We start from the raw sequence: 115,343 nt of genomic DNA on the forward strand, positions 1-115,343 counted from the left end.
GTTTTTAGAAAGGAGTGTACCCGTTTCCGACCCATAAAAAAGCCGGCCCAGAGGGCCGGCCAAATGCCACATGATGATGAAGCAACAATGAACCGTTAGAAGTGATAGCGACCGGACATACCGAGGGTGCGCGGTAAACTGATATAGTCCTTGGATGAGTTGCCGTAGAAATTCTCTGCGGGGTCGGTACCCATATGCGCTTCAGTCAGGGCACCGGTGACACCGTCTTCATTGAAGAGGTTCTTCGCATACAGGGTAATATCCCAATCCTCGGCCACCAGCGTGCTGCTCAGGTTCCACAGCTGGAACGCATCGAACTCTGCGGCAGTTACACCCCCACCAATAGAGTTTGAGGTTTCTGATTGATAGTAGCCATTCAAGCGGCTGATCAGGGTATATGAACCGACCGTAGCAGTGTGGTCCATAGATACCGAAAGCGTATGCTCGGCTGTCCCGGGCAATTCCGCGCCGGACTCGGCGACAATGTACTCACCGGTGATGCCATCACCTTGCCAGTTGCCATACGGTTTGTAGAAGTCAGCCGTGAGCTCCGCATCGACAAACGCGTAACCGAGGTTATAGCCGATACTCTCGGTCAGGTCGCCCTGCAGCTCAACCTCAAGCCCCTGGGTTCTGGCTTCATCGCCATTGACCGCTGCGAAGAAGCCCCAGTTTGCGGTTGAGGTATTGAGCTGGGGATCGGTCCAGTCCATCCGGAACACCGACACCGTGTAGCGCAGCGCATCGGTGGTTCCCTTCACACCCAGCTCGTAATTCATCACCTGATCCGAGCCGTATTGCAGGTAATCCGGGCTCTCCGCAAAGCCGCCAATCAAGGGCACCGCATTGGCACCGCCGCGGCGATAGCCCTCCGAAACCGTTGCGTACAACATGGTGTCCGCGCTCATATCCCAGGAGACATTGGCCTTCAGCAGGGTGTCATTTTCCTCGGTAGTAAAGCTCGCGCGGGTGTCCTCCTCGGGCTCCGGCCAGATCGGCAACTGCAGCACGCTGTCGTTGGTCAGCTCGTTGTCAAAGTGACGCAGGCCGAGGGTCATACGGAAGGTGTCGGAAAAATTGAATGTGGTTTCACCGAAGATGGCCGCGTCGGTAAAACTCTGGTTGCGGCGAAAATAGAAGTCCTGGTCCTGAACATTGGCGCCGTAGAATGCGAAATCTTCGGCGACGCTATCGCCAACGCCCCAAGCTGACGGGGCTTCGGCGGCCCAGGCAGCCCACCCCGGCATATAACTGTTCTGGCCGGCGTTGCTCTCCTGATCCATGTAGAAGAAGCCCGCCACCCAGTCTATAAACTGGTCACCGTTGGAGACTAGGCGGATTTCCTGCACCAGCGCACTGTCATCGTAGAAGCGCTCGGCTTTCGCCAGCGGCCGCGGCGAGCCACCGTAATAGGCACCGAACCAGTCGTTCTGGGCGTAGAATCCGGAGTTGTCGCTGATCGCGATGCCATCGTGGGAATAGCTTGAGGTGCTGGAAGTGAAGGTGGCGAAACCCATATCCAGAGAGATTTCCAGTGCGGTAAGGGAGACATCCCGCTCGGACGGCTCAAGCGTTACCGCGCCATTCTCGTAGTCATCGTAGAACGCTTCTTCCCCACTCACCCAGTTTGAGCCGCGGGTGACCTGGCGGCGCCCGCCGATCTCGTCGCTCTGCATCTGGTGGGAAAGCTGCACACTCAACTGATCGTTGGGCTCGATCAGCAAGGAAGCGCGGGCATAAGTAATGTCCACGGTATCGGCATCTTCGACACTGCGAAATACCGGTGCGCCATTGGCAATGTCGCCACCGGCCGCCACGGGCGCGCCTTGCGAATCTAGTGCATACACATTGGTATAATCGACGATACCGTCGTTATCGATCATGCCCGCAGAAGCGCGCAGCGCGGCCTTGTCGCCAAGAGGAATGTTGACCACGGTATCCGCACTGAAATTTAAGCCGCCGGACCCTTCTGTCTGGCTGACACTGCTACCTACCCGCGCCTCAAACTCTTCGGTCGACGGCTTCTTCATGATGTAACGGACAGTACCGGCCAGCGAGCCGGAGCCATAGAGTGTGCCCTGCGGTCCGCGCAGTACCTCGACGCGCTCAATGTCCTTGAGGATAAAATTGCCGTACAGAGGGGTGTCATCAACGTAGGTCGCTACCGTCGGCACGGCGGAAAGAGGGACATCGCCGTTTGCGCCACTGTCGACGTTCATACCGCGAATGATCACTCCGTTGACGGTTCCCGAGTTCCGGTAGCCGCGATCCACCACCGTCAAACCGGGAATGCTGCGCATCATCTCAGCCGCGTCGGTGATCTGCCCGGCCTCGAGTTCGTCGCCGTTTACCGCAGAAATATTGTAGGGAATATCCTGCACACTTTGCGCGCGGCGCGTGGCGGTCACTATCACTTCTTCGATCACCGACTCCTGTGCGAGCGTAATCTGCGGAATGGCGAACAGTGAACCGGCGGATACTGCTGCGACGGCACTAGCCAGTGTAGTTTTGCTAAACCCCTGCTTGATCGGTTGTTTCATGATGCCCTCTGCTAGGTCTGGTTCCGTTTTTTAAAAGATATCTGCAGGCCAAACTGCGCCGGCTTTCTGCTTACTACAATTTTTATACGTGGATCCTGGCTTGAACCTAGTACCAGTTAGTCTATTACGACTGATCCAGTTTTGGGTTCCCAATTACTCATCCTGTGAAAATGAATTCTTTTTAGTACGGGCCTATTAGTGCGGGCCTAATCCGGCACTTTGAGCTCGCCGAGCCCCTCCAGCGCGGGAGAGACGGCGCCCGGCTCGTATTGCGGATAGCGCACCTTGCCGTCGCGGAAACTTTTCAATGCTTGCCCCAGCCCCTTCATACCGCGCTCACGCACTCTGGTAACTTTTTCCACATCTATGGAGAATGCGATAACTTCCTCCTCCACAGAGGCCTCGTGAATAGTCTCTCCCTCGGGACCGACGATAATCGAGCGGCCGACGCCCTGGGCTCCGGCGGAATTCACATCGACGATGTAGCACTGGTTGGTGGACGCGCTGGCGCGCACGATGGAAAGTTCATCCAGGCGATCGATGGTATCGGTCTTGGTGGGGTGAATAATCACTTCGGCACCCAGCCAGGCCAGGGCGCGTGTGGTTTCCGGGAACCACATGTCGTAGCAGATGGAGACACCAAACTGGCCCACCTCCGGGACATTGAACACCACAAACTGGTCCCCTGCGGTAACGCCCTTTTCGTAGGGCAGGAACGGATAAATCTTGCGGTAGCGAGCAATCACTTCGCCTGCGGGATTGATTACCGGGGTGGTATTGAAGACCGCACTGCCACACTTTTCGTACATGGAACCCGGGATCAACCAGATGCCCAGTTCGCGCGCGCTCCGACAGAAAGCCTCTTCCTCCGCGGAGGGCAGCTCGCGGGCGTGTTGTGCGCCCACGCCGCGCAGGGCCAGCTCGCTCAGCACGATCATCTTGACCCACGGGTAGCGCAGCTTGGTGCGCTGGATCTTCTGCAGCAGCAGTTCGAGGTTGTCCGCCTCGTCGAGCTTCAATTGCAATGCTGCGATTCCGAATGACTTGCGGTTGCTACTCATCACACCGGTTCCTGATTCTGGATTATTGGCTTTGATGTTCTGGGGCTATCCAGACTGTTTGTCGTGGGCTGGATCAATACTGGCCCAGAGCAGCGCGCGGCTATAGGGCCAGATTGACAAGAGGCATGAGTCCAACTGGCGCTCAGTGGCCGAATGCTGGCAATTGGACCCACCGATGACAGCCATCTGGCACTATCCCGTGGGCTGTAATAAGTTAGCGTTGGTCCGGTAAAGGAATCGATCGCGCCCAACTCACTACCGGGCGCCGGCTCCACAAGAATCACAAGAACAAAACCGATAACCGTTCGCCGGAGTAACCATGCAAAACCCTGCCCGATCCGCAGCAACAGAAGCCCCCGACTCAGGCTATTCCGGCGGTGATTCCCTGAAACCCGCCGCCCCCGTGGGACTGCTGGTCAGCAATGGCTGGCTCGCAAGTATTTTTCTCGCCTTCCTGTCTTCCGCCGGCCTCTACTATGTGAATATTTTCCCGGTAATTGTGGATGCGCTGATGGCAGGGGCGGGTCTGAGCGCGGAGCAGGCGGGGCAGATTACCTTTTCCAATACCATGGGCGCGGTGATCGGGGCGTTTACCGTTTCCTGGCTGATCCGGCATATTCCGCGCTGGAAGCGCGCGGCGGCTATTCTGCTTTGCTGTTCGATCGGTATGGATGTGCTGACCATTCAGCTCGCCAACCTGGATCTGCTGATCCCACTGCGGCTGGTACATGGAATGCTGGGGGGCGCGCTGGTAGGGCTGGGATTTGCGGTAATTGCCCGCAGCGGTATCGCGGGGCGCAGTTACAGTATGGTGTTGCTGGTGCAGTACATCGGTGGTTTTTTCGGGGTACGATTTTTGCCTGCACTGGTGGCCGAGCACGGCACCTATGTGCCGTTTTACGCACTGATCACCTTCAGCACTCTCACCCTGCTGATGCTGCCATTGATCGCCAACTATCCCCTGCCCACCGCAGAGGAAAGCCGCGTTCAGGCGGAGAACCGGGTTCCGCTACCCATGCTGCCCTTCGCCGTCACCCTGCTGGCCCTGTTCTGTTTCCAGTTCGCCAACATGGCCCTGTTCGCGTTTATTTTCGATCTTGGGAGATCTTTCGATTTGCCACAGAGCTTTATCAGCCTGACAGTGTCTTGGGCCAGCCTGATCGCCATTGGCGGTGCGGCGCTGGCGGCGTTCACCGGGCAAAAACTTCCACTGGCCAAGCCGCTGGCGATCGCCCTGGTGATCACCCTTGTGGGGTTAATGCTGTTTGTATTCAGCAATATTCGCCCGGTATTCATTCTTGCGAATGTGGTGACAGGAATGACCTGGGCTTTCTGCGTACCCTACTTCCTGACCATGGCATCGCGTTTCGACAGCGCGGGGCAAATGGGGGCCTTTGGCGGGTTTGCATCGAAACTCGGGCTCGCGTGCGGCCCGTTGGTGGCGGGGTATTTCATTACCGGTGGCGGCAGCTACACACAGCTGATCATTGTCGCCACCGCGGTGCTGGCGGTATGCCTGGCGGCCGTTCCCGCGGCCGCCAGGCTCGACCGCTGAGCATCAGCTCATGCGGAAGAAGTGCGCCCGGTAGTGCTTGAGCTCGTTGATGGAGTCGTGAATATCGTCCAGCGCGAGATGCGAGGAGGTTTTCTTGACCCCATCCAGCACATCCGGGCGCCAGCGCCGCGCCAGTTCTTTCACCGAGCTGACATCCAGATTCCGGTAATGGAAATAACGCTCCAGTAACGGCATATACTTCACCAGGAAGCGACGATCCTGGCCAATGGAGTTGCCACACATGGGCGAGGCACCTTCGGGCACCCACTGTTGCAGGAATTCGATCGTGTCCCGCTCCGCCTGATGCTCACTGATCGGCGACTCCTTCACCCGCGCCACCAGCCCGGAGCCACCATGCTGCTCCGTGTTCCAGTCGTCCATGGCGGCCAGTAGCGCATCGCTCTGGTGGATCGCCATTACCGGCCCTTCCGCCAGTACGTTCAGGCGCGAATCCGTCACCACTGTGGCAATCTCGATGATGCGTTCCTTCTCGGGATCGAGGCCTGTCATTTCCAGATCGATCCAGATCAGATTATTCTGATCCACAATAGTCTCCTTAACAGCCGCTGACGGCGGTGAAAGCCAGTTTACAGTTCATTAAAAGTGAGGATAGCGGGGAAGTTACCGCAACCACCCATTGATGCAAGTTATAATCCGGCGCTTTCCGCAAACCGAGCGCCCATGAGCAAACGAAAACTCAACCGCCGCCAGCAATGGCGCATTGCCAAGATCCAGCAGGAGCGGGAGGCCCGCGCACGCAAGCGGGACGAGAGTTTCGAGCACGCAGAAGACGAGGGCGACCTGGGCCAGGAGCAGACCGGACTTGTCATCGCCAACTATGGCAGCCAGGTCCTTGTGGAAGGCAATACCGACGACGACCTTCGACAACGCTGCCATATACGCGCCAATATCGACACCCTGGTTACCGGCGACAAGGTTGCATGGCGGCCTGCCACCGGCGAATCCACGGGCGGGCTTGGCGTAGTTGGTGCACGCCTGCCGCGTCATTCGGAACTGCAGCGCCCGGACCGCTATGGCGACATGAAAACGGTTGCCGCCAATATTGACCGCATTCTTATCGTCATTGCGCCCTACCCCGAGCCCTTCGCCAACGCCATCGACCGCTACCTGGTGGCGGCAGAGGCCACTGGAATCCAGCCACTGTTGTTGCTGAACAAGATTGACCTGATCGACGACAGTAACCGGGAACACCTCGAAGACCTGCTGCGCCCATACCCCGACCTCGGCTACCGCGTGTTGCAGTTATCCACAAAAACCGGTGAAGGCCTCGACGACCTCCTGAAGACGCTTGCCGAGGGCACCAGCGTGTTCGTCGGTCAGTCCGGCGTCGGCAAGTCCTCCCTGATCAACGGCCTGCTGCCCAGTGCCGACGCCCGCACGGGCGCACTTTCCGCCGCTACAGGCAAAGGCACCCACACCACCACCGCTGCGGAACTGTTTCACCTGCCCAGCGGCGGTGATCTGATAGACTCCCCCGGAATCCGCGAGTTCGGGATCTGGCACATGAGCGAGCAGGAGCTTCTGGAAGGTTACGTGGAGTTCCGGCCGTTTATCGGCTATTGCCGCTTCCGCGACTGCCACCACCAGAACGAACCCGGTTGTGCAATCCAGGAAGCGCTTGAACGTGGCGACATCAGCCAGCGACGGATGGACAGCTTCCTGCACCTGCGCAACAGCCTGGAAACTGAATAGGCCATACAGACAAGGAACCCTACGTGAGTGATGTATCCCTGATCCTGGAACCGGAACAACTGGCCCCGCTCCTGGAGCGCGAGGAAATCCGGGTAATCGATCTAAGCAGCCAGCAGAATTACCTCGCCGGCCACATCCCCGGCGCTCTCGGTCTACCCTTCCAGGCGCTCATGGCCGGCACCCCGCCCGCCGCGGGCAAACTGCCCCCAGTCGAGCGTCTCACTCAGGTCTTCCGTGCCATCGGCCTCACGCCCGACACCCATATTGTCGCCTGCGATGACGAAGGCGGTGGCTGGGCCGGGCGCCTGCTATGGACTCTGGAAGTCATCGGGCACAAAAAATACAGTTACCTCAACGGCGGTATGATCGCGTGGAAGGGTGCCGGGCTACCGCTTTCCACGGAAGACGTTTCCGTCACGCCCAGTGACATCGATATCGGCATCGCCGAGGACGCGCCGATAATCGACGCCGAAAAGATTCAGCAACGACTGGCACTCAACGACCTGCAAATCTGGGACGCCCGCTCCCCCGCAGAACATTCCGGTGAACGGGTACTCGCCATGAAAGGCGGCCACATCCCCGGCGCGATCAACTGCGAGTGGACGCAACTGATGGATCCGCAGCGCGACCTGCGTATTCGAACCGACGCCAGAGAATTCCTCGCCGCGCTCGGTATTGATGGAGAGAAAGAAATCGCCACCCACTGCCAGAGCCACCATCGCTCGGCGTTTACCTGGCTGGTGGGGAAATCGCTGGGATTGCCGATTGTGGCTTATCCGGGCTCGTGGAGTGAGTGGGGCAACCTGCCAGATACACCTGTAGAAAATTGATCCAGCGCATTCGTTGCCACTGACGAAGCACCTTTATCAGACTTGAAGGTGGGGTGCCGCCACCGCCACCGAACTACAACCAATGGGACCACAACACCCAAATGCACCCGAAACTGTTTATCTTCCTGCAATACATCACTCCCCAGCACCTGCTCTCCAGAGCCGCCGGGTGGCTTGCCGAAACCCGCATCGGCGGCATCAAGAATCCATTTACCAAGTGGTTCGTCGAAAAATACAAGGTCGACATGGATGAAGCCCTCGAAGAGGACTACACCGCCTACACCTGTTTCAACGACTTCTTCACTCGCGCACTCAAGGAAGGCGCGCGCCCCATTGTCGAGGGTGAAAGCACCATTGCCGGCTGCGCCGACGGCGCCATCAGCCAACTGGGCGAAATCCACAACGGTCGAATCTTCCAGGCCAAGGGCCAGGATTACAGCCTGCTCGAACTGGTCGGTGGCGATCCCGAAGTTGCCGCGCAGTTCACCGGTGGCAAGTTCGCAACCGTCTACCTGTCCCCCAAAGATTATCACCGCGTACATATGCCTTTGGATGGCGTACTGCAGCGCATGATCTACGTTCCCGGCGAGTTGTTCTCGGTGAACACCACCACAGCCGAAAACGTACCGCGCCTGTTCGCGCGCAACGAACGCCTCGTCTGCATCTTCGACACCGCCGCCGGCCCCATGGCCATGATTCTGGTCGGCGCCATGATCGTAGCCGCCATCGAAACCGTCTGGGCCGGTCAGGTAGCCCCCGTAAAGCGCCAGATTCGCACTACCCGCTATGACGAGCAGAAACCCATCGCGCTGAAGAAAGGCGAAGAAATGGGCCGCTTCAAACTCGGCTCCACTGTCGTGCTGCTGTTTGGTGCCGACCGGGTAAACTGGCTCGAAGAACTCGCCGCGGAAACACCGGTGAAAGTGGGTGAGCATTTCGGGGACCTGATTTAACCCTGTAGCCACCTCCATCAGGTGCATGGGCGGGCTAGACACCCGGTAGACGTTTGCGAAACACACCGCGGACCCTTGCACGGGGGTCTTCCGCGAGGCCCCTCTCGCGGAAAGTCGCGGAAAGTATCGCAAGCCTCTATCAGGCATCGCCCCGCATCAGCTATTTCATCGCATTGATCCAGCCATTAGGCAATCCCACCTCCATGCCGCCAGTACCAGACTTTATCCGCAGCAACCCAAAGCTCGCTTTTTTCGCGTTACTCGCCATCGCCGCCTCCGGCTTCGGCCAGACGTTTTTTATCGCCATTTTTGGCGGTGCGCTGCGCGAGGCGTTCAACCTGAGCAACAGCTGGTACGGCGCCAGCTACAGTGCTGCGACGCTGTTGTCGGCTTTCGTGCTGCTCGGTGCGGGTACATTGATCGACCGCTGGCCACTGCGACGGGTCGCCACCCTCGGTGTGCTTTTGCTGAGCGCCGGCTGCATCACCCTCGCCAGTGCGCAAAGCGCCTGGATGCTGCTGCCGGGATTTTTCCTGCTGCGCTTTGCCGGTCAGGGTTTCATGACCCATATGGGCATGACCACAGCAGGACGCCACTTCACTGCCAACCGGGGAAAGGTCATCGCCCTCGCCGCACTGGGGTTCCCCATCGCGGAGGCTCTGTTGCCCACCGGTGGCTCACTGATGATCGAAAGCAGCGGCTGGCGCAGTGTGTGGATGGTGTCAGCGGCGGTTTTAATCCTCGCAGTGCTACCCGCGCTGCTGTGGCTCGCCGGGAACACCGGTAATGATCCCGCAAAAAATGGACCGGCAACGTCCGCTGGTGAAGGCGATTACACCCGCTCACAGGTGCTGCGGGACCGGGGGTTTTATTATCTGTTGCCCGCCACGCTGATGACGCCTTTTGTGGTTACGGCCATTTTGTTTCACCAGGGCGCGATTGCCGATGAACGGGGCTGGTCGATGGCGGTACTTGCCGGGGCCTTTGGTGGCTATGCTGCCGGGCACCTGCTCGCACTGCTTTTTGCCGGCGGGCTGGTGGACCGCTTCGGAGCTCAGCGCAGCTTGCCCATGGCACTGATACCAATGATCGCGGCGCTGGTCTTGCTCGCGCTTTGCCAGGCTCCCTGGGTGCCCTATGTGTACCTGGCGCTGGTAGGCATATCCCAGGCCGGTACCGGCACCGCTGGCAGTGCACTGTGGCCAGAGCGCTATGGCAGCACACATCTCGGTGCCATCCGCTCGGTCTCCCAGGCGAGCATGGTTTTTTCCACCGCTGCCTCACCGCTACTGCTGGGGTTTCTTCTCGATCGGGGAATGGATGTGCATGGTATCGGGTTGCTACTGGCAGGACTGATCCTCGTGGCGAGCCTGCTAGCGACACTGGCACCATTGACTGCCAGGCAGAGGCCATAGACCTTAAGGTCGAGGAATCCGCCGGGAAAAGGAGAGGTGGAGAATTAACGGCTGGGGATAAACCGCGCAATAAACGCCGGCAGGCGTTGCTCGTAGAGATACTGATCGCGCACCTTGGCCACGCTAATTTGCGGGTAGCGGCTCGGGTCCAGATCCTGGGTTATGGTGATCAAACCCACTTCGGCGAGGGATTTTTTGCCCTTGTCCACGATCGCCTGTTTGCGATCGTCGTCCGCGGCCATATCAAACAGCCGCGGCTTTTCCAGCAATGTTTTATTCCGGTCCGTGACCAGCATAACTTTCGGCTTCAGGCGGCGCTTGTGGCTTTGCTCCACCACCACGGCAATTTCACCGGTGGATAACTCGACCTGGGTACCCGTCGGGTAGAGACCAATGGACTGGATAAACTCCACCACCAGCTGCTCCTGAAACGCGGAATTGCGCAGTTCATACAGCTGACCCACCGCTCTTGATGGCGGCAGCGGGAACTCCACACCGCGAGGGTTGGTGGCTTCGTCGTAGAAAGTGACGATCCCACACATACGAGCGAGCACCGGGATCTGCCCTCCGCGCAGGCCGCGCGGATAACCACTACCGTCGTGCTGCTCCTTATGGCACTGAACGATAGTGAGTACCTGGGGGTCTACATTGGGGTCGGCAGACAGCAGCTTTACGCTGTAATCCACAAACTTGCGATACTCCAGCTCCTCGCGCGGGTCACGTTTCTCCGCTTTCAGCACCGTGTCAGCAAGAAACAGCTTGCCCACATCTTTCAGCAATGTGGCGATACCCAGCTGCACCAGCTCCTGACGACGCAGGCCGATATGGCGCCCAAACACCACCGCCCACACACTGGCACGCACCGAGTGGCTATAGGTGTGCTCGTCCTTTTCCCGCACCCGGGCAAGCCAGGAAAACGCATCGGGGCTACGCAGCACGCTGTCGACCATCTGCGTAACGGTCTGGCTGACCTGCGCAGTAGGCAAGGGACGGTCCGTCTTGAGCTGGACCATAACCTCCTGCATTCCCTGGATAATGCGGTCGTGAAGCTGCCTGGCTTTCGCCGCTTCTTTGCGCACCGGCTCTGGGGGGGCGTAACTGTCGTGCTTGACCTGCACCGGCTTGCAATTGATGGCGACGGGTATCCGGCGCGGAGTCCCCCGGGAAGGAGCTACATTAGAACCGGAAGCTGCGCTGGCGTCGCGTGTGAGCTTGCGCAGCTTGACACCCACGTCACCAACCGTCTTGACCACGTCCACATAGACATAGCGACAGTATTTCTGCAGCTGACGGATTTCTTCCAGGTCACGGATATAGAAACCCTGGAGGGCAAACGGGGTACGCGTCCACGGGCGATCCAGCCGGGACACAAACATGCCCCGCTGTAGGTCTTCAACGAATACTTTCGCCTGTTGGAGTGCCACTTGATAGTTGTCGCGTAATTCTTGTTCTAGGTAGTGATTGGCGCCAGCCGGTACACAACTTTACTGGCGTACGTGCCCGCCGGGAATGGGAAGTCCCAAAACGGTGCAAATTGTCACACAAGTCTACTCGCTAGTAGACATAATAATTGTGATGCAGATCACGGAAAATGAGTCAGTGATTACTCACCGACTAAATTCATTCCTGATCACTGGTGATATTGAGGCGACAGTTCCACAACCGCGTCAAACATGGCACCAGCGTGGGCCGGGTCGACCTTGGGGGTTACCCCATGGCCGAGGTTGAAGATGTGCCCGGTACCACTTCCAAATCCGGCCAATACAGCAGCCACTTCCTCGCGGATACGCTCCGGATTCGCCAGCAGGATCGACGGGTCCATATTGCCCTGCAGGGCTACCCGGTCCCCCACCCGTGCGCGCGCCTGCGCAATGTCGGTGGTCCAGTCCAGTCCCAGCGCGGTCGCCCCGGTGTCCGCCATCGCTTCCAGCCACTGGCCGCCACCCTTGGTAAACAGGATCACAGGTACCTGGCGCCCGTCCTGCTCTTTGATCAACCCCTGCACGATACGGGCCATGTAGTTTAAAGAGAATTCGCGATAGGCACTGTGACTCAGCGCGCCACCCCAGGTATCGAAAATCTGCACGGCCTGTGCGCCGGCACGAATCTGGGCATTGAGATAGTCGATCACAGAATCCGCCAGCACGGTAAGCAGCTGGTGCATGTCCCGAGGGCGGTTGTAGAGCATCTCTTTGGCACGGGCGAAGTCCCGGCTGGAGCCACCTTCGATCATGTAGGTGGCCAGGGTCCAGGGGCTGCCGGAGAAGCCGATCAACGGCACTCGGCCGTTCAGCTCGCGGCGGATGGTGGTCACCGCATCGGTGACGTAACTGAGGTCCTTTGCGGTGTTCACCACTTCCAGCGCGGCGATTTCAGCACTGGTACGCACGGGCTTTTTGAATTTCGGGCCCTCGCCCTCTTCAAAATACAGCCCAAGCCCCATGGCGTCGGGGATCGTGAGAATGTCAGAGAAGAGGATGGCGGCATCCAACGGGTAGCGTTCCAGCGGCTGCAGGGTCACTTCGCAGGCCAGTTCGGTGTTACGGCACAGATCCATAAAACTGCCGGCCTTGGCGCGGGTGGCGCGGTACTCAGGCAGGTAGCGGCCGGCCTGACGCATCATCCACATGGGTGTGCGGTCGACGGGCTGACGCAGCAGGGCGCGAAGGAAACGATCGTTTTGCAGGGGGGCGAACTGGGTATCGGACATGATCACAAGGGCTGGATAAATGGCCGGCCATTGTACTCTCGAGGTCTCGATTAGGACAGGGACTCGCCTGACTGGGGATTTATGCGAGCGATTGGGGCGGGCTATCGGAACCGGCGACCCCAGTGGCCCCACTTGGAAAGCCCGAGGCGGCTCTGCTACCGGGTGGTTGTACGCGGGACACGCCGTGAACCCATCCCTGGGGGCTCGGCTGCGGCCGTCCTGGCCGCAGACGGTCCCGCGTACAACCACCCGGTATCAAAGCCTTAACTTCAGGCTGGCGAGCTACTTGAGATTATGGAGAAATTCGCTCGCAGCTCTGGCTGAGCCCTGAAACTCGAAGAGAAGGTGCTGATGCCGATACAAACTTGCCAGACCTTCCGCGAGAGGGACCTCGCGGAAGAGCCCCCAGGGATGGGTTTACGGCGTGTCTGGCAAGTTTGTATCGGCAGCAGTACCGCCACCTAAGCAGCTAGCGGTACCACAGAGGAAAAGAAAAACTGCGAAGCTAATTAGACCTCGAGGAAGTCGAGGATTCCCTCAGCAGCCTGACGCCCTTCCCAGATAGCGGTAACTACAAGGTCAGAACCCCGCACCATATCGCCACCGGCAAAGACTTTTTCGTTGGAAGTCTGGAACTTGTATTCCTGCTTCTCGGCAGCAACCACTCCGCCCCAGTCGGCCACTTCGATATTGTGGTCACCGAACCACTCCGCCGGGCTCGGACGGAAGCCGAAGGCGACCAGAACGATATCCGCGGGAATGATCTCCTCGGAACCGGGAACCACTTCCGGGCGGCGGCGGCCGTTCTCGTCGGGCTCGCCCAGTTTGGTGGTCACCACCTTCACGCCTTCCACCTTGCCGTCACCGACGATCTCAACCGGCTGGCGGTTGAACAGGAAGCGCACACCCTCTTCCTTCGCATTCGCCACCTCGCGGCGGGAACCGGGCATGTTTTCCTCATCGCGGCGGTAGGCACAGGTCACGCGCTTGGCGCCCTGACGAATGGAGGTACGGTTACAGTCCATCGCGGTGTCACCACCACCCAGAACCACCACACGCTTGTCCTCCACCGAAATGAAGTCTTCCGGGCTCTTCTCAAAGCCCAGATTGCGGTTCACGTTGGCCACCAGGAACGGCAGCGCATCGTATACACCGGGCAAGTCTTCACCGGGGAAGCCGCCTTTCATGTAGTTGTAGGTACCCATCGCCAGGAACACCGCATCGTAATCGGCCATCAGCTGGTCGAAGGTGATGTCCTTGCCGATCTCGGTTTCCAGACAGAACTCGACACCCATCTCGGTGAAGATCGCGCGACGCTGCTGCATCACGGATTTTTCCAGCTTGAACTCCGGAATACCAAAGGTCAGCAGGCCACCGATTTCCGGGTACTTGTCGAAAACCACCGGCTGTACACCATTGCGTACCAGCACGTCCGCACAGGCGAGGCCCGCGGGGCCGGCACCCACCACCGCCACACGCTTGTCGGTTTTGGTCACGTGACTCATATCCGGGCGCCAGCCCAGCGCAAAAGCGGTATCGGTAATGTATTTTTCCGCATTTCCGATGGTCACCGCACCGAAGCCGTCATTGAGGGTACAGGCCCCTTCACACAGACGGTCCTGCGGGCACACACGGCCACACACTTCCGGCAGGGAGTTGGTCTGGTGACTCAGCTCCGCCGCTTCCATGATGTTGCCTTCGCTGATCAGGCGCAGCCAGTTCGGGATGTAATTGTGTACCGGGCATTTCCATTCGCAGTATGGGTTGCCACAGTCCAGGCAGCGGTGCGCCTGGCTGGCCACCTGCCTCTCGGAGTATGGCTGGTAGATCTCCACGAACTGGTTGGTGCGCGTGATGATGTCTTTCTTTGCGGGTTCCACTCGGCCCACGTCGACAAACTGGAAATCGTTGTTGAGACGCTGTGACATAAGTAAATATCCCCCTTATTCGCCGCGCTTGCGTACATCGGACAGCAGGCCGGCGAGGCTGGCCGCCTTCGGCTTGACCAACCAGAATTTGTTGAGGTAATCGTCGAAGTTATCCAACAACTCCTCACCCCAGGCACTGCCGGTCTCGGCCACGAACTCTTCAATGACTTCGCGCAGGTGACTCTGGTATTCCTCCACTGCCTCACTGCTGATGCGGCGCAGTTCGATCAGCTCGTGGTTGCACTTGTCGAAGAAATCGCGGTCCATATCCAGCACGTAGGCAAAGCCGCCAGTCATACCGGCACCGAAATTCACCCCGGTTTTGCCCAAGACCGCAATCATGCCGCCGGTCATGTACTCGCAGCAGTGGTCGCCCGTACCTTCGACCACCGCAAAGGCACCGGAGTTACGTACGCCAAAGCGTTCGCCGGCGCCACCGGACGCAAACAGTTTGCCGCCGGTTGCGCCGTACAGGCAGGTGTTACCAACAATGCTGGTTTCCTGAGAGGCAAATTCACTGCCTTTCGGTGGACGGATTACCAGCTTGCCGCCGGCCATGCCCTTGCCCACATAGTCGTTGGCATCACCTTCCAGATACATCTCCAGGCCACCGGCGTTCCACACGCCGAAGGACTGACCGGCAACGCCAGTGAGACGCAGCTTGATCGGAGCGTCGACCATACCCTGGTTGCCGTGACGCTTGGCGATTTCACCAGAAAGGCGTGCGCCGATGGAGCGGTCGCAGTTGGTCAGCTTGAAGCTGAATTCACCACCGGCCAGGTTTTCAATCGCTGGCAGGGTTTCTTCCACCATGCGCTCGGCCAGCAAGCCCTTGTCCCAGGGCTCGTTTTTGGCCTGCTGACAGGTCTGCGGTTTGCTGTCGAGCAGCGCATCGGTGTGCAGCAGCGGTGACAGGTCCAGAGTCTTCTGCTTGGCCGTCTTGCCCTCAATGGCTTCCAGCAGGTCTACACGACCAACCAGTTCATCGAGCGTGCGAATGCCGAGGCCCGCCATCCATTCGCGCACTTCTTCTGCCACGAACCTGAAGAAGTTCATCGCCATTTCCACGGTACCGATGTAATGCTCGTCCCGCAGATCCTTGTTCTGGGTGGCGACGCCGGTAGCGCAGTTGTTCAGGTGACAGATACGCAGGTACTTACAACCCAGGGCCACCATCGGCGCAGTGCCAAAGCCGAAACTCTCCGCACCGAGGATAGCCGCCTTGATCACATCGAGACCACTCTTGAGGCCGCCGTCGGTCTGCACGCGGACCTTATCGCGCAAGTCATTGGCACGCAGGGTCTGGTGGGTTTCCGCCAGGCCCAGCTCCCACGGGGAGCCCGCGTAGCGAATGGACGTGATCGGACTCGCGGCAGTACCGCCGTCGTAACCGGAAATGGTAATCAGGTCTGCGTAGGCCTTGGCCACCCCGGCGGCGATGGTGCCGACACCGGGGCGGGATACCAGCTTCACCGATACCAGCGCATTCGGGTTGACCTGCTTGAGGTCGTAGATGAGCTGCGCCAGATCCTCGATGGAGTAAATATCGTGGTGCGGCGGCGGCGAGATCAGCGTCACGCCGGGCACCGAATAACGCAGGCGCGCGATCAGCTCATTGACCTTGCCGCCGGGCAGCTGGCCGCCCTCACCGGGCTTGGCCCCCTGGGCCACCTTGATCTGCAGTACTTCCGCATTGACCAGGTAGTGCGGGGTCACGCCGAAACGGCCCGAGGCGATCTGCTTGATCTTGGAAACCTTGTCGGTGCCAAAGCGCACCGGATCCTCACCGCCCTCACCGCTGTTGGAACGACCGCCGAGACGGTTCATGGCCTGGGCCAGCGCCTCGTGCGCTTCCGGCGACAGGGCACCGAGAGACATTGCCGCAGAATCGAAGCGGCGCAGGATATTTTCCACCGGCTCGACGTCATCGAGCGGAATCGGCTGTACATCTTTTTTCAGCGACAGCAGGTCGCGCAGGGTTGCTACAGGGCGCTGGTTAATCAACGCGGCGTAGTCGCGCCAGGCTCCGTAGTCACCCGAGCGGACGGCCTCCTGCAGCGCCTTGACCACATCCGGGTTGAACGCGTGGTATTCCTCGCCGTACACAAATTTGTGCAGACCGCCCGGGGAAACCTTCTTGCGCGGCTTCCACGCCAGCTGCGCGCGCGCGCGCATGTCGTCTTCCAGCTCGGCAAAACCGGCGCCCAGTACCCGCGCGGGGGCTTCCGGGAAGCACAGGTCAATCACATCCTGGGACAGGCCCACCAGTTCGTACAACAGTGCACCACGGTAAGAGGCAATGGTGGAGATCCCCATCTTCGACAGGATCTTCAGCAGGCCCTTGATGATACCGTTGCGGTAGTTCTTCTGAGCAGTAGCCGCATCCAGCAACAGCTCACCGGTTTCGATCAGGTGATTGATGATGCTGTAGGAAAAATACGGGTGCACCGCAGTGGCGCCGACGCCAATCAGGCACGCCAGCTGGTGCGAATCCCGCGCGGTTGCGGTATCGACGACGATGTTGGAATCGCACCGCAGCCCGGTGTGGACCAGGTGGTGGTGCACCGCACCGGTAGCGAGTAGCGCGTCGATTGGCAGCTTGCCTGAATCGATATCGCGGTCTGAAAGTACCACGATCACGGTGCCGTCGTTGCGCACCGCATCCGCCACATCACTGCACAGCTTTTCGATCGCACTCTTGAGATCCAGCTGTGCCGGGTCGTAGTTGAGGTCGAAAACCTTCGCGGTAAATTCTTCGCGCCCCAGGTCCAGTAGCGCGGTGTACTTCATGTGCGACAGCACAGGGGAAGACAGGATTACCCGGTCGGCATGGTCGACAGTTTCCTCGAATACCGATTTTTCACGACCCAGGCAGGTTTCCAGGGACATGACGATGGTTTCCCGCAGCGGATCGATCGGCGGGTTGGTGACCTGCGCAAACTGCTGGCGGAAATAGTCGTAGAGGCAGCGGTTACCTTCAGACAGCACCGCCATTGGCGTGTCGTCACCCATGGAGCCAACCGCTTCCTGGCCGGATTCCGCCAGCGGGCGCAACACCTGGTCACGCTCTTCCAGGGAGGAACTGAACAGCTTCTGGTAAACCTTGAACTGCTCCATGGAGAAATTGTTGTCGACCGGCGCAGTCACCAGGGTGGAGCGGATACGGCGAGCCTTTTCCTTCATCCACTTCTTGTATGGCTGGGTCTGCTTGAGCTCGTTGTCGACATCCGCAGTGTGGCGGAGCTCGCCCTTCAAGGTATCCACAGACAGAATCTGGCCCGGACCGAGACGGCCCTTGGCAACCACATCCGCGGGATCGTACTGGTAAGTACCCACTTCCGACGCAACGGTAATGAAGTCGTCCTTGGTGATCACCCAGCGGGACGGGCGCAGGCCATTGCGGTCGAGCGTACATACCGCGTAGCGACCGTCGGTCAGCACCAGGCCGGCAGGGCCGTCCCAGGGCTCCATATGCATGGAGTTGTATTCGTAAAAGGCGCGCAGGTCCGAGTCCATGGTGTCCACGTTCTGCCAGGCCGGCGGTACCAGCATACGGATCGCGCGGTGCATGTTGATGCCGCCCACCGTCAGGAGCTCAAGCATGTTGTCGAGACTGGAGGAGTCGGAACCGACACGGTTGACCAGTGGCTTCAGGTCGGAGAGTTCCGGCACAAGATCAGTGATGAACTTGTTGGTGCGCGCAACAGACCAGTTGCGGTTGCCGGTGATGGTGTTGATTTCGCCGTTGTGCGCCAGCATGCGGAACGGCTGCGCCAGAGGCCAGCGCGGCATGGTATTGGTGGAGAAGCGCTGGTGGAACACACAGATCGCGGTTTCCAGGCTCGGGTCGGCCAGGTCCGGGAAGAACTTTGGCAGGTCCGCGGGCATCATCAGGCCCTTGTAAGACACCACCGCAGTGGAGAGGCTGGCAATGTAGGTGTCTGCTGTCAGCTGCTGTTCGGCCTTGCGACGAGCGACAAACAGACGCGCGTTGAACTGCGCCTGCTCATAGGCTGCTTCCGCGTTGTTGATCAGCAGGTGCTCAAAGCGGGGCAGAGACTCCCGCGCAATAGGGCCCAGGCACTCTTCGTTAGTGGGCACAACGCGCCAGCCAGCGACCTGAAGCCCCTGCTCCTGAAGCGCATTTTTCAGAATTTCGCGCGCCTTCGCAGCTTCTGCCTCATCCAGCGGCAACATGATGGAGCCAACGGCATAGAGGTCGCTCAGTTCACTGCCGAAGGTGTCTTTCGCCACCGCACGCAGAAAGCGGTCCGGCTTTTGCAGCAACAGGCCACAGCCATCCCCGGTTTTGCCATCGGCGGCAATACCTCCGCGGTGAGTCATGCAAGTCAGCGATTCAATCGCCGTCTGTAACAACTTATGGCTGGTCTCGCCCTTCAGATGGGCGATCAGACCAAAACCACAGTTATCTTTGAACTCATCCAATCGATACAGACCGCTACCCATAGAATTCCTCAAAGTGTTATCGGTACCCATACGTCCTGATGCATCACATTTGACCGGTCGCGATGAATTCGCAGTGAATCGCAGTGCCTTTATTGCAGTAAATCGCAGCAAAAGAACCGCAGTGACAATCAGTGCACAGCCCACAGACTGTGCCGGGGGGTATATTTATCTACTTTCGAGCCAAAGGTGCCGCAGATTCCACTGACATTTCAGTGGCCCAATGACAAAAAAAGCCCGCATGAGGGGCTTGGGTGTTGCTCGCTTTGTGCGAGCCTGCGTTTCTTGTTATCAGCTCATTTCCCCGGCTTTCACCGAGGGGGCGCGCAATATTACTCGTGCCCCCCTGCAATTGCAAGATTCACCAGTTTTTTTCGCTGTTCGCGATAGCTTTAACCGATTTATCTTCTTTTCGTTACCGCTTGCGTTAAAGAATCCTCAGCATCGTTGTCTGCCCAACGCTTCATCACCCTGCACCGCAGGCACGCAACGCGTCCATCAGCTGGTCTTTGGGGGTATCGGCGACAATCTGTGCATCTCCAAGCGCACGGAGCAGCACAAGACGCAATTTGCCGTCCTGCACCTTTTTATCCACAGACATTGCCTGCAAATAGTCGTCCACAGTCATACCTTCAGGGGATTGTTGCGGAAGATTGGCTTTACTTAGCAGCGCGCGTAAGCGCTCCACGTCCCGAGCAGAAATCCAACCGCGGCGGCAGGAAAGTTCGGCCGCCATGACCATACCTGCAGCCACCGCTTCGCCGTGCAGCCAGTTACCGTAACCCTGTACGGCCTCGATGGCATGCCCGAAGGTGTGGCCAAAGTTGAGAATGGCGCGCCGGCCAGATTCTCGTTCATCTTCGGCAACCACCGCTGCCTTGTCGGCACAACTGCGGTCGATCGCATAGGCAAGCGCATCCGGATCCCGTGACAGCAGTGCGTCCATATTGGCTTCGAGCCACTCAAAAAATGGGGCGTCACAGATCATTCCGTACTTGATCACCTCAGCGATACCCGCGGAAAGTTCACGATCCGGCAGAGTCGTTAGCGTTTCAATATCAATCAGTACCAGCTGCGGCTGGTAGAAAGCGCCAATCATATTTTTGCCCAGCGGGTGGTTCACACCGGTTTTACCACCGACTGACGAATCCACCTGGGAAAGCAGCGTGGTCGGCACCTGCACGAAGTCGACGCCTCGCTGATAACAGGCGGCGGCAAAGCCGCTCATATCACCGATCACCCCGCCGCCCAGCGCCACAATCGTGGTACTGCGGTCATGGCGCTTTTCCAACAGGGTATCGAATACGCGGTTGACGGTATCCAGCGTTTTGAAAGCCTCACCATCGGGCAGCTGCACCGTGTCTATCTTGGCAAAGCCGCTCAGCGCCGCGAGCACCGTTTCGAGGTACAGCGGGGCTATCGTCTCGTTGGTGACAATAAGCACCTGTTTGCCGCGAATACATTGCTCAAAATAGCGGGGATCTTTCAGCAGGCCGGAACCAATCAGAATTGGATAGCTGCGGTCACCCAGATCGACGTGAAGACTGTGCATGGCTACTCCCTTTCGCGCACATCTAGCGAGATATATCAGAAATGGCGCTCACTCTAGCACAAGTGGCTGCCTGCAAGGATATCGAAAGGACAACAAGAGGAGGAAGGAAAAGGGAAACGGAAAAAGAAAGTCAGCCAGCAAAGCGCGAATCAAGTTTCCACGCTGGAGAGTAACCGGTCCGACACCATGGTCGACGCCTGCCTGGGCGAGCAGTCGTCAGTATCACAGACAAGGTCGGCAACCTCGCTGTAAAAGGGCTCTCGCTGGAGGAGTATTTCCCGCAACTTGGCCTTGGGGTCCGCCACCTGCAACAGTGGGCGGTTATTGTTTTTTGACGTGCGCTCCACCAGCTGATCCAGACTTGCACGCAGATACACCACAAACCCGTGCGCCTTTAGCAGCGCACGGTTTTCCGGCATCAGCACAATCCCGCCCCCAGTAGCGACTACTTGAGGCTCACCGGTGCAGAGATCTTTCAGCACCTCACTTTCACGTCGGCGAAATCCCGCCTCTCCTTCGACATCAAAGATCCAGGGAATATCGGCACCGGTACGGTCTTCGAGGACTTTATCCGAATCGGCAAAAGGCAGCCCGAGCTGGGCTGCCAGTAATTTGCCGATTGTGGACTTGCCGGCCCCCATGGGACCGACAAGGAAGATGGGCTGAGTAATCACTTGCTGAAGGACAAAAACTCGTCTTGCATGATGCGCGGCGTGATGAAAATCAGCAGCTCGCGCTTGTCTTCCTGCTTGGTGGTGGTCTTGAACAGGTGACCGAGGAACGGAATATCACCAAGCACCGGCACCTTCACTTCGCCCTCAATGGCCTGAGCTTCGAAGATGCCGCCCAGTACGATAGTTTCACCGTTGGAAACGAGAACTTTCGTCTGCAGCGAGTTCACGTTGATCGCCGGAATTTGCGCACCGGTAATCACGTTGGTGAAGAGCTCACCGACGCTATTCTGGTCGATGTTCAGGCTCATGATGATGTTGTCATCCGGTGTGATCTGGGGGGTCACATTCAGCAACAGTACCGCTTCCTTGAAGGTCACCGAAGCGGCGCCGGAGGAGGTGGCTTCCAGATAGGGAATTTCCACACCCGAGCGGATGCTCGCCTCCTGCTTGTCTCCAGTCACAACTTTCGGCTGGGAAACAATCTCTGCCTTACCCACATCTTCCAGCGCGGAAAGTTCGAGGCCCAACAGGAAATCTTCTTTCAGAATCGCATAGGCGACACTGCCGGCCGGATTACCGACCCCTAGATCAACCAGCATTGGGTCATGCAAAGTTGTCGGCGCGGACAAATCCGGGCCATTGCCGTTACCGTCGGATATACCCGGAAGCTGAGAGCCAGAGCCGATACCAATGGAATCGTCACTCATATTGTGATCTTCCAGATAGCTCCAGCGCACACCCAGGCTCTTCTCGAAGTCGGTGTTCGCGGTCACAATGCGGGCCTCGATCATCACCTGACGGATCGGGATATCGATCGCGTTAATCAGATCGCGAAACTGGACGATCTTGTCTTCGGTATCGGTCAGGATGATGGTGTTGGTGCGCTCATCCACAATGGCACTACCGCGCGCTGACAGAATGCTGCGGCTATCCTGATCCTCGCGACCTCCAGCAAAATTACCGCGACCACCGCCCTGGCCACCGCCCTGCTGTCCGGCAAACAGGGAGAACAGTTCACGCGCATCGGCGTAGCGAATCTGGATATATTCGGTGCGCAGCGGGGCCAGCTCCTCCAGCTGCTTGCGGGTTTCCAGTTCGCGACGCTCGCGCTCGGCGATCTCAGCCGCCGGCGCGACCATGATCACGTTGCCTTCTTGACGCTTGTCCAGACCCTTGGCCTTAAGAATCAGCTCGAGCGCCTGATCCCAGGGCACACCGTCAAGACGCAGGGTAATGCGACCCTGGACGGTATCACTGGCCACCAGATTGAGATCGGTGAAATCCGCGATCAGCTGAAGTACCGAGCGTACTTCGATGTCCTGGAAGTTCAGGGACAGCTTTTCACCGGTAAACTGGAACTCTTTCTGCTTTTCACGCACTTGCGCGACAGTCAGCGGCTTCACACTCAGCACGTATTCGGTATCCGCCTGATACGCCAGATAGTCGTACTCTCCGTCGTGAGGATCTACTGAGATGACGGTGTTACGGCCATCGTAGTCGACGCTGATGCTGTTTACTGGAGTGGCAAAGTCGGTGACATCAAGGCGCTGACGCAGTTCAGGCGGCAGCTCGGCACCCAGGAAAGTCAGGACAATTTTTCCACGGGTACGTTCTACATCGATATTTACCGCCGGGTCCGTAAGGCTGACAATGACCTTGCCCTCGCCGCTTTCGCCACGACGAAAATCCACATTGTTGATTGCCACATTGCCGGCCGGCTTGAACTGCGCACTTCCACCAATATTGGTGCTGCTGTGCATTGGGGCCGCAGCGACCGCGGCAGTGGTGGCCGTATCGGCGCCCACCTCCAGAACCACCTGGTTACCCACGCGCTCGCTGGTATAAACCGGCAGCTCGTCAAGGTTCAGAATGAGACGGGTGCGGTCGTCGCTGGAAACGATCACAGCACTGCGAGCAGCACCGATGTCCAGTGAGTACTTCTTCTCGGGAAGAACACTCTCGACGCCAGCAAAGTCCATAACAATACGAGCGGGCTGTTCGATGGTGTAACCGGTGGGCTCCGGCGGCACGTCACTGAAGGTGAGGCGCAGCTGAAGTCGGCTACCCGGCAATTCAGAAAACTGAATATCGTTCAACTGGCTGGCCAGGGTTGGCGCCGCCAACGGCAGTAACAGCAGGCCCATTAGCAGCGCTTTGGCGCGCGGCAGTATAATGGCGACCCGCGCCAATACTCTGGCGAGTTGCTTGGTGATCATTTTTAGTTGTCCTTATCTTCCAAAGTCAGAGCCCGCGGCCGCTCAATCCAGCCACCGGTGCCGTCCGGCACAATTTCCAGTACATCGATCTGAGCCGATGAGGCGTTGACTACACGCCCGTGGTTCTTGCCCATGTAATTGCCAATAGTGATGCGGTGAATCCCCCCGTCACCGTCATTCACCAGCGCCCACAGCTGTCCGCCGCGGGATAAAGTGCCCACCATGGAAAGGGCATCAAAGGGGTAGCGCTCCAGCAGTTCTCGCTGCCGGTTCTGGTCCGGAGCCACGTCGAGCCTGCGACCGACCAGCCGCTGGTCCGCCTCCAGTACCGGGCGGACAAACGGGCTGCGCAGTGCCGCAGCACTGTATACGTAGGGGCTGTAAGGCGTAAAAGTGGGGATAGGCTCAATCTGGCCCCTGGGCTTGTGCTTTACCGCTGCCATCTTCTGGCGCAGGTCACTGTTGCTGCCATCCAGGCTACAACCAGCCAGCGCCAGCAGTGCCGCGGTCAGAGCGAAGTATTTTTTCATCCTTCCTCTCCCTGATCCTTGTAGCGATAGGTTTTCGCATTCACCACCATGTTCAGCAGGGCTTTGCCATCTTTGCGGGTCTCGATTTCGAAATTGTGCAAAGTAACGATACGCGGCATACCGGCGATTCCGCTGATAAAGGCACCAAATTCGTGATAGCCACCCTGTACCTCGATGCGGATGGGGAGCTCTACATAGAACTCACCGACCTGCTCACCTTCAAGGGCAATCTTCTGGATCGTCAGACCGCTGCCGCGACCGAACTCATCAATATCTTCAAGCAGACCAGGAACCTCGGTGTCTTTCGGCAGCTGCTTCAGCAACGCACCAAAGGTCTCCTCCATCTCCGCGAGCTGGTCGCGATAGGCGTCGAGGTTGGCCGCCTCGAAGGATTTGCGCTCGAACTGGGTAAACAGTTCCCGCTCCTTGTTGGCCGCAAACTCGAGCTGGCTGTAGCGATCCTTGATCATGAAGAAATAGCCGCCGCCGACCAGCGCTGCTGCGATTACTATCAGCAGCACTACCCGCCCAGCCAGAGGCCAGACGCCGACGCGGGAAAAATCGATATCATTGATATCCAGCTGATTGAGCTGTTTGAGAGTATCTTCAAGCGCCACGGTTACGCTCCACTGTTGGCGCCGTCAGCGCTTTGATCATCTTCTTCTTTTTTGCGACTGCTGACTCTGACCGTCATCTCGAACGCACTGGCCTGCTCGCCAAACTCCGGCTTCGCAGTCACCCCGGTGAGGTTCGGGGATTCGTACCATTCAGACTGATCCAGGCTGCGCATAAACGAGGAAACGCGATTGTTTGATTCGGCCACACCGGAAATCTTCAGCGTCTTGCCGCTGCGCTTCAGGTTGGTTAGCCACAGCCCTTCCGGCGCCGCACGCACCATATCGTCGAAATAACGCACCGACAGCGGGCGGTTGCCCTGCAGCTCCTGAATAACCCGCATGCGGTCAATCAGCTCCTGGCGACGCTTCTTGAGATTCTTGATCTCGCGCACCTGCTTGTTGAGCGCGGTAATTTCGGTATTAAGTAGCTGATTGCGCTCGTTCTGATTGGCAATCTGGGCGTCAACCGTCTTCATCCACATAAACACGGAGACACAAGCCGCAATCACCACCAGCCCCGCAACCTGCTGGAACTCTTTCTGTTTCTGCGCCCGGTACTCCTGGCGCCAGGGTAAAAGGTTAATCTTTGCCATGTCTTAGAACTCCCGCTCGCGCATCGCGAGGCCGGCGGCAATCATCAGCGAGGGTGCCTCACTGGCCAGCGCCTGGCGATTTACACGGGATGCAACACTCATATCCCGGAAAGGATTGGCCACCATGGTGGGCTTATTCAGCTTCTGACCCACCAGCTCGGCAAGGCCGTCCATGGCGGCGACGCCGCCGCCAAGAAGGATGTAATCCACATCGCTGTAGGAGGTGGAAGAGTAGAAAAACTGCAGGGAACGCGTTACCTGCTGCACGACCGCGTCGCGGAAGGGCTCCAGCACCTCGGGGTAGTAGTCATCCGGCAGGCCACTGCCGCCCTGGCGCTTGGCCAGAGTCGCCTCTTCCGAGGACAGACCATAACGGCGCTGAATCTCATCGGTCAGCTGGCGCCCACCGAACAACTGCTCGCGGGTGTAAACCGTGCGACCATCTACCATTACCGACAGCGCGCTCATGGTCGCTCCGATGTCGATAACGGCCACCACCAGCTGCTCCTGGGCAGGGAACTGGTTATCCATCAGTGTGTAGGCGCGCTCGATGGCGTAGGCTTCCACATCCACCACCCCCGGCTGCAAGTCCGCCTCGCCCAGCGCAGAAACACGCTGCTCAACGTTCTCGCTGCGACAGGCAGCCAGCAAAACCTCGACCTGACCCTCACCCTTTTCCGAGGGGCCCTGCACTTCAAAGTCCAGGTTCACCTCATCGAGCGGGTACGGAATGTACTGATCCGCCTCCAGCGCGATCTGGGCTTCCAGCGCGTCGTCGGAGAGATCGGCGGGCATGTCCAGCGTCTTGGTTATGACCGCTGAACCGGATACAGCCACTGCAGCCTGACGCAGGCGCGTCTTGGAACGCCGCACCACCTTGCGTATAGCCTCGGCGATGGCGCTTACATCATTGATATTTTTATCCACTACCGCATTCGGAGGCAGAGACTCGGTTGCATAGCTTTCCACGCGGTATTTGTCGCCACTGCGACTCAGTTCGAGCAACTTTACCGAGGTGGAGCTAATATCGAGCCCAAGCATTGCTTTCGGGCCCTTATTGAGAAAAGGGAGCATCCCCATTTTTCTTATCTTTTCCGTGGGTTATGGAAGTTTGATGGTATAGCACTTTAAATTACCGCCGCAACCGCCTTTTGCATAGGTAACAGCGCACATTCTTCGTATAATTGTCGAACAGTGCCGATAAATTGATCAAGACGTACATAGAAGCATTTACATGACCGATAAAGCCCGCAACCGCCTGTTTTCCCTGCTGTGGCTGATTCTGGCCGGGGCCGCCGCTGGCGCCATGGCGTTTTCCAGCATCTATCTCTATCTGAAGCCCGGACTGCCGTCGGTCGAGAGCCTGCGCGATATCCGCCTGCAGACCCCGCTGCGCATCTATTCCCGCGACATGAAACTGATTGGTGAGTTCGGCGAGAAGCGTCGCAGCCCCATCACCATCGAGCAGACCCCGGAGATGTTCATCAAGGCGATCCTCGCCGCGGAGGACGATAGCTTCTACTCCCACAGCGGGGTTTCCATCAAGGGCCTGATGCGCGCGGCACGGCAGCTGGTCGCGAGCGGCTCCATCCAGTCCGGGGGCAGCACCCTGACCATGCAGGTAGCCCGCAACTTCTTCCTCAGCCGGGAACAGCGCTTTGTCCGCAAATTCAACGAGATCCTGCTGTCGCTGCAAATCGAGCAGGAACTCAGCAAAGACGAAATTCTCGCCCTGTACATCAACAAAATCTTCCTTGGCAACCGCGCATACGGCTTCCAGGCAGCCGCGCACGTCTACTACGGGGAGGACATCAACGAGCTGAACCTGGCTCAGTGGGCGATGATGGCCGGTTTGCCGAAGGCACCATCCACCTACAACCCCATCGCCAACCCCTCGCGAGCACTGGTGCGCCGTAACTGGATCCTGAAGCGCATGCTGGATCTCGGGTATATTGACCAGGATCAGTACAAGAACTCCATTACCGCTCCGGTCACCGCCCGCTATCACGGCCGCGACCTGGACCTGGATGCACCCTACGTCGCGGAAATGGCGCGCAAGGAGGCCGTGGACCTGTTCGGCGATGCCGCCTATACCGATGGCTACCAGGTCATCACCACGGTCGACAGCCGCCTCCAGGACGCCGCACGCAAGGCCCTGCAAAATGGCCTCGAAACCTACGATGGGCGGCATGGCTACCGCGGGCCCGAGCAGCGCCTGGATGCGGAGCTTCTGGCTGATAATGACCAGCTGGTCGACCTACTCAAGGAGATCCCGGTCCTCGGAGGCCTCGAACCGGCGGTGGTCACAACCGTCGCTGAAAAAAGCCTGAGCGTGCAATTACGCGACCGTCGCGTGATCGAGATTCCCTGGGAACACGGGCTCAGCACTATCCGCCCGTACATTTCCGAAAATGCCCGCGGCGCCCGCCTGACCTCGGCCGAGGAGATGTTCGCACCCGGCGATGTTATTCGCCTGCGCCGGGTCGTCATCTCGGCGGAAGAGGTGGCCCGCGAGCAGCGCGAGGAACAGGGGCAGGTCGTGGAATCAGCCGCGGAAGCACTCGCGGACACGGATATCACTGACGATCCATTTGCCACCCCCGAAGGACTCGAGAAGCAGGCGCAGGAGGAACTGCCCCAGGCCCGCGAGGAATGGCACCTGACACAGATCCCGGAGGCCCAGGGTGCACTGGTCTCGCTGGAGCCGGAAGACGGCGCTATCCGGGCCCTGGTGGGCGGCTATGACTTCCACCAGAGCCACTTCAACCGGGTAACCCAGGCCGCACGTCAGCCCGGCTCCAGCTTCAAGCCATTTATCTATTCCGCTGCGCTGGAAAATGGTTATACCGCTGCATCCATCATCAATGATGCTCCGATCATCTTCGAGCAGACCAACCTGGAGGATGTGTGGCGTCCGGAAAATGACGGCGGCACCTTCCTGGGTCCGACCCGCCTGCGCAAGGCCCTCTATTTGTCCCGCAACATGGTGTCCATTCGCCTGCTGCAGGCACTGGGGCTGGATCGGGCACTGACCTTCGCCGAGGGCTTCGGCTTCGAGCGCAGTAAACTCGCAAGAAACCTTTCCATTGCGCTGGGTAGCTCTGCGCTTACTCCCCTGGAGATGGTGCGTGGCTATGCCGCCTTCGCCAACGGCGGTTTCCGGGTGGAGCCCTACCTACTCGATCAGGTGCTGGATGTACACGGCGACACCGTATACCAGGCATTGCCACTTACGGTCTGCCACGACTGCCCGGCAACCGGCGAGGATCAGGTCCCGGGGGCCGAACCGATTGATCTGCAGGCGGTACAGCAACAAGCCGCACTTGAACCGGAAGAAGACGAGCCGCTGGAGCTGCGTACCCTGCCGGTTGCACCGCTCCACGCGGATGAGCAGGCGCGCCCGCGCGCGCCCCGTGCCATGGCCGCGGAGACCGCTTACATCATGGACTCCATGCTGAAAGACGTGATCAAGCGCGGTACCGGGCGCAAGGCCCTGGTCATGAAGCGCGGCGATATCGCCGGCAAGACCGGTACCACCAACGGCCCGCGGGACGCATGGTTCTCCGGCTACAGTCCCTACCTCGCCACCAGCACCTGGGTCGGCTTTGACGACAACACACCCATCGGGCGCAATGAGTACGGCGGTTCCGCAGCCCTGCCCATATGGATCGAATTCATGTCCGCGGCGCTGGACGGGTTACCCGAACGCCACCTGCCGCAACCAGACGGTATCGTCACCACGCGCATAAACCCGCGCACCGGACTGCGCACTTCCCGCGGCGGGATCTTCGAAATCTTCCGCGCAGATCGCGTACCCGGCCGCGAGACTTACGGTAACTACCCGTCGATCTACTCCAACGACCGCCCCGATTCACCGGATAGCGGTAACGAGCGGGCCCAGGAGGCGCTGCCCGAGGAGCTTTTCTGATTCAGTATCGGGGTCACTTGAAAGCCATAAAAAAAGCCGCTCGTTGAGCGGCTTTTTTTATGGCAATAGAAAATGAAATCGATCAGCGGCGGCTGCGGTACTCCAGACAGGCCTCTTCCAGGGCCGAAAGATCGGGAATAACCGCGGCTTCACCGGAAAGCGCCACATGCATCAGTTCACCCATCGCGCATTCTCCCTCGCGGCCAGCAAGTTCTTCCGGGGTTACCCGCACCAACCTCGGCGTCCCCTGCAGCACGACCGCAAAAAACGGCAGATCACCCTCGCTGTTTCCGCTGCTCAGCACCGCAATCCGGCAGTTACTGCGCAGTGTCGGCATAGGGTTACCACGCATTACCTCAAACGAGACCAGAGGCAAGCGCAGCTCCCGCCAGTGCAGCTCACCCATGTACCAGTCCGGTGCGTCAAAGGCAGAAACAGGGCTTTGCAGCGCGATAATTTCGGACAGGGTCTCCACCGGAACCAATAACTGGCCATCCGCCAGTGGCAGCAGCAAACTGCTGACTTCCTGGGGCACTTCGGTGGTTGGCACTGTGCCTACGCCAGTTCCGCTCATGCTCTGATATCTCCAGCGCCCACCAGGGCTTCTATACGTTCGTTGGTCACGGTCATCCGGGCCACCAGCATCAGCTCTCAGCCTCCACACCGGTAAAGTCGTGGATGGCACTCAGCAGTACTTCTTCCTGATAGGGTTTGCCCAGGTAGTGGTTCACGCCGAGTGACAGTGCATGGTCGCGATGCTTCTTACCGGTACGGGAGGTGATCATGATGATCGGTATATCCCGCAAGCGGCTGCTCGAGCGGATATTCCGCGCCACCTCAAAGCCGTCCATACGCGGCATTTCGATATCCAGCAGCATCACATCCGGAATCACATCCTGTAGCTGGATGATGGCGTCCTGGCCGTCTTTGGCGGTAATTACACGGTAGCCTTCCCGTTCCAGGAAGCGCGTGGTTACCTTGCGCACGGTGACCGAGTCATCCACCACCATGACCAGCTTCTGAGTCACCGGCTCCTCGCGGCCGCTCGCCTCGGGCAGCTCCTGCAGCAGGGGTGCTTCCGGACGCGCCAGCAGGGCGGCGTGCTTACGCAACAGCGCGTGGGCATCGAGAATCACTACCACGGTTCCGTCACCGGTCACCGTTGCACCGGACACCCCCTGCACACTGGCAAACTGGGGACCAAGGCTTTTCACCACGATCTCTCGGCTGCCCATGATGGCGTCCACCTGCAGGGCCATGGCGGTGTTTTCCGTGCGCACCAGCAGCACCGGCATCTGCATGTCTTCCACGACCAGGCGCGGTTGCGCACTGGACTGCAGCAGACTGCCGAAATAGTTCACCTGATAAGGTTCGCCGGCGTATTCAAAGCGCGCCTCCGGGGTGCGATAGTAATGCTCCAGCTCAAACGGGCTCAGGCGCACGATACCTTCGATGGTGTTCAGCGGCAGGGCGAACAGGTCCTCCCCCACTTTCACCATGAGTGCGCGGTTCACGGATACGGTGAACGGCAGGCGCACGACAAATTCGGTGCCCTGGCCGGCCTGCGATCCAATGGTGACAGTGCCACCGATCTGCTTGATCTCGGCAGAAACCACGTCCATGCCGACGCCACGGCCAGAAATCTGGGTGACCTTGTCCGCAGTACTGAAACCCGCCTGCAGAATAAACTGCATGATTTCGTTGTTGGACAGCTCCGCGTCCGGACGCATCAGACCGCTTTCAATCGCCTTCTCGCGCACCCGCATCAGGTTGATACCAGCGCCATCGTCACTGATGGTGAGGACAACCTCACTGCCTTCCCGGGCCAGTGCCACGGAGATACGCCCACGCTCAGCCTTGCCCGATTCGCGACGCTTCTCCGGGGACTCGATACCGTGGTCCACCGCATTGCGGAGCATATGTTCCAGAGGCGCCACCATGCGCTCAAGCATGGAGCGGTCCAGCTCACCCTCCACGTTGGAGAACACCAGGTCCACCTGCTTGCCCAGCTCCGCGCTCACCTGACGCACGATCCGGCGCAGACGCGGTACCAGGCGGGAGAATGGCACCATGCGGCTTCGCATCAGGCCTTCCTGCAGTTCGGTATTTACCCGCGACTGCTGCAGCAAAAGGGTCTCGGTATCCCGGGCTTTATGGCCCAGGGTCTGGCGAAGCTCCAGAAGGTCCGACGTAGATTCCAGCAGTGAACGCGACAGCTGCTGGAAGGACGAGTATCGGTCCATTTCCAGCGGGTCAAAATCGACATCCTGCTCGGCCAGCTGTTCCTGACGGAACTGGATCTGGGCTTCGGTTTCCTTGTCCAGGCGGCGCAGCTGCTCATTGAGTCGCGACAGCGTGGAGTCCATCTCGTCCAGAGCCAGGCCGAATTCGCCAACCTGCTCTTCGAGTCGACCACGGGATATGGACGTCTCACCGGCGAGGTTTACCAGCTCCTCAAGCAGTTCCGAGGCGACCCGCACCATTTCCTGGGGCTGGTTGCGAGGCTGGCCGCCGTCGCGGTCACCGACATTTTTCGACTTCCGGATAAACGGCAAAACATTGCTTGAGGCAGCCGGCGCCTGGGGCTGCAACGCCATGCCTCTCTCGATGACTTCTACTTCAGGTGCCCGCTCTGTCGGCTCAGCCGCAGCATCCGGTTGGTCGGCGGCCGGCTCGTGCGCGGCGGCTGACGGCGGCAGGTCCTCCTCGGACTCCATACCGTAATCCACCGGGCTGGCATCGACGGCAACCTGCTCGTCTGCCCAGCTGGTTTCCAGCAGTGCGCAGAAAGCTTCCAGCTCTTCGCCACCCATCCAGGCGCGCACGGTTTCGACCCCCGCCGCCAGGCGGTCGTAGATGCCGTGGGCATCGGCAAAGAATTCGGCAGAGGGCGAGCTCCCGCTCTGCATATTTTCGATCACGGTTTCAAACCGGTGCGCAACTTCACCGAGGCCCATCAGAGCCGCCATGCGAGCACCACCTTTGAAGGTGTGCAGCATACGCTTGAGCGCCTCCGGTGACTCGCCGTCGTCTGGTGACTGCTCCCAGTTCTGGATCAACTCCTCGAGCTCATCAACCAGGTCGCTGGCTTCTTCGAGGAAAACCTCCACAACATCCGGGTCGATATCTGTCAACAATGCACGCTGCGCATCGGTGATACCGCCCGCGGACGCAACTTCGACAGCGGATTGAACTTCCGCCGTGTCGGCTGCGGGCGAAATATCGTCTGTCACACCAGCCAGCACTGCAGCGCTGCTTTCCACCTCAAGAGTACGGTCAGCCTCGGAGACACTTCCCGCTTCCGGGCTATCCTCCCCGGAGCGACTTGCCGTGGCCGTTTCGTCCACGGTGCGTGGTTCATCCGATGAGAAAGCGCCGGCGAGTTCGCCGACTTCCAAATCAAGGTCGATATCGAGACCGGCTGGATCGAGCGCTTCCACTTCGGGCACATTCTCGCCCGCGGATTCCGCGGAACCGTCCTCTGCGGACAGCTCGGCTTCAAGCCACTCGACGGTGAGCTCCGGCTCGGCGCTTTCGGCCGGTTCGACCGCGGCTCCCTCAGATATGCCTGCGGCAGTCTCGGCCGCGACCAGGTCGTCAAAGCTGAATGCTGTTTCATCAGCTTCGCTGTCGGTCTCTACGGTTACAGCCGCTGGGGTCGCGTCCTCACCAGAGAGCTCTTCCTCGGCAAAATTGTCATTGGCAAAATTGAATTCACTGCTGTCGATACCGTATTCTGAAAGATCGATATCTTCGTCGTCACCGCCGTCATCGCCCTGGGCCAGGTAGCGCAGGGCTTCGCCCACGGCTTCGCTCACCGGCGGCAGGTCGGTGGATGCGGCAACCGCATCGACCAGATCAAGCAACTCGTTGTGTCCCTGCTCCAGCGCAGCCCAGAGTGCCGGCTCCTCTTCCAGATGACCATCAATGACCTGGCGGTAAACCGCCAGTAACAGTTGCGACAACTCCTGCAACGTGGGCAGCTGCGCCTGGCCTGCAGCCTGCTGGAGCACATCCAGCTCTCCGGCGACCGGCAACAGAATCGACTTTTCGCCCGGATGCTGACGCCACTGGTTCAGCATCTCGTCCGCGTCGAGCAACACCTTCATACCGTCAGCCATAATGACGGCAAGCAGCTGCGGGTCGACCGATTTCGGCTCGTTCGCTTCGCGCTCACGGATCAAGTGTCCTACGGCACGCTCTTGCAGCTCGGCGACGCGTGCCAGGAATTGTTCACTGCGCTCAACATGCAACGGTTCGCCGCTGTAAATCTGATTCAGTACCGCCTGCACATAGCTGCGCGCATCGCTGATCAACTCAAAAATATCGCTGTCGATGGCGACCTGGTAGGTGCGCAGCTCCTTGGCAAACCGCTCTAGCGGTCCCATCAGCTCCGCCACCTGGGTGACTTCCGCCATGTGCGCGGAACCTTTCAGTGTATGCAGCGCGCGGTGCAGCGGATCAGACGGCACCCCGTACAGCGGTGCCGCGCGCTCCATTTCACCGAGGAACTCATCGACGGTCGCCAGGTGGGTTTCCGCCTCCTGGGCAAAGATTTCCCAGAGTTGTGCGTTATCGTCTACGTCAGCGCACGCCTGATCTTCGATCTGCTGCGGTGTTTGTTCAGCCGATGTTGCCGCATCTGTATTGGCTGACTGCAACAGTGCTTCCGGCACCTCGCCATGAGACAGCTGCTTCGCCCAACCTTCCAGCTCGGCGGTGCGCGCGGGGTCCGGGTCACCGGTGCGCGTGCGGAATCCTTCGACCATGGAGGGCAGTTTTGCCAGTACCTGCTCAATCAACAGTACATGACCGCGAACCGGGGTGACGGTTTCGTCAAGCACCCGGTTGAGCATATTTTCGACCGCCCAGGCCAGCTCGCCAACTTCCAGAGCTTCCACCATGCGGCCAGAGCCTTTCAGGGTGTGGAAACCGCGACGGAACTCCACCAGCGCTTCACGGTTATCGAAGTTCGAAGCCCATTGTGGAAAGTAGTGATCGATGGTTTCGAGGACTTCACCAGCTTCCTCGAGGAAAATTTCCACGATTTCATCGTCGATGATGCTGGTATCGTCGTCGTCTTCCATGGCCGGGGCCTGCGGCGCCGGCTCTGCTGAAGCTTCGGCGACGGGCTCCGGTGCAGAAACGCTATCCGTATCCGTGTCACCGGCAAACCAGCTCTGCTCGATCAGAGACGGTTCATCGGCCTCCGCCGCATCCTCAGCCGGCTCTTCGATAACCGCCTGTGACAAGCCTGCCAGCGGGTCTTCACTGGTCTCGGTAGCTTCAGTGGCACCGTCAGCGCCGACGTCGGTCAGGTCGAGGGTGTATTCAAAGCTGTCGAGAGCGCTCTGCTCCTGTTCGTCCGCGGCAGCGGCTTCGGGAGCATCCTGTTGTTTGGCCGGCGCATCCTCGAACGGTTGTGACCCGGGCTCGGCAACGACGCCATCCCCGTCCGCTACGGCGTAGCCGAGGGTGGCGACGCTGTCCTCAGCCAGGGCCAGCAGCATATCGGCATCCTCGATGCCGTCTGCGCGTCGCTCGAGATAATATTCAACGCTGGTCACCGCATCAGCGAGGGTGTCCAGAAGCTTCCAGTCGGGCTGGTCGCCGGCATTGATCAAACGCTCTTCAATGTAACTTTTGCACGCGCCAACAATTTCAGCGGCGCGCTGATAGCCCACCATGTCCAGGCCACCGCAGACTTCCTGCAGCCGCTTGGGAACCAGTGAAAGATGACCTGCATCCCAGTGGCTGGCGATGTACTCCACCACCGCCTCTTTGACGGTCTCAAGGCCGATGCGTGCCTCGCGCAATACTTGCGCAGTAGCCTCACCCATCAGCGGTGATTCACTGTCAATCTTCTTGTCACGCTCGGCCGCTGCGGCAAGGCCGGAATCCAGTTGCACCAGCTCCGAAGCCGCCTGCATCAACAGGTCATCCGGAGCCTGGACGCGCGACGCATCGCGCAGGTATTCATAAATACTGCGGGCACGGGTGCGCTGGTTTTCCAGCCCGAGTACGCCCAGGGTATCGGCTATACGTTTGGCCACGACCGCAGTGTCAGCCAGTGGCGGGCGCTCGCTGTTTGTGATGCTTGGGTCCAGCGCCTCGCGCACACTGGCGAGCTCTTCGCGCAGCGCGGCCACCGCGGTGCCCATGGCTTCCGGCCCCATCGCCAGGGCGTCTTCGGTATCCGGGCGCGGAGTCCCGGGTACGGCCCGGTCAAGGGAGAACTTTGTATACAACGCCTGTGTGCGCGGTCCATTGGGGCCGCATAGATAGACATAAAACAGCAGGTTGCGGCACAGGTCACGATCGGGGCCCAAATCCAGCACCCGCGCGCCCTGCCCCTGCAACAGGCGGAACTCCACATCGATTCGGCGTAACAACTGACGCAGAGCCGGTAATACGTTGACGCGGTGATCGGCAATACCTTCGAGCAGCCCGCGCAGGATTTCCCACAGGTGCTGGCGCTGGCTGCCGCTGTACAACAGCGACATTTTTTCGCTGACTTTATCCAGGTAGGCGAGACTTTCCCCGCTGTTCACATCGCGGATCAGCGAAGCGGCGGCAACGTGGTACATCTTGCGCAGCTTGACCACCAGCTCCTGTAACTTGGCCGAATTACCAAGTAGTGCCTGGCGGTTACCACTGGCTTGGCCCAAGGCGCTCAGGTCGGGAGCGAACAATGCGCCCTCGGTAATCAGGCGCTCGCGGCGCACGGCGCGCAGGTCGTTCAGCAGGGGAAGCAGTAATACCGGGTTATCGCGACGCTGGAAGGCAATTTTTTCCAGATATAGCGGTAATTCCAGCAGCGCACGCATCAGGAATTCGCGGGTTTCATCGCTGTTTTCGACTTCACCGCTGGCCAACGCCTGCACCAGCTGCTCCATCTCTTCGGCGAGCATGGCTGCGCCGGTCAGCTCCGCCATGTGCAAACTGCCGTGCACCTGGTGGATCAATTCAAGGCAGTTTTTCAGTAGCGCGGATGTGTCTGTGGTCGAACCCGCGGTGGAGGAATCCGAGGCAAAGGTCTCGAGTTGCTGGCGCGCCTGGGCCAACGTTTCGTTGATTTCGCCTATCAGCCAATCCAGGGCTACAAAATTGGGATTGTCGCGACTCACGCCAAGTCCTCGGTAATTCAGGTTGCTCGCTGACAGGCGGCCGCCAATGCATGGAGCCACCCGTCTGCTGCTTTACACCGCGGGGCCATATGCCCCGCCAGCGTCCGCTTTATCGTTATCGGTATATGCGGCGGCTCAGGCCATTACCCGCTCATTGCGCTCGTCTTCAGACAGCGCAGAGAGTCCATCTTCCTCGGCGGCGACACCTTCAACGGTCTCCTCTTCCAGCATCGGGAACTCTTCGGAGAGCTCGGCCAGATCACCATCGTACAGATCGCTCTCACCTTCCACATCGTCTTCGTTCGGCAGCTTGAAGCCGGCAACGGAGTCGCGCAGGGCGGAGGCGGTCTGGGCCAGGTTACCAATCGACTGTGCGGTAGCTTGTGTACCGGCAGAAGTCTGCGAGGTAATTTCCTGAATCACGTTCATCGTGTTGGAGATGTGACCCGCGGACGAGGCCTGCTGGCGCGCCGCGTTGGAGATGTTCTGAATCAAGGAAGCGAGGTTGGTCGATACCGTTTCGATCTCTTCCAGGGCAACACCCGCATCCTGTGCCAGGCGTGCACCGCGCACCACCTCGGTGGTGGTGGATTCCATCGATACAACCGCTTCGTTGGTGTCCGACTGAATCGCTTTTACCAGACCTTCAATCTGTTTGGTTGCGGCAGCGGAACGCTCCGCAAGTCGCTGAACTTCGTCCGCAACCACCGCGAAGCCGCGGCCCGCATCACCCGCCATAGAGGCCTGAATCGCAGCGTTAAGTGCCAGAATGTTGGTCTGGTCGGCAATGTCGTTAATCAGGCTTACGATGTCACCAATCTCCTGGGAAGACTCACCCAGTCGCTTGATTCGCTTGGAGGTATCCTGAATCTGCTCGCGGATGGTATCCATGCCCTTGATGGTGTTCTGTACCACCTTGGCACCGTTACTCGCGATCTGTACCGAGCGTTCCGCTACCTGCGCCGATTCGGCGGCGTTGGCAGATACCTGGTCAATCGTTACCGCCATCTCGTTAACCGCCGCGGAGGCGCCGGCAATTTCCTGGGCCTGGTGCTCAGAGGCTTCGGCCAGGTGCAAGGCGGTCTGCTGGGTTTCCTGCGACAGCGAGGATACTTCCTGGGCCGCGCCGGTGATTCGAGATACCAGCACCCGCAGCTGGTCGATCGTGTAGTTGATGGAGTCCGCAATCGCACCGGTGAAGGCCTCGGTTACCGTTGCGGAGGTGGTCAGGTCACCGTCTGCGAGGTCGGCCAGTTCGTCCAGCAGCTGCATAATCGCCTGCTGGTTGCGCTCGTTGGTTTCGGACTCTTCCTTCAGGCTGCGGCGAGTACCGGAGAACGCGGTGATCATCATGCCGAAGATCAACAGTACGAACACACCGGCAATAATGAAGATGGTTTGCTGGTTTGGCTGACGCTCGTCGGACAGGTTCACGATGCGGTCGTTCAGGGTAGAAAGCGCTTCCAGCAGCTGCGGAGATGAGGTCGCAATACCGTCCGCCGCCTGGCGGGTGGCAAACAGGGCCGGAGTGGCTTCGAAGATTTCACGGACGGACGAGCTTACGAACTCGAACAGCTCAGTAATCTCTTCAAGGGATTCCCGGGCTTCGGTGTCAGTCACGCGGGAGATACCCATCACCACGTCACCGCCTTTCATACCCTCAACCACTTTACCGAACAGGCTCGCGTCGGTGTTGAACTGGTCGGCAGCAGATTCCGCGTCGTCACCACCCTGCAGCATCTTGTCGATGTTTCGACCGATACGCTCAGCGCGCCATACCTGCAGCTGGGCCTGCTCTACCTGGTTCGCCGGAGCGTTATTGGCCAGCAGGATTTCCACGATATTGTTGTGCTCTGCCTGCAGTTCCGGCAGCGAGTCGTTCAGGGTACTCGCCACGTCGTTCAGGAAGATGATCGAGTCCTTGTTACCAATAATGGTATCGGCCTGCTCACGCAGTTGGCGCCATACCTGGCCGTAGCTCGCCAGCTCCTGCTCCAGCGCGCGACGGCTGCCCGGATCCATGCCCTGCAGCTCGTTCCAGGTTGCGGCCATCTGGTTGACGGTGCGCTCAAGGTCGGCAAACGCCTGCTCGTCGCCGGCGGTCGCCGCCGGGGCGTAGGACACCAGCTGGTAGGACAGTGCGCGCAATTCCGCCACATCTTCCAGATATTCCTGGTCACGTTCGGCATGATTCTGCACCAACCAGATGCTGGCGATCAGCCCCACCAGTGTGGCGATTACCAGCAAACCCATAAACAGCGCGGCAGGGTTACTACGTAACGCGGAGAATGAACTCTGGGAGCCTGTTTTCATAATTTACTCCTGGCGGACCTGTGTGTGCCTCAGGCCAATTCTTGTTATTACCACTTAATTGAGACCCAGCGGCCTCATATCCCGTACTGCCCAGCGAAACGCGGGCACCCCCAAAAAATCAACTGCCACCGACAACGGTTTGCTCCTGCTTACTCAGGAAAATCCGCATCTGGCTAAGGTTTGACGCACAGCCGGCGCCACACCTCATTCGCCACCTGAATAAATTGGCAGCGCGCCCGAATTAACGGGCTTCAGAGAGCACAAAGCCGCCGCTCAGTGAGCCGCGGCATCTGCAAACTGAAAATCACTTAACAATGCCTGCAGGTCGAATACCAGCCATCGCTCCTGCTGCAACTGGAACTGGCCACTGACCATTGGCGCAAACGCCTCTACCAGATCGGAAGGCGGCATCTTGCCGTACTCCAGAGCCAGGTGCTGCATCCCGTGAAGCTCATCGACGATCAGGCCTGCATAGACTTTGTCGTACTCCACGACCAGCACACGGCGGCGCTGGCGAGCACTGCTTAGGTGGCCGCCAAAAAAGGCAGCCATATCGAAGAGAGGCAGCAGGCGGCCACGCACGTTGGCCACGCCACGCACCCAGGGCTGAGCCCCGGGAATGAAGGTGTACTGAGGGAGCTCCAGCAATTCCACCACGTCTTCCATGGAGGCAACAAAGCGGTGTCCCAGCAACGAAAATCCGATGCCCGTCCAGTAGGGTTTAACTTCCTGGCGGGCAGGCAGCCCCTGCGCCTGCGCCTTGGCACGATTGGCGATATCAACCAGAGCAAGATAAGGGGTTAGAGTTGAATGCACAGAGACTCAATGCCGGCCTCAGGCCAACACCTCCTCAATAGTGCCCAACAGCTTGCCCTCGTCGACCGGCTTGGTGAGGTATGCGCGCGCACCCTGGCGCATGCCCCACACCCGGTCAGTGTCCTGGTCTTTGGTGGTCACGATAACGATGGGAATACCGCTGGTCTGATCGCCCTTACTGAGCTGGCGAGTTGCCTGGAAGCCGTTCAGGCCCGGCATCACAATATCCATCAGAATGACATCGGGACGCTGTTCGCGAGCCACGTCCACGCCGTTCTCGCCATTGGTGGCAGTCAGCACGGCGTGACCATTCTTTTCCAGAATGGTGGTCAGCTTGTGAGTTTCGGTTGGCGAGTCATCTACGATAAGCACTCTGGCCATCTTTTCCCCCGAGATAGTGTGCCGCCCTGACCTTCTGTCACAGCCAGGCGGATTGTTGTTGGTACCGGCCGCACAGAGAATTGCTCGGCACGGCCACACGCTTTGTTATGTGCTGCTGACTTTCGCGGAATTCGTGTGCCACTACGGGCACACACCGAACAGGCGGCAGCAAGTCGCCATAGTCTACGCCATTTATGCAAAAGGTTTCACGCCCTAAGTGAGAACTATCTCTCAGGCGGCGTGGTGCGGCTTGGCATGGGCAGAGATCGCACCCAGCAGCTCGCTCTTGCTAAACGGCTTGGTGAGATACTGATCGCACCCGACAACGCGACCCTTGGCCTTGTCGAACAGGCCATCCTTACTGGACAGCATCACCACGGGTGTACTGCGGAATTCGCTGTTGTTCTTGATCAACGCGCAGGTCTGGTAACCATCCAGGCGCGGCATCATGATGTCTACAAAAATAATATCCGGACGCGAATCAGCGATCTTGGCCAATGCATCAAAGCCATCGGTGGCGGTGACAACCGCACAACCCGCTTTCTGCAGCAGCGTTTCCGCGGTGCGACGAATGGTTTTACTGTCGTCGATCACCATAACGGTGAGACTTTCCCAGTTGAGCTCCATAGTGTATTCCTGAATCCCCTTTACTTATTTTCGGGCGCCGGTGATTGTTTCGTTGTAACCGCGGCAGCGCCCTTATGTGCAACCTCATTACGGGGTCCGATCGTCGCAGCCATTGGCCACCGGCCAGCAGGCGCAGATCAGGGGGAAACTTTTATCACAGATACCAAAGTGAATCTAGCGACGGCCGACCCCGCAACCGAGGTCTGATCAAATTGTGAGCAAAGCCGCACTTCTGGCGCACCGCCCACCCCACACAGCGGCTTGCACATGGAGCCCGCTACTCTTACCTTACCCGGAATGACGACCGCACCACGGGCCACCGCCTCGCCCGCGCACCACCGTCAACCCGCCCCACCTTGAGAAATACGGATAACCGGTATGAGCCACACGCTCGGCGTGGTCATGGACCCAATCGCCAACATCAGCTACAAGAAAGACACCACCCTGGCACTGTTGCTGGCCGCCCAGCGCGCAGGATTCGAACTGCATTACTTCCTGCAGTCCGACCTGTACCTGGATGGCAGCGTGCCTATGGGTAACGGCTCGCGGCTTGAGGTGTTTGAGGACCCAAAGAACTGGTTCTCCCTGGGTGAGCGCAAACCCATGCACCTGGGCGACCTCGATGTACTGCTGATGCGGGTGGACCCTCCGTTCGACAACGAATATATCTACTCGACCTATATTCTCGAGGCCGCCGAGCGCGCCGGCACCCTGGTGGCCAACAAGCCCCAGTCCCTGCGCGACTGCAATGAAAAGATCTTCGCCACCCACTTCGCCGACTGCTGCCCGCCACTGATTGTCAGCCGCGATATGGCGCAACTGCGCGCGTTCCACGCCCAGCACCAAGACGTTATTTTCAAACCGCTCGACGGCATGGGCGGCACCGGCATCTTTCACGTCAAACCGGACGGCAGTAATATCGGCGCAATCCTGGAAACCCTGACGGACAATGGCAAGCGCCAGATCATGGGGCAGCGCTACCTGCCGGAAATCAAAGACGGCGACAAACGCATCCTGGTGGTTGATGGCGAGCCGGTACCCTATTGCCTGGCGCGCATCCCACAGGCCGGCGAAACCCGCGGCAACCTGGCCGCCGGCGGTCGCGGCGAAGCACGACCGCTGTCCGAGCGGGACCTCTGGATTGCCCGACAGGTCGGCCCGACGCTGAAGGAAAAGGGACTGCTGTTTGTGGGACTGGACGTGATCGGCGACTACCTCACCGAGGTCAACGTCACCAGCCCCACTTGCGTGCGTGAAATCGATACCGCCTACGGCACCGACATCGGCGGCCTATTGATGCGCGCGATCACAGACCGAATGGCACAAAAAGGGTAAACTGTTGCACTCCTGCCGGAGCCCGATGCGAGTAAACCTTTTCACAGCGCGGGGCCCCGGCGGTTTCACGGCAGTAGTAAAAGCAATAACCACAATGACCGCAGCAGCCAGCCAATCCCGCGCGGGAGGCACCAAACAAGCCTCGACCCCAGCGCCGACACCAGCATCGCCCGCCACTCAGGGGGATCGCTTCACCTTTGCCCTGTTCCTGGCTTGCGCCCTGCATGCGCTGCTGATTTTCGGTGTGGCGTTTACCGCTCCTGAAGCCAAAGAAGCCCCTCCCACCCTGGAGGTGACACTGGCACAGCACAGGTCACTCGACGCCCCGGAAGACGCGGACTACCTGGCCCAGCACAACCAGCAAGCCAGCGGCACTGCGGAAACCCCGAAAGAGCTTTCCACCGATCGCCAGGCAGAAATCGCCGACACCAGCATTCGCCAGGTCAGCCCGCTACCCCAGCAACAGGCCGCGCGCCCTGCAGATCAGCTGCGCCAGCTGATCACCACCATCGGCGACAGCCCGCAACAGGCCCCGGAGCTGCCCGCGGAAGACAAGCGCTCGGAAGAAAAGCGCGGTGATGCCCCCTCCGACCTGCCACCGACCAACCCCGAAATCGCCAGCCTGCAGGCGCGGCTCGACAAGATTCGCCAGACCATCGCGCAGCGCCCGCGTGTGCGCCGCCTCACTTCGGTCGCGACCAGGGCCTCTTCCGACGCGGCCTACCTGCACGACTGGCGGCAGAAAGTGGAAGCCGTCGGCAATGACAACTTCCCCGAAGAAGCGCTGGCGCGCCAGATCACCGGTGACCTGCGTATGATGGTGCGACTGCTGCCCACCGGCGCCGTGGAAGAGGTGGTCATCCTGGAATCCTCCGGCGAACGCATTCTCGACGACGCCGCCCAGCAGATCGTACGCCTGGCCGCGCCCTTTGCGCCCTTCCCCACGGAAATCCGCAAAGAGGCTGATCGCCTGGAAATCATCCGCACCTGGCGCTTTGAAATGACCGGTTTCTCCACCGCGGCCGGAAAGACACCCAGCCGCGGCTAAGCCCGTAGCGCGCTAAACTTAATCTCCATGTGCCAACCTCGTGTGCCCCATGCAGCCATCCAGTATCGACAGCGACCTCACCCACAACAGCCTGCGCGGGCAGTTTCTGATTGCCATGCCGGGCATGCAGGACCCCCGTTTTCACCAGGCCGTGGCTTTTGTCTGTGAGCACGGGGCCGATGGCTCCATGGGCATCGTGGTCAACGCGCCCAGCAAGGTGACCTGGAAAGAGGTGTTTGAGCAGCTGTCGCTGGACGACACCAGCCTCAGGGGCGACGAACCCGTACTGGTGGGTGGCCCGGTGGCACAGGAACAGGGCTTTGTGCTGCACGGGCGCGGCATGCAGTTCGCTTCCACGGCCGAGGTATCCGAGGACATCAGCCTCACCGCCTCCAAAGACATTATCGAATCCCTCGCCTGCGGCCGCGGCCCGGACGACGTCCTGCTGGCGCTGGGCTATGCCGGCTGGGGACCCGGGCAACTGGAAGAGGAGATCGCCGAGAACGCCTGGCTGACGCTCCCCGCCGAACCGGAAATCCTCTTCGCCACCCCCTGGGACAAGCGCTGGCAGACTGCCGCGGCCCGCCACGGTATTGACCTGGGTGGTATCGGCACCCAGTCCGGCCACGCCTGAGCCCCTCGCATGCGCAAACCTCTCACCGCCCTCGCCTTTGACTTCGGCACCCGCTCCATCGGCCTCGCCTATGGGCAGAGCCTCACCGGCAGTGCCCGCGAACTGGATCCACTGCCCGCCAAAGACGGCAAGCCCGACTGGGATCAGGTCCAGCGTATCGTCAAGGAGTGGCAGCCACAGCTGCTGCTGGTGGGCCTGCCACTCAACATGGATGGCAGCGAAAGTGAATTTGGCGTCCGCGCCCGTAAATTCGGCCAGCGCCTGCACGGCCGCCTCGGCCTGCCGGTGGAATACGCCGACGAGCGCCTCAGTACCCGCGCCGCCAAGGAGGAAGCCCGCGAGCGCGGCCACCGCGGCAACTACGCCAACCAGCCGGTGGATTCCATCGCAGCGCGCATCTTTCTAGAAGACTGGTTGCGGCAACACAGTACCGGTAACTAGCCAGTTCCCCCTCTCGAGCCGGCAAACTGGTAGAATTGCGCGGAAATTCCTATCGATCCCGTTCCGCGCATGACAGAAACCACCAAGACCACAATCACCACCGTCCGCATTGCCACGCGCGAAAGCGCCCTCGCTCTGTGGCAGGCCAATTACGTCAAGCAACAGCTGGAATTACACCACCCCGACCTCAACGTGGAACTGCTGCCACTTACCAGCCGCGGCGACCAACTGCTGGACATTCCCCTGAGCAAAGTGGGGGGCAAAGGCCTGTTCGTGAAAGAGCTGGAAAAAGCCATGCTCGAGGGACGCGCGGACATCGCCGTGCATTCAATGAAAGACGTGCCGATGGAATTCCCGGAAGGCCTCCACCTGCCGGTCATCTGCGAGCGCGAAGATCCTCGCGACGCCTTTGTGAGCAATCACTACGGCTCTATCGAAGAACTGCCGCAAGGTGCGGTGGTGGGCACTTCCAGCCTGCGCCGCCAGTGCCAGGTTCTGGCGCTGCGCCCGGACCTCGAAGTGAAGTTCCTGCGCGGCAACGTCAATACCCGCCTCGCCAAGCTGGATGCCGGCGACTATGACGCCATCATTCTCGCTGCCGCCGGGCTGTTGCGCCTTGAAATGCGCGACCGTATTGCCGCCTTTATCGCACCCGAAGTACTGCTTCCCGCTGGCGGCCAGGGTGCGGTGGGCATCGAATGCCGTCGCGACCCCGAGCTCGAGGCGCTGCTCGCGCCGCTGCATCACACCGACACCAGCCACCACCTGATCGCCGAGCGCGCCATGGTGCGCCGTCTCAATGGCAGCTGTCAGGTGCCCATCGGCTGTTATGCCATTTTTGCTGACGACGACAAGAGCCGGCTGTATGTGCGCGGCCTGGTTGGCAGTCCCGACGGCACCACCATGCTCAACAGCGATATCCACGGCGACGTCGCGGAAGCCGAGACCCTCGGCACCCGCCTCGCCGAACAGCTGCTCGAGGCCGGCGCCGACAAAATCCTCGCCGCGATCTGAAGCGCGCACCCTCGCCATGACCAGCCCCTGCGAGACGCTCGCCGGCCGCCGCATCCTGATCACCCGCCCCGCGCACCAGAGCGGCGGCTGGTGTGACCTGCTGCAGGCGGAAGGCGCGCTCACCGACTGCATCCCTATGCTGGATATCGTTCCCGTGGGTGCGGGCGAAGGGAGCCAGAGCGACACCCAGGCAATCAAAAACCTGATCCTGGATTTCGACCAGTTTGACCACGCCATCTTTGTCTCCCAGAACGCGGTGCAATACGGCTTCGACTGGCTGGATAATTACTGGCCGCAACTGCCACAGGGCCCGCGCTTTTATGCCATCGGCGCCGCTACCGCACGTGCCATTCGCGCGCGTGGCGCAGCCCCGGAGACCGGCAATACCGGCGGCGACGAACCCAGCACCATGGATTCGGAAGCCCTGCTGGCACTGCCGACATTGCAGCAACCTGCCGGCGAGCGGGTGATCATTTTCCGCGGCCAGGGCGGCCGCACGCTGATCGGTGACACGCTCATCGAGCGCGGCGCGCGCCTGGACTACTGCGAACTCTATCAGCGCGCGCTGCCCGCAGATGCCGTCGCAAAAATGCGCGCATATCATCACATCCCCGATGCAGTTACCGTGCACAGCGGCGAAACGCTGGAGAACCTGAACCGGGTCCTCGACACCAGTGGCCGCACCGCCTTGCGCCAAAGCCTTCTGATTTGCCCGAGCCCGCGCGTGGCGGATACTGCGCGCGCGCTCGGCTTCCCCCGCGTGTACGCCGCCAGCAACGCCGGCGACAGTGCCATGCTGGCGACATTGAAAGACGCTCTGGCCGCCGACCATTCCTGATTAAACGCCAGAGTCGGTAAAAAATTTCATTTCCGCGCCAGACTCCGTATAAAGAACCGCTGCAGTCGCTATAATTTGGCGACAAAATTTCTTTCAGCAATCGGGACCGCCTTCGCTGGCCCTATGCACGACCAGCCCTGTAATGACGAAACCGATAATGATAGAAACGCAGGTGTGACATGCACCCCGGCATCCATTCTGAGCAAGCGAGTCCATGAGCGATAAAAAAGCCCCGCCGCCGTCCACCCCGGGTAAAACCGATAACGCCAAAAGCGATGACAAAGACGTGCCGATGGTGACCCGCAAAGCCGAGCCCAAAAGCAATTTTGCCAAAGCCGCGGAAACACCCGGCAAGCGCGAAGGCAAAGCAGCAACCAAGTCAGGAGCGGGAAAGAAGCCACCCAAGGCCCGCACCACCAGTAAACGCCGCGGCTGGACCTGGTTCTGGCTACTGATACTGGTGCTAATTGCCGCCGCGGTCGCGGCCTGGTACCTGGTCCCCGGTGTCCGCCAGCAGGTGGGGCAGCAGCTGCAGTCCCTGCCGGTGATTGGCAAGCATTTCACGGGCATTGCCAGCAGTCCTGAGACAATCTCACCACCAACGCAGAACGCGGCAACGGCCCAGGGTAGCCCGAATACTCCTGCGCCAAGCCAACAGCAAGACACCGGCGCCGTCAGCGCTCAACCCGGCTCCGAGACCCCGCCAGAGCAGTCCGCACCCTCCGAGCAACCGGTGCGACAAGCCGATGAATCGCGACCCGCGACACCTGCGAACACCTCACCGGTTCCACCAAAGGACCAGAGTGCGCAACTGATCGGCGCACTGCGCCAGCAACTGTCCCAGCAAAACCAGCAGCTGTCCCAGCAGGGACAGACCATCCAGCAGCTCCAACAACAGCTCGCCGGCCTGCAGCGCAACGTCACCGCTCAGGGCAACCGCCTGAGCCAGCTCGGTAATGCCAGCCGCGAAGACTGGCAACTGGCCGAGGCCGATTACCTGTTGCGCCTTGCGAACCAGCGATTGATGCTCGAGCAGGACAGCCGCGCCGCTCTCGGCCTGCTACAGGAAGTGGACACCATCGTGCGCGATGTGGACCTGCCCGATCTTTACGGCGTGCGCCAGCAACTGGCGCGGGACGTCACCGCCCTCAAACTGGTGGAAAATGTGGACCGGGAAGGGCTCTACCTGCGGCTGCGCGCGCTGGAAGAACAGATGGTAAAACTCAATATCCAGCCCCAGTTCGACCTCGCCAAACGGGACGCCGCCGCAGCCCAGAACCAAGCGCAGACTGAGGACGTTGGCGAAGCCCATTTCCGCTCCAGCTGGGACAACTTCGTCGACTTCCTGAAAGGCTCGGTACGCATCCGCGACGGCGAAGTCGACCCGGTACTACTGTCTCCGCAGAGCGAAACCCGTTTCCGCCAGAGCTTGCGCCTGAACATGGAACAGGCCGAGCTGGCGGTATTGCGCGCGGACGAAACCGTCTACAAAGCCTCCCTGACCCAGGCCCGACAGCTACTGCTCGACTACGGCGTGGACAATCCCCAGCGCCAGGTGATCCTGCGCGAACTGGAAGAACTCAGCCAGGAGACCATCAAAACCGATCTGCCCAACCTCAGTGCCTCGCAGAGCGCGCTGCGCAGCTACATCGACCGGATGCACAAGGTCTCCTCCGGACAAGCGGACGACAGCGGTAACGGAGGCAGCTTCCAGTGAAACGCTTCCTTTTCTTTGCCCTGGTACTACTGCTCGGCGGCGCCCTGCTCGCCGAAGCCATGCGCTCCTATCCCGGATACTTACTGCTGACCGTAGGCGGTGATGCGGGCAAGCGTATTGAAATGAACCTGTGGGTGGCCGTAGGTGGCCTGGTGCTTGGCCTGCTTGCCCTGTTCCTCGCCATCTGGCTTTTGCGTAGTGTTGCCCGCGCCATTGAAGGCAGCGTCAGCCGGATTCGTTTTGGCCGCAGCCGCATGGCGCGCAGGCGCCTGACCAACGGCCTGGTGGAGTATATGGAGGGCAACTGGGCCCGCGCCCGCCGGCTCTTGCTAAAAAGCGCCGCGCGCTCCGACGCCCCCATCATCAACTACCTGGCCGCCGCCCGCAGCGCATTTGAACTTGGCTACCGCGACGAAGCCAACGAACTCCTGGCCAAGGCCGAGGCCACCGGCGATGACACCCAGCTTGCTGTCGCCATCAGCCAGGCGCGTATGCAGTTACTCGATAAACACTACGAACAGTGTATCGCCAGCCTGCAACGCGCCATGCAGGAAGAACCGAACCACCCCGCCCTGCTGCAATTGCTGCGCCAGGCTTACTACCATATCGGTGAATGGAATGGCCTCCGGGAACTGCTGCCGCGCCTGGAAAAATACGGCACCATGCCGGAATCCCAGCTGCAGCAACTGGAACTCGAGGTGTACCAGAACCTGCTGCGTGAGGCCGCCAATCGCAAGGACCGGGAAAAGCTTCGGGAAATCTGGCAAAGCCTCAATGGCCGCTGGCAGCGCAATATCGAGCTGCGCAACCTGTACGGGGAAATGCTGCACAAGGTAGATGACGACGTCGAAGCGGAAAAACACCTGCGCTGGATCCTGAACCGCGAATGGCGCGGTGATACCGTACGCCTCTACGGTCACCTCACCGGCGCCGACGCCAACCAGCAACTGGGCGTCGCCGATGGCTGGCAGAAAGAGTATGGAGAAAACGCCGACCTGCTGACCTGCCTGGGCCGCCTTTGCCTGCGCAATGAAATCTGGGGCAAGGCGAGACAATATTTTGAGAAGAGCCTGCTACTGCGCTCGGATCCCGTCACCTCCGCAGAGCTGGCGCGGCTCCTATATGCACTGGGAGAGAAAGAACAGGCTGCACGCCTCTATGAACAGGGCTTGCTACAGGCCGTCTCCGACTTGCCACAGCTTCCCTTGCCTGATGGGAACAGCAGCATGCTCAGTACCAAAGCGTCCTGAGCACTGCCACCGGGCGGCGCCAGCGATATAAAATGCGCAGCCCGGGCAACGCGGAACTACACCCGAAGCCACTCTTCTACTTAATTTCTCTAGGGATCATACCCGGCCTGGTCGGGAAACTTCCCATCAGCGGTAAAACACCGCCAACCAAATCGTGACCTGGTCCGGGGCAGTCCAGCTGACCCGGTGACGACAACCCGCGGGGATATTCAGGTAGTCCCCCGCTTCAAGCGCGACCTCGTTGACCGAAGACTCGTCGGAATCACCGGCGGCAGTTTCGAGGATCACGCGGGCAGCCCCCTGCAATACGATTACCCACTCGTGCTCTTGCTGGTCGTACCAGTCGCCCTCTGGCGTCTGTTGCCCTCGGGAGACAATGCGTTCGATTCTTACGCTGCCCGCGTGAACAAGCTCTTCAAACACCTCACCGGACAGCGCATCGGGCAACGCTGCGAACACGTTGCCATTATCCGTCAACGTCCGCGCCCCATCAGGCCAGCTGCCATTTCACCCGGCGCGTCCGCCCGGACCCAGCAGGAACCAGGCGATCAACCCGATAACCGGAAGAATCAGCACGATCAGCACCCAAACCAGCTTCTTGAGACCGCTCGCCGAACTCTGCACGATCTTTACGATGGCGTAGATATCCGCTATCAGAATCAGTAACCCTAGAATCCCTTCCATAGACCTGTCCTCTTGTGCCCTATTAACAGTAAGCACACAGTATAGATTGCGCCCGCATCATTCCACGCGCCGCCAGACCTCGTATTCAACCCTGACGTCACCGTCCCAGCGGGCGTTACGCCAGTAGCTTCCATCCAGCTCTGCCGTGAAGGCAAAGCGCGCACCCGGCTTCTCGCCAAAGGAATTGAATTTGAGCTGCTCCACATATTCCCCATCCACGAAGGAGTATGTACCCGTTCCCGACGCCCAGAACTTGTCCGCCTTCATCGAAGTAAAACTGAAATGTGTACCAGAGAGTATCTTCAATGACTCAAGGCCAATGGTGTCATAGGCAATCATTTCACCATGCTCATTGCGATATTCGCCGGAAACCAGCTCCCACACGCCCTCAAGATCGGCAGCCCTTACGTCCGCGGCCAGGAAAAAGCCGACCAACAAGAGACTAGAGATAAACCTCATATATAACCACCTAATTACAAACTTGTGCGATTGAAGAGCGTCGCGCGATTCAGGAAGAAGAGCCAACAACGAGTTCGCTCGTATTTTTGTTACTTAACCTTGAGAACACCAAGGACGAGACAAATAGCTCCCCCAACCATCCCAGCCCACGCCTCAATGGGGCTATTGCCACTTAGCGCTCGTCCAATCTGTGCGCTCGCAGAGTCATAAATGTTGTAACCCCAGAGCGCCAGTGCAACACCAACGACAATTAGTACAATCCCAATACTTTTATTCGTACTCATTCAAACTCCAGATAGTTTTCTACTAGCGGGTTGGCGCCCGGCGGGACTCAGGCACGCAATAAATTGCTCCGCCTTGGCATGCATTTTAACCATATTTTCCTGGCCCAGCTTGTGTGGACAAGACTTTGTTATACAAGTCGTGAGGAAACTTGAAGTGTGCATATATCAGCGCAAGCACCAAAAGGCCAAAGGAAACTACTCTGAAACTCGATGATGCCGCGTAAATTTGACCCAACACTAGCGATCCGATGGCAATTGCTGAAAGCGTATTAAAGAATCTCGATGATTTCTTATTGGAATATATTACTTTAGAAGACAGGATCTTATCCTGTATATTTCCACCGCATTTGGGACAAAGGAACCCTACTTTATACCCTTGATCAAATCCATCAACGGCCTCCACCGCATTGAAATTTTTATCACAAAGACAGCATTTGTATTTCATGATTTACCGTTATGGATAGTACTTAACGCTCGCGGCACAGGCGAGCAATTTGTTGCGAGTCCAGCGCACAAAGTGCGCGATTGTGTCGGCACTTGTTAAATGGCTATCAGCACCGCCCCTTAATATGCTTAATTAGATAATACGCCCACTTACCCAGCAACATTACTCCCGCGAATCCTGCGCAATAGGATAGATATAGCCATTCATATCCGGGCTTTAGGAATTCGGTAGTTCGCCCGACCCGATAAAGAACTTCAAAAATGATGCCCAAAAATAAAATACTAAATGCTAACGGGCTCATGGCTAAGGAAAAAATGAAAAACTTCTCTAATTTACGAAACATCTTTAAAGCTATATGACGCTCTAATAACCGGTAGCCAAAGCACATCATAGGCTGCCCGGCGCGCGTCTTTTGCGCGCGAAGTTAATTAGTTTGTTAGGCATACTATCCAACGAAATAGTCGAGAACATCAGAAATACGATTTTTGGGACAACGGTATACCTCCGTGTAATGACAGCGCCTGCAGGACACCGTAGTGAATTTAGAAGACTGAATATCAAACATTTTGGCGAGCCCACTGCCTGCGGCATGAAACTCTCCTATATCGTAGTTTTCATGGCCACACTTTGCACAAATATGCCTCATTTTCCCTTCGATCCTGAGCGCTGGATTTGGATTTGGCTGCGGTTCCGAGTCACGAATTTCAATCCACTTTTTGATCTCTTCAAACCGTTCCGGATATTCGCTTACATTTATCGAACAGTATGCTTGCTCCAGTTCATCTCTTGTGTATTTAGAATAATCAATTTTCATTTTCTGATGCCTGTAAATTGCCTAACGTTGCCATAACCGGCAGCCTGAGCATAGCGTAGGCTGTCCGGCGCCGCGAGACCCGAAGTTCATGGCCATGTTAAATATTTTCCCTGAGCAAGGTAACTTGCAAATCACCTCTGACCTTCTCCCCACTATAAAAGCGGCCAGTGCTTCCAATTTGTAACTCAGATAATTGAGCGCTAAAGGTATGAAAACCTTCTTTTTCAATTATGATGTAATTCTCCAACCCCGAGAATCCTTCATAAGGAGCGCAGTTCTCTACCTTAAAATCTTCCTCTACTGCAGAAGGATCAAAGCCATATCTCGCCAACACAGGATTTAGAGTGAGTTTTCCATTAGGGTCAGTGGAGCCTTCAACTGACCTTAGTCCAATGAAAGTATTCCACTCTTTTTTTGTTCTATCACCTTTTCGATCTAGCTTTACAATTCGAATTTTAGCTCCTTGAACCGGCTTGGCATTCGGCTCAATGAGAGAAATCTCTATAGGGGTCTCACTCTCTCCATCCCACGTAACCCCGCTGCAATCTTCAGCTGCGGAAATAATACTTATATGTGTGATAAAAAGTGCAGTAACTAGCTTAATTATTCTCATATATTTAACGCCGCCAGCAGGGGCAGATTAATTTGTGCGTTTTTTGCGCGAAAATGGGAGCGCAGCGACCCGCGCAAAACGTGCACAAGGTAAGCTGCCCCGCGGAGGGCCGCAGGCCTGGAGCGAATTGCCCGGCCTTGTTATGGCCTCCACCATGTGGCGATCAGGAATAAAAAAGACACCACTGACAGAACCTGTGCATAAAGCCTATATCTTGCAAATTTCTTGAGTCTTGAATCACCCATTTTATTCCATTCACTCTTTCTCATGAACTCTGCGTATTTTGTGAGCGAACTATCTCGTGACAAATCTTTAACAATTTGCGATTTTCCAAAAATTGGATACTTGGTAAATATTGATGGTGAGCCAAGTTCCTTGAATTTCATGGGGTGAGTCAGTTTTAACTGACTCAAGAAGCGACTGTGGCAGTACAGAGAAAATACTAATCCTATCCATACTGCAATGAAGGGTACTAAGTCAGTCATTTCTTATCGTGCCATAACGCCGCCAGCAGGGGCAGCCTACTTTGTGCGCTTTGATGCGCGATAATGGGAGCGAAGCGACCCGCGCAACAAAGTGTACAAAGTAGGGCGTCCCGCGGAGGGCCGAAGGCCCGGAACCTTGCTGCCTGGCATTGTTATAGGTTTGGTGGATCATTCTTCTCAGTAATGGAGAAATTCAAAAGCCTAACTCCAAATACAGACTTGGCTTGATTTTTTGACAAGTTAGCATTCCCAATAGAGAAACTTTCTCCATTAGAAATAATATTAGAGCCTCCATAGGGATATTCTTTCCCTAAAAATTCCAGCAAAGTGCTACAACTTGGAGTTTCAAATACAAGCGACTTGCCTTTATTCAACTTAAAAAATAAGCCCTCTTCAACTTTTTGACTCCATTTGAAGTACCAATCACCACCTCCACAGCTACGATCCACATATACGCACTGAACGGGTATAACTTTGGATTCACTGCCACTCGCGGTTTCGATTGAGGCAGAAAGCGAAAGATCATAGATCTTTTTTTCTGGAAATTGTTCAGAGTTTGTAGCGCAAGCTACTACTGTTGCTGTAGCCACACACCCACTTAATAAGAACGCTGGGACGAGTAGAAAGAGTTTTTTCATGCGTGACCTATAACGCCGCGCTCAGCCGCGGCTAACGTTGCGCACTTTATGCGCGATAATGGGAGCGAAGCGACCGCGCATAAAGTGCGCAACGTTAGGCGTCGGTCCGCAGCGCTTTGTTAGGAGTCTGCGCACTAATATAGCCGGACTCGAGCCTTAGATCGCCCTCGACAAAATCCAAACTAAACTCGGCGGTTGATACTTGACCGACTGAATCCACTATTTTCACATAGAACATATGGTCATCAAGCGCCCTACAAGTCGAGCCAACTTCAAATGACCAAGTGACATAAGGAGCTACAGCATATTCATTTCCCGACCATTTTTCGGCATTAATTGGGAGCTGGACCTCAGCACCCTCTTTATCAACAAATTTCGCGGTGACATCGACTCCATGCGGAGTCTGCACAATGAAAGTAGATCTATCTTCATTTAGAAAACCAACCGGAATAATTGGAGGCAGAGGTATTACTGGAGAAACTGCGATTGACTTAACTTCTTCAGGACAATTTACATGCACTCTGTAGTCAGACTTCCAATTTTCCTTAGTAACTATGCTTATTGATAGTCGATTATATTTCGAAGCTGCACTTACAGCACAACCAGATAGAGCTATAAAAGAAAGCACAACAAGTAAACGCGAAATCTTCAATGGGCCTCCTAACGCCGCAATCAGACGCGGCTTACTTTGTGCACTTTTTGTACAAAAATGGGAGTGCAGCGACCGTGCAAAAAGTGCACAAAGTAAGACGTCGGCTGCATTGCATGTTAGCTGTATCTCTCAGACTCGAAATCTGCGTTGGACCACGACTTGCCCATTTTGGGACTTTCTAACTTCCAGGTAGAAAAGACACAGCCGTACGACTGAGATACTTCACACATAAACTCTACCCAGGCAATGAAATCTGATTTTTCAAATTCGACTCCATAAGGGCGTGTAGTTCCAGTGAGTTGAAAATAGCCCTTTTCATCAGGCCCAGAAATATCTACCTCATAGTTTTCAGAGAGCTGCTTAGATTGCTTTTCTATGCTCTCTTTATCATTTCCAAAATGCTCGAAGTCTAGTGCAAAAATTGTATTGCCTGACACTCCATCTTGATGGAGTTGCTCCCAAGCCATTTTGGACTCATCAATCTTCCTATTTAGAATTCTCTCGTAGTACTCAGACCATATCTTTTGAGGATCTTCCATAACGTTCCTTCGGACAGCTAACGCCGCCAGCAGGGGCAGCTTACCTTGTGCGCGTTTTGCGCAAAAATGGGAGCGCAGCGACCCGCGCAAAATGTGCACAAGGTAAGCTGTCCCGCGGAGGGCCAGAGGCCCGGAGTATTCTGCCTAGCATTGTTAATTGGGACCGCGTGGCTTCGAACAGATACACACGTTTTCCTTCGCAGAGCAAACTTTGGTTAATGGCGGCTGGCACTGAACTGGAACATTTCGATCACCCACGAAAGATTCGTCATCTTCTTTGCCAGTTGACTCGAGTACAGCCTTAACGATTCTCTTGTCAGCCTCAAACCCCGCTTTCATACCAGAATGATCGTAGGTTTTTGTGTCTAGCACTGATTTATCACGGTTTTCAAAATCGTTAAATTTTTTATCGACGGCCATCCCGAGAACTGTACAACCAGGAAGGACTAAAGATATACATAGAATAAAAAAAACTGAAGATTTCATCTATACCCGAATTTACAATTAACGCCGCCGGCAGGGGCAGCTTACCTTGTGCGCGATTTGCGCAAAAATGGGAGCAAAGCGACCTGCGCAAAACGTGCACAAGGTAAGCTGTCCCGCGGAGGGCCGAAGGCCCGTAGCAAATTGCCCGGCCTTGTTATACGGCACTGCACTTCAACGTTTCCTGTCATCGCCCGCCTTCATAATATCGCGGATTAAATTTCCTGCAGTTAGCCACATTGACGCCCACATACATACCAATAAGCAAAGCAAGTACACAATCTCTGGTAGCTCTAATCCATGCGCAGAAGATAACCACTCACGAAGCATATAAACGCCGTAGCCAGAAATAATTATTGCAGGGACCGAGATAAAACAAGAAACGCCGATAACTCGCCATAAAGTTGGATTCGTAGATTCGCCTTTGACAATTTACTCAATTCTCTCGCAATGCCGTATAACGCCAAGCTTTGGGGCGGTCTGCGAAGCAGGCCGTCCCAGCAGCCGAAGGCTGCGACAACAGCGCCTTGTTAGGCATTTGCACGGAGTTTACTACGCAAACGATTTTGTGTGGTTTCATTACCGCTTCCCCACGCGTCAAAAAGCCCAAACCAGTACAGCCGTTCGTTTAATGTTAAGCCGCCAATATTGTCTATTGCGACACTTTTAAATTTTTGGAATTCAGAATGGAACTTGTTTGAGGCATCCGCTTCTTGGAACCAAACATTCCCATGCCATTTTCTAATTAAGTCAGTAAGCACCTCTATATCTTTATCATCTTGCTTCCACTCTCCCACGCAGTGCGAGAGATTCTCTCTCAAATCGCTTTCGGGAATGGAGTTTACTAACTCATCAAGATTCATTGAGATGCCTAACGCCGCCGGCAGGGGCAGTTTACCTTGTGCACGTTTTGCGAAAAAATGGGAGCGTAGCGACCTGCGCAAAACGTGCACAAGGTAAGCTGTCCCGCGGAGGGCCGAAGGCCCGAAGCAAACTGCCCGGCATTGTTATAAGTGGCCCACTACTTATGTTTGAAGTATTTATACAGCTCCACGAAAGAGGAACCAACGAGAAAAACAAACAACCCTAGCCATACAAGAAGGCTTTGCCAATAGGTACCCTCGCCAGGTGTTTTTACATGGGTTTCATGTGAGCGCCTTCCGACGGATTCCACTTCTCCTGATGTAAAACCGCTGATAAAAAACATTAACGGAAGCACGGCGATAGCAACGCACACTATGAAATTCAGAAAATGATTCGGCTTCTTCTCACTCATATCTTTATCTTACTTATAACGCGCACAGCAGGGGCGGCTTACCTTGTGCGCCTTTTGCGCGAAAATCGAAGCGTAGCGACCCGCGCAAAAGGTGCACAAGGTAAGACGTCCCGCGGAGGCCCGAAAGGCTGTAGCAAACTGCCTGTGATTGTTATGGTTAATTGGCACGAGGTACCTACTTATTACTGTCATTTACGAGTTTGGAAAGCACCAACTCCCTTGTTTCGAGACACAAAGCGCTGTCGGTAGTTATGGATCCATTGCCATTCAGCGTTACCGACGGACTTGGCTTCACATTAAGAAATATCCGTGAATTTTCGATGTGTTCTTTTGAAACGCACATAGATAGGAGCACACTTCCGAAACCTGGACGATCTAATGCTGGAGTGACCTCTGCCACCACATTATTGTTTCCATCGATAATATTTAAGTAAGCGGAGTCGATATATCGATTTTTATTCTCAATAAACTCTTTGAGAAGTATCTGGACCGATGTACAAGATTGCCCCTGATGCTGGAACACCATTACATCTCGGACAAATTCCTCTGCCCCAGACTCTTCACATGCAAAGCTATAATTTGCAATAACAGCAACGATCCCCAGAAGTATATTTTTCATTGTGCTCTCTATGAACCATAACGCCGCGCACAGGGGCGGCTTACTTTATGCGCGTTTTGCGCGAAAATAGGAGCGCAGCGACCAGCGCAAGACGTGCATAAAGTAAGCCGTCCCTTTGCTGCGCTTTGTTAGGCGCGCCGCCCTCGCAGCAACCCCCTGAGCAGGAAAAATCCTGCTAAAAATGATACGAGGCCACCAGCGAACATTACATACATATTTCGATATGGCGACCCAACCAAGTGAATGTAGTCATAATTTTTAGGTGAATACACAACCTTAACTATTTCTTTTTTCGAAAGATCATCTTTATGGACAAGATACATAATTCTGCCATTAACGCTCAATTCGTGCTTATAAAATGATCTATATCTATCGATTAGATGAAGATCACAAAGAAGATCTCTTGGATTGCACTTTCTTTTACTGAATGTGGAAACGCTCAATATTTTGGCTTTTTCTTCTACGCCCAAAATTCCCAAGTAGAAAATTTTGGGAACTGATTCATATAGCAGAAATACTCCAGCCAATATAAAAACGATACCTAAAGCGTTTACTCTCACCAGAACCTAGCTCTCTAAGCCGCCTAACGCCCGCAACAGGGGCGACCAATGCTATGCACATTTTGTGCGAAACTGGGAGCGCAGCGACCTGCACAAAATGTGCATGGCGTTGGGCGTCCCGCGGAGGCCCGAAGGGCCGTAGCATACTGCTTGCGCTTGTTAGGTTTTACGCGCCGCGCCCAATGAATGATGTCCTCGGCACTCATGATAAAGATCAGAAACATTCCGTAATTTATATTTTTTCCAATGGCTATCAGGTAGTTTTTCCCACTCACCGCCCATTACTTGGCCGGAGGCAGAATAAAAAACGATGTGATCCATACCGTTCTTAAACTTGAAGAAGACAATATAAGGGTGACCACCCTTATAAATTTTTTCATCCTTATCCCAATCTGGGCATTGCTGAATTGCGAACCCTTCCAACCCAGGATTTTTTTCATGAATATTCATAATTTCCCACCCGCAAGGTGGCGGGAGGGAAGCATTTGCTAAAGATGAAGTAACCAGAACAAAAATAGACAGAATATATTTTTTCATATGACTGATTGAAACCTAACGCCGCCAGCAGGGGCAGCTTACCTTGTGCACGTTTTGCGCAAAAATGGGAGCGCAGCGACCCGCGCAAAACGTGCACAAGGTAAGCTGTCCCGCGAAGGGCCGAAGGCCCGTAGCATACTGCCTGGCATTGTTATATGAATGGGTTTTCTCCGGATTCAACGGCGCTCCGGTCCATTAAAACCTTAAGCGCAGCAGCTAAGAATGACCCAACAATATAGATTCCAATTAAAATTATACTAGGGTCATGGTCATTCAGAACTGACAGTAAAAAGTGAACTACTGTGCAGAAACCAATAAAGCAAACAGCTTGAAGCAAGACAGCTTGCTTTGGATTTTCCATTGTCAAGTCTTTTACACATCGGTTGAGTATCTTCATCTATCCGTACTCATATAACGCCCAGCGCAGGCGCAGCCAGCGCGGAGCGCATTTTTTGTTAATGTTTGAGCGCCAGCGAGTAACACAAAAGGTGCGTAGCGTTGGCTGTCGCTCTGCCGCTGTTTGTTAGGCATAGCTGTGCTAATCAAGGGTGCCGGTAAAATGATCCTGCCAATCCCATTCACTTGCGGCCTCATCTGTAGATAGCACGTAAATGGCATTCCACTTCCTGGAATTACTAAGTTCTATCCACGTGCTATCTCGCCTTCCGACGTAAACATCGTAATTTAGCTCCGCCCGCTCCAGATTAACTTTGAGCCAAAACGGATATACGTTACATTCAAAATCTTCCACTAAACCAACGCAAGAAATGCTTCTCTCGTCCTTTCTGAGCGTGTGGAAAGCTTGGTGGCCGTCCCAGCGTGTGCAAATGAGGTATAAAAACTCGATCATGTCAGATTCAAGGTCAGGCCTAAGACCTAGCTCATTCCTGTAATCCTGTAATTTTGGATGAGCATCGTGGATCACTTCTCTAATCTTTCTATGGATTGCAGTTAATTCCATCTCATGCCTAACGCCCAGCGCAGGCGCAGCCAGCGCGGAGCACTTTTTGTGTTAATGTTTGAGCGCCAGCGAGTAACACAAAAGGTGCGTAGCGTTGGCTGTCGCTCTGCCGCTGTTTGTTATGGTTTTTCATTCCTCGAAGCACCAAAGGTAGCGGTCCCGATAGTACTTGTACGGATTATCCAACCGCACAATCGGTGGATCTTCGAAGTTATACTGGATTAATGCAACATCGTAGACCCCGTGGTTTAGATCTTCTTTATCAAAATTGCAATTCATTGACTTTCTCTTTCCTTTTGCAATTTTTATATAAAGAACATCACCCATCTCGCTATCATGGGCACTAAAAATGCCGTGCTCAATTTCCATTGTTTGCAAATCAAGATCAGTAAGCTTTGCCCTCTCCGAATCGGAGAAACTGACTAGCTTTCCATCTACAGTCAGAGAAATATTTTTTAGATCATCATTTTCCGGATCTAGATCTATTTTCACAGACACATTTTTATATGGCTCAGGAAGAACTCCCTCTACATAGACATGATGAGAATGCAATTTGGTTGTGTCATAAGCAGCTGCAAACATTGGGAAGACAGCTAGCAAAAGTATGAAATTTTTCATGGGCTCTCAGGAACCATAACGCCCAGCGCAGGCGCAGCCAACGCGGAGCGCCTTTTGTGTTAATGTTTGAGCGACAGCGAGTAACACAAAAGGCGCGTAGTGTTGGCTGTCGCTCTGCCGCTGCTTGTTATGAGTCCGGACGCAGCTTACGGAGTTCGGCGTACTTCAACTCGCTTAACTGCTCAAATATCTTTGCAGCATGAGTGTATTTCCCGGTTAGACAGCGATCTACCACTCCCTCTTTATCCACTACGAATAGATAGGTTGAAGCTACGTGCAATTTTGGCCCGCCAAAGTGTTCAGGCGATTGTGACCGCACAACAGCATCTTTCTCTATATTTCCTTTATACAATTCATAGAGTTCAAAATTCGCTGCGATATACCAGGTATCCTTACGTTGATCAATCCATGCTTTTACGACCTTGCCTCTGAAAATAGCTACATCATCGAGAGCAAATATCTCTTCCGCGGTCTTCTGATCTCCACAACTTCCGAAGTAAGCATGAGTAGAGCTACAGAAAAATAGAAGGAAAAAAATGACCATTCGCATGATACTAAGACTCATAACGCCGCGAGCAGCGGCAGCTTGCTTTGGGCGCTTTATGCGCGAAAATGGGAGCGAAGCGACCTGCGCATAAAGTGCACAAAGTAAGCTGTCCGGTGAAGGCCCGCAGGGCCGGAACGAAATGCCTCGCCTTGTTATAAACCGAATTACGCTGGAACCTCACTATCTCGCGGTAGGTCTTTTTTGAACATTAAAAAAACAACATAAACTAGACCAAAAATTGGAATGATAGAGAACACTGCTCCAAGCAACGCAGCTAATACCGGTGTCTCGGTTTTACGTCTACCAAGGTAGTAGCTGACAGCAGCTATCACTACCGCAAATATGGTTATGAATTGCCCGATGACCGTCAGACTTATATTCATTGGAGTGCCTCTTTATTCTCGTGACTAGGGTTTATAACGCCGCCAGCAGGGGCAGCTTACCTTGTGCGCTTTTTGCGCGAAAATGGGAGCACAGCGACCCGCGTAAAAAGCGCACAAGGTAAGCTGTCCCGCGGAGGGCCGAAGGCCCGGAGCAAACTGCCTGGCTTTGTTAAAAATTATGGCTCGCGGCTTCACCCTGGAAACATTAGCGCCAAAATTACAGCTAGCACAAGATACAAAATTATTGAACCGAGCCCAATCAATATTGCGTAAACGTACTTTCGGCTAGTGGGAATATCTTTGGTAAAGATAGCCATATTTAGTGCTACTGCGAGGCCCCCACAAAGCCCTCCAATTGCTCCCCCGACTGATACCAATGCTATTGGCAGCAGGCAGACCACCTGTTCATACCACTTCAAAGATTTTGATTCTCGTTCCATAAACTTCTCGAGATTTTTAACGCCCACAGCAGGGGCAGCTTACCTTGTGCGCATTTTGCGCGAAAATGGGAGCGTAGCGACCTGCGTAAATTGTGCACAAGGTAAGCTGTCCCGCGGAGGCCCGGAGGGCCGTAGCATACTGCCTGTGATTGTTAGGCTGGACCTAGCAACTGTGGGTACGGTCAAACTCCTTTAGCTCTTGAGGTATCTCTCCGTAAATCTTTGCTCTTCTTATGGACTCTTTAGCTTTTGCCACTTTACCCGAATCAATGTATCTACTGGCTTTTGAAATGTGATACTCGAAGCGCCGCTTCCTTATGAGGTCGCCCTCATTTTGGAACCTATTTTCAGCGATCCAGAAACCAACAAATGTAAATGGAACGCCAAGCCAAATAAACCAATCATTCTTTGTTAAGAATGCAACTCCGAAAGCTATGGAGAATGCGACGACTACTGAAAAGGCAGCACCGATACACCCGATACCATTATTACTCGAAGGTTGCCTGTATCCGTATCTTTTGTACCACATCTCTAAATTAGCCTAACGCCGCCAGCAGGGGCAGCTTACCTTGTGCGCGTTTTGCGCGAAAATGGGAGCGCAGCGACCCGCGCAAAAAGTGCACAAGGTAAGCTGTCCCGCGGAGGGCCGAAGGCCCGGAGCATCCTGCCTGGCTTTGTTAACTGCTGAATGCAACGTAGGCCACCAAGCTGACGATACCGATGAAAAGAAGCGAGTAAATTACGTACACGACTGCAAACGTGGCTCGCCAGCCTTTACCATCCTGCTTTTGACAGCCCTTGCCATACGCTACTAAAGGACCTGCAACTGCGGCATAGTAACCCAACGCCAATAGGAAGCTCTTGCCGAGTAAGCGAATAATTTCATCATCAGTGGACAGAGTATTCAGAAAAAGCATGGCTATCGCCATACATAAAACGAAGTACGATACCCCGCCGATAACATGATCTTTGATAATACTTATTTTCATTATCTATCCGGACTTTGCCGACTAATTGCAGTTAACGCCCACAGCAGGGGCGGCTTACCTTGTGCGCTTTTTGCGCGAAAATGGGAGCGTAGCGACCCGCGCAAAACGTGCACAAGGTAAGCCGTCCCGCGGAGGCCCGAAGGGCCGTAGCAAACTGCCTGTGTTTGTTAAGGCTTGCTAGCAACCAGAGCCGAAAAACCCAGAAACACTATTGGGAGCCATGTATAGCGCCTGCCCACTGTACCAAGCCATGATAAGTAGCACTATAAACACGGTAGTCACACCCACTCCGATCATCAAAGAGTTACCTGAAGCCCGATAACTCGCCGCCACAGACAATAAAAAACTTGCTCCAGCTATGGAAGTAACAGTTTGCCGAACCGAAATGTAACCACCACACTGGTAGAAACCAAGGAACACAACGCCGGCCAAAGCTACAAACATTGAGATAATTGCGAGTAGTTTCAATGTAGTTCTCGTGGTGCCTTAACGCCCGCAGCAGGGGCGGCTTATCTTGTGCGCATTTGGCGCGAAAATGGGAGTGTAGCGACCTGCGCAAAATGTGCACAAGGTAAGCCGTCCCGCGGAGGCCCGAAGGGCCGTAGCAAACTGCCTGCGTTTGTTAGTGAGTTTGACCACAGTACTGGTCTCCGTGCTCAACAAATGAGCCCTGGTAATTTTTGGATAGCCAGCTCTTAAGTGATTCTGCCAGTTCAATTGCAGGTGCGTCACCTGTTCTTGCTTTGTCATATGTTGCTACTGTAAAGCAAGATCTATCTAAAACGTTGTTGACAGAAAACTCATAGCTTTGGCTATTTATGTATATTGCGAAAAGGAAGTTTTCTTTAACCTCCGGCTTCATATTCCCGCCACCTTCCTGCAGCTTTTTAAAGCCATGCTCTTTGGCGTACTCATCTAAAGCCGGCAAGAGCTCAGCTTTTCTTATGTTTCCTGCTGAAAAATGAAACCCGGCTATTGCAGGGTAAACTTCTCTAGAGCATGAGACGACTATAAAAGCAAAAAATATTAGGAATAATGCTCTCATCTCTAATTGCTCACTAACGCCCGCAACAGGGGCGACCAATACTGTGCACATTTTGTGCGAAATTGGGAGCACAGCGACTCGCACAAAATGTGCATAGTGTTGGGCGTCCCACGGAGGCCCGCAGGGCCGGAGTCAACTGCTTGCGCTTGTTATGAGTACCTCCAGGAGGAGCAGCGCAAAGAAGAGAAAAAAGAATATGAATGATACCTCATACCTTCTTTTTACCCGTATTTTCGACGCTAATACTTCCTTTGGTAGATCCTCTCGCTCCAGTTCCGCATTGCCAAATATCAGCCCCCAATAATAATAGGAACGATTAAAAGGCGAAAAATACTTTTTGTGAAGATCCGGTCGTTCGTTCTTTACAGCCTTTAAAAGTCTCCCACCTGAAACCGTAGCAAAGAGAAACAACCCAAACCCCAAAGTAAAACAAAGTATTCCTATAACTAGCATGCTCTCAGTACGTACTCATAACGCCGCCAACACCGGCCGAGCGTAGCGAGGTCCAGCGCACGCAGTGCGCGATGGTGCTTGGCATTGTTAAGTGTTCGACTCATGATGTGCCTTAATGTTTTTGTAGCACTCTTCGCAAACAACCGAGAAGTCGCAGAATTTACAAAAACGCTCCGTTTTATCTTCTTCTTGCAAGAACATGTGCTCACAGGCATAACACCAGCCTTGAAGATCACCTGGCTCCGAACTATTTTCGATAAAGCCTAAAGGAGCACCATTATTGCTTATCAAATGGCAGCAGACCGTAGCAGCTATACCCTTACCATGTTTCTCACAATCTATGTTCAATTCGTCGATTTCCATCATTGGACACTTAACGTTTCAATAAGGGGCCGCCGCAGTTCGGCGGTCCCAGCACGCGCTTTTTGCGTGCGATCTTGATTGGCTTGTTATGCATGCATTAAGATGGTTGCTAAACTCCAAACGCCAACCCCTAATAGTGCTGCAGCTACTAAACTGCCTAATGGTAAGAATACTTTTTTAGTTAATGCAGCCGTTTTTTCAATACCATATTTGTTTACCCACATTTTTGCCTTAGGGCTTGTTTTAAGATAATTCATCATTTTTTCTTCACTTATAAGATGAATGATATTTCGTATTAAAAAATATCCCCCGGCTAAAACTGCCAATACGGGAAATAGTAGTTGTTCCATTTAATCGTCTCCTTTTTTATTTTTTGCATAACGCCCCGCTCACCTGCACATACTGCGGAGAGCGTTTTTGTGTGAAAATGGAGCGCAGCGACACACACAAAAACGAGCGTAGCAGTATGTGTCAGAGTGCAGCGGTTTGTTATGCATTTGCTAGCTCTCTAAACTGTTTTAAAGGAAAATCGTGCTCCACCCAACGCTCCTTATATTGTTCTGGACCTATATTTTGATGAATATTCCACAGTACCGTTGATATTTGTTGAATAATTCTCTGCGTTTTGCATTTGCCAGATAGAACCGATTTGTAATCTGATTCCGGATGCATATTCCAGCTCGCCCAATCACTAAACCAACGAGCTTCGTAAGATGCCACTTCGTTTTCTACCGAAACTAAAAACTGTAATTCACCTGGCTCATCCATAAACACAACTTTCGATTCTTTAACTCCGTTTTTTAAGTCAACAGCCATTTGAGCAAGTTCACCGAGACTATCATGCAGATATGAAACTGCCGAGTCGCATGATTTTTTCCCGTCAGTTAGTACGACAGTCGCCCATCCGTGATCTTCAAGCTTGTATTCAATTGCGAACTTCATGTGATTTTATGCATAACGCCGCGAGCAGCGGCAGCTTGCTTTGGGCACTTTATGCGCAAAAATGGGAGCGAAGCGACCTGCGCATAAAGTGCACAAAGTAAGTTGTCCGGTGGAGGCCCGAAGGGCCGGAACGAACTGCCTCGCCTTGTTAGAAATTTACATCTCGTATATATATGTCCTTGATTCGCTACGCCAAAAAGTAACTACGCTCAAATATTTTTCCCCAGTTTTTAATGATTCCCTTAAAACTGTGTACTCGGAAAAATCGTCAAATTCTTTTTTTTTGGAAAATCCAACATAAGCCTTCCTTATCTGAGCCAGTTCATCTTTTGTATATTCATTCAAAATCTCGCGATATTTTTTAGCTACCCTGGCATTTGCGCAAAATAGCGCAATTTCGACATCTCCACTCTCTAAGCCCAACAGGAAAGTGTCCCAAGCCAACTCGGGAGTTTTGCAGTTTTCTTCAGCTTGCGCGTGTAACGCAGGGAAACAGAAAATAACCAGAAAAAAAATTATACGGTACATACGAATCTCCATTTCATTTCTAACGCCCGCAACTGGGGCGACCAATGCTATGCACATTTTGTGCGAAACTGGGAGCGTAGCGACCCGCACAAAATGTGAATAGCGTTGGGCGTCCCGCGGAGGCCCGAAGGGCCGGAGCATCCTGCTTGCGTTTGTTAAGCACTAGATTTGGCACTCGTATACGGTACAGCGATACTCGGTACCCAACCCGGGCTTTTCCTTTGTGATTTCAAATGTTGCAAGCTTTCTGCTTGGCTGCAAGCGCCAGTAGATATCAATAATTATAACTCGCCCGTCATCCTTTTCTTTATAGGTGATATTTTCCGGTGACGAATACTCTTTGTACTTCCTTATAAGCTCATAGAGATCATCATTAGTAGATGGCATGCCATTAAGTGTAATTTTTGTCCAAGGCTCAGCATATGGTTCATAAACAATATGGCGCATGTAGGGGCCAGTGGGAAGAGTAGCCTCAAGATCCAGTTCGCCTTTTACTGAAGCCGATTTTTGGGTGAGGTAAATCCCTATGGCACCACATAGCAAAATCCCTACAGCAAACAGAATTATTAGATTTTTAACTTGCATGCTCTCGTGTGCTTAACAGTTATATCGTGGGCGTGTGCATATCTGCACACACTCAAATAGTGTCTATATCTGCACACACATGTGCAGATATATCCATTTACAGTTCGATACTGGCATCTATATCAGTACAGCTTTCGGCGAGACCGTCTTCTATGCGGTGCGTTAGCCCTAGTATGATGGCTTTATCTCGGGTGGTGATCCACGCCTGAAGCTGCCTGCTCCATTTGCCGCCCAGGTGTTTGATGGCGCGGCGAATCTCTGCCTCTTCGTAGTGCACCTTCAGGGCTACTGGTTGCTGCAGTCTCTGCGCATGCTCAGCTTTCAGTGAGATGCCCTGTGGCGTTTTCTGCCGCTCATCAACAATGACTTCAACGGTAGTAAAGACTTTGGCACCACATTCGGATTTACGATATCGCACGGCGCACAAGCGATTGCCATAGCGCTCAACAAAACGCTTTGCACCGCGTTCGTGCGGACGCATTGTTTTTATAACTTTCACAGCCGCTCCCTGGCCTTCCTAAAATTTCCGATATTTAGGTATCGTTAATCTTGTTTTACAAGCCCAGCTTATCCCAGATTTCATCCACTTTCTGGGTTACTTCGGGATCTTTCACAATCGGACGCCCCCACTCCCTAGAGGTTTCGCCTTCCCATTTATTGGTCGCATCGAAACCAATTTTGGAGCCGAGCCCAGATACCGGGGAGGCGAAATCCAGATAGTCGATCGGGGTATTCTCCACCATGACGGTATCCCGCGCCGGATCCATTCTGGTGGTCATGGCCCAGATTACATCATTCCAGTCACGGGCGTTTACGTCATCATCGGTGACGATGACGAACTTGGTGTACATAAACTGCCGAAGGAAGGACCAGACGCCCATCATCACGCGCTTGGCGTGTCCCGGGTACTGCTTCTTCATGGTGACGACCGCGAGGCGATAGGAACACCCCTCCGGGGGTAAATAGAAGTCGACGATTTCCGGAAACTGCTTGCGCAGGATCGGCACGAACACTTCGTTCAGCGCCTCGCCCAGTACGGCAGGCTCATCTGGTGGCCGGCCGGTATAGGTACTGTGGTAGATCGGATCTTTACGGTGGGTGATTTTTTCCACGGTAAACACCGGGAAGCGGTCGACTTCGTTGTAGTAGCCGGTGTGGTCACCGTATGGGCCTTCATCGGCCATGTCGTCCGGATAGATATAGCCTTCCAGTACGTACTCGGCACTGGCCGGAACCTGCAGGTTGCTGAGCTTGGCTTCCGCCACTTCGGTCTTGCCGCCGCGCAGCAGGCCGGCGAAGGCATATTCTGAAAGCGTGTCTGGTACGGGAGTGACAGCCCCGAGGATGGTGGCAGGGTCGGCGCCCAATGCCACAGCTACGGGGAAGGGTTCGCCGGGGAATTGCTGCTGCCAGTCGCGGAAGTCGAGAGCCCCACCGCGGTGGGAGAGCCAGCGCATGATCAGGCGGTTTTTACCAATCAACTGCATCCGGTAAATACCGAGGTTCTGGCGCTTCTTTTCCGGTCCGCGGGTGATCACCAGCGGCCAGGTGACAAGGGGGGCCGCATCGCCGGGCCAGCAGGTCTGGATCGGCATGCTCGTCAGGTCGATATCGTCGGTATCTATTTCATACTGCTGGCAGGCCGCTTTGCTCACCACTTTCGGCCCCATGTTCATCACCTGCTTGAAGACAGGCAGCTTTTCCCAGGCATCGCGCAGCCCTTCCGGTGGCTGCGGCTCCTTCAGGAAAGCGAGCAGCTCACCCACTTCCCGCAGTTCGCTGACGGATTCCCGCCCCATACCCAGAGCGACGCGCTCAGGCGTACCAAACAGGTTGGCGAGTACCGGGGTGTCGTAGCCGGTGGGGTTTTCAAACAGGAGTGCTGGACCGCCGGCGCGCAGCACGCGGTCGGCAATTTCTGTCATTTCCAGGTAGGGGCTGACAGGGTGTTTGATGCGTTTCAGCAGGCCGCGCTTTTCCAGCAGGCGGATAAAGTCACGCAGGTCTTTGTATTTCATGCTTTACCGGACAATTGAATGGCAGGGGCCAGTGTAAAGCAGTCGGGACAAAATGGGGAATGTGCGCCGCGCCGGGGAAATGGCGGAGTGCAGAAAAGGAAGGATTTACAGCAACCCGCAGCTCTCGCTGCGGGCTGTGTCACTTCAAGACGCTATAAATAGGTCTTAGAAGCGTGGGCGACGCGGACGGTCACCACGGTCTTCGCGCGGCTTGGCTTCGTTAACACGGATGTTACGGCCAGACAGCGGCTGGTCATTCAGTTCTTCGATTGCCTTACGCGCTTCGTCGTCGTTCGGCATTTCTACGAAACCAAAACCTTTAGAACGGCCAGTTTCCCGGTCAGTGATTACAGTAGCCCGGGAGATTTCACCGAATGCACCGAAAGCTTCGTGCAGTTCGTCAGAGGTTACGCCGTAGGCCAGATTTCCGATATAGATATTCACAAAAAAGTCTCACTAGAGTCAGTGGGCTGTCGAGCAATTCACAAATGGTAACCAGCTCCACCGAGTTATCCATTTGAGATTGGTCCAGAGTCGCTCGACTTCCCAGCCGGGCGAGACCAATTCGGGCGTGCTGAAATACTGTTCAACACTTCAATGTTGGCCTTTATATGCCTAACGCAATGCCTTTTCAACTGAATTCGGCGTAATTTCACGCCTCATTTGTCGCATTGCAACAATTGTCCCTTCGATGCAAAAAAGGCCTGCAGATTGCGCAGGCCTTTATTCTGATTCGGAATTATTTCCGTTTCATGGACAGGAAGAACTCGTCGTTGGTCTTGAAGTCCTTCAGCTTGTCGATGAGGAATTCGGTGGCGGCCAGATCTTCCATATCGTGCAGCAGCTTGCGCAGGATCCACACACGCTGCAGCTCGCCTTCCGGCATCAGCAGCTCTTCGCGACGGGTACCGGAGCGGCGCACGTTGATGGCCGGGTAGACGCGCTTCTCGGCGATCTTGCGGTCCAGCTGCAGCTCCATGTTACCGGTGCCTTTGAACTCCTCGAAGATCACTTCATCCATCTTGGAGCCGGTGTCGACCAGGGCGGTGGCGATGATCGAGAGGCTGCCGCCCTCCTCGATGTTACGCGCCGCACCAAAAAAGCGCTTCGGGCGCTCGAGTGCGTGCGCATCCACACCACCGGTAAGCACCTTGCCGGAGCTCGGTACGGTGGTGTTGTAGGCGCGCGCCAGACGGGTGATGGAGTCCAGCAGGATCACCACGTCTTTCTTGTGCTCTACCAGGCGCTTGGCCTTTTCAATCACCATCTCGGCCACCTGCACGTGACGGGCCGGCGGCTCGTCAAAGGTGGACGCAACCACTTCGCCGCGTACGGAACGCTGCATTTCGGTCACTTCTTCCGGGCGCTCATCGATCAACAGTACGATCAGGTGGCACTCGGGATTGTTGCGGGTGATGGCCTGCGCAATGTTCTGCAGCATGATGGTCTTACCGGCCTTGGGCGGTGCGACAATCAGACCGCGCTGGCCTTTGCCGATAGGCGCCACCAGGTCGATGATCCGGCCGATCAGGTCTTCGGAAGAGCCGTTACCGCACTCAAGGCCGAGACGATCGTTGGGGAACAACGGCGTAAGGTTTTCAAACAGAATCTTGCTGCGGGCATTTTCCGGCTTGTCGAAGTTGATCTCGCTTACCTTCAGCAGTGCGAAGTAGCGTTCACCTTCTTTCGGGGGGCGGATCTTGCCGGAAATGGAGTCGCCGGTGCGGAGATTGAAGCGGCGGATCTGACTGGGAGAAACGTAGATATCATCGGGGCCTGCGAGGTAGGAAGAGTCGGCAGACCGCAAAAAGCCGAAACCATCCTGAAGAATCTCCAACACCCCTTCGCCGTAGATATCTTCGCCGCTCTTGGCGTGACGCTTGAGGATATTGAAAATGATGTCCTGCTTACGCGAGCGGGCCAGGTTTTCGAGCCCCATGCCCTTGGCAATTTCAATCAGCTCTTCAATGGGTTTGGTTTTTAATTCAGAAAGGTTCATACCAATTGCTTTATTTAGGTTTCTTCTGTCAGTTGGCGCGGACGCACCGGAATTTTTTGAGGGGGGATTTGAAAGTTCGATCTTGATAATACCCGTATCGACTGGTCGACGGATTAGCTGTCCGCACGCTACTCACTTGAACACAACCTGACTACAGGTTACCACTCACATTTGCACACTTGGCTTGGCGAAGGTGCCAGAGGGGAGATCGTTCAACTTGAGGAGTTTGCGCCGGAGAGGCTGCGACGACAGCGGGGTTGGCGACTTGGCTCAGGTCTGGACTGAACAGTTACTTTGATTACTAGGCAGTATAACGGTACTTCGGCATCCTGCAAGGCCTATTTCCAAGCCCCTCAAGTCACCTGGGCCGACCAGGCCCGGATACGACACAGGGCGCCCCATTATTGGTAGGAAGCGCCCCGCTCAGGCCAGATCAGATCTGGCTGTCGATGAACTCGGTCAGCTGTGCGCGAGACAGCGCACCAACCTTGGTGCCTTCCACATTACCGCCCTTGAACAGCAGCAGGGTGGGGATACCGCGCACATTGTACTTGGCGGCGGCTTCCTTGTTGGCATCTACGTCCACTTTGACGATTTTCAGCTGCTCACCGTAGTGACCGGCCAGATCTTCCAGTACCGGGGCGATCATCTTGCAGGGACCACACCACTGGGCCCAGAAGTCCACCAGTACCGGGCCGTCGGCCTTGAGTACTTCGGCTTCAAATTCTGCATCGGTTACGTTGACGATGTTCGCGCTCATAGTGCTTTCCTGTGGTTCTGTTTCTTCAGGCCTCGCTGACCTGCCGGCAGACATGATAAGTACGGCCAGCAGGCCCCGCAAGGCAAATGGGCTCGCCACCGTTGACGTTTTGTCTTAACAGTTGGCATTTCGACCTATATGAGGGCCACCACCCGCTTTTCAAGAGTCGCCTCAGTCTTCCGGCAGGAACCGCTGTAGAACCTCGTCCACATAGTCATAGCCAAAGGCGGTGGTGGCGATGCTCGGCCCCAGAGGCTCAACCAGCTCCATTGCCTGCAACCGCGACCACGGCCGCTCGAGTGCGGATAGCGGCAGCCCCGTATAGGCGGGAAACGTGTCTGCGGGCACCCCCGTCGCCAGCCGCAGGGTGTTCATAAGGAACTCCAGCGGCCGCTCCGACGGCGCCACATCAGTCACCTTCGGCAGCGGGAACTCCAGCCCCCCTTCGCCCAGGGCGCAGCCCAGTGCCAGGTAGTCCCGCGGCGTGCGCGTGCGTTGCGTGCGGATGATGCGGCCGCTCCCCGGCAGGGTGAACTTGCCGTGGGCACCGGCACCAATGCCGATGTAATCCGCAAACGACCAGTAATTGAGGTTGTGGCGGGAGGCGAGATCGGCGCGCGCATAGGCAGACACTTCGTAGCGGCCATAGCCCTCCCCGGCCAGGTACGCCCTGCCGGCGCGCTGAATCGCAGCGATCTGCTCGGATCCCGGGGTTACCGGCGGCGCGGAATAAAACGCGGTATTGGGCTCGATGGTCAGCTGATACCAGGAAATATGCTCTGCGCCGAGCGCAACGGCGCGCCGCAGGTCCCGCAACGCATCGATCTCTCCCTGCCCCGGCAGCCCGTGCATCAGGTCGATATTGATGTTGTCGAACCCCGCCTGCCGCGCCTCGGTGGCGGCGGTCTCGGCCTCCGGACCGGAGTGGATACGGCCCAGGTTCTGCAGTTGCAGCGGGTCAAAACTCTGCACCCCAATCGACAGGCGATTGACCCCGGCACTGCGATAGCCGGCGAATTTGGCCTGCTCAAAGGTACCGGGGTTGGCCTCGAGGGTGATTTCAATACCCGGCTCGAAGCCCACCAGGGACTCAGCCAGGTTCAGGATGCGTTCGATGGCCAGCGGGGAAAACAGGCTCGGGGTGCCACCGCCGAAGAATATGGAGCCCAGCTTGCGCCCCTGCACCCAGCCAAGCTGGCTGCGCAGATCCCGCTCCAGCTGATCCACATATTCGGCCTCAGGCAGCTGCGCGTCGGCACGTTCGGTTTGACTGGCATGGCGGATATCCACATGTGCGCCTGCGGCAACCGCAATAGCGCCGGTGGCGACCTCATGCGAGTTGAAATCACAATACGGGCATTTGCGCACACACCAGGGGATGTGCACATACAGGCTGAGAGGCGGAAGCTTGAGGGCCGGGAAATCTTGACTCACGGTATTCAACTCAAAGCAGCTTCTTGCCGGCATCTACATTATGGAGCTTGTCTGGCAACACCATTTCCTCGTGCCACAGCTGCTCGAATTTCTTCACCGCCTGGGCGCGGTGGCTGAGACGGTTTTTCAGCTCCCGCGGCAGCTGCGCGGAAGTGAGTTTTTCCGAAGGCACATAAAACAGCGGGTCATAGCCGAAACCCTGATCGCCTGCTGGCCGGTTGAGGATCAGGCCGGGCCAGTGCGCAGTACACACCAGTGGCACCGGATCTTCCGGGGTGCGCACGAAGGCCAGCGCACAGTGGAAGGCAGCGGTGCGCTTTTCCGCGGGGACGCCCTGCAGGGTTTCCACCAGTTTGCGATTATTGTCTTCATCACTGGCGTCGGCACCCGCATAACGCGCGGAGTAGATGCCTGGCGCACCATCAAGGGCATCCACCGCCAGGCCCGAATCATCCGCCAGCGCCGGCAGGCCACTGGCGCGGCTGGCATGACGCGCCTTGATCAGGGCGTTCTCAATAAAACTGAGACCCGTTTCTTCCGCTTCCTGCTCGAGAAATTCCGATTGAGGCAACACGGCAATCTGCCAGCCCGCAAACAGTTGGGAAAATTCCTTGAGCTTGCCGGCGTTACCGCTGGCGAGAACGATCTTATCCATAAACAGAATTCAGGCTCCAAAAATAAAAACAGCGGGCATAACCGGCCCGCTGTCGTTTAACGCTTCAACTTCCGTCAGTTTTTGTGCAATTGTCGGCGGAAGGTCAGCTGTTGTGAGCTGCCATCCGGCATGACCAAGTCGATGTTGAAAGTAAGGCTTTCTTCATTTTCAAAACGCAGGGGGGCAAGGTAGTAGACCGCATCCTGATCGCGAATTTCCTTGAACTCGAGCGGACGAGACTGCTGGATAAGATTGGTTGCATTACCGGATACGCCGGCACTCGTGCCCTGTAAATCACCCTTTTTACTGACGGAAATATTCACGAAGGCGCGGTCCCGTGCACGCACCAGGTTGTACTGGCGGGCCACTTCGGGAGGGATGAAATCACTGTTGAACACCGAGTAGGTCACCCGGTAGTCGCCAAAGTCTTTATGGCTTTCAATAATTTTGGCACCTTGGGCCGCAGCCGCAGCGGCCCACAGCAGCAGGGCCATGGAAAAAAATGAAGCAAACAGACGTTTCACGGCGTCCTCCTTATGTCCTGAAACCGGCCCCCTCCCGAGAGGCGGCGCGTTTAACAACTTTCTGCCTCTAATATTAGCGAGTCAGATGGTAAATCGCCGTTTCTCCAAAAAGATTCGGCAAGAAATCCTTCAAAACCCCTGAAACCGGGGATTCAGAGACTACCTGACGGTGCAGGATTTGCCAGCCGTGTTGCCGACAGAGCACCTCAAAGTCTTTGAAAGTACAAAAGTGAATATTGGGTGTGTCGTACCATTCGTATGGTAATAAGTCGGATACCGGCATACGCCCGGAAACCGCCAGGTGCCAGCGCGCCTTCCACTGGCCAAAGTTGGGAAAGGTGATAATGCACTCACGCCCCACACGCAGCATCTCCTCCACCACCAGATGCGGGAAGCGCAGCGTCTGCAGGGCCTGTGTCATCACCACGGTATCGAAGCTCTGGTCGGCGAAATTTTTCAGGCCGTTGTCGAGGTTCTGCTCAACAACATTGACCCCGCGCTCGATACACTTCTGGATCTGGTCCGGGTCGATTTCCAGGCCATAACCGCCGACCTGTTTTTCTTTGGACAGCCTTTCCAGCAATGCACCATCGCCACAACCAAGGTCGAGCACCCGCGTCTCGGGCGCAATCCAGTTGTGAATAATATCGAGGTCTTTACGAATCATGCCGCCACCTCATTTTCGCGCTTGCTGCTTTTCTCGCTGGCGACATTGTTCATATATGCGGAAAACAGGTTTTCGTAACGCGCATTGGGCAGCAGGAAAGCATCGTGCCCCATGGGCGACTCCACCTCCGCATAGCTCACCGGGAGGTTCGCGTGCATCAGCGCGTCGGCAATCTCACGGGAGCGCTCCGGGGCAAAGCGCCAGTCCGAGGTGAACGACACCAGCAGGAACTTGCAGCGGGCATTGGAAAACGCTTTTACCGGATCATCATCGTACTCGCGGGCCAGATCGAAATAATCCAGCGCGCGCGTCATCAGGATATACGTGTTGGGATCAAAACTGCTGGAAAAGGTATCGCCCTGATAGCGCAGGTAACTCTGTACCTGAAACTCAACCAGCTCCTCCACACCCTGCTTGAAGGTACCGGAGCGCAACTCGCGGCCAAACTTCTTGCCCAGGCCATCATCGGAAAGGTAGGTGATGTGTCCGATCATCCGTGCCACGGCCAGGCCATGGCGCGGCAGGGTTTCCTCTTCCAGATAGCGTCCGTCGCGGAAGTCCGGGTCGGAGGTGATGGCCTGGCGGGCGGTCTCGTTAAACGCGATATTCTGCGCAGACAGCTTCATCGCCGATGCAATCACCACGCAGTGGCGCAATCGATCCGGATATTCCAGCGCCCAGCGCATGGCCTGCATACCCCCAAGACTGCCGCCCACCACGGCGGCCCACTGCCGGATGCCCAAATGGTCGGCCAGCTGAGCCTGGCTGTGCACCCAGTCGCGCGCGCGCAGCGGCGGAAAGTCCGGGCCCCAGGGCTTGTCCGTCTGTGGATTGATCGATGTAGGGCCGGTAGAACCGTGACAACCGCCAAGGTTGTTCAGGGCAACCACAAAAAACTTGTTGGTATCGATCGGCTTGCCGGGACCAATATAGTGATCCCACCAGCCGGGCCGCTTGTCATCTTCGCTGTGATATCCGGCGGCGTGGTGATGGCCAGAGAGCGCGTGACAGATAAGCACGCCGTTATTCTTGTCGGCGTTGAGGGTGCCGTAGGTTTCATACACCAGCGTATATTCATCCAGCACCCGACCGCAGGCCAGTTTGAAGGGCCCGGGGAAAGTGTGGCTCTGGGGCTCGACGATACCGACCGAGTTTGCCGGCAGTCCTGCCGGCTTTCCTGAACTGGGAGTTTGCGCTTCCGTGGTCAAAATCTTTCGCATGTGGTTGCTGGGCGGGGCGCCAAGTTTACGAAAGGTAGGGGCGGGAGTACACCGCAGTGACCCCATTACCCCTAAAGCGATTTAATGCGCAGGAGTGGACAGCGGGGATCGCCCCCACTGCCCTGGCAAACCACTACGACGTAGCGGGCGCCTTCAGTGGGGTCACGTTATTGGCGACCGGCGCGGGTGGAATCGGCTGGGGCGCGGCCTGGGTCTGCTTGAGCAGATCTTCCAGCCCTCCCAACGCGTTGTGGTTGCGCACCAGCTCCTCTTCCAGCGCGCGCAGGTCGGTGCGCTTGCTCTGGGTTTTCTGCTTCAGCTCGGTGAGCTTGATCAAATGGCGGTTTAGCAGGTGCTTCTGGTACTGCACATGCTGCCGCAACGGCTCGAGTACGGAATCAAGCCAGCCATCCACCGCGGAGATCATCTGGCTGTACATGCGCCCTACCTCGTTCGCCAGCGTCGCCACAAAGCGCTCGGTCAGGCGGTTGCGCCGGGCCAGCAGCAACTGGGGCGAGCGGCGCAGTTGCGCAGCCTGGCGATGCAGGCCGCGCAGCGCAGCGCGGAAGCCGGCAATATCCAGGTGTTGCTCGGCGGAAATGATGTTGTTCAGCGTGGAGCGGTCGTAGATGGCATCCACCAGACGGTTTGCCTGATCCACTTCGCGCTCAAGGTTCGCCAGCTGGTGTTCCACGCCGCCCATAAATCCATCGATGGCGCGGGCCAGGCCGAGAGGGGACCAACGCTCGTTCAGTGCGCGACGGGTCTCGTCGATGAGCTGCTGCAGTTGCTGGCTGGAAACCGGAGCCAGCAGTGAGGCGCGCTGACGAGCAAGCATGCGCTGGCTGGACTTCAGGGTGAGCAATTCCTGGTGGCAGAACTTGTGCTGCTCCTTGGCGGTTTGATGCAACTGCTTCAGCTCCTCGACCTGCTCCGGACTGGTCGCACCGTGGCGCTTCAGGTGCTCAAGTGTGGAGCGGCCGCTGTTCAGGCGGCGCTTGAGCAAATCGCGGGTGTCCGCCATGAGCGTCAGCGCCTGATGCAGTGAGCGATGATTGGCCACCTTGTCGCGATGCTCCATCAGACGTTGCACCAGCAGCTTTTCAAACTCACCAAAACAGCTCTGCTGCAGCAGCACCGGATCGCGCTCGGCGCGGGCCAGCAATGCTTTTTTCGCGGATACGCCCACTACGTTTTCCTGTGGAAGGTCTAACAGCTTGCTCACCTCGGCGCGCATCTTGCGCAGCATCTGCTCGGCGTCTTCGTCCGGGTCATCCCACAGCACGTCGATCTTGTTCAGCAACGCCATCACCGCAGTGCCGCGATGCTCTTTCAGCGGCACCAGGTGGGTCTCCCACATATTCAGGTCAGTCCCACTGACACCGGCATCGGCAGACAGCAGGAAAGCCACAGCCTGGGCACTGGGCAGTGTGGATAGGGTCAGTTCCGGCTCGTTACCGAGGGCATTCAGCCCGGGGGTATCGATGATGCGCAGCCCCTGCGCCAGCAGCGGGTGCGGTAGTGAAATCAGCGCATAGCGCCACGCCGGGATCTGTACCAGGTTGCCGTTGGCATCCAGGTGACGACGATCGAAGCCGTAGCGCGCGGCCTCTTCCGGGGTCACGGCTTTGCTGTCGGCGACCTTCATCAGGGCATTGCGGGTGGCTTCGGCATCGTCCGGGTCGAAGTCAAAATTGACCCACTTCTGCGGAATGCGGCGAAAACTCTCGAGGCTGGTATTGGTCGCCAGGGTCTCGATCGGCAGCAGGCGCACGGAAGCCTGCGCCGAACCGTCACTGAAAATTTCCGTTGGACACATGGTGGTGCGGCCCGGGCGCGAAGGCAGCAGACGCTTGCCGTACGTGTGCGACAGCAGTGCATTGATCAGCTCGGTTTTGCCCCGGGAGAACTCGCCCACAAGGGCCACGGTAAACTGGTCTTCCACCAGTAACTGGCGTGCCTGCTGGACAACCTGGCGCGCACCAGCGGAATTGGGAAAGTGCTCCTCCAGCCAGGAGTTGAAGTAATTCAACTGGCCATCAAGCCCCTTTTTCCAACGGTCGTAGTCGGCAATATGCTGGCGCAAGGTCACATCTTCCATTTTTTGGGGTTCTTATTGTTTACAGCTAGGGACATTTACAGAGTTGCGGAGCATTTTCCTGCATGCAGGCAGCAAGTTAAAGCCTGTTCGCAGAGTTTCGCGAACTGGGTAGGGGCCAGGCAGTATTTGCGGGGCGAGAAGGAGAGAGACTGACAGCTAAGTCAGCTTGGGAGCCGACGAACGCGGCTCCCGGCATTGCATTAAAAGGGGATGTGCCAGAACAGGTTGTACACCAGTTGCGGCATATGGGCGCTTTGCGCAAAACCCACCAGTAGCTTGTCGGCAACCGTGAGCAGAATAAATACAAAGATTGGGCTGATATCGATCACCCCCAGCGGCGGGATGATCTTGCGCACCGGTGCGTAGACCGGCTCCAGCACCTGCCGCAACAGCATCAGCGCCGGATGGGTGCTCTGCGGCGCAACCCAGCTGACCACAATGGAAATCAGCATACCCACAAACAGGATGGCGATCAGCGTCATCAGCACACCGAGCAGCGACCACAACAGCGCGCTCAGGGGATTCAGCAAGCCCGCTCCGGCGAGAAAGCCCGCTCCGATAATCATCACCCACCCCACCAGCAGGGCAAGGACCAGGGAGGCCATGTCGATGCCAAACAGGCCCGGCACAATTTTTCGCAGTGGGCGCAGGAAGGGATTGGTGACCTTGACGATGCCCTGGGATAGCGGGTTGTAAAAGTCTGCCCGCCCAACCTGCATCAGAAAACGCAGTAGCACCGCAAACAGGAACAGAATGCCGATGGTGGCGAGAATGAAAACGCCGATATTACTGAAGGTGTTGACCATCAAGAGTCCTTTTATTTATCGAGTTCTTTAGCCATCTCGGCCGCACGCGCGGCACAATCACCCATGGCCTGCTCCACCAGTTGCGGCAGCCCGCCCTCCTGAAAGCGTTTGATCGCCCGCTCGGTGGTGCCATTGGGAGACATGACGTTGCGTTTCAGTTGCGCCACATCCACATCCGCCGCCACCGCAAGTTTCGCCGCGCCCAGTGCGGTTTGCAAGGTAAGACGCTCGGCGTCGGCGCGATCCATGCCGGCCTTCTCCGCCGCGTCGATCATGGATTCCATAAACTGAAAATAGTACGCCGGGCCGGAGCCGGATACAGCAATAACCTGGTCAATGCCCGATTCCGCTTCCACCCACTGCGCGATACCCACCGCATCCGCCATCTGCGTGGCAACGGACTTGTGTTCATTGGTCACCCCCTCGCCCGCATACAGACCGGTAACACCGGTACCTACCAGCGCCGGGGTATTGGGCATGGCGCGCACGATGGGGACGCCCGGCCCCAGCCAGCGCTGGTAAGCCGCGAGCGGAATGCCTGCCGCCAGTGTGATCACCAGGGGTTTGCGGGCACTCACTTCACTGGCGATGGTTTCGCACAGCGCCTTCATGACCTGCGGCTTTACCGAGAGTACGACGACATCTGCATTCTGGATCGCCGCCAGGTTGTCGGTGCTGCCGTGCACGCCGGTGCGGCTGCAGAAATCCTTGAGCTTGTCCTGGTTGCGGCCAGTGGCGACGATCTTATCCACAGGGTAGCCGCTGGCCACCATACCGCCGATCACCGCACCGGCCATATTGCCGGCACCGCCGATAAAGACCATTTTTTGATCAGACATGCAGTCCTCGGGTTCTGTTCAGGAAGTTATTTTCTGGCACCAAAGATATCGGTGCCGATGCGTACGATCGTGGCGCCGCTGAAAATCGCCGCCTCCATATCGCCGGACATTCCCATGGACAGTGTATCCAGGGGCTGATCCGGCAGCTGTGCTTTCAGTTCTTCGAGCAGCCTGGCCAGCTGTATAAAAGGTGTACGCTGGTCGTCATTCGCCCCACGGGGCGCGGGAATCGCCATCAACCCGCGTAAAGTCAGGTTCGGCAGCGCCGCCACCGCGGCGGCCAGCTCCGGCAGTTTTTCCGGAGTGACACCGGATTTACTGTCCTCTCCGTCAATATTCACCTGCAGGCACAGGTTCAGCGGCGGCATGTCCGCCGGGCGCTGTTCCGACAGGCGACGGGCGATTTTTAGCCGTTCCACCGTGTGCATCCAGTGAAAGTGCCCCGCCACATCCCGGGTTTTGTTGGACTGCAGGGGCCCGATGAAGTGCCAGATGATGTCGCAATCCCGCAGCTCGGCCTGCTTGTCCAGCGCCTCCTGCAGGTAGTTTTCACCAAAATGGCGCTGCCCCGCGTCATACGCCACCCGCAGGTCCGCGGCCGGGCGCGTTTTGGATACCGCCAGCAGCGTGACGGAATCGGCTTGTCGGTCACAACTGCGACAGGCTGTGACAATCCGCTCAGCAACGGAATTGAGGTTTTCGGCGATCGACCCTTTGCGCATATACTGGGACCCAACTTTTGCTCGGCGGGCATTCTATGCGCTCATTGCCCGCACGTCATATCAGAACAATAAGGTAGCAGTATGGACATTACAGAACTCCTCGCCTTCAGCGCCAAGCAAAACGCCTCGGACTTGCACCTCTCGGCAGGTCTGCCCCCGATGATCCGGGTAGACGGCGACGTGCGCCGCATCAACCTGCCTCCGATGGAGCACAAGCAGGTTCACGGCCTGATCTACGAGATCATGAACGACAAGCAGCGCAAGGACTACGAAGAGTTCCTCGAGACCGACTTCTCCTTCGAAGTCCCGGGCGTGGCGCGCTTTCGTGTGAACGCGTTCAACCACAACCGCGGCGCCGGCGCCGTATTCCGGACCATTCCCTCCAAGGTACTCACCATGGAAGACCTGGGGATGGGCCAGGTGTTCAAGCAGATCTCCGACACCCCCCGCGGCCTGGTTCTGGTGACCGGCCCTACCGGTTCCGGTAAGTCCACCAGCCTCGCGGCAATGATCGACTACATCAACGACAACAAGTACGAGCACATCCTCACGGTCGAAGACCCGATCGAATTCGTGCACGAATCCAAGAAGTGCCTGGTCAACCAGCGGGAAGTCCACCGCGACACCCACGGCTTCTCCGAAGCACTGCGCTCGGCACTGCGTGAAGACCCGGACATCATCCTCGTGGGTGAGATGCGGGACCTCGAGACCATCCGTCTGGCGCTGACCGCCGCGGAAACCGGTCACCTGGTATTCGGTACCCTGCACACCACCTCCGCGGCCAAAACCATCGACCGTGTTGTCGACGTGTTCCCGGCGCAGGAAAAAGCCATGGTGCGCTCCATGTTGTCGGAATCCCTGCAGGCAGTAATCTCGCAGACCCTGCTCAAGCGCAACGGCGGTGGCCGTGTGGCCGCCCACGAAATCATGCGCGGCACCCCGGCCATCCGGAACCTCATCCGCGAAGACAAGATCGCGCAGATGTACTCCGCCATCCAGACCGGGGCCAGTGTGGGCATGCAGACCATGGACCAATGCCTGCAGGACCTGGTGGAAAAACGCATCATCAGCCGAGAAGTAGCGCGCGAAAAAGCGAAAATGCCGGAGAATTTCTAAAATGGAAATCGAACGACTCCTACAATTGGTCACCGAGAAAGGCGCGTCCGACCTGTTCATCACCGCCGGTGTGCCCGCCTCCATCAAGCTCCACGGCAAGATCGCCCCTGTCAGCACCTCGCCTCTGACCCCGGAAAAAGCCCGGGAAATGGTCGTCAGCATCATGAACGACCGTCAGAAGAAAGAGTTCGCCGAGAACAAGGAGCTCAACTTCGCTATCTCCGTGCGCAACGTTGGCCGCTTCCGGGTATCCGCCTTCTTCCAGCGCAACCTGGTCGGCATGGTGCTGCGTCGGATCGAGACCAAGATCCCGACCATCGACGGACTCGGCCTGCCCGAGCAGCTGAAAGAACTGGCCATGACCAAGCGCGGCCTGATCATTTTTGTGGGCGCGACCGGTACCGGTAAATCCACCTCGCTCGCTTCCATGATTGGCCACCGCAATGAAAACTCGAAGGGTCACATCATCTCCATCGAAGACCCGATCGAATTCATTCACCAGCACCGCGGCTGTATCGTGACCCAGCGTGAGGTCGGCCTCGACACCGAATCGTTTGAGACCGCACTGAAAAACACCCTGCGTCAGGCGCCCGACGTTATCCTCATTGGTGAGGTGCGCTCCCGCGAGACCATGGACCACGCCATCGCCTTCGCCGAAACCGGCCACCTGTGCCTGTGTACCCTGCACGCCAACAACGCCAACCAGGCGCTGGACCGGATCATCCACTTCTTCCCCGCTGACCGTCACCAGCAACTGTGGATGGACCTGTCCCTCAACCTCCAGGCCATGGTCGCGCAGCAGCTGGTACCCACGCCGGACGGCGACGGCCGCCGTGCCTGTCTCGAAATCATGATCAACACCCCGCTGATGTCGGACCTGATCCGCAAGGGCGAGGTGCACAAAATGAAGGAGCTGATGAAACGCTCCACCGAACAGGGCATGCAGACCTTTGACCAGGCACTGTACGAACTCTACGACCGCGGCGAAATCACCTACGAAGACGCCCTCGCCCACGCCGACTCCGCCAACGACCTGCGCCTGATGATCAAGCTCAAGTCCGAATCCGACGCCGAGTACCTCAACAGCGCCGCCGACGAACTGAGCCTCGCCAGCGATACCGATAGTGGCGGCGGTCCGCAGATTTACTGATCGATCAATGATTGTGACGCAAGGGCTGGGCACAAAGTGCTCCGCCCTTTTTTATTTCTGCTTTACGCGTATGCCTGCCTCAATCAAAACCTGAGACACATGTTGATCAAGAAACTTCAAGAAATAGCATTCGTCATCGCAGTGGCTTCGCTATTCATTGGCTGCAACGATTCCAGCTACGCAGACCGTATCTTCGTCAACGGCAACATTCTTACGCTGGACGAAAAAAATTCTACGGCAAGCGCGCTCGCCACAACCGATGGAAAGATTTTAGCGGTGGGGACTGACGCCGAGATACAGGCGCTCATCACTGACGACACCGATGTAGTCGACCTCGATGGAAAGACTCTGCTGCCCGGATTTATCGCCGCCCATGAACACCCGGCGATCAGCGCGGTGTTTCGGAATTTTCTCGACCTGAGTGGTTTTACCCACGGCACAGCTGCAGAGGCGTGGCGCGCACTGGAGGCGGAGGTAGCCCAGACGCCAGCCGGCGAATGGATTTATGCCAAGGGCCTGGACCCGGTACTGCTGGCCGGGTTGGCAATGCCCACGCGCAGTCAGCTGGACCAGATTGCGCCAGACAATCCGCTGTTCATTCTCGCCCAGAGCATGCACACCGCATGGGTGAACTCCGCAGCGCTGAGCGCCATGGAAATTGACGAGAGCTCTCCAGTGCCCGGCGAGGGTTCTTACTATGGACGGGATGAAAATGGACGCCTCAATGGCATACTGGTGGAGAAGCCCGCGCTGGAGCCGTTTATTGCGTCGCATAAAAATCCGCTGAAGGTCACCGCAGCCTATGAAGCGGAGCTGGATGACCTGCGCAGTGCCGGCTATACCAGCGTCGCCTCACTGGGGTTCAATGTACCCGCGTGGCTGGCGAAGTGGGCATCCAGCGATGATCTGCAGCCCCGCATTCGTCAGTTTTTCTATTATCGCGGGGAGAACCTCACCAGGCTGGAAGGTTCTCCGAAAAAGGAGAGCGATTATTTCCGCGTGCTCGGGGCAAAGTTCTGGTATGACGGCTCCCCGTACAGCGGCAGTATGGTGGTGGACCAACCCTACCAAGACAGCGACCTCAGTAAGCAACTGGGTATTGCCCACGGCAGCCACGGCGAGCCGGTCATTGGCGCCGGGGAATTTCGTGCACAGCTCCATGCGCACCACCAGCGCGGCTGGCAAACTGCAACCCACGTGCAGGGCGACCGCGCCGCGCGTGAGTTTCTGCAGATTCTCGAAAAAGAATTCGACAGCCTGTCACCGGCCGGCCGCCAGCAGTTTATTGCCCGCCGCCACCGGCTTGAACACGGTCTGCTGCTGAAAAAATCCCAGCTGCCCGCGCTGAACAAACTCGGCGTGACCCCCAGCTTCCATATCAACCATCTCTACTACTATGGTGATGCGCTGAACGGGCAGTTACTGGGCGCGCAGCGAGCGCAGAGTGTGCTGCCGGTGAAAACCGCGTTTGAACTGGGCATGCACCCCACCCTGCATGCGGATAGCCCGATGTTCCCGGCAGACCCTTTCAGTCTGATGCAAACAGCCATTACCCGCAGCACCCGCACAGGTACCGTGCTGGGCGCCGACGAGGCGCTGACCCCGATTCAGGCCCTGCGCGCGATGACCATCAATGGTGCCTGGCAGCTGGGAATGGAAAAAGAGATCGGCAGCCTGGAAACCGGCAAGTGGGCAGATTTGGTGATTGTGGATCGCAACCCACTGCAGACACCAGTGGCCCGGTGGCGCGACATTCAAGTGGTGCGATCGATGATTGGCGGGCGCGACTAGCGTTCCTTTGCGGGACCTTGCGCCCCTAGGCCATCTCTTCCAGCAGGGATTTGATGTTGCCCTGCAAGCGGCGTGAAACCGGGGGCGTCTGTGCCGTGCCACTCAGTGTCACCACATAGCCCCCGCTGTGTTTTTGCAGCCCGGTAATGTATTCGACGGCCACAATGGCGCTGCGGTGCACGCGCACAAAGCGCTCGCCAAACTCCGCTTCCAGTTCTTTCAGGGACTCGTCGAGTACGGTCTCACCGCCACTGTGGTGGGCGATGACGTACTTGTCTTCGGCGACAAAGCAGCGGATGTCATCCACATCCAATAGCTGCACACCGCGGCGGCTCACCGCCTTTATCTGGCGGCGGCCACCGGCGTGTGATGTGCGAGGGGCTTCCGCGTGCAGAATTTGCCGCTGCGGCTTGCTCAGTCTTCTCGCCTGGGCAATCGCCTGTGCCAGCTGTTCCACACTGACGGGCTTGAGCAGGTAACCCGATGGAGCAACCGCAAAGGCAGGGAGCGCAAACTCGTCGTGGGCGGTGCAGAAAATGATCGCAGGCGGGTTGGGTCGGTTGGTGATCTGGGTCGCGAGTTGGAGCCCGTTTTCTCCGGGCATTTCGATATCCAATAACAACAGGTCCGGGTCGAGTGAATCCAGCTGTTGTAATGCGCTTTCCCCATCGGCAGCTTCTCCCAGCAGTTGGCAACCATCAATAGACTGCAACTGTCGGGCCAGTCTGGCCCGCGCCAGTGGCTCGTCGTCGACGACAAGCACCCCCAGTGGACGTTCAGCGGCGCTCATTGGGCCACCTCCGCAGCTGCTGGTGCTGTTACTGGCTCAGTTGTTCTGGTTTCCGCCCCGGCGTTTAACGGCAGCCGCATTTCCACGCGGTATTTTCCGTCGCGTATCTCCGCACTGAAGCGAAAACGATCGCCGTAAAACGCTGCGAGACGCTGGCGAATATTTTCCATCGCCATACCGTTGCCAACGTGGGCATTGCGGTTATTTTCCGTCTCAAAATCTGCAACAGGATTATGAATCGACAATAGCAGTTCGCGTGTGCGACTGCCAATGACATTTTGACGACCAGCCAGCTCCTGACGGATCGCAATTTCTATCTCGCCGCCGCCGCGCAAACGCGCCACTCCGTGCAGCACCGCATTTTCCAGTAATGGCTGCAACAGCATGGAAGGCAGTTGCGCCTGCTCTGACAGGTCGCCGATATGCCACGAGGTTTGCAGCCGATCACCGAGACGAAGGGATTCTATTTCCAAGTAGTGTTTCGCCAGCGAAACTTCCTGCTCAAGCGGCACCATTTTCGAGTCCGCGAGTGAAGCGCGGAATAATGCCGAAAGATCTTCCACCAGCTTTTCCGCGCGCTCCGCATCCACCGCAATCAGGCTGGCGAGGCTGTTCATACTGTTGAACAGGAAGTGCGGGCGAATGCGTGATTGCAGCGCTTCGATACGCGCGCCCAGTTCCGCCTTTTGCTGGTTGTGTAATTGTTGCTGCACGTACGCATAGCGCAGTACCACACCCGCACAAATCGCGCCCACCAGCAGGTTGGCCAGCAGTGTCCAGTAATCGATCGCGGTACCCGCCATATCGGCCAGCCACCAGTGCTGCACCAGCAACACGCACGCGAGCACCACAAGCACCGTGGTGTAGCTCAGTGCGGCGGCAACTTTGTGCGAGCCGCGGGCGAGCCGTGGGCGCAGCCGGCACAGGATGGCGGCAGACGGCAGGATCGCCCACTGTACCGTGAGAGACACCAGCCCCAGGCGCTGCCAGTTGAACGGGTTGAGCCCATCGGTGGCCAGCACCAGTACCAGTGCCAGCAGCTCGCCCATCAGCACCAGCACGGCGACACTGGTCACGCTGCAGAGGTCCGGCAGGAAGGGGGCATTCTCTGGACGCGCAGAATCTTTGCCCCCGGGGGCAATTTCACGAATTTGCTGCGCTATAATGCCCGCCGCTTGCGCGGGCCGGGAAGATGTCATACCACGTTATCTTTATTCTGGTTCCGCTCTTGAGACAGTGAAGATACCGCCATCCCGGATCGACTTCCATATCCCAACCCATATTCGACCAGAGGCAGCATGAGCAACGATAACTCCTCCGCAAACAATCCCGCAGCCAAGCTCTGGGGCGGCCGCTTCAGTGAAGCCACCGATGCGTTCGTGGAGCGCTTTACCGCCTCGGTGATGTTCGACCAGCGTATGGCACTGGAAGACATCCAGGGCTCCCTGGCCCACGCGCAGATGCTGTCGGAAGTGGGCGTGCTGACCGCAGACGAGTTCCAACAGATCGAGGGCGGCCTCAAGGACATCGCCGAAGAGATCCAGGCCGGCGAATTCCCGTGGTCGGTGGAGCTCGAAGATGTGCACATGAACATCGAGGCGCGCCTGACCCAGCGTATCGGCGCCACCGGCAAGAAGCTGCACACCGGCCGCTCGCGCAACGACCAGGTGGCAACCGATATCCGCCTGTGGCTGCGCAACCGCATCGACCTGATTGCCGCCGAGCTGACCCGCCTGCAGACCGGTCTGGTGGACCTTGCCGAGAGAGAAGCCGACACCATCATGCCCGGTTTCACCCACCTGCAGAGTGCACAGCCGGTCACCTTCGGCCATCACCTGCTGGCCTGGAACGAGATGCTGACCCGCGACTACGAGCGCCTGATGGACTGCCGCAAGCGCGTCAACCGCTCGCCCCTGGGCGCCGCGGCCCTGGCCGGTACCAGCTACCCGATCAACCGCGCGCGCACCGCGGAACTGCTGGGCTTCGATGCCCCCACCGAGAACTCGCTGGACTCTGTGAGTGACCGCGACTTCGCCATCGAGTTCTGCGCCTTCGCGGCGCTGCTGCTGACCCACCTGAGTCGCGCCAGCGAGGAGCTGGTGCTGTGGACCTCCAGCCAGTTCAACTTTATCGACCTGCCGGACCGTTTCTGTACCGGTTCCTCGATCATGCCGCAAAAGAAAAACCCGGACGTGCCGGAACTGGTGCGCGGCAAGACCGGCCGTGTCAACGGCCACCTGATCGCCCTGCTCACCCTGATGAAGAGCCAGCCGCTGGCCTACAACAAGGACAATCAGGAAGACAAGGAGCCGCTGTACGATGCCGCCGACACCGCACTCGACTGCCTGCGCGCCTTCGCCGACATGGCCCCGGCATTGAAGCCGAAGAAAGAAAACATGCTCGCCGCCGCCGGCAAGGGCTTCTCCACCGCCACCGACCTCGCCGACTACCTGGTGCGCAAGGGCGTGGCCTTCCGCGATGCCCACGAGATCGTCGGCCAGTCCGTGGCCTTCGCCATCGACAAGGACTGCGACCTCGCCGACCTGAGCCTCGCGGAACTGCAGAAGTTCTCCGACACGATCGGCGATGACGTGTTCGACGTGTTGACGCTCGAGGGCTCCGTGGCCGCCCGCGACCATATCGGTGGCACCGCGCCGAACCAGGTGCGCGCGGCGTGTGAGCGCGCGCGCAAGCTGATTGCGTCCCGCTAATATCCCATCGGCGGGCCGCAAGGCCCGCTGCCATAATTCGTCATAATTCCTCCCGCCGGCTGCCACTTTCCGATTTCCGTGACCCGCTAGACTCCCTCCAAACCAAAAAAGACCAAACGCAGGGAGAGTCCAGCCATGCGCAAATACCTGATGCTCGGCATCACCGCCTTCGTCATTGCCATCTACCTCACCAACGCCTCCTGGCTCGCAGAGAAACGTAGCGGAAAACCAACATTGATATCCCATCGCGGCGTTTACCAGACCTACGACCGCAAAAACCTTGGGCGCGACGATTGCACCGCGATCCGCGTTTACGAACCCGAGCACGAATACCTGGAAAATACCCTCGCCTCCATGCAGGCGGCCTTCGACTATGGAGCAGATATCGTCGAGATCGATGTGCACCCCACCACCGATGGCGAATTTGCCGTATTCCACGACTGGACCCTGGATTGCCGCACCGAGGGCAAAGGCACCACCCGCGATCACCCGATGAGCTACCTCAAGACGCTGGATATCGGCTATGGCTACACCCCGGATGGCGGCAACACCTTTCCGTTCAGGGGCAAGGGCATTGGGCTGATGCCGACACTGGAAGAGGTATATCGGACATTTCCCGGCAAACGGTTTCTGATCAACATTAAAAGTGGTCGCCCCAAAGAGGCCGTACAGCTGGATAAATACCTGCGCCAACGGCAACTGCCGCCGAGCGGCCCGCTCATGGTGTATGGCAGCGAAAGGGTGATGGAAAAGATGCGCGAACTGCGCCCGGACGTGTGGAGCTTCAGCCGTGAGAGCGTAAAAAACTGTAGCTACCGCTACCTGTTACTGGGATGGACCGGATACGTGCCGGACGCCTGCCGCAACGGCGCCGTGGTTGCACCGAATACCTGGCAGTGGGCGCTGTGGGGCTGGCCGGATCGATTTATGCAGCGCATGGACGACGCCGGCGCACTGGTAATGGAGCTGGATTTTGCCGGGCGTGGGCGTGGCATGCACGGCATTTACAAACCCCACGATCTGGATTTTCTGCCGGGGGATTATCGCGGGGCGCTGTGGGTAGAGAAAATCGAAGTGATAGGCCCACTTGCAAAAACGAAATTCGGAACCGAAAAGTAGACTGTGCACCCAGAGTCGACGCGAAATCTATTCACCCATTCAGGACTCTCCGGAGTCCCCGTCTTTCTCCTGAACCTCCGTCACCACCTTCTGCACCAGCTTCACCCGACCAGACTGTACCAGTGCATCGCGCAGCACATATTCGATCTGCGCATTCAGGCTGCGCAGGTCGTCGTCCGCCCAGCGCTGCATTGCCGCCAGCACCTGCTCGTTGATTCTCAGTGGAAACGCTTTCTTTTTTGCCATGAGTATAAGAGGGGGATCAGTAGAGACTGCCGCTGTTGATCACCGGCTGCGCCTGCTGTTCGCCACAGATGACCACCATCAGGTTGTTGACCATATTCGCCTTGCGCTCTTCATCCAGTTCCAGTGCGTGGGACTCCGCCAGCGTGGCAATCGCATCGGTGACCATCTCCACCGCGCCCTGCACAATCAGCTTGCGCGCCGCCAGTACCGCACCGGCCTGCTGCTTGCGCAACATGGCCTGGGCTATTTCCGGCGCATAGGCCAGGTGGCTGATACGCGCCTCGATCACCTGAATACCGGCGCGACCCAACCGCTCCTGTACCTGATCGCGAATTTTTTCCGCAATACTGACAGGGTCGCCGCGCAGGGAAATCGCCTCCTCACTGTGGTTATCGTAAGGATGTTCATTGGCCACATTGCGCAGCGCCGCCTCGCTCTGGATGGTGACGAAACTCTCGTAGTCGTCCACTTCAAAGTAGGCTTCCGCCGAGTCTACCACCTTCCAGACCACCACCGTGGCGATCTCAATCGGGTTGCCGTTGGCATCGTTGACCTTGAGCTTGCCGCTCTCGAAATTGCGCACCCGCAGTGAAATGGGCGTGCGCTTGAAAATCAGCGGGTTGGTCCAGCGCAGCCCGGTGGTGTGTTCAGTACCCACGTATTTACCGAAAAGTTGCAGGATCTTTCCCTGATTGGGCGCCACCATGAACAGGCCGTGCCAGCAGAATGTGACGATCACAAACGCCACCGCCCACAACGGCACCGCAAAGAATTGCGTCGCCATCAGACTCCGCACCAGCATACCGGCGGTGAACAGTTGCAGCAGCAGAAGTACCACCAGCATCCCATAGCCGCTCACGGTGAATGCGCGTTTTTCCTTGATCATTGTCATCTCCATGTTCTCCATATCCGTGTTGTCCGCTTCGACATAGTGACATCACTTTGATATCAAATTAGCGTCATGTGATCACAGAGTCAACCCGAGTCGGCATAAAGCTGTGCAGTCATGGCGCCCAATACAGCCGCCGCGGGCGCAATCGCACGGTTAGCGCCAGCCCTGGTGGCGAAGAAGTGGCAATGGGGAAATCGAAGCCGTCGACCAAAGCGTTCGGCCAAACAGCGATAGATAGAAGTGTCCCGCCGGGCGGCGGAAATCTGGGGACGGGAACGGGCCCAGGGCCCGTCACACAGTGCGGGCGATCAAAGCCCGAGGGAAACGGCACTCCCCTGCTGCTCGGTCAATACGCGATCCAGCAGCGTCGGCAGATCCTCCCCGGTGGTGGAGCACTTCCACCCCGCTCTTTCTCCAGAAGGTTGGAAACTCAGGTGAAAGCCCCCCGAGCGCGCCGCTACCCACAGCTCCTGCACCGCACTCTGGCGCGACAGAATTACCTGGGTACCGTTGTCCTCCAGGGTAATCGTCAGCACCGAATCCGCGCGTTCATAATCCATGTCCACGTCGCACTCATCGAGCGCATCCTCGATAGCGATCAGGGTTTCTTCGATTGCGGCGTTGTAGGCAGCATTTGAGGCTGTCTGGGTCATAATCTCGTTACTACTGTTACGGTGTTGCAATAAGGCTTGGGTCGCTATACTAGCAGGCTTTTCCAGTCTTCTCGTACCGCGTTGTGCGGCAGGAAACCCGATGCGTATACCGACCACTCCCCTGGTACTGTCACTCACCCTCGCCGGTGCACTGACCGGCTGTGGCCAGAAAGGCCCGCTGTACCTGCCGCAGGACCCGGCTGCGCCGACCCCCTCGAGTGTTCCCGCCCGCGGCGCCAGCAGCCAGCCGCCCGCGGCCACCACCGGCCAGCCGCAGACGGAAACCGGCGAGAAAGACCAGCCGGCACAGGCAGACAAAAATTCAAACCGGGCAAACCCGGAGCAACACACGGAAGCAGAAGCAGTATTCAAATGAACGATTTCCACTACCAGCAGGGAAGCCTGTGGGCCGAGGGCGTCAGCCTGGAACAGATTGCCGAACAGTTCGGCACCCCGACTTATGTATACAGCCGTGCCCATTTCGAGCGCCAGTACCGGGCCTATGCGGACGCCCTGGGCGATCACCCCGGCATGGTCTGCTACGCCATCAAGGCCAACAGCAACCTGGGTGTCCTGTCCGTGCTGGCGCAACTGGGGGCGGGCTTTGACATCGTTTCTGCCGGTGAACTCGAGCGAGTTCTGATGGCCGGCGGCGATCCCGCCAAAGTGGTCTTCTCCGGTGTGGGCAAGACCGCTGACGAAATGCGCCGCGCGCTGGAAGTCGGCGTGCACTGTTTCAATGTGGAATCCGAATCGGAGCTGGAGCGGCTCGAGTCCGTTGCCGCGGAAATGGGTACCGTGGCCCCGGTGTCCCTGCGGGTAAACCCGGACGTGGATGCCAAGACCCACCCGTACATTTCCACCGGGCTGAAAGAAAACAAATTCGGTATCGCCATCGAGCGTGCGCCCGACGTGTATAAAAAGGTGGCAGCCTCCAGCAGCCTCGAGGCCGTCGGTGTGGATTGCCATATCGGCTCGCAGCTTACCGAAATCAACCCGTTCCTCGATGCACTCGACCGGCTGCTGCTGTTGATCGACCAGCTCGCGGAAAGCGGCACCGTATTGCAGCACCTGGATCTGGGCGGCGGCCTCGGCGTGCGCTATCGTGGTGAAGAACCGCCGGAGGTGAGCGACTACCTGGGAGCCGTGAAAGAAAAACTCGAGGGGCGCAACCTGGCCCTGGTGCTGGAACCCGGCCGCTCCATTTCCGCCAACGGCGGCGCGCTGCTGACCCGGGTGGAATACCTGAAGCACACCGAAGACCACAACTTCGCCATCGTCGACGCGGCGATGAACGACAACCTGCGCCCTGCGCTGTACCAGGCGTGGCAGGATATCGTGGCGGTCACGCCGTCCAATGCCGCTCCCGAGAGCTGGGACATCGTCGGCCCGGTGTGCGAGACCGGGGACTTCCTCGGCAAGCACCGCCCGCTGGCACTTGAACAGGGACAGTTGCTGGCGATGCTCTCTGCCGGCGCGTATGGTTTTACCATGAGCTCCAATTACAATTCGCGCACCCGCGCAGCCGAAGTACTGGTGGACGGCGACAAGACCTACCTTGTACGGGCGCGGGAAAGCTTCACGGATCTGGTGCGTGGTGAATCCACGGTGCCAACCAAGGACTGACGGAACACAAAGCCATGCGCCTCAAATTCACCAAAATGCACGGCCTCGGCAACGACTTCGTGATGGTCGACGGCATCACCCAGCGGGTGAAGCTGTCACCGGAGAAAGTCCGCCAGATCGCCGACCGCCATATCGGCATCGGGTGCGATCAGCTGTTGCTGGTGGAAGCGCCGCGGGACCCGGAAGCGGATTTCCGCTACCGCATCTACAATGCCGACGGCAGCGAGGTGGAGAATTGCGGCAACGGCGCGCGCTGTTTCGCCCGCTTTGTGCGCGACCGCCGCCTCACCAGCAAGGAACATATTCTCGTCGAAACTGCGGCGGGGACCCTGAAACTGAATATTCAGGGCGCGGACCAGGTTAGCGTGGACATGGGTGAGCCGGTGCTGGAGCCCGCAAAGATTCCCTTTGAGGCCGACATCCAGGCCGAAACCTATCCGCTGGAAGTGGATGGCGAAACCTATAACATCGGCGCCGTCTCCATGGGTAATCCGCACGCGGTGCTACTGGTCGAGGATGTATTGAAGGCCCCGGTGGAGACTCTCGGCGCAATTATCGAGCGCCACCCGCGCTTTCCCGCCAAGGTAAATGTCGGCTTTCTGCAGATCGAAGCGCGCGATCGCGCGCGTCTGCGTGTTTTTGAACGCGGCGTGGGCGAGACCCGCGCCTGTGGCACCGGTGCCTGTGCGGCCATGGTCTCGGCACGCCTGCGCGGCCTGGTGGACGAGGAGCTGCACATCACCCTCCCCGGCGGCACCCTGACAATCCACTGGCCCGGGCCCGGAGAGCCGGTTACCATGACCGGACCCGCCACGGCGGTATATCACGGACAGATAGCACTCTGAGAAACCATCCCGGAAACCCAAGCCGGAAGCAACCGAATATAACAATGACCGAACACAGCGACGCCCCCCTGATCGACAGTGCCGTCGAGGCCAGCCTGGAAAAGCAGCAAGCCAGTGACAACGAAAACCAGCGCAACAGAAAACTGCTGTCGCGGCAGGTGGCCCGCTACCTGATCCAGAACCCCACCTTTTTTGCCGAGAACATGGAGCTGCTGGAAAACATCCAGCTACCCAGGGAGTCCGGCAAGACGGTGTCACTGATGACGCACCAGACCAACCTGCTGCGCGAGCGCAATATCGAAATGCGCCAGCGGCTGGACCAGCTGCTGCAGAATGCACGGGAAAATGATCAGCTGTTCCTGCACAGCCGCCGCCTGGTACTGGCGCTGCTGGAAGCACGCACCGTGGCAGAAGCCGGTGACGCCCTGCTGAAAAGCTTCAAACAAGACTTCAAGGTAGAGGTCACCGCGCTGACCCTGTTCGGGCCGCTGCCCGGTTCCGGCAAGCAGCTCGGCGATGTACGCAGCAGCGCCCGTACCAGTGCCGAGACCGCGATTGGCTCTATCCTGCGCAACGGGCGCACCGTGTGCGGCACCCTGCGCCCGACGGAAACTGCCTACCTGTTCGGCAAGCACGCCGACAGGGTCGCCTCCGCGGCGGTGGTGCCCCTCGCCGACCAGCTGGGTGTCCTCGCCGTGGGCTCCAGTGACCCCAACCACTACCGCTCCAGCCTGGACACCCTGTTTTTGTCCTACATCGGCGAAATCCTCGAACGGCTGCTGCCCAACCTGCTGGTACGGAGCTGACCGATGCAGCTGGCTGCAGCGACGGATGCGTTCCTGCTGCACCTGCAGCAGAAAAACCTCTCGCCCCACACTCAGGCCGCCTACCGCCGCGACCTCGACAAGCTGCAACAGCTGGCGGACGAGGAACAGCTGGCTGAACTCCACACCCTCGATGAGATGCGCCTTCGCAGTTGGCTGGCGCGCCTGCACCGTGGCGGCCTGTCCCCGAAAAGCCTGCAACGCTGGCTCTCCGCCGTGCGCACCCTGCTGCGCTTCTGCGTGCGCGAGGGCTGGCTGAAAGCGAATGTCGCGGAGGGACTGCGGGCGCCCAAGGCGGCCAAAACACTGCCCAAGCTGCTCGATGTGGACGCCGCCGCGCAGTTCGTGGAAAGCCCGCGGGGAACGGGCGCAGACGGCGGGGATGACCTGCTGACCCTGCGCGACGCCGCGATACTCGAACTGTTTTACAGCAGCGGCCTGCGCCTGTCTGAATTGACCGGGCTCAACTGGGAAGACCTCGACCTGCGCGGCGGGGAAGTCCGGGTGACCGGTAAAGGCAACAAGACCCGGGTGTTGCCGGTGGGGCGGCACGCGCGCCGCGCACTGGAAGACTGGCGTCGCCACGCGCCTTCAGCCATCGCCGACGCACTGGGTGCAGACCCGGTATTTACCAGCGCCAAAGGTCGCCGTCTTGGCAACCGCGCGGTACAGCAACGCCTGGCCCATTGGGCCCGCGCCGGTGGCGCCGACCAGCGGGTGCACCCGCACATGCTGCGCCACTCTTTCGCCAGCCATATGCTCGAATCCAGCGGTGACCTGCGCGCGGTGCAGGAGCTACTGGGGCACGCGGACATCAGCACCACCCAGATCTACACCCACCTGGATTTCCAGCACCTCAGCCGGGTCTACGACAAGGCCCACCCGCGGGCGCGGAAGAAGGATTAGTCCGAACTCGCGCCGGTCCCCTGACTATGGCGTATACCAGACCGGCGATGAATAGGCCCGCTCCTGAATGGTGGTGGGAACCCCATCCGGCAACTTCACACCAAAATATTTCGCGTCATATGTGGTCCACCGGGGGGTAGGAATCTCCAGCACCCTTACGTAATAAAAGGCGTGTTGATCGCTTTTGAAGTCAGGATCCTTCCAGTGTGCCTGCAGAAAGGGCGCACCAATACTGTTGTTGTAGGAGGCGGCTTTTACATCCACGGTATTGCCCACGGGTTTGCGCGCACGACCATCGGCACCGATTTTGCGCCCACCGGAAACCGCAACGTCGTACACTTTTTCGTGCAGCTTGCCATCGGCGCTCCGCCAACCCTTGACGATCTGGATACGATCGAGATTCGCGCCGTCGGGGTCACGTAGCGCCCGCACCAGAAACGCCGGCGCCGTGTCCGACCGGCTCAGATCCCCACCCATGGGCACGCCTTTCTCGTATCCATAGCGGGCAAAATCGGATCGGGACAGATCGTTTTCGGTAAAGTCGTACCCAGCAAACACCCGCACAACCATGCGCGTTCCAGTGGTGGCGTATACCTCCTTGCGCGCCATCGCATCCCACAGCGCCTCGCGTGTATTTTCCCGCGCCCACACGGCAGCGAGACCGGAGGCGCTGGCCTCATAGTGGCGAATTGCATAATCACGCCCCTTGGGGTCGGGCTGGTAGCCGGTAATTTTTTCCTCGAACCGTATCTCGTTAGCACTCGGCTCGACCACCGTTGCCTTGCCGAAGAAATTGTCTTCTGCGGTGGTGGCGAGTGACGTGTGAGAGTCGGTACTGCCAATCATGCCGAACTTGTACGGGTTGGCCCCCAGCTCCACCGTATCCGCCAGCCCCTGCTTGAGCGCTTCGCGCGCGTATTCCCGGGGAATCATTTCTTCGGTTTTTATAGCCGCAAAACTACCGCGGTCCCAGATTTCGTAGTCGGCAAACTCGTCGTTTGGCGACAGCATCGGATGTGTCTCACCCGTGCCCTTTATCTGGGTTACCTCATACAGTGGCTCCCAACGACTGCGGCGCTCGGCATAGCTTTTATCCAATGGCTCACGCTTGGTCAAAGTGACCCGATCGAACATCAGCCCATTGGAGAGGTTGCCATTGTGCGGAATCGCCAGAATTTTACCGCCAGTCTTCTTTTCGTAATTGGCCATCCACTGCCAGAGGTCTTCCGGATCTTCCGAGTCATAGGCAGACATGGGAACGACTTGATCGGCCTTTTGCTTTCCATCGCGAAAAATCAGGTTGCGGTGCAGGTTGCTGCCAGCGGGAGTGGAGGTCCACTCATAACCGATAAAGGCGGTAAACAGCCCCGGCGTGTTATGTTTTTCTGCAAAACCGGTTATCCGCTTCCACATCGAATCGAGCAAACCTTCGATACCGCTCAGAGGGTCATCGCGCTCTGAGACTTGCGCGCCCCACATGGCATAAGCTTCCCCTGCTTTTCCCGCTTTGGTGAGATCGTGCACCTGCTTTCCCCATTTGTTCGCCAGCAGACGCTTGTCGGATTCAGTAATCAGGGGCGACAAGCCCAGGTTCTCCGCATGGTCGGCAACCACAAGAAAGTCCAGGGGGCGCTGCAAGCGGGCACGCACACCGGTGCTCGATGTGACCGTTTCCCCCTTGGCGAAACGGTAAGCGGCGTCTGGATCGAGCGTATTGCCGAACATACCCGCATCGGTTGAATAGCTGGTATGCAGGTGGGTGTCGCCGAAGAAAACGCGATTGGGAAAGCTTTGCTCGGGATACGGGGAATAATCGACATCCGGCGGCGGTGCTTCTTGTGGCGCATCCTGCGCCACGCTGCCCATCGCCGTTAGTAGAGCGATCCAGAAAAGAATCACCAGTGTAAAGGTTCCACCCCATCCTGTTCGCATTACGCTTTCCATGCTCACATTGCTTTCGGTTAATGGAGTAAATTCTAGACTACCGCCGGGCCTGGCCTAGCGCACAATAAAAAACCCGGTTCGACACAAATACACCTGTGTCAGAACCGGGTTTCAGTACATAGCGACCGCTATAAAAACGCGGATTACGCTGCCGTCAGATCGGCCGGCTGCCGTACTTCGGCTGCGGCTTGCGCGGCGGGTCTGCCGATACATCCGGTGCCACCTCATTGATAGCACCACCACTGGCGAGGAAAGCCTCGACTTCGGCACTCAGTTGACTGCGGGCCCGATGACGGGAGGAAAGTGTGCGCTCTTCGCCGAAGTCGTCATTGTCTTTCGAGCGAGCGCTGGACTGGTCGTCTTTCATGTCAATTTACCCTGTAACTTGATACCCCTTGTTACAGAGGGAATACCCCTGCTGCCGCAGATATTTCCCGGGAAACCCGCGCGGGCTGAGCGGACCTGCTTCGGAGATTTGTCTCGGCACTCGCTTCAGCAAAAATGCCAATCCAAAACTGCAAACCAAATCCGTCGGCCGGAAACTTTCCTGCGGCGAAATATTTATAGGCAGTGTCCAGACAGCCTGCCAGAAAAGGTTCCCGAATTCGGTAGAGTTTTTTTGATCGATTTTTACCCGATTTATTGCGCTTGGTTATGCAATTTCTAGCGCCACAACTTTGATGACGCTCACAGCATCAAATATATTTGTCCGCCACTCGAACGACTGACTCAAATTGCTCGAATTTCAGGCACAAAAAAGCCCCGCACGCGGGGCTTAGAAAACACTGTGTCGGATTCTTTGATCAGACCGCTTCGCTGCCGGTTTCGCCGGTGCGGATACGGATGACTTCTTCGAGCGCAGTGATAAAGATTTTGCCGTCACCGATCTTGCCGGTCTGCGCGGCTTTGGTGATGGCTTCAACGGCACTGTCGACCATGCTGTCGTCCACCGCCAGTTCCAGTTTTACCTTGGGCAGAAAGTCCACGACGTATTCAGCGCCGCGGTAGAGCTCGGTATGACCCTTCTGGCGACCGAAGCCTTTGACTTCAGTAACAGTCATGCCCTGTACACCGACTTCGGACAGCGCAGTGCGCACGTCGTCCAGTTTGAATGGCTTAACTACAGCCGTAATCAATTTCATTGGCTTATCCCCTGATTATGTTTCTTGCGGGCACCGGCCCGAAAACCGGTGCCGGAAGATTCTTTTGCCGCCGGGGGGAGTGGTCCCAGTCACCGGCGGCCATCTTATGAGCGCTTACTTGCTCATAAATTCCGGATAAGCTTCCATTCCGCACTCGGCCAAGTCAACACCTTGCTGCTCTTCTTCCTCGGTAACACGGATACCGGTGATGAGCTTGAGGGCGAACCAGACAGCGAAGGAGGCGGCAAATACCCATACGAAGATGGTGGCAGCGCCGATCAGCTGACCGCTGAAGGAAGAGCCGTCGTTGGTAACTGGTACCAGCAGCAGACCCAGCAGACCAACCACACCGTGCACGGAGATAGCACCAACGGGATCATCGATCTTCAGCTTGTCCAGGGTGATGATGGAGAATACCACCAGGATACCGCCCAGGGCGCCGAACAGGGTTGCCTGCAGGGCAGTCGGGGTGGAGGGCTCAGCGGTAATGGCTACCAGGCCGGCCAGGGCGCCGTTCAGCAGCATGGTCAGGTCAGCTTTGCCGAACAGGATGCGACCGGTGATCAGCGCGGCTACGGCACCACCAGCGGCGGCAGCGTTGGTATTCAGGAACACCATGGCCACGGAGTGTGCGTTGGCAGCATCGCCCAGTTTCAGAACGGAACCACCGTTGAAGCCGAACCAGCCCATCCACAGGATGAAGGTACCGAGGGTAGCCAGCGGCAGGTTGGCACCGGGGATGGCGTAGATTTCGCCGTTCGGACCGTATTTACCTTTACGAGCACCCAGCAACAGTACGCCAGCCAGAGCAGCAGCGGCACCCGCCATGTGAACGATGCCGGAACCGGCGAAGTCGGAGAAGCCCAGGTCGCCCAGGTTGTACAGGCCGAATACTTCAGCACCACCCCAGGTCCAGGAACCTTCCATCGGGTAGATGAAGCCGGTCAGGGCAACAGCGAATACCAGGAAGCTCCACAGCTTCATACGCTCAGCAACTGCACCGGAAACGATGGACATTGCTGTAGCGACGAACACTACCTGGAAGAAGAAATCGGACGCACCGGAGTAAACGGAATCGCCTTCGAATCCATTTTCTGCGGAGGCAGCGAGTACACCTTCGAGATCGAAGTCCTGAATGCCGTTCAGCAGCCAGCCGCCGTCGTACATGATGGCGTAACCGCTAACGAGATACATGGTGCACGCGATCGCGTACAGAGCCACGTTTTTGGTAAGAATTTCAGTGGTGTTCTTGGAACGCACCAGGCCCGCTTCCAGCATGGCAAAGCCCGCTGCCATCCACATGACCAGTGCACCACACACGAGGAAATAAAATGTATCAATTGCGTACTGCAATTGAAAAATTTGATTTTCCATTTTTCGCTCCGTTTAACCCAAACTTTCCCGAGTTGCCCCGGCAGTTATTGTCGATTGATCAAAGAATCGTTCTGGCAATCTGTTCTGTTATTTAGATCGCTTCCGCGCCGGTTTCACCGGTACGAATGCGGATTGCCTGCTCAAGGTTTGCAACAAAGATCTTGCCGTCACCGATCTTGCCGCTTTGCGCTGCAGTGCCGATAGCTTCCAACACAGAATCTACCTGGCTGTCTTCAACGGCGATCTGCAACATGGTTTTAGGCAGAAAATCCACCACATACTCGGCTCCACGATAGAGTTCGGTATGGCCTTTCTGCCGCCCAAAACCTTTGACTTCGCTCACCGTGATGCCTTTAACACCAGCCTCGGCCAGTGCATCGCGCACTGCGTCGAGCTTGAAAGGTTTGATAATTGCGGTTACCAGTTTCATGGTCTCCCCCTAAGATGAGAGCCCACTCAGAGAGCGGGCCCAATTCGTTTTGTCTGTTACCAGCTGTATGAAGCACCAGCCAGTACAGTCGGCTCACACCAATCGGTGTAGAAACATTCCTGGTCGCTTACATCGGTTCCTACCAGAGAAGCGCTCAGAGCCAGACCGCCAAACTCCTTGCCAACAGACACGGAGTAATCGATGTAGGAATCCGATCCATCCAGGAAGATCTCTTCATCAAACAAGTTCAGGCCAGCGCTCAGGTCCAACGAGATATCGTTCGCCAGACTGAAGGAGTAACCGGCGCTCAGATAGTAGAAAGCACCACTTTGCAGCCAGTAGTCGTCGGAGTAGGCGAAGCCCAGGCTGGCGTCGCCGAAGCTCAGGCTGCCGTACACTTCCTGGTAATCTTCATCCCAGTCACTACCGTGGTAGGCGTAGTAGATGTAGCCCACGTCGTAGCCCACGCCGCCCGCAGTCTCGCCGGCATAACCGCCGTAGAAGTCCTGTTCGAATTTGGTCTCGTCTGCGCCGTAGGCGAAGTCCACCTGGGATGCCCAGGTACCCAGGTAAACGCCGTTACCCATATCGAGGTCCACGCCGCCCTGCACTGCCGGGCCGGTGTCGGTCTGGGAAATACCGCGGAAGCGGTAGTCGCTCACCACGCCAACATTGGCGCTAAAGCTGGGACCGTCAGCAGCAGTTGCTGCACCGCTAATGGCCATGGCCAGTACGCTTCCGGATACGAGGGCGGCAACTTTGTTATTCAATTTGATTCCCACTTTTGGTTCTCCTTGATCTCTGTGTGAAATGCTCGTCTTACTTTTTTTATATCTGCGGCGTTGACCACACCGGGGAGACGGTACCCGCCGCACTCGCCCAGGCACTTCACTGAAGACCTATCCCCTGCCTCCATTGCCAGGGCGATTTGCACAGGGGTACTTGCAGAGTTAGTGCCAACTTTAAAAACTCTGCGGGAAATCAGCGGGTTAGGTGGGTTTGTGGACGTAAAACCAGCGTCTGGAACGGACCGGTCAGAAAATTTGCGCAAAAACAGTGCGCACCAAAATGGAACCCGCACCACCAGCGAGCACAGTGCCGGTGCGGCTCCTGTGGCGTGAACCATGTCGGCGCACGGCAATCACTGCTTGGTCGGAAAACCCCGCTGCGGTACTATTTCGCTTCGTTTTAAAGCGGTTTCTTAGTGGAGAATTGCGCGTGGCCCGGGATAAATTGCAACAGTTATTAAGTGAGCTGCAACAACAGGGGGCAGTCATCAGCAGTGACCTGCGCGATGCACTGGAAGTCGCGATGGGTAAATTGCCACTGGTAAGCCAGCGCGAATTTGACATCCAGGCAGCCAAGCTGGCGCGGGCGGAGGAGAAGCTCGCACAACTGGAGGCGCAGGTCCGGGATCTAGAAAGCCGACTGGACGACTGATCCGCGCCGCGCAGTGCCGGCCAGTTTCAGGTCAGACTGAATTTCACTGACGATTGTTTTAGGGAAGATTGTTTTCAGGGAAGAAAATGAGCCTATCCATTACCTACGCCCGCGCACAGCTGGGCATTCAGGCACCACTGGTCACGGTGGAGACCCACCTCGCCAATGGGCTGCCCGCATTTAATATTGTCGGCCTGCCCGAGGCTGCGGTGCGCGAGAGCCGCGACCGGGTGCGCAGCGCCATCGTCAACAGCCATTTTGAATTTCCCCAGCGGCGCATCACCGTCAACCTGGCGCCGGCAGATTTGCCCAAGGCCGGCGGGCGCTACGACCTGGCCATCGCCCTCGGCATCCTCGCCGCCTCCGGGCAGGTGCCCGGTGAGACACTGGAAAGCTACGAATTCATCGGCGAACTGGCGCTGTCCGGCAGTCTGCGCCCTATTCCCGGCGCGCTGCCCGCGGCGATGGCCTGCCGCGACAGCGGCCGCACTCTGGTCACCGATAATGAATCAGCGTGTGAGGCCGCGCTGATCGCCACCCCGATCAAGGCCGCATCCACACTATTACAAGTATGTGCGCAGCTGCACGGCCGCGAGCCGTTGCCGGATGCGGTACAGGACGCCGAGCAGGATGCCGTCATCTGCGCTGACCTCGCGGACGTGCGCGGCCAGCTGAAAGCCCGCCGCGCGCTGGAAGTGGCTGCTGCCGGCTCGCACAATCTGCTTTTTTACGGCCCGCCCGGTACCGGAAAGACCATGCTCGCCAGCCGCCTGCCCGGTATTTTGCCGCCTTTGACCGACCGCGAAATGATCGAGGTGGCCGCGCTCTACTCCAGCGCTGGTCTCGACCGGGTGCGCCAGCGTCCGTTCCGCGCGCCACATCATTCGGCCTCACCGACGGCGCTGGTCGGCGGCGGCAGCAACCCGCGTCCCGGCGAGATCAGCCTCGCCCACCGCGGGGTTCTGTTTCTGGACGAGATGCCGGAATTCCCGCGCTCCGCCCTCGAGATACTGCGCGAGCCGCTGGAAAACGGTGAGGTGCGCATCTCCCGCGCGCGCGCCCAGGTCACCTTCCCGGCAGACTTCCAGCTGGTGGCCGCGATGAATCCCTGCCCCTGCGGTTATCTCAGCGAACCCCGCTGTCGCTGCACCCCGGACCAGATCGACCGCTACCGCAGAAAACTGTCCGGCCCGTTGCTCGACCGCATCGATATGCAGGTGGAAGTGGCGAGCATGAGCGCGAGTCAGCTACAGGACGCTCCGGCGGGAGAAAGCTCGAAAACCGTTCGCGAGCGCGTACGAATCGCGCGGGAGATCCAGCTGGACCGGCAGAAAAAAATCAACGGGGAACTGGCTGGCGCTGAACTGGATGAATTCTGCCAGCTTGGCAGTGCAGAGAGCACTCTGCTGCGCGCCTCGGTGGAAAAGTTGGGATTGTCCGCGCGCAGTTATCACCGGGTATTGAAGGTCGCGCGCACGCTGGCGGACTTGTGCGGGCGGAAAGAAATTGGCACAGGGCAGATTGCCGAGGCGCTGGCCTACCGCAATCTGGATCGCAAAACCGTCATGCCCGCTTAGGCATGGTGTAGCCACGGGCATCCAGCCTGTACAGCACATGCTCCTGCATCGGGTGCCCCGGTGGAAGCGCCGGATGCAGGAAATTTTGTTCCTGCATCATGCCGAGTTTTTCCATCACCGCACGGGAACGCACATTTGCCGGCACGGTAAATGAAACAACATCGGCCAATCCCAGTTGCTCAAACGCTACCTGCAGACTGGCCCGCGCCGCCTCACTGGCATAACCCCTGCCCCAGGCATCCGCGGCCAGTCGCCAGCCGATTTCCACCGCTGGCGCGAACGGCATATCGTCGGCGACATGTTTGATCCCGACAAAGCCGATAAATTTACGATCTTCCAACCTTTCAATCGCCCAGAAACCCCAGCCATATTTTTCGATATGCCTGATCTGGCGATCGATCCCCGCATCGCTCTCCGCGCGCGTCAGGGTCGCCGGAAAAAATTCCATTACACGGGAATCCGCGTTCATTTGCGCAAAGGGCTCGCGATCCGCGTCCTGCCACTGACGCAACTGCAACCGCGCAGTTTTCGGTTCAATCCGGTCAGTCATTGTTGTCGGACTCTTATTTCCCCACCTTATCGGTCGAGGAGTTCGTTGCTGCAAGAATTTCTTTCGCTGGCGCGACCAGGTAATGACACATGTCAAGCCACTCCACGGGCTCAGGATAGATTTGCTTGCGATACCCGAGCTTTTCATAGAGCGCCAGGGCGCGCTGATTCTTTTTCAGCACAAACAGGGAACTGCGGTTCAATCCAAATTCTCGACATCCCTGCGCAACCAACCTGGATATCAACTGGCGTCCCACACCCAGGCCTCGCACGGCTGGCGCAACGATTAACCTGCCCAAGTGGCAGCAATTGAGACGGTTGTAGTATTGCCCGAAGGCCACTGCACAGCCTGCAGCATCCTCCAGCACAAAGCTGGGAAGCTCGCGCCAGCAACAATCTTCGGTGAAACTCCGGGCGTCAAAAGGGAAGCGAAATCGTGGCCCACCCCACTGCCGGCACTGGGCTTCCGAATCTATCCACCCCATCAGTTGTGACAGATGTGTTTCGGAAAAACGGGTAAACGCCAGATCAGCCCCTTGCATCGCTATTTTTTCTTAGCCTGTACCAGCCAGCGGTCCAGCTGGTCGGCAAATGCCTTGCGCTCCTGCTGGCCCAGCGGCGGCGGACCACCTGTATGCACGCCGCTGGAGCGCAAGGTTTCCATAAAGTCACGCATATTCAGGCGCGCGCGGATATTCGCCTTGGAGTATTTCTCGCCGCGGGGATTGAGTGCGGTGGCATCCTTGTCGATTACCTCCGATGCCAGAGGTATATCCGCAGTAATCACCAGGTCGCCGGCCTCGCACTGGCGAACGATTTCATTGTCCGCCACGTCAAACCCGGAGGAGACCTGGACAGCGCGGATATATTTCGACGGCGGTACCCGCACATACTGATTGGCCACCAACGTCATTTCGGTTTCGGTGCGCTCGGCAGCGCGAAACAGGATTTCCTTGATGACCGTCGGGCAGGCGTCGGCATCAACCCAGATTTTTGGCATTAATCGTTCTCTCTCGGTGGTGAGGGCGGTTGTTCATCTGCGGGGGCGCCCTCATCGCACTTCTTGCACGCAAGTTTGAATCCGAGCATCCGGGTACGACCTTCGGCCGTGGTGACCCAGGGGCGGTTCTGCCAGGGCGGGTCGTGGCGCACATGCTGGTTGTGGCCGCAGGCCAGCTGCGCCACCCAGTGGTCTTCGTCGTCGCGGTGGTAGCCGGTGATGGGTTGCAGCATAAAAAAGGCACCTCATTGAGGTGCCTTTATAGACAAATAAATGCGGGAGGTAAAAACTAATCTCCCGCGGGGGCCACCTGTGAGGGTTGTTTGGGGGTATCGGTCTTTTTCTTCCAGCCGGGCAGATTGCCGTTGATGAAGATGAGCAGGAACACCGCTGCGCCCAGCGCCGTCCACACATCGAACATGGCGAGCATAAAACCGATCACCAGGGCACAGACCATTTCCAGCGGCTTTTTCACCAGTGGCGCGGCCACCATGATGCAGGCGAAGGCGGTGAGTGCGAGGGTGAGCATCAGGGCGATGCCCATGATCGGTTTGATCAGGCTGATCCAGGGCCAGCACAGGTAAATCAGCGGCAGACCGAAGCCGTAATAGGAGCCGATACCGCTGTGCAGGTTACGCATCTTGTCCTGGCCGCGGCGCCAGGTCTGGATCACCACCGCGTGCACGCCGGTCCAGAGCACGCCCTGGTAGGGAAACAGTGGCGCGAATACCGCGGAAACGGCATTGCGCAATGCCACCGCGATTTCACTGCGCTCGAAGTTGGTGTCGATGGGGTCGTCTTCCCGCGCCGGCTGTGCGCTGTGGATCATTTCCGTACCGGTGACGAAATCTCCGAACAGAATTACGTAGGCAACGAATGCCAGCGGCAGGACTTCCAGATACATGGACGCCGGCGGCCAGCCGATACTAAGCGGAGACACCTTGGCCAGGGTCTCCGCCACCGGCGGCAGGAACAATCCCCAACGGATGTCGAACTGGATTTCACCGACGATCACCCCCACCACTGCAGCGGCCACAAACCCCGGCAACAGACCGAGACAGCAGACGCTATCCAGCCACTTGTGGCGGGTGCGCAGATCCTGCACCGGGGCGGAGAAGGTAAACAGCAGTGACACCAGAAGTGCGGTGATGGCACTGAAGGGATGGCTCTCGAACAGCGCCACGTCCTTGATAAACACCCGGTCTAGGGCGGATATGGCGGCACCAAAGATAATCCCCGCCTTCAACGCCACCGGCAGCGCGCTCATCATGCGGCGCGACAGTCCCGACAGACTGAACACCAGCGCTATACCCGCCAGGGTCAACGACAGTGCGGTCATCACCTGGAAGCGCTCCGGCCCCTCGGGATAGCCGCTGACGATAAAGGTGAGCACCAGCGGGAAGGCCGGGGTCAGCATGCCCGGGGCAAAGGGTTCACCGAACACCACAAACGACGCGCACAGCACTGTGTTGGCCAGCATCAGCAGTGCCAGCGCCTCCTCGAACGACAGGCCGAAGTAGCCGATCATCACCGGCGCCATGATCAGACTGGTGCCACTGGCCACCACCAGCCCCTGCACAAACTGTGAGGGAACAAGCTTCAGGTGCAGGAAAGGTACGCGGAAAGTAAAGGGCCCCCAGCGCCAGCCGCCGGATTTCGGGAGAGAGGAGCCCTGGCGGCCGCCCGGGGAGTTGGTCTGATCCATCGCTTTGCGCTCGTTATTGTTTTATCAACAACCAGCTTAGGCATGGCTCAGGGCGCGGGCCATTATTTGTCAGGTAATATGCCCGACAGCCTTCTATTCCGGCACCTGCGCGTGCATCAGGGGGCGGTACAGCAGCGGGTGATCCGACGGCACCGCTTCCAGTTCCAGATCAGTGACCACCCGCTTGCCGTCGTCGCGGTAGATCCTGCCCACCAGCAGCCGCGGCTGCACCAGTTGGGAGGTGGAAGACAGGGTGTCGTTGTACACGGTGAGGTTCACCACGCCCTCATCGGTATTCAGCGCCAGCGGGTAATCGCTGGTGTGGATAAGTCTGCGCGCCAGCTGCCGCCAGTTGTCCGGCAGGGTGCCGTTGGCCTCCAGTCGTTCCAGCATGGCCCAGCCACTGGGATCGTCGCTCTGCAGGGTTTCCATGGCCAGGTACAGGGCAAGGCCACAAGAGAGCGCCATACCGTTGTGCAGCTGCGGGCGCAGGCCATTGGGGCTCATTACCAGCTCGTACATGTTGGGTTCTTCCAGCAGCGCCGGATCGACCCTGGGCAGGAAGAACGCCAGCCAGGCGCGGTTCACCGCAATCACACGGCCGAAGTTGTCCAGCGCGAACGCGGGTTCCGGCTCGGCGCGACGCATGGCGTTCTGCATGGATTTGTTCATCCACACCGCCAGCTCCGGGGTCTCGAATACCGACTGATCGGCCGAGAATCCCGCCGCCGTCAGCAGGTAGGCGCGGTCGCGGGAACTCAGGCCAAAGCAGTCCGCCAGCGCCGCGGCCACCAGACGCGAGGGCTGGGAGCGCCCGGTCTCGAGAAAGCTGATATGGCGGGTGGAAACGCCGAGATCCTCCGACAACTGCTCCTGGGACATCCCGAGGGTTTTGCGCCAGAAGTGCATCATGCGCCCGAAGGCGCTCTCGCTGCGGGATTGATCCGCCAGGCTGGGCGATGTGTTGGTCTTCATAGTGCGGACCTGCGTTATCGGTTGTTCTTCTATTGTCTCCCCGAGGGAGGGCTTCTCGTCGTCGCGTTGGTCAATATAAATCCAATACCGGGCGCAGCCAACCCGGAGTGCGGCTGGTAGAATCACGATCTTTGTCGACACAATTCAGTGGCCCCCAGTGGCCCCCAGCAGTACCCGACCCAGTTGCCACTATGACCAAACTCAATCCCCGCCAGTCGGAAGCCGTAAAGTACATCGACGGTCCCTGTCTGGTACTGGCCGGTGCCGGCTCCGGCAAAACCAGTGTGATTACGCGGAAAATCGCCTATCTGATCGAACAATGCGGCTATCAGGCGCGAAATATCGCCGCACTGACATTTACCAACAAGGCCGCGCGGGAGATGAAGGAACGGGTTGGCAAGCTGATCACCGGCCCCGACGGCAAGAAATCCAAGGCCTCCCACGGCCTCACCGTGTCCACCTTCCACAACCTCGGGCTGAATATCCTGCGCAAGGAGTACCGCGCCGCCGGCTTCAAACCCGGTTTTTCCATTTTCGACTCGGAGGACGCCCGCAGCCTGATCAAGGAACTGATGCTGCGCGACGGCGACCTGGACACCGACCTGCTGGACCGGGTACAGAACCAGATCTCCAACTGGAAGAACGACATGCTGTCTCCGCGCCAGGCACTGGAGCAGGCCCAGAGCCCGGGCGAGCAGGCGATGGCGGTGGCCTATGGCCGCTACTGTGACGCCCTCAAGGCCTACAACTCGGTCGACTTCGACGACCTGATCATGATCCCGGTGCAGCTGTTCGACACCGACCCCGAGTTACTGCAGCGCTGGCGCAGGAAAATCCGCTACCTGCTGGTGGATGAGTATCAGGACACCAACAGCTCCCAGTACCTGCTGGTAAAAATGCTGGTGGGCAGCCGCGGCGGCCTCACCGTGGTGGGTGACGACGACCAGTCCATCTACGCCTGGCGCGGCGCGCGCCCGGAGAACATGAGTCAGCTGAAGCAGGATTACCCCAACCTGCGCCTGATCAAGCTGGAACAGAACTACCGCTCCACCAGCCGTATCCTCAAGGTGGCCAACCACCTGATCGCCCACAACCCGCACGAATTCGACAAGGCGCTGTGGTCCGACAAGGGGCTCGGCGACGAGATCCGCATACTCAAGGTGGCCAACGAAAACGAGGAAGCGGAGCGGGTGGCCAACGAGATCTTTCTGCAGAAGGCCCGTCGCGGCTGCAAGTTTATGGACTTTGCGGTGCTCTACCGGGGCAACCACCAGGCGCGGCTGATCGAGATGAAGCTGCAGGAAAACCAGATTCCCTACCAGATGTCCGGCGGTACGAGCTTTTTCGCGCGCGCCGAAATCAAGGACGTGATGGCCTACCTGCGCCTGCTGGTGAACCCGGACGACGACAACGCCTTTCTGCGCATCATCAACACCCCGCGCCGCCAGATCGGCACCAGCAGCCTGGAGGCTCTGGGCAACTACGCCAAGGGACGCGAGATCTCCATGCTGCGCGCCTGCTCAGAGATGGGCTTCAAGGAGCACATCACCGAAGCGGGCTACGAGCGACTCGACCGCTTCTCCCACTGGCTGGAGGGCGTAGCGCGCAACTGTCGCGACAACAGCCCGGAAACCGCCCTGCGGGAAATGCTCGACGATATCGACTATGCCGGCTGGCTCTCACAAAACGCCAGCAGCGAGAAAGTCGCCGAAAAGCGTATGGAGAATGTCTACTGGCTACTGGATAGCCTGATGAAGACCATGGAGGGCACCGACGATGAGCTGGAGCAGGACGTGCGACTGGAACAGGCCATTTCCAAGCTGATCCTGCGCGACATGCTCGACCGCCAGGAAGAGGAGGAAGCCACTGACAAGGTCAGCCTGATGACCCTGCACGCCTCCAAAGGCCTGGAGTACCCGCATGTGTTCATGATCGGCATGGAAGAAAACCTGTTGCCGCACCGCAACAGCATCGAGGACGACAATATCCAGGAAGAGCGCCGCCTCACCTATGTGGGCATCACCCGCGCGCAGAAAACCCTGACCATGACCCTGGCCGGCAAGCGCAAGATGTTCGGCGAAAACCAGGACACCACCCCCAGCCGCTTCCTGGAGGAGCTGCCGGAAGAGGACTGCCTGTTTGAAGGGTTTGGCAAGGCGACGCCGGAACAGAACCAGGCCAAGGGTGAGGAAATGCTGGGATCGCTGCTCAGCATGTTTGACTGAGGGGCCGAAGGCGCATGGAGCAGCAGCCGCGGCAGCCCACATGACAACCAGAAAGCAAAAAGGCCGCTCCCGGAGCGGCCTTTTTTATGGTTACAGAGTAAGCGATCGCTTACTTGCTGTTTTCCACCATGTAGTCGACAGCAGCTTTCACTTCGTCATCGCTGCAGTCCATGCACAGGCCACGGGCCGGCATCGCGTTGAAGCCATTGATCGCGTGAGTGTACAGGGTATCGATGCCCTTCTCGGCACGCGGTGCCCAGGCTGCCGCATCGGCGAACTTGGGTGCGCCCGCGGCACCGGTGCCGTGACAGCTGAAACAGGCCCCTTTGTACACTTCTTCACCGCTGCGTGTACCACCGGAGGAAGCGCTGGCTGCCGGCGCTGCCGCCGCACACTCATCGCCCTTCATGCAGGTCTTGCCCGCCGGCGCCAGACGCTCAGCGATCTGCTCATCAACAGACTGAGCCACGGCTACTGCCGCACCAGCCACTACGGCCAGTGCCGCTACAAAATTCATTACAACTTTCATCCATTCCCCCTAAAGGCCCTAGCCGGCCCGCAGATTCCGGCGATTTCGCCACAAACCTCTACCAATCAGCGGCGCATTATAAGCATAGCGCCCGCCGCTGCGAAGGCCTGCGCAGCAATAGTCCACCCTCACCGGCCATTTCCCTTTGCCCTGCCACACCCCTTCTGTATAATCCGCCTCCGCGCCGGGGTTACTAACCCCCTGAAATTTGGCGCAATTTCCGCCCGTAGCTCAGCTGGATAGAGCGTCGCCCTCCGGAGGCGAAGGTCAGAGGTTCGAATCCTCTCGGGCGGGCCATATACAAAAAAGGCCACCCAACGGGTGGCCTTTTCTTCGTCGGTGCCAAGCCAGCCGCCACAAGAGGCGGACCAACATTGGCAATGTCAAACTTGGCACATCCCCACTCGCCCTAGGCCTGCTCCCGTTTCTTGGCCCCGCAGCTCGAATTTCGCTCTGAGTCCAACTTGAAGCGGCGCTGATAGCGGGTGATTTGAATGTGACTGTTACTAGGTCCTGGAGGGCTCGACATACTGACGACACCGTGCCCTCCCTTCCCTAAGACCAGCTATAACCACTGATTCGTCACCAGGGGATACGAAAAGCGAACCCCGTCAATCGTAGTAGCGGGAAGACTCGATGAGATAGACTGGCTCAGAGAAGCGTGCCACCTAGTGAGTTATTTTCAATGTATTGAATGTAGATATTTAAAGGCCTAGATTCGACATGTGAAATCGATGAACACGCTGCAGCAGCTTAAAAAATCGGTCGCGCGGAAAATGTTCGATATTTTGCAACAGCAAGGCCATTGATGCTAATAGATAGCCTTCCGAATCATGCATATCACATTCGAGGAGGTCGCAGGCTTTTTTGACTTCGATCGAGTAAGCATTGCCGCGCACACGTAAATCAATACAAATTTTGACAAGGTCAAATATAGCGATACCTTTAAGATTTGAACCAGCCCAATCAATAACAGAGATTTTATACTTGTTATCTTTGGCATTTAATACATTTCCAACCCAAAGGTCATTATGGGCCATAGTAAAGACTGGCTTCCAGCTTTGGCTTTCGATTTTACCGATGAAATTATGGACTCTTTTATCCAGCGTTCCTTTTATCTCTTCAGATGATTGAAGCGCCTTAAGCGGGCTTATAAATACTTCTTCAAGCTCGGCATTCAAAGGTTTTTGTATGGTTTGATGGGTAGCGTTATGCAGCCAGGAAAGTATTTTTTTTCTCAGCGAATAACGTTGAAGTCGACCTAATATTTTATTTCCACTTAGTGGTTTTCTGTAAGGCCATAGTGCGAAGTTAAGACCGTTGATATCGCCATAGTCTAAAGGTGCCAACACCGCTTTCTTTTCGTCTCCCTGCAGGCTGGCTCGAATGTTACTCACTCGTTCGGCGCTTCTCCCTGCAAGATTACCAAACTCAGTCTTGCCGCAAATCAACACGGCTTCCGGTATTCTTTGCTTATTAAAAAGTAGAAATTTTGCTGTATCGTCTAGAACGGCTTTCGGCGCAGCAAGTGGCTTGATGTGCTCGATATCCCAATCATTCAGATTTTTTTTAATAATGGGAGAGAGTTTTTCTATTGCCTCGCTAGGCGCCAGTCCTTGCTCCATTAACAGAGTCTCCATTCTCTAAGGATATATTCGCGAAAATTTGCTTCGCAGAATCTCGTCCAGGCATTTGACGTAACACTAGCTACACGCTAGATTGGTCGATAATGACCCAGGTGCACGATTTTGTCCAGAATGGCGGCTCTACACTACGCCCGCATATGGTGAACCCTATTTAAGGGTTCTGCACAACCTATGATTTTCTGTGGGCGATTAGATTTATACGCTGAAATATAGTTTTACTCGATCGCTTGATAGACTTAGTAAAAGTGCGAATATCGATAATTGGCTTCGCGGCCTCTTGGCCTTTGGCGGTATCATTCGCAGCCTGAGAGAGTGAAGCCTCCAGTCTCATAAGGCTAACATCTGCAGGTGAAAGCTTCATAATAAGCACCGTTTTCGCTTAAGTTATTTTACTTAGGCTTTAGTATCGGCTTTGAGTATTACCGTTGCGTAAAAAAACCTTTAAGTTTATGTGAAGGTTGCGTCTTGATCCGGGCTCAACCCAAATCGAGCCTAATATGGCCCGGCCTGCGTTTGCAGCAGCCTTAGTTGAAGGTTGCGGATGCCTAAGTGGGATTTGTATCAGCCAACTCTTTTTGGCTACGGTATTCTGAATATTCCAGTATTTATCTGCCGCCGCACTTGGCGGTAATCCTTGGCGCAAATTTACCCCCCCCTAGGCCAAACAGGCCGCCCGTAGTTCAGCTGGATAGAGCGTCGCCCTCCGGAGGCGAAGGTCAGGGGTTCGAGCCGGAGGCGCGCAGCGCCGGAGACCAGCAACCGCAGGGAGCTAATCCTCTCGGTCGACGTCTCTCAATTTAGCCCATTCGACCAATCCCCATGCTCCACTCACAAAGGCATAACACTACACAGCCGCGACCAAACAAAGCGAATACTCTCTCCCTCCGTGACCGCCTCTATATTTACCCGAAACGGCAAGCGCTAAAATACCCTCTTATTATCCTCAACCTCCATCACCGGAAAACATGGCTCGCCCAAAGTACATATTCCAGCGCACCGTCAAACTCGCTCTATGGCTGGGCACCGCTTTTGCTGTCACCAGTACACTGCTGGTACTCACACTCCGCTGGGTCAACCCGCCCTCCTCCATGGTCATTCAGCACTGGCAAATTGAGCACGGCCGCAACGCGCAACAGGTATGGCAACCGCTGGAAAATATTTCGCCCAACCTGCAAATGGCGGTCATCGCTGCGGAGGACCAGAAGTTCCCGCAGCATTTCGGATTCGACTTCGGCTCGCTGCAAAAAGCCTTCAGTGAAAACCGCAAGCGCACCCGTGGTGCCAGCACCATCACCCAGCAGACGGCCAAAAATTTGTTTTTGTGGAACGGGCGCAGCTATGTACGCAAAGGCTTGGAAGCCTGGTTTACCCTGCTAATGGAGCTGCTGTGGCCGAAGCAGCGAATTCTGGAGGTGTACCTGAATATTGCCGAATTCGACGAGGGTGTTTATGGCGCAGAAGCCGCGGCGCGTCACCATTTCGGCAATTCTGCCCGGCACCTCAGCCGCTGGCAGTCCGGACTGCTGGCAGCCGTACTGCCGAGCCCCAGACGCATGTCGGCCAGCTACCCATCCGAGTATGTACAGGGCCGTGCCCATACCATCAACCGCCAGGCGCGACAGCTGGGCGGCGCTCGCTATGTCGATTCGCTGTAAATGTAAAAGCCGGGTAGCCTTCGTTATTACCACGATACTTCTGCCGATAGGTTCATTGCATTCAACGAAACGCTGGCCACTCGCCGCGCAAGCGGTCTAACTCACCTTCTTCTCGCCCCTCCTATACACACTCTTTCCACAACCTTTATCGACAGCCGGGGTTACCCACAGTTTCTCGGGGCAGACCTGTGAATATCGACTGGATATCCCCCAGCACCCTCGCCATGCCACACGCTCCGCAAAGCGGTCGAAATTACGCCACCTTGCGGATAACATCGACCCATAATGTAAAACCGGTATCCCCAATGAATCACGCCGTACACCTTGCCCTTCCCGCCCTGGTCCTGCTGCTTGCCGCGTGCAAGCCCGTACAGTTTGGTGGTGGCACCGAACTGCCCGACGGCTCGGTATACAACGGCGAGATGGAGGGCGGTCTGTTCCACGGCGAGGGCGAACTGATCTGGCCCGACGGCCGCGAGTACCGGGGCGGTTTCAGAAAAGGAATGCTGGGAGGCCAGGGCAAATTTACCTACGCCGACGGCTGTATCTATGAGGGCGAGTTTGCCAGGGGCGACTTCAACGGTCCGGGCCGCTACACCTGCGAGGACACGATCTGGGCGGGCAACTTCCAGCAGGGAGACCTGGCCGAGGGAACCATTACCTGGGTGGGCTTCGGCACCTATACCGGAGAATTGCAGGACTTTCAGCCTCACGGCGAAGGCACTCTGGCCTTTGACGAAGGCACCGCCATCCGCGCCCGATTCGAATCCGGCCAGGCGAATGGCAAGGGCATTCGCGAATACACAGGGGCGGATGGCACCCTGCACGAGGAGCCGGGCTACTTCGTCAACGATCAGTACTATGCCAGTAAAGATGCGTGGCAACGCGGGGTAACGGAGGCGCAAAGCACTCTGGAGTCCCGCCTGTACAGCGAAGCTGAGCGCTTGCAGACGGCCCTGTCGAATATTGCCCCGCAGCGTCCCGGCGTGAGAGATGTATATACCCTGATCGTGGGCGGCGATGGCACCCAGGGTGTATTCGAGCGAGAGGTCCACTGGGTGGCAGACAGGCTCGACACGGCACTCGATACGCAACAGCGCCAGATCCGCCTGAGCAATGGCAGTGACGCACTTCCTCTTGCAACACGCACCAGTATACGGACAAGCCTGCAGGCGCTGGACGCGGTAATGAACCCGGAAGAGGACTTGTTACTGGTGCACCTGGTCAGTCATGGCGATGCCAACGGCAGCCTGTACCTCGACGACTCAAGCATGGCACTGAACGATCTCTCCGTCGCCGATGGCAAGCAGTGGCTCGATGCACTCAAGGCACAACACCAGTGGATCGTGGTCTCCGCCTGTTACTCCGGACACTGGAAAGACGCACTGGCAACACCAAGCCGGGTGGTATTTACCTCCGCCGCCAGTGATCGCACGTCCTTCGGTTGTAGCAATGACTCCGAGCGCACCTGGTTCAGTGCCGCGCTCTATGGCGCTGCACTGGATGATGGCGTGCACGACCCCGCCGACTGGTTTGTCGCGGCAAACCAGCGCGTTACCGAGATGGAAAAAGAGCAGGGCATCGACGAAGAGTCTCACTCACTGCCCCAGCATGCGATTGGCCGCGAATTCTCACAGTGGTGGCACAGCCCGGCCACGGCGCGACGTTGAGCACTACCTTGCCCATCGATTGCCCACTGGGCGACAGTCCAGTGCATCGTGGGGCTGCGCAAAAGAAATACTCCCGCACAACAAACGGGGGCGGCCAGTGGGCGCAAGCTCGGCACAGGACTCCCGCTGGATCTATCAACCTATAGGATCGAGCACAAGGTGTCGCGGCCGTCCATTCAGTTGTTCGCGCTTAGGATTGCAGGTCAGCGCGTAAAACGAATAAAGCTTGTGGCGGTCAGGCGGCCGGCGCGGGGATCAGCGGACAGCCCTGTGGTGGCGTTTATCAGGCCGGAGTGCAATTGGTTGCCGCGGTAGATCAGCGCACGGTTGAACTGTGCATCGAAGCGAGCCGTCTGCACGAACAGCTGGCTGTCGCCGCTGGTATAGCCCTGCGGCGGCGAAGCCATTACCTGCTGTTTGAGCGCGGCAGCGTAGCCATACAGTCGATCCGCGTCGATGGACTCAAAGCCGCTGGCGCGGTGTCGATAGAAAGCGGTACCGCCGAGCTGCGGTGGACACAGGTAGTGCACCACCGCCAGCTGATTCGGGTCACTGCTGTCGAAATGCGGCAACCGCTGGATTGGGCGCAGTTTCTCCGCCGGCGTCGTGGCAATGGACAGGGCGCACAGTAGCGGCTCGGCGGCGGCCGTGCTGGGCAGCTGAAAGACCTCGCGCAGGGTCTTGTCCAGGGTTGCACACAGATTTTCAGTGTAGGCCGATGGCAGCGGCTTGCGCAGGCCCGGGTAGTAGTCACCTGCGCGGGCACTGAAGCCCGGTGCCGCAGCGGCATATTCCAACAGCAATTCCGGCTCCGCCGCCAGGCCGTCCACCACCAGCACCGGCAGCTGCTCGTTGCCGACGGATACGACTTCGCACCGCGGCTCTGCCGCGCAGGCGAATTTCCCGACGCCGGTTTCCATTTCCACCCTCAAGCGGCCGCGGTGGCTTCGCGACGATTGCGGCGCTCGATCAGCGCGTAGATATGGCCGAGGGATGTGAGCATGGTGTGAATACGGGCCAGATCGCCGCTGACGTGGAGCTGCTGCAGTGGTTCGCCGGCGAGCGCTTGCAGTTTTTTCTCGTCCACCGTATAGAGCCCCTCGACCCGCTGCGCCTTGCCGTCGGCAAAGGTCACCTCAAGGTGCATTGGTATAATCAACTCCAGTTGCTGTAATTGCTGTACAAACTCGGCGCTCTGTTTTTCGCCATCGAGCAACTGTGCCAGCATGCCCTGAATCTTCTGGAGGTAGGCCGTAGCCTTGCCATCTTCGTCAAACAGTCGCTCACCGGCCCCTTCGCTGCACGC

The 115,343-nt window shown here is 57.4% G+C and carries 108 protein-coding genes and 1 tRNA gene (1 of these 109 running past the window's edge); 30 read left to right on the plus strand and 79 right to left on the minus strand.

Annotated features, from left to right (window positions below; genetic code table 11):
• Positions 1 to 95: 95 nt before the first annotated feature.
• Together GTQ55_RS16510 and GTQ55_RS16515 are read right to left on the minus strand one after the other, a co-directional pair.
• A complete protein-coding gene (locus GTQ55_RS16510; protein WP_161859715.1) occupies positions 96 to 2,540 on the minus strand; it encodes a TonB-dependent receptor in 2,445 nt (814 codons plus the stop codon).
• 206 nt (positions 2,541 to 2,746) lie between these two features.
• A complete protein-coding gene (locus GTQ55_RS16515) occupies positions 2,747 to 3,601 on the minus strand; it encodes a carbon-nitrogen hydrolase family protein (protein ID WP_161859716.1) in 855 nt (284 codons plus the stop codon).
• A gap of 319 nt (positions 3,602 to 3,920) precedes the next feature.
• Here GTQ55_RS16515 and GTQ55_RS16520 point away from each other — a divergent pair, with 319 nt between their 5' ends.
• Positions 3,921 to 5,156 (plus strand): MFS transporter, encoded by a 1,236-nt coding sequence (locus GTQ55_RS16520; RefSeq protein ID WP_161859717.1) that lies wholly within the window; start codon positions 3,921 to 3,923, stop codon positions 5,154 to 5,156.
• Positions 5,157 to 5,159: 3 nt separating this feature from the next.
• Here the strand turns inward: GTQ55_RS16520 and orn are convergent, their stop codons facing one another.
• The gene (gene orn / locus GTQ55_RS16525) at positions 5,160 to 5,702 is read right to left on the minus strand and encodes an oligoribonuclease (RefSeq protein ID WP_202620639.1); all 543 of its coding nucleotides are present in this window, start codon (positions 5,700 to 5,702) and stop codon (positions 5,160 to 5,162) included.
• 135 nt (positions 5,703 to 5,837) lie between these two features.
• On the opposite strand from orn, the gene rsgA reads away from it, so the two are divergent.
• The 4 genes from rsgA (at position 5,838) to GTQ55_RS16545 (ending at position 10,067) form a co-directional block, all read left to right on the plus strand.
• On the plus strand, positions 5,838 to 6,869 hold the full coding sequence (gene rsgA / locus GTQ55_RS16530) for a small ribosomal subunit biogenesis GTPase RsgA (protein ID WP_161859718.1): 1,032 nt from the start codon (positions 5,838 to 5,840) through the stop codon (positions 6,867 to 6,869).
• A gap of 23 nt (positions 6,870 to 6,892) precedes the next feature.
• The gene (locus tag GTQ55_RS16535; protein ID WP_161859719.1) at positions 6,893 to 7,699 is read left to right on the plus strand and encodes a sulfurtransferase; all 807 of its coding nucleotides are present in this window, start codon (positions 6,893 to 6,895) and stop codon (positions 7,697 to 7,699) included.
• A 101-nt stretch (positions 7,700 to 7,800) separates the two neighbouring features.
• Entirely contained in the window at positions 7,801 to 8,652 is an 852-nt protein-coding gene (gene asd, locus GTQ55_RS16540) for an archaetidylserine decarboxylase (RefSeq protein ID WP_161859720.1), read from the plus strand.
• A 203-nt stretch (positions 8,653 to 8,855) separates the two neighbouring features.
• Complete coding sequence (locus tag GTQ55_RS16545; protein WP_161859721.1) at positions 8,856 to 10,067, plus strand: MFS transporter; 1,212 nt, start codon at positions 8,856 to 8,858, stop codon at positions 10,065 to 10,067.
• Between the two features lie 44 nt (positions 10,068 to 10,111).
• Here the strand turns inward: GTQ55_RS16545 and GTQ55_RS16550 are convergent, their stop codons facing one another.
• The 11 genes from GTQ55_RS16550 to GTQ55_RS16600 form a co-directional block, all read right to left on the minus strand.
• Positions 10,112 to 11,491 carry a cyclic di-GMP phosphodiesterase gene (locus GTQ55_RS16550; protein ID WP_161859722.1) on the minus strand — a complete coding sequence of 460 codons (1,380 nt, stop codon included), beginning with the start codon at positions 11,489 to 11,491 and terminating at the stop codon, positions 10,112 to 10,114.
• Between the two features lie 206 nt (positions 11,492 to 11,697).
• On the minus strand, positions 11,698 to 12,777 hold the full coding sequence (gene hemE / locus GTQ55_RS16555; RefSeq protein WP_161859723.1) for a uroporphyrinogen decarboxylase: 1,080 nt from the start codon (positions 12,775 to 12,777) through the stop codon (positions 11,698 to 11,700).
• Between the two features lie 509 nt (positions 12,778 to 13,286).
• Complete coding sequence (locus tag GTQ55_RS16560; protein WP_161859724.1) at positions 13,287 to 14,705, minus strand: FAD-dependent oxidoreductase; 1,419 nt, start codon at positions 14,703 to 14,705, stop codon at positions 13,287 to 13,289.
• Between the two features lie 15 nt (positions 14,706 to 14,720).
• Entirely contained in the window at positions 14,721 to 19,172 is a 4,452-nt protein-coding gene (gltB, locus tag GTQ55_RS16565) for a glutamate synthase large subunit (RefSeq protein ID WP_161859725.1), read from the minus strand.
• Between the two features lie 463 nt (positions 19,173 to 19,635).
• Positions 19,636 to 20,721 carry a 3-dehydroquinate synthase gene (gene aroB, locus GTQ55_RS16570; RefSeq protein ID WP_161859726.1) on the minus strand — a complete coding sequence of 362 codons (1,086 nt, stop codon included), beginning with the start codon at positions 20,719 to 20,721 and terminating at the stop codon, positions 19,636 to 19,638.
• A gap of 149 nt (positions 20,722 to 20,870) precedes the next feature.
• Positions 20,871 to 21,392, minus strand: a complete 522-nt coding sequence (gene aroK, locus GTQ55_RS16575) for a shikimate kinase AroK (RefSeq protein ID WP_202620719.1) — start codon at positions 21,390 to 21,392, stop codon at positions 20,871 to 20,873.
• Entirely contained in the window at positions 21,392 to 23,611 is a 2,220-nt protein-coding gene (locus GTQ55_RS16580; RefSeq protein WP_161859728.1) for a type IV pilus secretin PilQ, read from the minus strand. Before GTQ55_RS16580 ends, aroK begins: the two co-directional genes overlap by 1 nt.
• Positions 23,612 to 23,613: 2 nt before the next feature.
• The gene (locus GTQ55_RS16585; RefSeq protein WP_161859729.1) at positions 23,614 to 24,141 is read right to left on the minus strand and encodes a pilus assembly protein PilP; all 528 of its coding nucleotides are present in this window, start codon (positions 24,139 to 24,141) and stop codon (positions 23,614 to 23,616) included.
• On the minus strand, positions 24,138 to 24,758 hold the full coding sequence (locus tag GTQ55_RS16590; protein WP_161859730.1) for a type IV pilus inner membrane component PilO: 621 nt from the start codon (positions 24,756 to 24,758) through the stop codon (positions 24,138 to 24,140). Before GTQ55_RS16590 ends, GTQ55_RS16585 begins: the two co-directional genes overlap by 4 nt.
• Before the next feature lie 2 nt (positions 24,759 to 24,760).
• Entirely contained in the window at positions 24,761 to 25,351 is a 591-nt protein-coding gene (locus GTQ55_RS16595; RefSeq protein WP_161859731.1) for a PilN domain-containing protein, read from the minus strand.
• A gap of 3 nt (positions 25,352 to 25,354) precedes the next feature.
• Positions 25,355 to 26,431 (minus strand): pilus assembly protein PilM, encoded by a 1,077-nt coding sequence (locus tag GTQ55_RS16600; RefSeq protein ID WP_161859732.1) that lies wholly within the window; start codon positions 26,429 to 26,431, stop codon positions 25,355 to 25,357.
• A 154-nt stretch (positions 26,432 to 26,585) separates the two neighbouring features.
• Here GTQ55_RS16600 and GTQ55_RS16605 point away from each other — a divergent pair, with 154 nt between their 5' ends.
• Positions 26,586 to 29,279 (plus strand): penicillin-binding protein 1A, encoded by a 2,694-nt coding sequence (locus GTQ55_RS16605; RefSeq protein ID WP_161859733.1) that lies wholly within the window; start codon positions 26,586 to 26,588, stop codon positions 29,277 to 29,279.
• Between the two features lie 82 nt (positions 29,280 to 29,361).
• Here GTQ55_RS16605 and GTQ55_RS16610 read toward each other — a convergent pair whose 3' ends face one another.
• The 6 genes from GTQ55_RS16610 to pilG form a co-directional block, all read right to left on the minus strand.
• Complete coding sequence (locus GTQ55_RS16610) at positions 29,362 to 29,853, minus strand: chemotaxis protein CheW (protein ID WP_161859734.1); 492 nt, start codon at positions 29,851 to 29,853, stop codon at positions 29,362 to 29,364.
• 70 nt (positions 29,854 to 29,923) lie between these two features.
• The gene (locus tag GTQ55_RS16615; protein WP_161860229.1) at positions 29,924 to 36,406 is read right to left on the minus strand and encodes an Hpt domain-containing protein; all 6,483 of its coding nucleotides are present in this window, start codon (positions 36,404 to 36,406) and stop codon (positions 29,924 to 29,926) included.
• Positions 36,407 to 36,541: 135 nt separating this feature from the next.
• Positions 36,542 to 38,719 (minus strand): methyl-accepting chemotaxis protein, encoded by a 2,178-nt coding sequence (locus GTQ55_RS16620; protein ID WP_161859735.1) that lies wholly within the window; start codon positions 38,717 to 38,719, stop codon positions 36,542 to 36,544.
• A 273-nt stretch (positions 38,720 to 38,992) separates the two neighbouring features.
• On the minus strand, positions 38,993 to 39,535 hold the full coding sequence (locus GTQ55_RS16625; RefSeq protein WP_161859736.1) for a chemotaxis protein CheW: 543 nt from the start codon (positions 39,533 to 39,535) through the stop codon (positions 38,993 to 38,995).
• 18 nt (positions 39,536 to 39,553) lie between these two features.
• Positions 39,554 to 39,916: a twitching motility response regulator PilH gene (gene pilH / locus GTQ55_RS16630; RefSeq protein ID WP_161859737.1), complete on the minus strand. Its 363-nt coding sequence runs from the start codon at positions 39,914 to 39,916 to the stop codon at positions 39,554 to 39,556.
• Positions 39,917 to 40,147: 231 nt separating this feature from the next.
• Positions 40,148 to 40,543 (minus strand): twitching motility response regulator PilG, encoded by a 396-nt coding sequence (gene pilG, locus GTQ55_RS16635; RefSeq protein WP_010132439.1) that lies wholly within the window; start codon positions 40,541 to 40,543, stop codon positions 40,148 to 40,150.
• A 378-nt stretch (positions 40,544 to 40,921) separates the two neighbouring features.
• On the opposite strand from pilG, the gene gshB reads away from it, so the two are divergent.
• The 8 genes from gshB (at position 40,922) to GTQ55_RS16675 (ending at position 48,820) form a co-directional block, all read left to right on the plus strand.
• On the plus strand, positions 40,922 to 41,878 hold the full coding sequence (gene gshB / locus GTQ55_RS16640) for a glutathione synthase (RefSeq protein WP_161859738.1): 957 nt from the start codon (positions 40,922 to 40,924) through the stop codon (positions 41,876 to 41,878).
• A gap of 94 nt (positions 41,879 to 41,972) precedes the next feature.
• Positions 41,973 to 42,926 carry an energy transducer TonB gene (locus GTQ55_RS16645; RefSeq protein ID WP_237567735.1) on the plus strand — a complete coding sequence of 318 codons (954 nt, stop codon included), beginning with the start codon at positions 41,973 to 41,975 and terminating at the stop codon, positions 42,924 to 42,926.
• Positions 42,927 to 42,975: 49 nt separating this feature from the next.
• On the plus strand, positions 42,976 to 43,560 hold the full coding sequence (locus GTQ55_RS16650; RefSeq protein ID WP_161859739.1) for a YqgE/AlgH family protein: 585 nt from the start codon (positions 42,976 to 42,978) through the stop codon (positions 43,558 to 43,560).
• A gap of 9 nt (positions 43,561 to 43,569) precedes the next feature.
• Positions 43,570 to 44,001 carry a Holliday junction resolvase RuvX gene (ruvX, locus tag GTQ55_RS16655; protein ID WP_161859740.1) on the plus strand — a complete coding sequence of 144 codons (432 nt, stop codon included), beginning with the start codon at positions 43,570 to 43,572 and terminating at the stop codon, positions 43,999 to 44,001.
• Positions 44,002 to 44,070: 69 nt separating this feature from the next.
• A complete protein-coding gene (gene hemC, locus GTQ55_RS16660; RefSeq protein WP_161859741.1) occupies positions 44,071 to 45,015 on the plus strand; it encodes a hydroxymethylbilane synthase in 945 nt (314 codons plus the stop codon).
• A gap of 16 nt (positions 45,016 to 45,031) precedes the next feature.
• Positions 45,032 to 45,853, plus strand: coding sequence for a uroporphyrinogen-III synthase (locus tag GTQ55_RS16665; protein WP_161859742.1), 822 nt, complete (start codon positions 45,032 to 45,034; stop codon positions 45,851 to 45,853).
• Between the two features lie 214 nt (positions 45,854 to 46,067).
• A complete protein-coding gene (locus GTQ55_RS16670; protein ID WP_161859743.1) occupies positions 46,068 to 47,570 on the plus strand; it encodes a uroporphyrinogen-III C-methyltransferase in 1,503 nt (500 codons plus the stop codon).
• Positions 47,567 to 48,820 (plus strand): heme biosynthesis protein HemY, encoded by a 1,254-nt coding sequence (locus tag GTQ55_RS16675; RefSeq protein WP_161859744.1) that lies wholly within the window; start codon positions 47,567 to 47,569, stop codon positions 48,818 to 48,820. Before GTQ55_RS16670 ends, GTQ55_RS16675 begins: the two co-directional genes overlap by 4 nt.
• Before the next feature lie 126 nt (positions 48,821 to 48,946).
• Here GTQ55_RS16675 and GTQ55_RS16680 read toward each other — a convergent pair whose 3' ends face one another.
• From GTQ55_RS16680 to GTQ55_RS16860, 38 genes are all read right to left on the minus strand, one after another.
• Positions 48,947 to 49,279, minus strand: a complete 333-nt coding sequence (locus tag GTQ55_RS16680; RefSeq protein WP_237567736.1) for a cupin domain-containing protein — start codon at positions 49,277 to 49,279, stop codon at positions 48,947 to 48,949.
• Positions 49,280 to 49,327: 48 nt separating this feature from the next.
• Positions 49,328 to 49,504 (minus strand): PLDc N-terminal domain-containing protein, encoded by a 177-nt coding sequence (locus tag GTQ55_RS16685; RefSeq protein WP_161859746.1) that lies wholly within the window; start codon positions 49,502 to 49,504, stop codon positions 49,328 to 49,330.
• Between the two features lie 57 nt (positions 49,505 to 49,561).
• Positions 49,562 to 49,963 carry a hypothetical protein gene (locus GTQ55_RS16690; protein WP_161859747.1) on the minus strand — a complete coding sequence of 134 codons (402 nt, stop codon included), beginning with the start codon at positions 49,961 to 49,963 and terminating at the stop codon, positions 49,562 to 49,564.
• An 89-nt stretch (positions 49,964 to 50,052) separates the two neighbouring features.
• Complete coding sequence (locus GTQ55_RS16695) at positions 50,053 to 50,247, minus strand: DUF3185 family protein (protein WP_161859748.1); 195 nt, start codon at positions 50,245 to 50,247, stop codon at positions 50,053 to 50,055.
• Between the two features lie 890 nt (positions 50,248 to 51,137).
• Positions 51,138 to 51,506 (minus strand): zinc ribbon domain-containing protein, encoded by a 369-nt coding sequence (locus GTQ55_RS17805; RefSeq protein ID WP_202620641.1) that lies wholly within the window; start codon positions 51,504 to 51,506, stop codon positions 51,138 to 51,140.
• Between the two features lie 97 nt (positions 51,507 to 51,603).
• Entirely contained in the window at positions 51,604 to 52,119 is a 516-nt protein-coding gene (locus GTQ55_RS16705) for a hypothetical protein (RefSeq protein ID WP_161859749.1), read from the minus strand.
• 140 nt (positions 52,120 to 52,259) lie between these two features.
• On the minus strand, positions 52,260 to 52,604 hold the full coding sequence (locus GTQ55_RS16710) for a hypothetical protein (protein WP_161859750.1): 345 nt from the start codon (positions 52,602 to 52,604) through the stop codon (positions 52,260 to 52,262).
• A 152-nt stretch (positions 52,605 to 52,756) separates the two neighbouring features.
• Positions 52,757 to 53,242 (minus strand): hypothetical protein, encoded by a 486-nt coding sequence (locus GTQ55_RS16715; RefSeq protein ID WP_161859751.1) that lies wholly within the window; start codon positions 53,240 to 53,242, stop codon positions 52,757 to 52,759.
• A 94-nt stretch (positions 53,243 to 53,336) separates the two neighbouring features.
• Positions 53,337 to 53,894: a hypothetical protein gene (locus GTQ55_RS16720; protein ID WP_161859752.1), complete on the minus strand. Its 558-nt coding sequence runs from the start codon at positions 53,892 to 53,894 to the stop codon at positions 53,337 to 53,339.
• A gap of 116 nt (positions 53,895 to 54,010) precedes the next feature.
• Positions 54,011 to 54,433: a hypothetical protein gene (locus GTQ55_RS16725; RefSeq protein WP_161859753.1), complete on the minus strand. Its 423-nt coding sequence runs from the start codon at positions 54,431 to 54,433 to the stop codon at positions 54,011 to 54,013.
• Positions 54,434 to 55,446: 1,013 nt separating this feature from the next.
• A complete protein-coding gene (locus tag GTQ55_RS16730) occupies positions 55,447 to 55,779 on the minus strand; it encodes a hypothetical protein (protein WP_161859754.1) in 333 nt (110 codons plus the stop codon).
• 158 nt (positions 55,780 to 55,937) lie between these two features.
• On the minus strand, positions 55,938 to 56,192 hold the full coding sequence (locus GTQ55_RS16735; RefSeq protein WP_161859755.1) for a hypothetical protein: 255 nt from the start codon (positions 56,190 to 56,192) through the stop codon (positions 55,938 to 55,940).
• A gap of 175 nt (positions 56,193 to 56,367) precedes the next feature.
• The gene (locus GTQ55_RS16740; RefSeq protein ID WP_161859756.1) at positions 56,368 to 56,811 is read right to left on the minus strand and encodes a hypothetical protein; all 444 of its coding nucleotides are present in this window, start codon (positions 56,809 to 56,811) and stop codon (positions 56,368 to 56,370) included.
• A gap of 719 nt (positions 56,812 to 57,530) precedes the next feature.
• Entirely contained in the window at positions 57,531 to 57,908 is a 378-nt protein-coding gene (locus GTQ55_RS16745; RefSeq protein ID WP_161859757.1) for a hypothetical protein, read from the minus strand.
• Positions 57,909 to 58,998: 1,090 nt separating this feature from the next.
• A complete protein-coding gene (locus GTQ55_RS16750) occupies positions 58,999 to 59,487 on the minus strand; it encodes a hypothetical protein (RefSeq protein ID WP_161859758.1) in 489 nt (162 codons plus the stop codon).
• A 127-nt stretch (positions 59,488 to 59,614) separates the two neighbouring features.
• Positions 59,615 to 60,037: a hypothetical protein gene (locus GTQ55_RS16755; protein WP_161859759.1), complete on the minus strand. Its 423-nt coding sequence runs from the start codon at positions 60,035 to 60,037 to the stop codon at positions 59,615 to 59,617.
• A gap of 161 nt (positions 60,038 to 60,198) precedes the next feature.
• Positions 60,199 to 60,417 (minus strand): hypothetical protein, encoded by a 219-nt coding sequence (locus GTQ55_RS16760; protein ID WP_161859760.1) that lies wholly within the window; start codon positions 60,415 to 60,417, stop codon positions 60,199 to 60,201.
• Between the two features lie 1,117 nt (positions 60,418 to 61,534).
• The gene (locus GTQ55_RS16765; protein ID WP_161857816.1) at positions 61,535 to 61,846 is read right to left on the minus strand and encodes a hypothetical protein; all 312 of its coding nucleotides are present in this window, start codon (positions 61,844 to 61,846) and stop codon (positions 61,535 to 61,537) included.
• A gap of 622 nt (positions 61,847 to 62,468) precedes the next feature.
• Complete coding sequence (locus GTQ55_RS16770) at positions 62,469 to 62,891, minus strand: hypothetical protein (RefSeq protein WP_161857818.1); 423 nt, start codon at positions 62,889 to 62,891, stop codon at positions 62,469 to 62,471.
• 540 nt (positions 62,892 to 63,431) lie between these two features.
• Positions 63,432 to 63,710 (minus strand): hypothetical protein, encoded by a 279-nt coding sequence (locus GTQ55_RS18020; protein WP_237567737.1) that lies wholly within the window; start codon positions 63,708 to 63,710, stop codon positions 63,432 to 63,434.
• 83 nt (positions 63,711 to 63,793) lie between these two features.
• Positions 63,794 to 64,057, minus strand: a complete 264-nt coding sequence (locus GTQ55_RS16775) for a hypothetical protein (protein ID WP_161859761.1) — start codon at positions 64,055 to 64,057, stop codon at positions 63,794 to 63,796.
• Positions 64,058 to 64,196: 139 nt separating this feature from the next.
• A complete protein-coding gene (locus GTQ55_RS16780; RefSeq protein ID WP_161857817.1) occupies positions 64,197 to 64,649 on the minus strand; it encodes a hypothetical protein in 453 nt (150 codons plus the stop codon).
• A 156-nt stretch (positions 64,650 to 64,805) separates the two neighbouring features.
• Complete coding sequence (locus GTQ55_RS16785; RefSeq protein WP_161859762.1) at positions 64,806 to 65,177, minus strand: hypothetical protein; 372 nt, start codon at positions 65,175 to 65,177, stop codon at positions 64,806 to 64,808.
• A gap of 162 nt (positions 65,178 to 65,339) precedes the next feature.
• The gene (locus GTQ55_RS16790; RefSeq protein WP_161859763.1) at positions 65,340 to 65,762 is read right to left on the minus strand and encodes a hypothetical protein; all 423 of its coding nucleotides are present in this window, start codon (positions 65,760 to 65,762) and stop codon (positions 65,340 to 65,342) included.
• Between the two features lie 97 nt (positions 65,763 to 65,859).
• Complete coding sequence (locus tag GTQ55_RS16795) at positions 65,860 to 66,261, minus strand: hypothetical protein (protein ID WP_161859764.1); 402 nt, start codon at positions 66,259 to 66,261, stop codon at positions 65,860 to 65,862.
• 55 nt (positions 66,262 to 66,316) lie between these two features.
• A complete protein-coding gene (gene ubiD, locus GTQ55_RS16800) occupies positions 66,317 to 67,780 on the minus strand; it encodes a 4-hydroxy-3-polyprenylbenzoate decarboxylase (protein WP_161859765.1) in 1,464 nt (487 codons plus the stop codon).
• Positions 67,781 to 67,945: 165 nt separating this feature from the next.
• Complete coding sequence (locus GTQ55_RS16805; RefSeq protein ID WP_161859766.1) at positions 67,946 to 68,224, minus strand: RNA recognition motif domain-containing protein; 279 nt, start codon at positions 68,222 to 68,224, stop codon at positions 67,946 to 67,948.
• 295 nt (positions 68,225 to 68,519) lie between these two features.
• Complete coding sequence (gene rho / locus GTQ55_RS16810; RefSeq protein ID WP_161859767.1) at positions 68,520 to 69,779, minus strand: transcription termination factor Rho; 1,260 nt, start codon at positions 69,777 to 69,779, stop codon at positions 68,520 to 68,522.
• A 433-nt stretch (positions 69,780 to 70,212) separates the two neighbouring features.
• Entirely contained in the window at positions 70,213 to 70,539 is a 327-nt protein-coding gene (gene trxA / locus GTQ55_RS16815) for a thioredoxin TrxA (RefSeq protein WP_161859768.1), read from the minus strand.
• A gap of 171 nt (positions 70,540 to 70,710) precedes the next feature.
• Positions 70,711 to 72,006 (minus strand): radical SAM family heme chaperone HemW, encoded by a 1,296-nt coding sequence (gene hemW / locus GTQ55_RS16820; protein ID WP_161859769.1) that lies wholly within the window; start codon positions 72,004 to 72,006, stop codon positions 70,711 to 70,713.
• Entirely contained in the window at positions 71,984 to 72,628 is a 645-nt protein-coding gene (rdgB, locus tag GTQ55_RS16825) for an RdgB/HAM1 family non-canonical purine NTP pyrophosphatase (protein WP_161859770.1), read from the minus strand. Before rdgB ends, hemW begins: the two co-directional genes overlap by 23 nt.
• A 74-nt stretch (positions 72,629 to 72,702) precedes the next feature.
• Complete coding sequence (locus GTQ55_RS16830) at positions 72,703 to 73,152, minus strand: DUF4426 domain-containing protein (protein WP_161859771.1); 450 nt, start codon at positions 73,150 to 73,152, stop codon at positions 72,703 to 72,705.
• A gap of 73 nt (positions 73,153 to 73,225) precedes the next feature.
• Positions 73,226 to 73,816: a methionine biosynthesis protein MetW gene (gene metW / locus GTQ55_RS16835; RefSeq protein WP_161860232.1), complete on the minus strand. Its 591-nt coding sequence runs from the start codon at positions 73,814 to 73,816 to the stop codon at positions 73,226 to 73,228.
• Positions 73,816 to 75,039, minus strand: a complete 1,224-nt coding sequence (gene metX, locus GTQ55_RS16840; RefSeq protein ID WP_161859772.1) for a homoserine O-succinyltransferase MetX — start codon at positions 75,037 to 75,039, stop codon at positions 73,816 to 73,818. The genes metW and metX overlap by 1 nt, the downstream gene beginning before the upstream one ends.
• Before the next feature lie 133 nt (positions 75,040 to 75,172).
• Positions 75,173 to 77,140 (minus strand): dynamin family protein, encoded by a 1,968-nt coding sequence (locus tag GTQ55_RS16845; RefSeq protein ID WP_161859773.1) that lies wholly within the window; start codon positions 77,138 to 77,140, stop codon positions 75,173 to 75,175.
• Positions 77,141 to 77,340: 200 nt separating this feature from the next.
• Positions 77,341 to 77,946 (minus strand): YggT family protein, encoded by a 606-nt coding sequence (locus GTQ55_RS16850; protein ID WP_161859774.1) that lies wholly within the window; start codon positions 77,944 to 77,946, stop codon positions 77,341 to 77,343.
• Between the two features lie 11 nt (positions 77,947 to 77,957).
• Positions 77,958 to 78,785 (minus strand): pyrroline-5-carboxylate reductase, encoded by an 828-nt coding sequence (proC, locus tag GTQ55_RS16855; RefSeq protein ID WP_237567739.1) that lies wholly within the window; start codon positions 78,783 to 78,785, stop codon positions 77,958 to 77,960.
• 26 nt (positions 78,786 to 78,811) lie between these two features.
• On the minus strand, positions 78,812 to 79,507 hold the full coding sequence (locus tag GTQ55_RS16860) for a YggS family pyridoxal phosphate-dependent enzyme (RefSeq protein WP_161859775.1): 696 nt from the start codon (positions 79,505 to 79,507) through the stop codon (positions 78,812 to 78,814).
• An 81-nt stretch (positions 79,508 to 79,588) separates the two neighbouring features.
• On the opposite strand from GTQ55_RS16860, the gene GTQ55_RS16865 reads away from it, so the two are divergent.
• From GTQ55_RS16865 to GTQ55_RS16875, 3 genes are all read left to right on the plus strand, one after another.
• Positions 79,589 to 80,623, plus strand: coding sequence for a type IV pilus twitching motility protein PilT (locus GTQ55_RS16865; protein ID WP_161859776.1), 1,035 nt, complete (start codon positions 79,589 to 79,591; stop codon positions 80,621 to 80,623).
• Between the two features lies 1 nt (position 80,624).
• A complete protein-coding gene (locus GTQ55_RS16870) occupies positions 80,625 to 81,773 on the plus strand; it encodes a PilT/PilU family type 4a pilus ATPase (RefSeq protein WP_161859777.1) in 1,149 nt (382 codons plus the stop codon).
• A 99-nt stretch (positions 81,774 to 81,872) separates the two neighbouring features.
• On the plus strand, positions 81,873 to 83,564 hold the full coding sequence (locus GTQ55_RS16875) for an amidohydrolase (RefSeq protein ID WP_161859778.1): 1,692 nt from the start codon (positions 81,873 to 81,875) through the stop codon (positions 83,562 to 83,564).
• A 25-nt stretch (positions 83,565 to 83,589) separates the two neighbouring features.
• On the opposite strand, the gene GTQ55_RS16880 is transcribed toward GTQ55_RS16875, so the two are convergent.
• Both GTQ55_RS16880 and GTQ55_RS16885 read right to left on the minus strand, forming a co-directional pair.
• The gene (locus GTQ55_RS16880; RefSeq protein ID WP_202620642.1) at positions 83,590 to 84,354 is read right to left on the minus strand and encodes a LytR/AlgR family response regulator transcription factor; all 765 of its coding nucleotides are present in this window, start codon (positions 84,352 to 84,354) and stop codon (positions 83,590 to 83,592) included.
• Positions 84,351 to 85,553 carry a sensor histidine kinase gene (locus GTQ55_RS16885; protein WP_161859779.1) on the minus strand — a complete coding sequence of 401 codons (1,203 nt, stop codon included), beginning with the start codon at positions 85,551 to 85,553 and terminating at the stop codon, positions 84,351 to 84,353. The genes GTQ55_RS16880 and GTQ55_RS16885 overlap by 4 nt, the downstream gene beginning before the upstream one ends.
• A 99-nt stretch (positions 85,554 to 85,652) precedes the next feature.
• Here GTQ55_RS16885 and argH point away from each other — a divergent pair, with 99 nt between their 5' ends.
• Together argH and GTQ55_RS16895 are read left to right on the plus strand one after the other, a co-directional pair.
• Positions 85,653 to 87,065 carry an argininosuccinate lyase gene (gene argH, locus GTQ55_RS16890; RefSeq protein ID WP_161859780.1) on the plus strand — a complete coding sequence of 471 codons (1,413 nt, stop codon included), beginning with the start codon at positions 85,653 to 85,655 and terminating at the stop codon, positions 87,063 to 87,065.
• Between the two features lie 135 nt (positions 87,066 to 87,200).
• Complete coding sequence (locus tag GTQ55_RS16895; RefSeq protein WP_161859781.1) at positions 87,201 to 88,184, plus strand: glycerophosphodiester phosphodiesterase family protein; 984 nt, start codon at positions 87,201 to 87,203, stop codon at positions 88,182 to 88,184.
• Positions 88,185 to 88,223: 39 nt separating this feature from the next.
• On the opposite strand, the gene GTQ55_RS16900 is transcribed toward GTQ55_RS16895, so the two are convergent.
• The 3 genes from GTQ55_RS16900 to cyaY form a co-directional block, all read right to left on the minus strand.
• The gene (locus tag GTQ55_RS16900; protein ID WP_161859782.1) at positions 88,224 to 88,430 is read right to left on the minus strand and encodes a type II toxin-antitoxin system antitoxin; all 207 of its coding nucleotides are present in this window, start codon (positions 88,428 to 88,430) and stop codon (positions 88,224 to 88,226) included.
• A gap of 16 nt (positions 88,431 to 88,446) precedes the next feature.
• Entirely contained in the window at positions 88,447 to 89,316 is an 870-nt protein-coding gene (locus tag GTQ55_RS16905; protein WP_183946635.1) for an SPFH domain-containing protein, read from the minus strand.
• A 314-nt stretch (positions 89,317 to 89,630) separates the two neighbouring features.
• A complete protein-coding gene (gene cyaY, locus GTQ55_RS16910) occupies positions 89,631 to 89,975 on the minus strand; it encodes an iron donor protein CyaY (RefSeq protein WP_161859783.1) in 345 nt (114 codons plus the stop codon).
• Positions 89,976 to 90,075: 100 nt separating this feature from the next.
• On the opposite strand from cyaY, the gene lptM reads away from it, so the two are divergent.
• The 5 genes from lptM to xerC are packed head-to-tail and all read left to right on the plus strand — an operon-like array spanning position 90,076 to position 94,176.
• The gene (gene lptM / locus GTQ55_RS16915; protein ID WP_161859784.1) at positions 90,076 to 90,351 is read left to right on the plus strand and encodes an LPS translocon maturation chaperone LptM; all 276 of its coding nucleotides are present in this window, start codon (positions 90,076 to 90,078) and stop codon (positions 90,349 to 90,351) included.
• Positions 90,348 to 91,601 carry a diaminopimelate decarboxylase gene (gene lysA, locus GTQ55_RS16920; protein ID WP_161859785.1) on the plus strand — a complete coding sequence of 418 codons (1,254 nt, stop codon included), beginning with the start codon at positions 90,348 to 90,350 and terminating at the stop codon, positions 91,599 to 91,601. The genes lptM and lysA overlap by 4 nt, the downstream gene beginning before the upstream one ends.
• Before the next feature lie 14 nt (positions 91,602 to 91,615).
• Positions 91,616 to 92,446 (plus strand): diaminopimelate epimerase, encoded by an 831-nt coding sequence (dapF, locus tag GTQ55_RS16925; RefSeq protein WP_161859786.1) that lies wholly within the window; start codon positions 91,616 to 91,618, stop codon positions 92,444 to 92,446.
• A 44-nt stretch (positions 92,447 to 92,490) separates the two neighbouring features.
• Entirely contained in the window at positions 92,491 to 93,252 is a 762-nt protein-coding gene (locus GTQ55_RS16930) for a DUF484 family protein (RefSeq protein WP_161859787.1), read from the plus strand.
• A gap of 3 nt (positions 93,253 to 93,255) precedes the next feature.
• Positions 93,256 to 94,176: a tyrosine recombinase XerC gene (gene xerC, locus GTQ55_RS16935; protein ID WP_161859788.1), complete on the plus strand. Its 921-nt coding sequence runs from the start codon at positions 93,256 to 93,258 to the stop codon at positions 94,174 to 94,176.
• Positions 94,177 to 94,200: 24 nt separating this feature from the next.
• Here xerC and GTQ55_RS16940 read toward each other — a convergent pair whose 3' ends face one another.
• The 6 genes from GTQ55_RS16940 to GTQ55_RS16965 form a co-directional block, all read right to left on the minus strand.
• On the minus strand, positions 94,201 to 96,108 hold the full coding sequence (locus tag GTQ55_RS16940; RefSeq protein ID WP_183946633.1) for a DUF3604 domain-containing protein: 1,908 nt from the start codon (positions 96,106 to 96,108) through the stop codon (positions 94,201 to 94,203).
• A gap of 166 nt (positions 96,109 to 96,274) precedes the next feature.
• On the minus strand, positions 96,275 to 96,487 hold the full coding sequence (locus GTQ55_RS16945) for a hypothetical protein (RefSeq protein ID WP_161859789.1): 213 nt from the start codon (positions 96,485 to 96,487) through the stop codon (positions 96,275 to 96,277).
• A 436-nt stretch (positions 96,488 to 96,923) separates the two neighbouring features.
• Positions 96,924 to 97,262 (minus strand): P-II family nitrogen regulator, encoded by a 339-nt coding sequence (locus GTQ55_RS16950; protein WP_043319767.1) that lies wholly within the window; start codon positions 97,260 to 97,262, stop codon positions 96,924 to 96,926.
• 114 nt (positions 97,263 to 97,376) lie between these two features.
• Positions 97,377 to 98,636 carry an ammonium transporter gene (locus GTQ55_RS16955; protein WP_161859790.1) on the minus strand — a complete coding sequence of 420 codons (1,260 nt, stop codon included), beginning with the start codon at positions 98,634 to 98,636 and terminating at the stop codon, positions 97,377 to 97,379.
• A 91-nt stretch (positions 98,637 to 98,727) separates the two neighbouring features.
• The gene (locus tag GTQ55_RS16960; RefSeq protein WP_161859791.1) at positions 98,728 to 99,066 is read right to left on the minus strand and encodes a P-II family nitrogen regulator; all 339 of its coding nucleotides are present in this window, start codon (positions 99,064 to 99,066) and stop codon (positions 98,728 to 98,730) included.
• A 56-nt stretch (positions 99,067 to 99,122) separates the two neighbouring features.
• Positions 99,123 to 99,836 carry a TorF family putative porin gene (locus tag GTQ55_RS16965; protein ID WP_237567740.1) on the minus strand — a complete coding sequence of 238 codons (714 nt, stop codon included), beginning with the start codon at positions 99,834 to 99,836 and terminating at the stop codon, positions 99,123 to 99,125.
• A gap of 448 nt (positions 99,837 to 100,284) precedes the next feature.
• Here GTQ55_RS16965 and GTQ55_RS16970 point away from each other — a divergent pair, with 448 nt between their 5' ends.
• On the plus strand, positions 100,285 to 100,506 hold the full coding sequence (locus tag GTQ55_RS16970; RefSeq protein WP_161859792.1) for an accessory factor UbiK family protein: 222 nt from the start codon (positions 100,285 to 100,287) through the stop codon (positions 100,504 to 100,506).
• An 86-nt stretch (positions 100,507 to 100,592) separates the two neighbouring features.
• Complete coding sequence (locus tag GTQ55_RS16975; RefSeq protein ID WP_161859793.1) at positions 100,593 to 102,083, plus strand: YifB family Mg chelatase-like AAA ATPase; 1,491 nt, start codon at positions 100,593 to 100,595, stop codon at positions 102,081 to 102,083.
• Here the strand turns inward: GTQ55_RS16975 and GTQ55_RS16980 are convergent.
• From GTQ55_RS16980 to GTQ55_RS17005, 6 genes are all read right to left on the minus strand, one after another.
• Complete coding sequence (locus GTQ55_RS16980; RefSeq protein ID WP_161859794.1) at positions 102,070 to 102,633, minus strand: GNAT family N-acetyltransferase; 564 nt, start codon at positions 102,631 to 102,633, stop codon at positions 102,070 to 102,072. The two genes, GTQ55_RS16975 and GTQ55_RS16980, sit on opposite strands and share 14 nt — an antisense overlap.
• Positions 102,634 to 102,646: 13 nt before the next feature.
• Positions 102,647 to 103,174, minus strand: a complete 528-nt coding sequence (locus tag GTQ55_RS16985) for a GNAT family N-acetyltransferase (RefSeq protein ID WP_161859795.1) — start codon at positions 103,172 to 103,174, stop codon at positions 102,647 to 102,649.
• 2 nt (positions 103,175 to 103,176) lie between these two features.
• Complete coding sequence (locus GTQ55_RS16990) at positions 103,177 to 103,632, minus strand: YaiI/YqxD family protein (protein WP_161859796.1); 456 nt, start codon at positions 103,630 to 103,632, stop codon at positions 103,177 to 103,179.
• A complete protein-coding gene (locus GTQ55_RS16995; protein ID WP_161859797.1) occupies positions 103,632 to 103,865 on the minus strand; it encodes a DUF3565 domain-containing protein in 234 nt (77 codons plus the stop codon). The genes GTQ55_RS16990 and GTQ55_RS16995 overlap by 1 nt, the downstream gene beginning before the upstream one ends.
• A 56-nt stretch (positions 103,866 to 103,921) precedes the next feature.
• Entirely contained in the window at positions 103,922 to 105,337 is a 1,416-nt protein-coding gene (locus GTQ55_RS17000) for a hypothetical protein (RefSeq protein ID WP_161859798.1), read from the minus strand.
• Positions 105,338 to 105,430: 93 nt separating this feature from the next.
• Positions 105,431 to 106,312: a helix-turn-helix domain-containing protein gene (locus tag GTQ55_RS17005; protein WP_161859799.1), complete on the minus strand. Its 882-nt coding sequence runs from the start codon at positions 106,310 to 106,312 to the stop codon at positions 105,431 to 105,433.
• 191 nt (positions 106,313 to 106,503) lie between these two features.
• Here GTQ55_RS17005 and rep point away from each other — a divergent pair, with 191 nt between their 5' ends.
• Positions 106,504 to 108,537: a DNA helicase Rep gene (gene rep, locus GTQ55_RS17010; RefSeq protein ID WP_161859800.1), complete on the plus strand. Its 2,034-nt coding sequence runs from the start codon at positions 106,504 to 106,506 to the stop codon at positions 108,535 to 108,537.
• 109 nt (positions 108,538 to 108,646) lie between these two features.
• Here rep and GTQ55_RS17015 read toward each other — a convergent pair whose 3' ends face one another.
• A complete protein-coding gene (locus tag GTQ55_RS17015) occupies positions 108,647 to 109,066 on the minus strand; it encodes a c-type cytochrome (RefSeq protein ID WP_161859801.1) in 420 nt (139 codons plus the stop codon).
• 220 nt (positions 109,067 to 109,286) lie between these two features.
• Here GTQ55_RS17015 and GTQ55_RS17020 point away from each other — a divergent pair.
• Positions 109,287 to 109,363, plus strand: a tRNA-Arg gene (locus GTQ55_RS17020).
• 407 nt (positions 109,364 to 109,770) lie between these two features.
• Here the strand turns inward: GTQ55_RS17020 and GTQ55_RS17025 are convergent.
• Positions 109,771 to 110,691: a protein kinase family protein gene (locus tag GTQ55_RS17025; RefSeq protein ID WP_161859802.1), complete on the minus strand. Its 921-nt coding sequence runs from the start codon at positions 110,689 to 110,691 to the stop codon at positions 109,771 to 109,773.
• 986 nt (positions 110,692 to 111,677) lie between these two features.
• Here GTQ55_RS17025 and mtgA point away from each other — a divergent pair.
• Positions 111,678 to 112,367, plus strand: coding sequence for a monofunctional biosynthetic peptidoglycan transglycosylase (gene mtgA / locus GTQ55_RS17030; RefSeq protein WP_161859803.1), 690 nt, complete (start codon positions 111,678 to 111,680; stop codon positions 112,365 to 112,367).
• A 305-nt stretch (positions 112,368 to 112,672) separates the two neighbouring features.
• A complete protein-coding gene (locus GTQ55_RS17035) occupies positions 112,673 to 114,037 on the plus strand; it encodes a C13 family peptidase (protein WP_161859804.1) in 1,365 nt (454 codons plus the stop codon).
• A gap of 203 nt (positions 114,038 to 114,240) precedes the next feature.
• Here the strand turns inward: GTQ55_RS17035 and GTQ55_RS17040 are convergent, their stop codons facing one another.
• Both GTQ55_RS17040 and GTQ55_RS17045 read right to left on the minus strand, forming a co-directional pair.
• Positions 114,241 to 114,957, minus strand: a complete 717-nt coding sequence (locus tag GTQ55_RS17040; protein ID WP_161859805.1) for a DUF6445 family protein — start codon at positions 114,955 to 114,957, stop codon at positions 114,241 to 114,243.
• A gap of 8 nt (positions 114,958 to 114,965) precedes the next feature.
• Positions 114,966 to 115,343, minus strand: partial view of a SapC family protein gene (locus tag GTQ55_RS17045; protein WP_161859806.1) — the 3' portion only. 342 nt of this gene lie beyond the right edge of the window; only the last 378 of its 720 coding nucleotides appear in the window; the start codon falls outside the window, past its right edge; it ends in the stop codon at positions 114,966 to 114,968.

It is taken from the genome of Microbulbifer hydrolyticus (genome assembly GCF_009931115.1).
GTDB lineage: Bacteria > Pseudomonadota > Gammaproteobacteria > Pseudomonadales > Cellvibrionaceae > Microbulbifer > Microbulbifer hydrolyticus.

What these genes read in the sequence shown, in the direction of transcription:
- GTQ55_RS16510 (WP_161859715.1), bottom strand. Translation starts at nt 2,540, where the DNA reads ATGAAACAACCGATCAAGCAGGGGTTTAGCAAAACTACACTGGCTAGT.
- GTQ55_RS16515 (WP_161859716.1), bottom strand. Translation starts at nt 3,601, where the DNA reads ATGAGTAGCAACCGCAAGTCATTCGGAATCGCAGCATTGCAATTGAAG.
- GTQ55_RS16520 (WP_161859717.1), top strand. Translation starts at nt 3,921, where the DNA reads ATGCAAAACCCTGCCCGATCCGCAGCAACAGAAGCCCCCGACTCAGGC.
- rsgA (WP_161859718.1), top strand. Translation starts at nt 5,838, where the DNA reads ATGAGCAAACGAAAACTCAACCGCCGCCAGCAATGGCGCATTGCCAAG.
- asd (WP_161859720.1), top strand. Translation starts at nt 7,801, where the DNA reads ATGCACCCGAAACTGTTTATCTTCCTGCAATACATCACTCCCCAGCAC.
- GTQ55_RS16545 (WP_161859721.1), top strand. Translation starts at nt 8,856, where the DNA reads ATGCCGCCAGTACCAGACTTTATCCGCAGCAACCCAAAGCTCGCTTTT.
- hemE (WP_161859723.1), bottom strand. Translation starts at nt 12,777, where the DNA reads ATGTCCGATACCCAGTTCGCCCCCCTGCAAAACGATCGTTTCCTTCGC.
- GTQ55_RS16560 (WP_161859724.1), bottom strand. Translation starts at nt 14,705, where the DNA reads ATGTCACAGCGTCTCAACAACGATTTCCAGTTTGTCGACGTGGGCCGA.
- gltB (WP_161859725.1), bottom strand. Translation starts at nt 19,172, where the DNA reads ATGGGTAGCGGTCTGTATCGATTGGATGAGTTCAAAGATAACTGTGGT.
- aroB (WP_161859726.1), bottom strand. Translation starts at nt 20,721, where the DNA reads ATGCACAGTCTTCACGTCGATCTGGGTGACCGCAGCTATCCAATTCTG.
- GTQ55_RS16580 (WP_161859728.1), bottom strand. Translation starts at nt 23,611, where the DNA reads ATGATCACCAAGCAACTCGCCAGAGTATTGGCGCGGGTCGCCATTATA.
- GTQ55_RS16585 (WP_161859729.1), bottom strand. Translation starts at nt 24,141, where the DNA reads ATGAAAAAATACTTCGCTCTGACCGCGGCACTGCTGGCGCTGGCTGGT.
- GTQ55_RS16595 (WP_161859731.1), bottom strand. Translation starts at nt 25,351, where the DNA reads ATGGCAAAGATTAACCTTTTACCCTGGCGCCAGGAGTACCGGGCGCAG.
- GTQ55_RS16600 (WP_161859732.1), bottom strand. Translation starts at nt 26,431, where the DNA reads ATGGGGATGCTCCCTTTTCTCAATAAGGGCCCGAAAGCAATGCTTGGG.
- GTQ55_RS16605 (WP_161859733.1), top strand. Translation starts at nt 26,586, where the DNA reads ATGACCGATAAAGCCCGCAACCGCCTGTTTTCCCTGCTGTGGCTGATT.
- GTQ55_RS16610 (WP_161859734.1), bottom strand. Translation starts at nt 29,853, where the DNA reads ATGAGCGGAACTGGCGTAGGCACAGTGCCAACCACCGAAGTGCCCCAG.
- GTQ55_RS16620 (WP_161859735.1), bottom strand. Translation starts at nt 38,719, where the DNA reads ATGAAAACAGGCTCCCAGAGTTCATTCTCCGCGTTACGTAGTAACCCT.
- pilH (WP_161859737.1), bottom strand. Translation starts at nt 39,916, where the DNA reads ATGGCCAGAGTGCTTATCGTAGATGACTCGCCAACCGAAACTCACAAG.
- pilG (WP_010132439.1), bottom strand. Translation starts at nt 40,543, where the DNA reads ATGGAGCTCAACTGGGAAAGTCTCACCGTTATGGTGATCGACGACAGT.
- gshB (WP_161859738.1), top strand. Translation starts at nt 40,922, where the DNA reads ATGAGCCACACGCTCGGCGTGGTCATGGACCCAATCGCCAACATCAGC.
- GTQ55_RS16645 (WP_237567735.1), top strand. Translation starts at nt 41,973, where the DNA reads ATGACCGCAGCAGCCAGCCAATCCCGCGCGGGAGGCACCAAACAAGCC.
- GTQ55_RS16650 (WP_161859739.1), top strand. Translation starts at nt 42,976, where the DNA reads ATGCAGCCATCCAGTATCGACAGCGACCTCACCCACAACAGCCTGCGC.
- ruvX (WP_161859740.1), top strand. Translation starts at nt 43,570, where the DNA reads ATGCGCAAACCTCTCACCGCCCTCGCCTTTGACTTCGGCACCCGCTCC.
- hemC (WP_161859741.1), top strand. Translation starts at nt 44,071, where the DNA reads ATGACAGAAACCACCAAGACCACAATCACCACCGTCCGCATTGCCACG.
- GTQ55_RS16665 (WP_161859742.1), top strand. Translation starts at nt 45,032, where the DNA reads ATGACCAGCCCCTGCGAGACGCTCGCCGGCCGCCGCATCCTGATCACC.
- GTQ55_RS16670 (WP_161859743.1), top strand. Translation starts at nt 46,068, where the DNA reads ATGAGCGATAAAAAAGCCCCGCCGCCGTCCACCCCGGGTAAAACCGAT.
- GTQ55_RS16685 (WP_161859746.1), bottom strand. Translation starts at nt 49,504, where the DNA reads ATGGAAGGGATTCTAGGGTTACTGATTCTGATAGCGGATATCTACGCC.
- GTQ55_RS16690 (WP_161859747.1), bottom strand. Translation starts at nt 49,963, where the DNA reads ATGAGGTTTATCTCTAGTCTCTTGTTGGTCGGCTTTTTCCTGGCCGCG.
- GTQ55_RS16695 (WP_161859748.1), bottom strand. Translation starts at nt 50,247, where the DNA reads ATGAGTACGAATAAAAGTATTGGGATTGTACTAATTGTCGTTGGTGTT.
- GTQ55_RS17805 (WP_202620641.1), bottom strand. Translation starts at nt 51,506, where the DNA reads ATGAAAATTGATTATTCTAAATACACAAGAGATGAACTGGAGCAAGCA.
- GTQ55_RS16705 (WP_161859749.1), bottom strand. Translation starts at nt 52,119, where the DNA reads ATGAGAATAATTAAGCTAGTTACTGCACTTTTTATCACACATATAAGT.
- GTQ55_RS16710 (WP_161859750.1), bottom strand. Translation starts at nt 52,604, where the DNA reads ATGACTGACTTAGTACCCTTCATTGCAGTATGGATAGGATTAGTATTT.
- GTQ55_RS16715 (WP_161859751.1), bottom strand. Translation starts at nt 53,242, where the DNA reads ATGAAAAAACTCTTTCTACTCGTCCCAGCGTTCTTATTAAGTGGGTGT.
- GTQ55_RS16725 (WP_161859753.1), bottom strand. Translation starts at nt 54,433, where the DNA reads ATGGAAGATCCTCAAAAGATATGGTCTGAGTACTACGAGAGAATTCTA.
- GTQ55_RS16730 (WP_161859754.1), bottom strand. Translation starts at nt 55,779, where the DNA reads ATGAATCTTGATGAGTTAGTAAACTCCATTCCCGAAAGCGATTTGAGA.
- GTQ55_RS16735 (WP_161859755.1), bottom strand. Translation starts at nt 56,192, where the DNA reads ATGAGTGAGAAGAAGCCGAATCATTTTCTGAATTTCATAGTGTGCGTT.
- GTQ55_RS16740 (WP_161859756.1), bottom strand. Translation starts at nt 56,811, where the DNA reads ATGAAAAATATACTTCTGGGGATCGTTGCTGTTATTGCAAATTATAGC.
- GTQ55_RS16745 (WP_161859757.1), bottom strand. Translation starts at nt 57,908, where the DNA reads ATGAAAAAATATATTCTGTCTATTTTTGTTCTGGTTACTTCATCTTTA.
- GTQ55_RS16750 (WP_161859758.1), bottom strand. Translation starts at nt 59,487, where the DNA reads ATGAAAAATTTCATACTTTTGCTAGCTGTCTTCCCAATGTTTGCAGCT.
- GTQ55_RS16755 (WP_161859759.1), bottom strand. Translation starts at nt 60,037, where the DNA reads ATGCGAATGGTCATTTTTTTCCTTCTATTTTTCTGTAGCTCTACTCAT.
- GTQ55_RS16760 (WP_161859760.1), bottom strand. Translation starts at nt 60,417, where the DNA reads ATGAATATAAGTCTGACGGTCATCGGGCAATTCATAACCATATTTGCG.
- GTQ55_RS16765 (WP_161857816.1), bottom strand. Translation starts at nt 61,846, where the DNA reads ATGAAAATAAGTATTATCAAAGATCATGTTATCGGCGGGGTATCGTAC.
- GTQ55_RS16770 (WP_161857818.1), bottom strand. Translation starts at nt 62,891, where the DNA reads ATGAGAGCATTATTCCTAATATTTTTTGCTTTTATAGTCGTCTCATGC.
- GTQ55_RS18020 (WP_237567737.1), bottom strand. Translation starts at nt 63,710, where the DNA reads ATGATGGAAATCGACGAATTGAACATAGATTGTGAGAAACATGGTAAG.
- GTQ55_RS16775 (WP_161859761.1), bottom strand. Translation starts at nt 64,057, where the DNA reads ATGGAACAACTACTATTTCCCGTATTGGCAGTTTTAGCCGGGGGATAT.
- GTQ55_RS16780 (WP_161857817.1), bottom strand. Translation starts at nt 64,649, where the DNA reads ATGAAGTTCGCAATTGAATACAAGCTTGAAGATCACGGATGGGCGACT.
- GTQ55_RS16785 (WP_161859762.1), bottom strand. Translation starts at nt 65,177, where the DNA reads ATGTACCGTATAATTTTTTTTCTGGTTATTTTCTGTTTCCCTGCGTTA.
- GTQ55_RS16790 (WP_161859763.1), bottom strand. Translation starts at nt 65,762, where the DNA reads ATGCAAGTTAAAAATCTAATAATTCTGTTTGCTGTAGGGATTTTGCTA.
- ubiD (WP_161859765.1), bottom strand. Translation starts at nt 67,780, where the DNA reads ATGAAATACAAAGACCTGCGTGACTTTATCCGCCTGCTGGAAAAGCGC.
- rho (WP_161859767.1), bottom strand. Translation starts at nt 69,779, where the DNA reads ATGAACCTTTCTGAATTAAAAACCAAACCCATTGAAGAGCTGATTGAA.
- trxA (WP_161859768.1), bottom strand. Translation starts at nt 70,539, where the DNA reads ATGAGCGCGAACATCGTCAACGTAACCGATGCAGAATTTGAAGCCGAA.
- hemW (WP_161859769.1), bottom strand. Translation starts at nt 72,006, where the DNA reads ATGCCGGCAAGAAGCTGCTTTGAGTTGAATACCGTGAGTCAAGATTTC.
- rdgB (WP_161859770.1), bottom strand. Translation starts at nt 72,628, where the DNA reads ATGGATAAGATCGTTCTCGCCAGCGGTAACGCCGGCAAGCTCAAGGAA.
- metX (WP_161859772.1), bottom strand. Translation starts at nt 75,039, where the DNA reads ATGCGAAAGATTTTGACCACGGAAGCGCAAACTCCCAGTTCAGGAAAG.
- GTQ55_RS16845 (WP_161859773.1), bottom strand. Translation starts at nt 77,140, where the DNA reads ATGGAAGATGTGACCTTGCGCCAGCATATTGCCGACTACGACCGTTGG.
- GTQ55_RS16850 (WP_161859774.1), bottom strand. Translation starts at nt 77,946, where the DNA reads ATGGTCAACACCTTCAGTAATATCGGCGTTTTCATTCTCGCCACCATC.
- proC (WP_237567739.1), bottom strand. Translation starts at nt 78,785, where the DNA reads ATGTCTGATCAAAAAATGGTCTTTATCGGCGGTGCCGGCAATATGGCC.
- GTQ55_RS16860 (WP_161859775.1), bottom strand. Translation starts at nt 79,507, where the DNA reads ATGCGCAAAGGGTCGATCGCCGAAAACCTCAATTCCGTTGCTGAGCGG.
- GTQ55_RS16865 (WP_161859776.1), top strand. Translation starts at nt 79,589, where the DNA reads ATGGACATTACAGAACTCCTCGCCTTCAGCGCCAAGCAAAACGCCTCG.
- GTQ55_RS16870 (WP_161859777.1), top strand. Translation starts at nt 80,625, where the DNA reads ATGGAAATCGAACGACTCCTACAATTGGTCACCGAGAAAGGCGCGTCC.
- GTQ55_RS16875 (WP_161859778.1), top strand. Translation starts at nt 81,873, where the DNA reads ATGTTGATCAAGAAACTTCAAGAAATAGCATTCGTCATCGCAGTGGCT.
- GTQ55_RS16880 (WP_202620642.1), bottom strand. Translation starts at nt 84,354, where the DNA reads ATGAGCGCCGCTGAACGTCCACTGGGGGTGCTTGTCGTCGACGACGAG.
- GTQ55_RS16885 (WP_161859779.1), bottom strand. Translation starts at nt 85,553, where the DNA reads ATGACATCTTCCCGGCCCGCGCAAGCGGCGGGCATTATAGCGCAGCAA.
- argH (WP_161859780.1), top strand. Translation starts at nt 85,653, where the DNA reads ATGAGCAACGATAACTCCTCCGCAAACAATCCCGCAGCCAAGCTCTGG.
- GTQ55_RS16895 (WP_161859781.1), top strand. Translation starts at nt 87,201, where the DNA reads ATGCGCAAATACCTGATGCTCGGCATCACCGCCTTCGTCATTGCCATC.
- GTQ55_RS16900 (WP_161859782.1), bottom strand. Translation starts at nt 88,430, where the DNA reads ATGGCAAAAAAGAAAGCGTTTCCACTGAGAATCAACGAGCAGGTGCTG.
- GTQ55_RS16905 (WP_183946635.1), bottom strand. Translation starts at nt 89,316, where the DNA reads ATGATCAAGGAAAAACGCGCATTCACCGTGAGCGGCTATGGGATGCTG.
- cyaY (WP_161859783.1), bottom strand. Translation starts at nt 89,975, where the DNA reads ATGACCCAGACAGCCTCAAATGCTGCCTACAACGCCGCAATCGAAGAA.
- lptM (WP_161859784.1), top strand. Translation starts at nt 90,076, where the DNA reads ATGCGTATACCGACCACTCCCCTGGTACTGTCACTCACCCTCGCCGGT.
- lysA (WP_161859785.1), top strand. Translation starts at nt 90,348, where the DNA reads ATGAACGATTTCCACTACCAGCAGGGAAGCCTGTGGGCCGAGGGCGTC.
- dapF (WP_161859786.1), top strand. Translation starts at nt 91,616, where the DNA reads ATGCGCCTCAAATTCACCAAAATGCACGGCCTCGGCAACGACTTCGTG.
- GTQ55_RS16930 (WP_161859787.1), top strand. Translation starts at nt 92,491, where the DNA reads ATGACCGAACACAGCGACGCCCCCCTGATCGACAGTGCCGTCGAGGCC.
- xerC (WP_161859788.1), top strand. Translation starts at nt 93,256, where the DNA reads ATGCAGCTGGCTGCAGCGACGGATGCGTTCCTGCTGCACCTGCAGCAG.
- GTQ55_RS16940 (WP_183946633.1), bottom strand. Translation starts at nt 96,108, where the DNA reads ATGCGAACAGGATGGGGTGGAACCTTTACACTGGTGATTCTTTTCTGG.
- GTQ55_RS16945 (WP_161859789.1), bottom strand. Translation starts at nt 96,487, where the DNA reads ATGAAAGACGACCAGTCCAGCGCTCGCTCGAAAGACAATGACGACTTC.
- GTQ55_RS16950 (WP_043319767.1), bottom strand. Translation starts at nt 97,262, where the DNA reads ATGAAATTGATTACGGCTGTAGTTAAGCCATTCAAACTGGACGACGTG.
- GTQ55_RS16955 (WP_161859790.1), bottom strand. Translation starts at nt 98,636, where the DNA reads ATGGAAAATCAAATTTTTCAATTGCAGTACGCAATTGATACATTTTAT.
- GTQ55_RS16960 (WP_161859791.1), bottom strand. Translation starts at nt 99,066, where the DNA reads ATGAAACTGGTAACCGCAATTATCAAACCTTTCAAGCTCGACGCAGTG.
- GTQ55_RS16975 (WP_161859793.1), top strand. Translation starts at nt 100,593, where the DNA reads ATGAGCCTATCCATTACCTACGCCCGCGCACAGCTGGGCATTCAGGCA.
- GTQ55_RS16980 (WP_161859794.1), bottom strand. Translation starts at nt 102,633, where the DNA reads ATGACTGACCGGATTGAACCGAAAACTGCGCGGTTGCAGTTGCGTCAG.
- GTQ55_RS16985 (WP_161859795.1), bottom strand. Translation starts at nt 103,174, where the DNA reads ATGCAAGGGGCTGATCTGGCGTTTACCCGTTTTTCCGAAACACATCTG.
- GTQ55_RS16990 (WP_161859796.1), bottom strand. Translation starts at nt 103,632, where the DNA reads ATGCCAAAAATCTGGGTTGATGCCGACGCCTGCCCGACGGTCATCAAG.
- GTQ55_RS16995 (WP_161859797.1), bottom strand. Translation starts at nt 103,865, where the DNA reads ATGCTGCAACCCATCACCGGCTACCACCGCGACGACGAAGACCACTGG.
- GTQ55_RS17000 (WP_161859798.1), bottom strand. Translation starts at nt 105,337, where the DNA reads ATGGATCAGACCAACTCCCCGGGCGGCCGCCAGGGCTCCTCTCTCCCG.
- GTQ55_RS17005 (WP_161859799.1), bottom strand. Translation starts at nt 106,312, where the DNA reads ATGAAGACCAACACATCGCCCAGCCTGGCGGATCAATCCCGCAGCGAG.
- rep (WP_161859800.1), top strand. Translation starts at nt 106,504, where the DNA reads ATGACCAAACTCAATCCCCGCCAGTCGGAAGCCGTAAAGTACATCGAC.
- GTQ55_RS17015 (WP_161859801.1), bottom strand. Translation starts at nt 109,066, where the DNA reads ATGAAAGTTGTAATGAATTTTGTAGCGGCACTGGCCGTAGTGGCTGGT.
- GTQ55_RS17025 (WP_161859802.1), bottom strand. Translation starts at nt 110,691, where the DNA reads ATGGAGCAAGGACTGGCGCCTAGCGAGGCAATAGAAAAACTCTCTCCC.
- mtgA (WP_161859803.1), top strand. Translation starts at nt 111,678, where the DNA reads ATGGCTCGCCCAAAGTACATATTCCAGCGCACCGTCAAACTCGCTCTA.
- GTQ55_RS17035 (WP_161859804.1), top strand. Translation starts at nt 112,673, where the DNA reads ATGAATCACGCCGTACACCTTGCCCTTCCCGCCCTGGTCCTGCTGCTT.
- GTQ55_RS17040 (WP_161859805.1), bottom strand. Translation starts at nt 114,957, where the DNA reads ATGGAAACCGGCGTCGGGAAATTCGCCTGCGCGGCAGAGCCGCGGTGC.